Annotated in this window: 86 protein-coding genes, 2 tRNA genes and 2 pseudogenes; 68 read left to right on the forward strand and 22 right to left on the reverse strand. The window is 61.0% G+C overall.

What is annotated here, in order from left to right:
- Positions 1-478: 478 nt before the first annotated feature.
- From ACTJK9_RS21480 to ACTJK9_RS21495, 4 genes are read left to right on the forward strand one after another with little or no spacing between them, the layout of a single operon-like run.
- Complete coding sequence (locus tag ACTJK9_RS21480) at positions 479-3,310, forward strand: xanthine dehydrogenase family protein molybdopterin-binding subunit (protein ID WP_236189379.1); 2,832 nt, start codon at positions 479-481, stop codon at positions 3,308-3,310.
- Positions 3,303-3,842 (forward strand): (2Fe-2S)-binding protein, encoded by a 540-nt coding sequence (locus ACTJK9_RS21485; protein ID WP_007956473.1) that lies wholly within the window; start codon positions 3,303-3,305, stop codon positions 3,840-3,842. Before ACTJK9_RS21480 ends, ACTJK9_RS21485 begins: the two co-directional genes overlap by 8 nt.
- Before the next feature lie 2 nt (positions 3,843-3,844).
- The gene (locus ACTJK9_RS21490) at positions 3,845-5,080 is read left to right on the forward strand and encodes a c-type cytochrome (RefSeq protein WP_221399147.1); all 1,236 of its coding nucleotides are present in this window, start codon (positions 3,845-3,847) and stop codon (positions 5,078-5,080) included.
- Between the two features lie 2 nt (positions 5,081-5,082).
- The gene (locus ACTJK9_RS21495) at positions 5,083-6,054 is read left to right on the forward strand and encodes an XdhC family protein (RefSeq protein ID WP_440816057.1); all 972 of its coding nucleotides are present in this window, start codon (positions 5,083-5,085) and stop codon (positions 6,052-6,054) included.
- A 52-nt stretch (positions 6,055-6,106) separates the two neighbouring features.
- On the opposite strand, the gene ACTJK9_RS21500 is transcribed toward ACTJK9_RS21495, so the two are convergent.
- Positions 6,107-7,390 carry an NAD(P)/FAD-dependent oxidoreductase gene (locus ACTJK9_RS21500; protein WP_440816060.1) on the reverse strand — a complete coding sequence of 428 codons (1,284 nt, stop codon included), beginning with the start codon at positions 7,388-7,390 and terminating at the stop codon, positions 6,107-6,109.
- Between the two features lie 184 nt (positions 7,391-7,574).
- On the opposite strand from ACTJK9_RS21500, the gene ACTJK9_RS21505 reads away from it, so the two are divergent.
- The 3 genes from ACTJK9_RS21505 to ACTJK9_RS21515 all read left to right on the forward strand — a co-directional run bounded on the left by ACTJK9_RS21505 (position 7,575) and on the right by ACTJK9_RS21515 (position 9,051).
- Positions 7,575-7,651: transfer RNA gene (locus ACTJK9_RS21505), tRNA-Val, on the forward strand.
- Positions 7,652-7,792: 141 nt separating this feature from the next.
- Positions 7,793-8,254, forward strand: coding sequence for a GNAT family N-acetyltransferase (locus tag ACTJK9_RS21510; RefSeq protein WP_085612803.1), 462 nt, complete (start codon positions 7,793-7,795; stop codon positions 8,252-8,254).
- A gap of 341 nt (positions 8,255-8,595) precedes the next feature.
- Positions 8,596-9,051: a DUF2214 family protein gene (locus ACTJK9_RS21515; RefSeq protein WP_085612802.1), complete on the forward strand. Its 456-nt coding sequence runs from the start codon at positions 8,596-8,598 to the stop codon at positions 9,049-9,051.
- Positions 9,052-9,257: 206 nt separating this feature from the next.
- Here ACTJK9_RS21515 and csrA read toward each other — a convergent pair whose 3' ends face one another.
- Complete coding sequence (csrA, locus tag ACTJK9_RS21520; protein WP_003179932.1) at positions 9,258-9,452, reverse strand: carbon storage regulator CsrA; 195 nt, start codon at positions 9,450-9,452, stop codon at positions 9,258-9,260.
- A gap of 250 nt (positions 9,453-9,702) precedes the next feature.
- On the opposite strand from csrA, the gene ACTJK9_RS21525 reads away from it, so the two are divergent.
- Entirely contained in the window at positions 9,703-10,068 is a 366-nt protein-coding gene (locus ACTJK9_RS21525) for an SPOR domain-containing protein (protein ID WP_085612801.1), read from the forward strand.
- An 87-nt stretch (positions 10,069-10,155) separates the two neighbouring features.
- On the forward strand, positions 10,156-11,058 hold the full coding sequence (locus ACTJK9_RS21530; protein ID WP_221399150.1) for a siderophore-interacting protein: 903 nt from the start codon (positions 10,156-10,158) through the stop codon (positions 11,056-11,058).
- Positions 11,059-11,112: 54 nt separating this feature from the next.
- Here the strand turns inward: ACTJK9_RS21530 and ACTJK9_RS21535 are convergent, their stop codons facing one another.
- From ACTJK9_RS21535 to ACTJK9_RS21545, 3 genes are all read right to left on the reverse strand, one after another.
- Positions 11,113-11,802 carry an endonuclease gene (locus ACTJK9_RS21535; RefSeq protein ID WP_064594862.1) on the reverse strand — a complete coding sequence of 230 codons (690 nt, stop codon included), beginning with the start codon at positions 11,800-11,802 and terminating at the stop codon, positions 11,113-11,115.
- Between the two features lie 4 nt (positions 11,803-11,806).
- A complete protein-coding gene (locus ACTJK9_RS21540; RefSeq protein ID WP_371855269.1) occupies positions 11,807-12,076 on the reverse strand; it encodes a DUF1654 domain-containing protein in 270 nt (89 codons plus the stop codon).
- A gap of 186 nt (positions 12,077-12,262) precedes the next feature.
- Entirely contained in the window at positions 12,263-13,351 is a 1,089-nt protein-coding gene (locus tag ACTJK9_RS21545) for an asparaginase (RefSeq protein WP_440816066.1), read from the reverse strand.
- A gap of 349 nt (positions 13,352-13,700) precedes the next feature.
- Between ACTJK9_RS21545 and ACTJK9_RS21550 the strand changes: the two genes are divergently transcribed.
- The 8 genes from ACTJK9_RS21550 (at position 13,701) to ACTJK9_RS21585 (ending at position 21,327) form a co-directional block, all read left to right on the forward strand.
- The gene (locus tag ACTJK9_RS21550) at positions 13,701-14,150 is read left to right on the forward strand and encodes a hypothetical protein (protein ID WP_064594868.1); all 450 of its coding nucleotides are present in this window, start codon (positions 13,701-13,703) and stop codon (positions 14,148-14,150) included.
- A 199-nt stretch (positions 14,151-14,349) separates the two neighbouring features.
- On the forward strand, positions 14,350-15,306 hold the full coding sequence (locus tag ACTJK9_RS21555) for a sugar ABC transporter substrate-binding protein (RefSeq protein WP_007956008.1): 957 nt from the start codon (positions 14,350-14,352) through the stop codon (positions 15,304-15,306).
- Positions 15,307-15,361: 55 nt separating this feature from the next.
- Positions 15,362-16,915, forward strand: coding sequence for a sugar ABC transporter ATP-binding protein (locus ACTJK9_RS21560; protein WP_085612797.1), 1,554 nt, complete (start codon positions 15,362-15,364; stop codon positions 16,913-16,915).
- Entirely contained in the window at positions 16,912-17,889 is a 978-nt protein-coding gene (locus ACTJK9_RS21565) for an ABC transporter permease (RefSeq protein ID WP_064594871.1), read from the forward strand. Before ACTJK9_RS21560 ends, ACTJK9_RS21565 begins: the two co-directional genes overlap by 4 nt.
- A 3-nt stretch (positions 17,890-17,892) precedes the next feature.
- Positions 17,893-18,912 carry a LacI family DNA-binding transcriptional regulator gene (locus ACTJK9_RS21570; protein WP_103386625.1) on the forward strand — a complete coding sequence of 340 codons (1,020 nt, stop codon included), beginning with the start codon at positions 17,893-17,895 and terminating at the stop codon, positions 18,910-18,912.
- 23 nt (positions 18,913-18,935) lie between these two features.
- Positions 18,936-19,853: a ribokinase gene (gene rbsK / locus ACTJK9_RS21575; RefSeq protein ID WP_440816071.1), complete on the forward strand. Its 918-nt coding sequence runs from the start codon at positions 18,936-18,938 to the stop codon at positions 19,851-19,853.
- A complete protein-coding gene (rbsD, locus tag ACTJK9_RS21580) occupies positions 19,850-20,254 on the forward strand; it encodes a D-ribose pyranase (protein WP_440816074.1) in 405 nt (134 codons plus the stop codon). The genes rbsK and rbsD overlap by 4 nt, the downstream gene beginning before the upstream one ends.
- 44 nt (positions 20,255-20,298) lie before the next feature.
- Positions 20,299-21,327: a nucleoside hydrolase gene (locus ACTJK9_RS21585; protein ID WP_440816076.1), complete on the forward strand. Its 1,029-nt coding sequence runs from the start codon at positions 20,299-20,301 to the stop codon at positions 21,325-21,327.
- A gap of 33 nt (positions 21,328-21,360) precedes the next feature.
- Here ACTJK9_RS21585 and ACTJK9_RS21590 read toward each other — a convergent pair whose 3' ends face one another.
- Entirely contained in the window at positions 21,361-21,573 is a 213-nt protein-coding gene (locus ACTJK9_RS21590; protein ID WP_085612792.1) for a hypothetical protein, read from the reverse strand.
- Positions 21,574-21,700: 127 nt separating this feature from the next.
- Between ACTJK9_RS21590 and ACTJK9_RS21595 the strand changes: the two genes are divergently transcribed.
- Together ACTJK9_RS21595 and ACTJK9_RS21600 are read left to right on the forward strand one after the other, a co-directional pair.
- Positions 21,701-22,006 (forward strand): hypothetical protein, encoded by a 306-nt coding sequence (locus ACTJK9_RS21595; protein WP_064594883.1) that lies wholly within the window; start codon positions 21,701-21,703, stop codon positions 22,004-22,006.
- 166 nt (positions 22,007-22,172) lie between these two features.
- On the forward strand, positions 22,173-22,490 hold the full coding sequence (locus ACTJK9_RS21600) for an I78 family peptidase inhibitor (protein WP_064594885.1): 318 nt from the start codon (positions 22,173-22,175) through the stop codon (positions 22,488-22,490).
- A 72-nt stretch (positions 22,491-22,562) separates the two neighbouring features.
- Here the strand turns inward: ACTJK9_RS21600 and ACTJK9_RS21605 are convergent, their stop codons facing one another.
- Positions 22,563-22,775: a cold-shock protein gene (locus tag ACTJK9_RS21605; protein WP_007956027.1), complete on the reverse strand. Its 213-nt coding sequence runs from the start codon at positions 22,773-22,775 to the stop codon at positions 22,563-22,565.
- Between the two features lie 290 nt (positions 22,776-23,065).
- Positions 23,066-23,368, reverse strand: a complete 303-nt coding sequence (locus ACTJK9_RS21610) for a hypothetical protein (RefSeq protein ID WP_085747799.1) — start codon at positions 23,366-23,368, stop codon at positions 23,066-23,068.
- A 372-nt stretch (positions 23,369-23,740) separates the two neighbouring features.
- On the opposite strand from ACTJK9_RS21610, the gene thrS reads away from it, so the two are divergent.
- The 9 genes from thrS (at position 23,741) to ACTJK9_RS21655 (ending at position 31,196) form a co-directional block, all read left to right on the forward strand.
- Entirely contained in the window at positions 23,741-25,663 is a 1,923-nt protein-coding gene (thrS, locus tag ACTJK9_RS21615) for a threonine--tRNA ligase (protein ID WP_221399153.1), read from the forward strand.
- On the forward strand, positions 25,663-26,214 hold the full coding sequence (gene infC, locus ACTJK9_RS21620) for a translation initiation factor IF-3 (RefSeq protein ID WP_169432615.1): 552 nt from the start codon (positions 25,663-25,665) through the stop codon (positions 26,212-26,214). Before thrS ends, infC begins: the two co-directional genes overlap by 1 nt.
- Before the next feature lie 60 nt (positions 26,215-26,274).
- Positions 26,275-26,469, forward strand: coding sequence for a 50S ribosomal protein L35 (gene rpmI, locus ACTJK9_RS21625; RefSeq protein WP_002553160.1), 195 nt, complete (start codon positions 26,275-26,277; stop codon positions 26,467-26,469).
- Between the two features lie 30 nt (positions 26,470-26,499).
- Positions 26,500-26,856, forward strand: a complete 357-nt coding sequence (gene rplT, locus ACTJK9_RS21630) for a 50S ribosomal protein L20 (RefSeq protein WP_002553161.1) — start codon at positions 26,500-26,502, stop codon at positions 26,854-26,856.
- A 109-nt stretch (positions 26,857-26,965) separates the two neighbouring features.
- Positions 26,966-27,982 (forward strand): phenylalanine--tRNA ligase subunit alpha, encoded by a 1,017-nt coding sequence (gene pheS, locus ACTJK9_RS21635; protein WP_011333387.1) that lies wholly within the window; start codon positions 26,966-26,968, stop codon positions 27,980-27,982.
- A gap of 26 nt (positions 27,983-28,008) precedes the next feature.
- Complete coding sequence (gene pheT / locus ACTJK9_RS21640; protein WP_440816082.1) at positions 28,009-30,387, forward strand: phenylalanine--tRNA ligase subunit beta; 2,379 nt, start codon at positions 28,009-28,011, stop codon at positions 30,385-30,387.
- A gap of 3 nt (positions 30,388-30,390) precedes the next feature.
- Entirely contained in the window at positions 30,391-30,693 is a 303-nt protein-coding gene (gene ihfA / locus ACTJK9_RS21645; RefSeq protein WP_002553164.1) for an integration host factor subunit alpha, read from the forward strand.
- Positions 30,674-31,030, forward strand: coding sequence for a MerR family transcriptional regulator (locus tag ACTJK9_RS21650; protein WP_003179985.1), 357 nt, complete (start codon positions 30,674-30,676; stop codon positions 31,028-31,030). Before ihfA ends, ACTJK9_RS21650 begins: the two co-directional genes overlap by 20 nt.
- An 89-nt stretch (positions 31,031-31,119) precedes the next feature.
- Positions 31,120-31,196: transfer RNA gene (locus ACTJK9_RS21655), tRNA-Pro, on the forward strand.
- Positions 31,197-31,284: 88 nt separating this feature from the next.
- On the opposite strand, the gene ACTJK9_RS21660 is transcribed toward ACTJK9_RS21655, so the two are convergent.
- Positions 31,285-31,542 carry a hypothetical protein gene (locus ACTJK9_RS21660; RefSeq protein ID WP_440816085.1) on the reverse strand — a complete coding sequence of 86 codons (258 nt, stop codon included), beginning with the start codon at positions 31,540-31,542 and terminating at the stop codon, positions 31,285-31,287.
- 135 nt (positions 31,543-31,677) lie between these two features.
- Complete coding sequence (gene rtcR, locus ACTJK9_RS21665; protein WP_440816088.1) at positions 31,678-33,279, reverse strand: RNA repair transcriptional activator RtcR; 1,602 nt, start codon at positions 33,277-33,279, stop codon at positions 31,678-31,680.
- 205 nt (positions 33,280-33,484) lie between these two features.
- On the opposite strand from rtcR, the gene ACTJK9_RS21670 reads away from it, so the two are divergent.
- From ACTJK9_RS21670 to ACTJK9_RS21690, 5 genes are all read left to right on the forward strand, one after another.
- Positions 33,485-35,032 carry an RNA-binding protein gene (locus ACTJK9_RS21670; RefSeq protein WP_440816091.1) on the forward strand — a complete coding sequence of 516 codons (1,548 nt, stop codon included), beginning with the start codon at positions 33,485-33,487 and terminating at the stop codon, positions 35,030-35,032.
- A gap of 238 nt (positions 35,033-35,270) precedes the next feature.
- Positions 35,271-36,497 (forward strand): RtcB family protein, encoded by a 1,227-nt coding sequence (locus tag ACTJK9_RS21675; protein ID WP_085612896.1) that lies wholly within the window; start codon positions 35,271-35,273, stop codon positions 36,495-36,497.
- Between the two features lie 39 nt (positions 36,498-36,536).
- Positions 36,537-37,325, forward strand: a complete 789-nt coding sequence (locus ACTJK9_RS21680) for a nucleotidyltransferase domain-containing protein (RefSeq protein ID WP_440816095.1) — start codon at positions 36,537-36,539, stop codon at positions 37,323-37,325.
- Positions 37,326-37,333: 8 nt separating this feature from the next.
- Positions 37,334-38,365, forward strand: coding sequence for an RNA 3'-terminal phosphate cyclase (rtcA, locus tag ACTJK9_RS21685; RefSeq protein WP_440816097.1), 1,032 nt, complete (start codon positions 37,334-37,336; stop codon positions 38,363-38,365).
- Between the two features lie 74 nt (positions 38,366-38,439).
- Positions 38,440-38,769, forward strand: coding sequence for a hypothetical protein (locus ACTJK9_RS21690; RefSeq protein ID WP_039771542.1), 330 nt, complete (start codon positions 38,440-38,442; stop codon positions 38,767-38,769).
- Between the two features lie 57 nt (positions 38,770-38,826).
- Here the strand turns inward: ACTJK9_RS21690 and ACTJK9_RS21695 are convergent, their stop codons facing one another.
- The 4 genes from ACTJK9_RS21695 to ACTJK9_RS21710 form a co-directional block, all read right to left on the reverse strand.
- Positions 38,827-39,240 carry a VOC family protein gene (locus ACTJK9_RS21695; RefSeq protein ID WP_011333400.1) on the reverse strand — a complete coding sequence of 138 codons (414 nt, stop codon included), beginning with the start codon at positions 39,238-39,240 and terminating at the stop codon, positions 38,827-38,829.
- 160 nt (positions 39,241-39,400) lie between these two features.
- Entirely contained in the window at positions 39,401-40,345 is a 945-nt protein-coding gene (locus ACTJK9_RS21700; RefSeq protein ID WP_440816102.1) for an alpha/beta hydrolase, read from the reverse strand.
- 112 nt (positions 40,346-40,457) lie between these two features.
- Entirely contained in the window at positions 40,458-41,456 is a 999-nt protein-coding gene (locus tag ACTJK9_RS21705) for an NAD(P)H-quinone oxidoreductase (RefSeq protein ID WP_440816104.1), read from the reverse strand.
- A 63-nt stretch (positions 41,457-41,519) separates the two neighbouring features.
- Complete coding sequence (locus tag ACTJK9_RS21710) at positions 41,520-42,740, reverse strand: YbfB/YjiJ family MFS transporter (RefSeq protein ID WP_440816106.1); 1,221 nt, start codon at positions 42,738-42,740, stop codon at positions 41,520-41,522.
- Between the two features lie 111 nt (positions 42,741-42,851).
- On the opposite strand from ACTJK9_RS21710, the gene ACTJK9_RS21715 reads away from it, so the two are divergent.
- Positions 42,852-43,727: a LysR family transcriptional regulator gene (locus tag ACTJK9_RS21715; RefSeq protein ID WP_064595100.1), complete on the forward strand. Its 876-nt coding sequence runs from the start codon at positions 42,852-42,854 to the stop codon at positions 43,725-43,727.
- Positions 43,728-43,791: 64 nt separating this feature from the next.
- Here the strand turns inward: ACTJK9_RS21715 and ACTJK9_RS21720 are convergent, their stop codons facing one another.
- Entirely contained in the window at positions 43,792-44,514 is a 723-nt protein-coding gene (locus ACTJK9_RS21720) for a pirin family protein (protein ID WP_085612781.1), read from the reverse strand.
- Between the two features lie 211 nt (positions 44,515-44,725).
- On the opposite strand from ACTJK9_RS21720, the gene ACTJK9_RS21725 reads away from it, so the two are divergent.
- Positions 44,726-45,676: a GlxA family transcriptional regulator gene (locus tag ACTJK9_RS21725; protein ID WP_440816111.1), complete on the forward strand. Its 951-nt coding sequence runs from the start codon at positions 44,726-44,728 to the stop codon at positions 45,674-45,676.
- Between the two features lie 90 nt (positions 45,677-45,766).
- Entirely contained in the window at positions 45,767-47,239 is a 1,473-nt protein-coding gene (locus tag ACTJK9_RS21730) for an ATP-binding protein (RefSeq protein WP_085612779.1), read from the forward strand.
- Here the strand turns inward: ACTJK9_RS21730 and ACTJK9_RS21735 are convergent.
- The gene (locus ACTJK9_RS21735; RefSeq protein WP_440816115.1) at positions 47,201-49,984 is read right to left on the reverse strand and encodes an ATP-binding protein; all 2,784 of its coding nucleotides are present in this window, start codon (positions 49,982-49,984) and stop codon (positions 47,201-47,203) included. The genes ACTJK9_RS21730 and ACTJK9_RS21735 overlap by 39 nt on opposite strands.
- 333 nt (positions 49,985-50,317) lie before the next feature.
- Between ACTJK9_RS21735 and ACTJK9_RS21740 the strand changes: the two genes are divergently transcribed.
- Positions 50,318-50,887 (forward strand): flavodoxin family protein, encoded by a 570-nt coding sequence (locus tag ACTJK9_RS21740; protein WP_440816118.1) that lies wholly within the window; start codon positions 50,318-50,320, stop codon positions 50,885-50,887.
- Between the two features lie 7 nt (positions 50,888-50,894).
- Here the strand turns inward: ACTJK9_RS21740 and ACTJK9_RS21745 are convergent, their stop codons facing one another.
- A complete protein-coding gene (locus tag ACTJK9_RS21745) occupies positions 50,895-51,296 on the reverse strand; it encodes a helix-turn-helix domain-containing protein (RefSeq protein ID WP_440816121.1) in 402 nt (133 codons plus the stop codon).
- Positions 51,297-51,545: 249 nt separating this feature from the next.
- On the opposite strand from ACTJK9_RS21745, the gene ACTJK9_RS21750 reads away from it, so the two are divergent.
- The 10 genes and pseudogenes from ACTJK9_RS21750 to ycaC all read left to right on the forward strand — a co-directional run bounded on the left by ACTJK9_RS21750 (position 51,546) and on the right by ycaC (position 60,739).
- The gene (locus tag ACTJK9_RS21750; RefSeq protein WP_236189264.1) at positions 51,546-52,529 is read left to right on the forward strand and encodes an MBL fold metallo-hydrolase; all 984 of its coding nucleotides are present in this window, start codon (positions 51,546-51,548) and stop codon (positions 52,527-52,529) included.
- 45 nt (positions 52,530-52,574) lie between these two features.
- A complete protein-coding gene (locus tag ACTJK9_RS21755; protein ID WP_011333412.1) occupies positions 52,575-53,498 on the forward strand; it encodes a LysR family transcriptional regulator in 924 nt (307 codons plus the stop codon).
- Positions 53,499-53,787: 289 nt separating this feature from the next.
- Positions 53,788-54,006 (forward strand): annotated as a pseudogene (locus tag ACTJK9_RS21760) (DUF6124 family protein); the annotation flags it as partial.
- A 195-nt stretch (positions 54,007-54,201) separates the two neighbouring features.
- Complete coding sequence (locus ACTJK9_RS21765) at positions 54,202-55,056, forward strand: Ig-like domain-containing protein (RefSeq protein WP_440816125.1); 855 nt, start codon at positions 54,202-54,204, stop codon at positions 55,054-55,056.
- Positions 55,057-55,162: 106 nt separating this feature from the next.
- Positions 55,163-55,285, forward strand: a pseudogene (locus ACTJK9_RS21770) (DUF6124 family protein); the annotation flags it as partial.
- 191 nt (positions 55,286-55,476) lie between these two features.
- Positions 55,477-56,760, forward strand: coding sequence for a hypothetical protein (locus ACTJK9_RS21775; protein ID WP_085612772.1), 1,284 nt, complete (start codon positions 55,477-55,479; stop codon positions 56,758-56,760).
- 365 nt (positions 56,761-57,125) lie between these two features.
- The gene (locus ACTJK9_RS21780) at positions 57,126-57,542 is read left to right on the forward strand and encodes a DoxX family protein (protein ID WP_085612771.1); all 417 of its coding nucleotides are present in this window, start codon (positions 57,126-57,128) and stop codon (positions 57,540-57,542) included.
- Entirely contained in the window at positions 57,535-58,161 is a 627-nt protein-coding gene (locus ACTJK9_RS21785) for an antibiotic biosynthesis monooxygenase (RefSeq protein ID WP_085612770.1), read from the forward strand. The genes ACTJK9_RS21780 and ACTJK9_RS21785 overlap by 8 nt, the downstream gene beginning before the upstream one ends.
- A 43-nt stretch (positions 58,162-58,204) precedes the next feature.
- The gene (locus tag ACTJK9_RS21790; RefSeq protein WP_163974546.1) at positions 58,205-60,043 is read left to right on the forward strand and encodes an amidohydrolase; all 1,839 of its coding nucleotides are present in this window, start codon (positions 58,205-58,207) and stop codon (positions 60,041-60,043) included.
- Between the two features lie 69 nt (positions 60,044-60,112).
- Positions 60,113-60,739 (forward strand): isochorismate family cysteine hydrolase YcaC, encoded by a 627-nt coding sequence (ycaC, locus tag ACTJK9_RS21795; RefSeq protein ID WP_085612768.1) that lies wholly within the window; start codon positions 60,113-60,115, stop codon positions 60,737-60,739.
- 59 nt (positions 60,740-60,798) lie between these two features.
- On the opposite strand, the gene ACTJK9_RS21800 is transcribed toward ycaC, so the two are convergent.
- Both ACTJK9_RS21800 and ACTJK9_RS21805 read right to left on the reverse strand, forming a co-directional pair.
- Positions 60,799-62,226 (reverse strand): mechanosensitive ion channel domain-containing protein, encoded by a 1,428-nt coding sequence (locus ACTJK9_RS21800; RefSeq protein WP_221399305.1) that lies wholly within the window; start codon positions 62,224-62,226, stop codon positions 60,799-60,801.
- 63 nt (positions 62,227-62,289) lie between these two features.
- Complete coding sequence (locus tag ACTJK9_RS21805; protein WP_440816129.1) at positions 62,290-63,306, reverse strand: alpha/beta hydrolase; 1,017 nt, start codon at positions 63,304-63,306, stop codon at positions 62,290-62,292.
- Positions 63,307-63,468: 162 nt separating this feature from the next.
- Here ACTJK9_RS21805 and ACTJK9_RS21810 point away from each other — a divergent pair, with 162 nt between their 5' ends.
- Positions 63,469-64,368, forward strand: a complete 900-nt coding sequence (locus ACTJK9_RS21810; RefSeq protein ID WP_064595133.1) for a LysR family transcriptional regulator — start codon at positions 63,469-63,471, stop codon at positions 64,366-64,368.
- 103 nt (positions 64,369-64,471) lie between these two features.
- Here the strand turns inward: ACTJK9_RS21810 and ACTJK9_RS21815 are convergent, their stop codons facing one another.
- From ACTJK9_RS21815 to gspG, 3 genes are all read right to left on the reverse strand, one after another.
- Complete coding sequence (locus ACTJK9_RS21815) at positions 64,472-65,017, reverse strand: hypothetical protein (RefSeq protein WP_440816132.1); 546 nt, start codon at positions 65,015-65,017, stop codon at positions 64,472-64,474.
- A gap of 79 nt (positions 65,018-65,096) precedes the next feature.
- The gene (locus ACTJK9_RS21820) at positions 65,097-66,284 is read right to left on the reverse strand and encodes a type II secretion system F family protein (protein ID WP_007956102.1); all 1,188 of its coding nucleotides are present in this window, start codon (positions 66,282-66,284) and stop codon (positions 65,097-65,099) included.
- 14 nt (positions 66,285-66,298) lie between these two features.
- Positions 66,299-66,727 carry a type II secretion system major pseudopilin GspG gene (gene gspG, locus ACTJK9_RS21825; RefSeq protein ID WP_007956107.1) on the reverse strand — a complete coding sequence of 143 codons (429 nt, stop codon included), beginning with the start codon at positions 66,725-66,727 and terminating at the stop codon, positions 66,299-66,301.
- 203 nt (positions 66,728-66,930) lie between these two features.
- Here gspG and ACTJK9_RS21830 point away from each other — a divergent pair, with 203 nt between their 5' ends.
- The 20 genes from ACTJK9_RS21830 (at position 66,931) to ACTJK9_RS21925 (ending at position 89,300) form a co-directional block, all read left to right on the forward strand.
- A complete protein-coding gene (locus ACTJK9_RS21830) occupies positions 66,931-67,542 on the forward strand; it encodes a lytic transglycosylase domain-containing protein (RefSeq protein WP_085613420.1) in 612 nt (203 codons plus the stop codon).
- A 217-nt stretch (positions 67,543-67,759) separates the two neighbouring features.
- A complete protein-coding gene (gene mnxG, locus ACTJK9_RS21835; RefSeq protein ID WP_440816136.1) occupies positions 67,760-73,594 on the forward strand; it encodes a manganese-oxidizing multicopper oxidase MnxG in 5,835 nt (1,944 codons plus the stop codon).
- A gap of 75 nt (positions 73,595-73,669) precedes the next feature.
- Positions 73,670-75,592 carry a beta-propeller fold lactonase family protein gene (locus tag ACTJK9_RS21840; protein WP_440816138.1) on the forward strand — a complete coding sequence of 641 codons (1,923 nt, stop codon included), beginning with the start codon at positions 73,670-73,672 and terminating at the stop codon, positions 75,590-75,592.
- A 13-nt stretch (positions 75,593-75,605) separates the two neighbouring features.
- Positions 75,606-76,256: an SCO family protein gene (locus tag ACTJK9_RS21845; RefSeq protein WP_085613423.1), complete on the forward strand. Its 651-nt coding sequence runs from the start codon at positions 75,606-75,608 to the stop codon at positions 76,254-76,256.
- A complete protein-coding gene (locus ACTJK9_RS21850) occupies positions 76,253-76,879 on the forward strand; it encodes an SCO family protein (protein ID WP_440816141.1) in 627 nt (208 codons plus the stop codon). The genes ACTJK9_RS21845 and ACTJK9_RS21850 overlap by 4 nt, the downstream gene beginning before the upstream one ends.
- Before the next feature lie 9 nt (positions 76,880-76,888).
- The gene (locus tag ACTJK9_RS21855) at positions 76,889-78,439 is read left to right on the forward strand and encodes an ABC transporter substrate-binding protein (protein WP_440816144.1); all 1,551 of its coding nucleotides are present in this window, start codon (positions 76,889-76,891) and stop codon (positions 78,437-78,439) included.
- Between the two features lie 15 nt (positions 78,440-78,454).
- Positions 78,455-79,408, forward strand: coding sequence for a peptidylprolyl isomerase (locus ACTJK9_RS21860; RefSeq protein WP_440816147.1), 954 nt, complete (start codon positions 78,455-78,457; stop codon positions 79,406-79,408).
- Between the two features lie 236 nt (positions 79,409-79,644).
- Positions 79,645-80,178, forward strand: a complete 534-nt coding sequence (locus tag ACTJK9_RS21865) for a response regulator (protein ID WP_440816149.1) — start codon at positions 79,645-79,647, stop codon at positions 80,176-80,178.
- A gap of 83 nt (positions 80,179-80,261) precedes the next feature.
- On the forward strand, positions 80,262-81,983 hold the full coding sequence (locus ACTJK9_RS21870; protein WP_085613427.1) for a GspE/PulE family protein: 1,722 nt from the start codon (positions 80,262-80,264) through the stop codon (positions 81,981-81,983).
- Positions 81,964-82,767, forward strand: a complete 804-nt coding sequence (locus ACTJK9_RS21875; RefSeq protein WP_440816152.1) for a hypothetical protein — start codon at positions 81,964-81,966, stop codon at positions 82,765-82,767. The genes ACTJK9_RS21870 and ACTJK9_RS21875 overlap by 20 nt, the downstream gene beginning before the upstream one ends.
- A gap of 1 nt (position 82,768) precedes the next feature.
- The gene (locus ACTJK9_RS21880; RefSeq protein ID WP_440816155.1) at positions 82,769-83,314 is read left to right on the forward strand and encodes a PilN domain-containing protein; all 546 of its coding nucleotides are present in this window, start codon (positions 82,769-82,771) and stop codon (positions 83,312-83,314) included.
- A complete protein-coding gene (locus tag ACTJK9_RS21885; RefSeq protein WP_074687733.1) occupies positions 83,301-83,849 on the forward strand; it encodes a GspMb/PilO family protein in 549 nt (182 codons plus the stop codon). The genes ACTJK9_RS21880 and ACTJK9_RS21885 overlap by 14 nt, the downstream gene beginning before the upstream one ends.
- Entirely contained in the window at positions 83,849-84,367 is a 519-nt protein-coding gene (locus ACTJK9_RS21890) for a hypothetical protein (protein ID WP_440816159.1), read from the forward strand. Before ACTJK9_RS21885 ends, ACTJK9_RS21890 begins: the two co-directional genes overlap by 1 nt.
- Positions 84,364-86,211 (forward strand): secretin N-terminal domain-containing protein, encoded by a 1,848-nt coding sequence (locus ACTJK9_RS21895; protein ID WP_440816162.1) that lies wholly within the window; start codon positions 84,364-84,366, stop codon positions 86,209-86,211. Before ACTJK9_RS21890 ends, ACTJK9_RS21895 begins: the two co-directional genes overlap by 4 nt.
- 2 nt (positions 86,212-86,213) lie before the next feature.
- A complete protein-coding gene (locus ACTJK9_RS21900) occupies positions 86,214-86,687 on the forward strand; it encodes a type II secretion system protein (protein ID WP_011333434.1) in 474 nt (157 codons plus the stop codon).
- A 5-nt stretch (positions 86,688-86,692) separates the two neighbouring features.
- Positions 86,693-87,067: a type II secretion system protein gene (locus tag ACTJK9_RS21905; protein WP_011333435.1), complete on the forward strand. Its 375-nt coding sequence runs from the start codon at positions 86,693-86,695 to the stop codon at positions 87,065-87,067.
- On the forward strand, positions 87,042-87,593 hold the full coding sequence (locus ACTJK9_RS21910; protein WP_221399315.1) for a type II secretion system protein: 552 nt from the start codon (positions 87,042-87,044) through the stop codon (positions 87,591-87,593). Before ACTJK9_RS21905 ends, ACTJK9_RS21910 begins: the two co-directional genes overlap by 26 nt.
- Complete coding sequence (csgE, locus tag ACTJK9_RS21915) at positions 87,590-87,982, forward strand: curli production assembly/transport protein CsgE (RefSeq protein WP_440816166.1); 393 nt, start codon at positions 87,590-87,592, stop codon at positions 87,980-87,982. The genes ACTJK9_RS21910 and csgE overlap by 4 nt, the downstream gene beginning before the upstream one ends.
- The gene (locus tag ACTJK9_RS21920) at positions 87,979-88,410 is read left to right on the forward strand and encodes a curli assembly protein CsgF (RefSeq protein ID WP_007956141.1); all 432 of its coding nucleotides are present in this window, start codon (positions 87,979-87,981) and stop codon (positions 88,408-88,410) included. Before csgE ends, ACTJK9_RS21920 begins: the two co-directional genes overlap by 4 nt.
- A 29-nt stretch (positions 88,411-88,439) precedes the next feature.
- Complete coding sequence (locus ACTJK9_RS21925) at positions 88,440-89,300, forward strand: CsgG/HfaB family protein (RefSeq protein ID WP_064378912.1); 861 nt, start codon at positions 88,440-88,442, stop codon at positions 89,298-89,300.
- The last annotated feature ends 184 nt before the right edge of the window (positions 89,301-89,484 follow it).

Below are 89,484 nucleotides of genomic sequence, written 5' to 3' on the forward strand. Positions count from 1 at the left end.
TAGAATACCGGCCTGTCACGCCGGGGGTCGCGGGTTCGAGTCCCGTCCGCTGCGCCATATCTGTTTCAAGGACCACTGAACGCCTTGAAACACCGAAAGCAACCTCTGGTTGATTCGGAATCGATAGCAAAGACCCTGGTCGAAAGACCGGGGTTTTTTGTGTCTGAAATTTGACCTCTCCCAAATTCCTCCCTTGTAGCCGGCGACGAACCCTAGCCGTGGCTCGTTCGATGCTGCCGGGCAATCTACCTGCGTCTCCGAGTCGCTGCGATGCAATGCCGCATTGATTTTTTGATTCTTTAGTCAAATTTTTGTAACTGGTTGTTTGCTGCGAGCTCAGAAACCTATAAAGTTAACCTTTCGGTCAGCTTTGCACTGTCATCACGCCCTTTGCTTCGTCAAAAAGGGCTTCTGCAAGACTCGAGATTCCCAGTAGATAACCAGAAGGGCGGATCCATAACCGCCCAGAGGATGATCCATGTCCAACCGTGAAATATCCCGGCGCTCGTTCCTTCAGGGCGGGCTGGTGGCGGGTGTGAGCGTTACGCTCACGCCGCTCAGCAGTCAGGCGCTCGGTGCCTTGATGGAAAACAGCGTGACCGTGCCGTCCGAGCAGTGGCTCGGCAACAACGGCAAGGCGCGTCAGCGTAACGATGCCTTGTCCAAGGTCTGCGGCAGCAAAGTGTTTGCCCGCGACATCCGTTCCAAGGACATGCCGGGCTGGCCCCAGCAGCAAGGCCACGCCATGTTGCTGAAAACCATCAAGGCTGACCGTATCTACGAAGGCTATGACCTGTCGTGGCTCGGCGCCGATCTGCAGCCTGATCGTATCGTTACCGCCGCCGACCTGGACAAGGACGGCATCGTGTTCCCCGAAGAGCACGCGCCGGATCCTCTGCTGCCGGAAGGTAAAGTACCGATGTTCATCGGTCACCCGGTCGCGATCCTGATCTGGAACGACTTCGAGCGTTTCCGCCAGGCCAAGAACAAACTCAAATTCAATGACAAAGCGATTCGTTACGGTGCGCAAGTGCCGTTCTACGAAGGCGATCCCTATGGCAGTTTCCGTTACGTGCGCGTCGGTGGCCCGACGTCGGCGGACGAAGACGAGTTCGCCAGCCTCAAGGATTCGATCCTGTTCCCGATGCTGAAGAACCGTCGCCCGGTGTGGAATTCCCAGCCGAACCTGCACGGCAACCTGACCGAGCGCGGCCTGTTCTACGCCGACCGCATGAAGAAAGAGATCGACACCCCGCCGGACAACTGGCTGGTGTTCGACGAACGCTACAAAACCCCGTCGATCGAGCCGGCCGCGATGGAACCGGACAATGGCAACGGCTGGTACGACCCGGCGACCAAGACCCTGCATTTCGTCGTCGCCACCCAATGTCCGCTGGAAACCGCCACCGAGACCGCGAAGATGATCGGGCCGTCGCGTTTCGGCCTGGCGAACCTGAACATGCACCCGGGTTACACCGTCGGTTACGGTTCCAAGGACCACAACATTTTCGTCTACTACGCAGCTTTGGCGGCGTTGTACGGCGCAGGTGTGCCGATTCGCCTGGCCAACGACCGTTACGAGCAATTCCAGAGCGGCATCAAGCGCCACCCGTTCGACATCCGCTATCAGTTGGCGGTGGACAAGACCGATCACAGCTTCAAGATTTTCCGTGCCGAGATGAGCGTCGACGGTGGCGGTCGGATCAACTACAGCCCGTCGGTGGCCGCCGTTGGCGCTACGGCGGCGCAGTCGATCTACTACATGCCGCAGAACGACCTGCAGGTCACCGCTTACCATTCCCGAGCGGTTGAAGCGGGTTCGATGCGTGGCTACGGCACGCTGCAGAGCATGGCCTCCACCGAGATGATGGTCGACGAAATCGCCGATCGCCTTGGTGTCGATGCCATCGATCTGCGACGCAAGAACGCGCTGCGCTCGGGGATGAAAAACACCCAGGGCGCGATCCCGGCCGGTGCGTTGCGCCTGCACGAGATTCTCGACAAGGCTTCGCTGCACGAAGTCTGGAAAAACCGCGACGCGATCAAGAAGCAGCGCGAAGCGGCGGATCCGGACAACTGGTATGGCGTGGGTTTCGCCATTTGCCAGAAAGACTTCGGCACCGGTTCCGAAGCGCCGATGGCCAGCATCGAGTTCACCGCTGACGGGCGCATTTCCCTGCGTCACATCGGTATCGAGATCGGCACCGGCATGTCCACCTCGCAAGCGTTAGTGGTGGCTGATTTCCTCGGCAGCGCGGCTCACGACGTGAAGACCGGCGAAACCGAGTGGGATGAAATGCAGCTGGTCACCGCCGGCAACCCTTACATCATGAGCCAGGCCGAACAGGACAACTTCCTGCGCAACCCGCGCTGGGTCGGCAAGCTGGCATCGGCCTCGTCCGCGACCAACTCCGCCTACTACTTCAGCCACGCCACCCGTGAAGCGGCGCGCGTGCTATTCAACCACGGTCTGTGGCCGGCGGCGCTGGAGATCTGGCGTCAGGGCCCTTACGGCGGCCAGGCCAACCCTTACGTGGTGCGTCGCGAAGATGCGCATTGGGTCGACGGCAAACTGACCGCCAACGGCATGCAGCCACTGACCTTCGAAGAGCTGGCCAAGCGTGCTCACGAGCGCGGTCTGGTCACTGGCGCCACGGTTCACGGTTTCAACCGCTGGAGCTGGGCCGAGGCCGAATACAGCATCGATGGCGTGCGCGAGCGTCTGCCGCTCGACGGTCTGGCGGTGAAGTACGGCGACGGCGCCCCGAAAGCGAAAAAGGCGCAAATGACCAGCGCCGGTTTCCATCTGCTGGATCGGCAGAACATCGCCTATCCGGTCGTCCAGTTGAACAACGCCGCCGTGACCTACTACAGCCCGGTCGCAACGCTGGTCGAGTTGAAGGTCAACAAAGGTTCGGCAGAAGTCGAAGTGCTCAACCATCACTCGTGGCTGGAATGCGGACGGGTGCTGGTCGAAGAACTGGTTCGTGGTCAGCTCGAAGGCGGGATCGCCATGGGCATCGGTCACGCCTTGATGGAAGAGATGCCGTTGTACGAAGGCGGGCCAGGGGAGGGTGACTGGAACTTCAACCGTTATCGCCTGCCGATGGCGCGCCATGTGGCGGTGTGGAAGCAGACGTCGGAAATCCTGCCGCCGCTGTCCCCAAGCGACCCGTCCAAAGGCATCGCCGAAGTGGTGATGATTCCGGTGGTCGGTGCCATCGGTAACGCCGTGGCCCACGCCATCGGTAAACGTGTTCGCGATCTGCCAATCACTGCTGCGCGCATCAAGGAGGCCCTCAATGGCTAACCGTCCGCTTCAACTGACCCTCAACGGTCAATCCGTCGGCCCGGTGGACATCCCTGATGACCTGCCGATGATCGATTACCTGCACGAATACAAGAACCTCACCGGTTCGCGCCTGGGCTGCGGTCAGGGCATCTGCCACGCCTGCGTGGTGATCGTCGACAACCCGGACGGCACCAGCGAAGAAGTGCGCACCTGCATCACTGGCGCGCATTACTTCGAGGGCAAGAAAGTCCGCACCATCGAAGGCCACGCCAAGCGTGACGAGCAAGGCCAGGTCACCGAGCTGAACCCGATCCAGCAGCGTTTTGTCGACGAATTCGCCTTCCAGTGCAGCTACTGCGCGCCGGGTTTCGTCAACGCCGCGACCGTGCTGGTGGAAAAGCTGCAACGCCAGCCAATCGTCAAAAGCAAACTGGAGCAAGTCATCGAGGACAGCCTCGGCCATCACGTCTGCCGTTGCACCGGGTACGTGCGTTACTACAACGCCACCCGCAACGTGCTGACTGATCTCGGCCTGGTCAAGGAGGGTTAAGCATGAAGCAATTATTGACCCGCCTGGCCCTGGCGGTCGGGCTGGCTGCACCTGTGTTTGCGGCGCATGCGGATGAACAGGTCAAGCGCGGTGAATACCTTGCCCGCGCCGCTGACTGCATGGCCTGCCACACGGCGCCGGGTGGCGCGCCGTATGCGGGCGGGCTGCCGATCGTGTCGCCGTTCGGCACGATCTACGGTACCAACATCACGCCGAGCAAGGAGCACGGCATCGGTCTCTACACCGATGAAGAGTTCTTCGCCGCGCTCACCGAAGGCAAGCGTCGTGACGGCGCCAACCTGTATCCGGCGATGCCGTACACCTCGTATCACTTGATGCCGCGTGCGGATTCGGATGCGATTCACGCGTATCTGAAAACCGTCGAGCCGATCGAGCGCGCCGCGCCGGTGACCAGTCTGAGCTTCCCGTTCAACGTGCGTCCGGGCTTGATTGGCTGGAACATGATGTACGGTAAAGCGTTGAAGCTGGAGCCTTCCGAAGGCAAAAGCGACGCCTGGAAACGCGGCCAGTACATGGTCGAAGTGCTCGGCCATTGCGGCGAATGCCATACGCCACGCGGCCTGCCGGGCGCGATGCAGTTGGATAAGCGCCTGACCGGCGGCATCCTTAACGGCTATCTGGCGCCGAGCCTGCTGGCAACCGACTTGGCGGCACGCGGCTGGAACCATCAGGACCTGAGCACGTTCCTCAAGCACGGCATGAGCGCCCAGGGCACGATGTTCAACGAGATGTTCCCGGTGTTCCACAACAGCACTCAGGGTCTGAATGATCCGGATCTGGCGGCGATGGCGACTTTCCTGCTGGGCGACAAGCCTCCGGCGGCGAAAGAACTGACCGAGGTGCCGGTGGAAAAACTCAGTGTCAGCGCCCAGCGCGGCCGTCAGGAATACTTGAACGTCTGCGCCGGCTGTCACGCGGCCGGTGGCGAGGGCAAACCGCACATCGCGGTGGCCATGCGCGGCAACACCACGTTGCGTCTGGAAGACCCGCGCAACCTGTTGCGCGTGATCGAGGATGGCATCGGCGAACAGAAATTCGCCGGGTTCGAACACATGCAGCCGATGCCGGGTTTTGCCGACAAGCTCAGTGCCGAACAACTGACCGATCTGCTGAACTACCTGCGTCAGGGTTGGGGTGGTCAGTCTGCTGAGTTGGCGGTGGGCGATGTGCAGAAGCTTCAGGCTGACGCCCCGTCCATCGAGCACAAGGCGCACTGATCATGCAGCATCTCGATCTGCAGGTTGTGCGTCGGGCGCTGGAGTGGTCGACGGCGGGGCAACGCATCTGGCTCTGCACCGTGCTGACCACCTATGGTTCGGCGCCACGCGCGCCAGGTTCGCTGCTGGCGGTGAACGACGGCGGGCAGTGGATCGGGTCGCTGTCCGGTGGTTGTGTCGAGGAAGACTTTCTCGAGCGCGTCGCCGAAGGTGCGTTTCTCGATGCGATCAACGTCGTGCGTTATGGCGAAGGTGACGATCCGCGTTCGCGGGTCAGCCTGCCGTGCGGCGGCATACTCGATGTGCTGGTAGAGAAATTTGACGCCGGCTGCGATGTGCAGGCGCACCTGCGTGAGCTCGAATCGGCGTTGCTCGGGCAGCGCCGGGTGATTCGCGAAGTCGATCTGACTACTGGTGCGCGTAGCCTGTTTACCGATCACGAGCAGGGCGCGCGAATCGAGCGTGAAATCGACCGGGTACGGATCCGCATCGGGGCTGCTCAGCGCTTGCTGCTGGCGGGGTATTCCAGCGTGGCGCAGGCCTGTGCGGAATTCGCGGTCGGTCTCGGCTTCGAAGTGATCCTCTGCGACCCGCGTGAAGAAGTGCTGAAAGACGTGGTGCTCAATGGCGTGGAGATTCGCCGGCAATTGCCGTCGGTGTTCATCGCCGATGGCGGTTGCCACCGTGATACCGCGGTGGTGGCCTTGACCCATGATCCGCGCATCGACGATCTGGCGATGATGGAAGCTGTGCGCACCGAGGCGTTTTACATCGGCGTGATGGGTTCGTTGCAGACTTCACAAAAGCGCTTCGAGCGTTTGCGTAGGGTTGGCGGTCTGGGGGAGAGCGAGCTGGCGCGAATTCATGCGCCGATCGGCCTCAACCTAGGCAGCAAGACACCGGCGGAAATTGCTTTGGCAGTGCTCGCGGATATCCTGCGGATTCGCAGCGGGATTGGGCGGGATCAGTTGTGATTGATGCTGGATGTAAAAGGGGCCGCTGTTCAGCGGCCCCTTTTTTCGCTCATCAGAAACCGAGCTTGTCGCGCAATCCGTAGTACCACGCGCCCAGTGCGGCAAACGGTGTGCGCAGCAGTTGCCCGCCGGGGAAAGGGTAGTGCGGCAGATCAGCAAAGGCATCGAAACGCTCGGCTTGTCCGCGCAGTGCCTCGGCCAATACCTTGCCGGCCAGGTGTGTGTAGGTCACGCCGTGGCCACTGCAGCCCTGGGAGTAATAGATGTTGTCGCCCAGGCGTCCGACCTGAGGCAGGCGCGACAGGGTCAGCAGGAAGTTGCCGGTCCAGGCGTAGTCGATTTTCACGTCCTTGAGCTGCGGGAAGGCCTTGAGCATTTTCGGGCGGATGATCGCCTCGATGTTTGCCGGATCCCGCGCGCCATACACCACACCGCCGCCGAAGATCAGACGCTTGTCGCCGGTAAGGCGGTAGTAGTCGAGCAGGTAGTTGCAGTCTTCGACGCAGTAGTCCTGCGGCAGCAGGGATTTCGCCAGATCATCGCCCAGTGGTTCGGTGGTGATGACCTGAGTGCCGCATGGCATCGATTTGGCCGCCAGCTCCGGCACCAGATTGCCGAGGTAGGCGTTGCCGGCGACGATGATGAATTTGGCTCTGACCTTGCCTTGCGGTGTATGTACGACCGGGTTGGCACCGCGTTCGATGCGCACGGCCGGCGACTGTTCGTAAATGGCGCCGCCCAGGGATTCAACGGCGGCTGCTTCACCGAGGGCCAGGTTGAGCGGGTGGATGTGGCCGCCGCTCATGTCGAGCATGCCGCCGACGTATTGATCGCAAGCCACCACTTCGCGAATGCGGCGTTGATCGAGCAGTTCCAGTTGCGTGTGGCCGAAGCGTTCCCACAAGCGTTTCTGCGATTCCAGGTGACCCATCTGCTCGGCGGTGAGGGCGGCGAATACGCCGCCGTCCTTGAGGTCGCACTGGATGTTGTATTTGCTGACACGCTCACGAATGATCCGGCCGCCTTCGAAGGCCATCTGCCCGAGCAGTTGCGCCTGTTTCGGGCCGACGCTGCGTTCGATCACATCAATGTCACGGCTGTAGCTATTGACGATTTGCCCGCCATTGCGCCCCGAGGCGCCGAAGCCGACCTTGGCGGCTTCCAGCACGGTCACGCGAAACCCGTTCTCCAGCAGGAACAGCGCCGAGGAAAGTCCCGTATAACCAGCGCCGATCACACAGACATCCGTCTCCACGTCATCCTGCAGGGCAGGACGTGGTGGTGCGGCGTTGGCCGATGCCGCGTAGTAAGACTCTGGGTAAGGGGTGTTCGCCATCCTGCAGCCTCTGTTTAATATATTTTACGAGTGCAGCGATCCTACCCCAGTTGAAAAACCTCCGCCAGCCACCGGGAAATCTTCTTGCGGCGGGTCGAAATTAAATATTTTGCATATTCATAGGGTTAGGTGAAAAAAAGGTGTTGACACCCCTCCGGAATTCCGTAGAATGCCGCCTCACAGCAGGCACGTAGCTCAGTTGGTTAGAGCACCACCTTGACATGGTGGGGGTCGTTGGTTCGAGTCCAATCGCGCCTACCAAACAAAATCCGCTCTGCTGGGCGGTCTGAAAGGGCTCACCGAAAGGTGGGCCTTTTTTGTTGTCTGCGATTTTCAGAACCTTTGCAAATTTCCGTTTGGTCGACCGCAGCTACACTTCGGCACATTTGCAGGGGTGTATTCATGAGTCGCCAATTCAGGCGCGCCAGTTCAGGCGATATCGAAAGCCTGTTGAAGATTGATCCTGTCGCTGAAACAGATAGCCGCCGTCGAGCGTGCATCGCGAGAGCAGTTGGGGCGCATGAGTGCTGGGTTGTCTGCGAGACTGACAATCCTGGCGTTCTTCTCGGCTACGGCTGTTTGGATCGAAGCTTTTTCGGTGAATGGTTCATATCCCTCGTGGTCGTCTCCAGTGCGAGCAGGCGTTCCGGCGTGGGTCGGCAAATCGTGAGTGGTCTGGAGCATCACGCTGTTGCAGGCAAGATCTTCACGTCGACCAATGCGTCCAACTTGCCGATGCGGCAGCTGCTGACAAATCTTGGATATCAGCATAGCGGAACGGTGGAGAACCTTGACCCGGGGGATCCTGAACTCATTTTTGTAAAATTCTTGAGCCGTGCGCGTATTGACTGCGATGGATTTTGATCCATTCGTCGCCGACTTTTGTGAGCGACCTTTTAAATAGTGTGGATATTTAAGGAGTTACGGATTTTATTAACCATTCGGTTATCAAAAATACGTTGTTACAAGACGAATAAATCAGTAATATCCGCCCCGCGTTCACCACCACGGTTTATGCATTTTTAAATCCCAAGCTTCCATCAGCTGCTTGGGATTTTTTTTGCCCGCGATTTGCCTTTCCCGCGCCTCTGCCAGTCTCTCGTCTCGCCCGCTTCCGTTTTTCCGGGAGGGGTGACAGGCAAGTCCTCATTTTTTCGACTACTACTGTCAGGCTGATTTCGCCTCTGCAGTACAGGAGTTCATCAATGCTGGTTCACTGGTTTCTTGCAGCGATTCATCTATTGGCATTTGCCATGGGCTTCTGGGCGGTGTTGACGCGTGGGACGGCCTTCAGTCGCCTGGCGTCCGGCTCGGGTGAGGTCGGGCGCGTATTGCTTGCCGACAATGTCTGGGGGCTCTCGGCGCTGGTGCTGCTCATCTCCGGCGGCATGCGCGCCTTTGCCGGTTATGAGAAGGGAACCGACTACTACCTGCATCAGCCGCTGTTCCATCTGAAGATGACGTTGTTTGTGCTGATTCTGCTTCTGGAACTGGTGCCGATGATCACTCTGATCAAGTGGCGCGTGGCCAAGGCGCGCGGCGCTATCCCTGACACGGGGCGTGCCAAGGTGTTCGCGCGGATCAGTCATGCGGAAGCGCTTCTATTGATATTGATGGTCGTGGCGGCCACGGGAATGGCGCGTGGCGTTACATTCGGCTAGGCGGGCGAGATTCCCATTCGCTATTCGGAAATATCCGACAGCCAACCCTTTGAATGACAGTTAGTATCGGTCGCGAGAAGGGTGAGGCGGGAAGGGGCGTGGCACGCGCCGTCACCAGGGAGGTGGGGGAATGGCAATACGGCGCTTGAATCTTTAGCCAGTCATTGCGCGCAGGCAAACGAACTGGCTACTGACTGCGGTAGGGCTCAGGGCGTTTGTGGCTTGTCCGGAGCGGTCAGGCCAGCCTGGATGCGCTGGTAGATCTCTTCCCGGTGCACTGCAACGTTCTTCGGAGCATTGATGCCGATTCGAACTTGCTGGCCGCTGACGCCGAGAATGGTGATCGTGATGTCATCACCAATGTTTATGCTTTCACCGACTTTGCGGGTGAGTATCAGCATGGTCTTCTCCTTGATTGCTTTGTAGGGCACCTGATTCAGACAGTGCAGAGGTCGGTGGTACGTATAGATTAGTGCGAAGTCTTAAAGTCTGGGTGCCTCTTTCTGACGCGCAGCAGCGGCATTAATTCCCAGCGCGTAACTATACAGGGGCTGTCAGCATCAATCTCGTCCTTTTGTGCCCATTTTGCGGGGCTCCGAAAGTATTCTCGAATGTTAAGATCGCCGCTTTGAAAAATCAGAGGGAAGCGTTGTGCGCAAATTGGTCTGGGTAGTCGCGGCACTGGCATTGGCAGGATGTGGCGAAGGCAAGAGTGTGGATGCGCAAAAAGCGAAACCGGCGGTGGTAGCGGCGCCTGTTGCGGTGGGGCCGCAGTGGGATCTGGAAGTGCGCGGTGAAACTCCCCAAGCCGTAAGCGACCTCAGCGGCTGGCTGATCGAGCATGCCTTTGTGGCCAGCGTCATCAAGGACGCCAGCGGCAAGACCCGGATCCTGCTTGGCCCTTTCAATTCGAAGGCTGACGCCGAGGCACGGCAGGCGGATGTGAACGCCGCGCTGATCAAGGCGAAGAAGCAGAACATCGAAACACTGGTGATCGAGCGCACGGTCGCTCAATAAGCGATCCATTCGGCGGAGCTGACTAAAGGGTGTCCCCCGTGATTCGTTTTTAAAGCAATCACTGAAGATACCCAGAAGGAGCTCCGCATGGCCTCCGCCAATCCTTACAAGTTGTTCGACGTTGTTTTGCGTCACAAGCATCAACTGAGTCCGCATCTGATGCGGATCACCCTCGCAAGCTCGGCGGTCACCGAGATGGCTGCGTGGGCGCCGGATCAGCGAGTGAAGCTGTTTTTCCCTGCAGCAGATGGCTCACCCGCCAGGCTTTCTCAGGGGGAGGGGTGGTACGCCCGTTTCCGCTCGATGCTGGTTGATCGTCGCCCGGCGATGCGCACCTACACCATCCGCCACTTGCGTGCCGAAGCAGGCGAAGTGGATATCGATTTCGTACTGCACGGCGAGACCGGTCCTGCCTCCCGTTGGGCCTTGCGAGCACAGCCTGGCGAGTCGATGCAGATTCTCGCCCCCGACAGCCGATTCACGGCACAAGAGGCGGGGGGATTTGAATGGAAACCTCCGCAAACGCTCAAGCAACTTCTGCTGGTCGCCGATTCCACAGCGTTGCCGGCCGCCATGGGGATTCTGGAAGAACTGGCGAGACTGGCTGAACCGCCGCAGACCCAGGCGTTTTTTGAGGTCGACAGTCGTGAAGACATGTTGGCGGTTCCTGACTGGCCCGGGCTTTTGGTGCAATGGCTGATTCGCGATCAGGCAGCTGCTGGTACGTTGATGGTGGAAGCCGTGCGGCAGGCGACGTTGCCTGTTGATGCATCGCCGGTTGGGCAGGCGGTCGAGCTGGCAGATGTCGACATCGAAGAAGAGATTCTTTGGGAGGTCGCCGAAACGGCCAGCGAGGGATTCTATGGCTGGATCGCCGGAGAATCAGCAGCGGTCATGAGTCTGCGCAAATACCTGATCAAGGAGCGTGGCATCCCTCGCGAATCACTCAATCTGATGGGCTACTGGCGTTACAACAAGTCCGGCGGTTGAGCACAAAAAAGGCCTTGAGTTTGTCGCTCAAGGCCTTTTCTTTTGATCAGGATATCAACCGCAGGCTTTCAGGTTCACCGGGCCGACAAATTCATTGCCGCGTCCCATCACGCACGCCACGCTCTGATTACGCTGGCGCTCCCAGTCTTGCACCGGGTAAGTCTTGTCCCAGGCTTCGTACAGTTGCCGATCCTGCTTCGACAAGCGCAAGCCGTATTGTTTGCTCATGTAAAAGTAGGTGCGGGCGATCATGCCGCGAATCGAAGGGCGGGGCATGACCTTCTTCGCCTTGAAGTCGACCTGAGTCAGGCATGAGCCGTACTGACCCTTTTCGACCGGCAACCAACCGTAGCTGAAATTGCTGCGGTCGCCATTCACCTCGCCGATGCTCGGCACCAGGTTGTGCAGGTCGGCTTCGGCTTTCTGATAGCTTGGGTCATAGCGGGTGCAATTCTTGCGACCGCCTTCCTGCCAGCATTGACGTTGATGGCCGAACTGCCACGCGGGAACGATGTGCTCCCATTCGATGCGGGATGCACGTTTGGCGTTCTTGCGTGGGACATAGCCACAGGCGGCCAGATCAACCTTGTTGCCAGTGTATTTGCACCCGCAATAAAACTCGGTGGATTGTGGGGCGTACAGTTTCCAGGCGACCTTCTTGGCCTCGGTGAACGTACGCGGCGCACCGGCTTGCGCGCCAATGGATATGAACAGCAGCAGCACAGCAGCAAAACGCAGAATCATTGAATCAATCTTCCTTCGGCACAACCCAGAAAATCTGTACGCCACCATCGTCGCGGTAGGCGAGGGTGACGTTGTCGTTCTCGTCGATCTCTTCCAGCAAGCGCTCCCATTCATCCGCCGGCTCGTCTGGAAGTCGGAAGATCAGCGCGGCTTTGGCTTTTTGTGCGGTGGGGGAGTTGATGATTTTTTGAACGCGCATGCCCATGCGTTCGTAAGCGTCAGGAGCATCAGGGGAAGTGGCCACGAGGTTATCCTTATTAAGCTGTACGTGCATACAGTATTTAACTGTAGGCATTTTCGCAACTGCTTAAAATTCAAGAAAATCCTCTGACAGCGGTTTTCCGGTTTTGGTGTCGCGCAGGTGTAATTTTTCTTTGGCGGAGGCGCAAGCTTCACCCTCCGTCAGGTTGACGAAGGGTGAAATCAGTGTCCGATCAGGAATGGATCGGGCGAAGGCAGATCAGTATTCCCAGAACATCCGTTGCAGCTCTTTGCTGTCGTTGGTCTTGGTCAAGGCAACCATGGCCAGGATGCGGGCTTTCTGTGGGTTCAGGTCGTGAGCAACCACCCAGTCGTATTTGTCGTCAGGTTGCTCGGCGTTGCGCAGAACGAAACCACCGGCATTGACGTGAGACGAGCGAATGATCTGCACACCGTCCTTGCGCAGTGCTTGCAAGGTCGGAACCACGCGGGAGGAAACCGAGCCGTTGCCGGTACCGGCATGGATGATCGCCTTGGCGCCGGACTGGGCGAGGGTCTTGTAGGCTGTGTCGCTGACATTGCCGTAGGAATAGGCGATTTCTACGTCAGGAAGGCTCTTGATGTTTTTGATATCGAATTCCGAATCCATGGTGTGGCGCTTGGCTGGCAGGCGGAACCAGTAGGATTTCCCTTCAACTACCATGCCGAGCGGACCCCAAGCGCTTTTGAACGCTTCTGTCTTGATGTTGATCATCTTGCTGACATCGCGACCCGACTGGATTTCATCGTTCATTGTCACCAGTACGCCTTTGCCGCGAGCTTCTTTGCTACTGGCGACGGCCACGGCGTTGTACAGGTTCAGCATGCCGTCCGCCGACATGGCGGTGCCCGGGCGCATGGAGCCGACGACGATGATCGGCTTGTCGGTTTTTTCCACCAGGTTCAGGAAGTAAGCGGTCTCTTCCAGGGTGTCGGTGCCGTGGGTGATGACGATGCCATCGACGTCTTTGCTGTCGGCCAGTTCGGAAACGCGACGACCCAGTTGCAGGAGGTTTTCGTTGGTGATGCTTTCCGACGCGATTTGCATGACCTGTTCGCCACGCACATTGGCCAGCTTGCTCAGTTCGGGAATGCCGGCGATCAATTGTTCGACGCCTACCTTCGCGGCTTGATAGGTCGCGCTGTTGGCCGCGCTGGCGCCCGCGCCGGCAATGGTGCCGCCGGTGGCCAGTACCACTACATTGGCCAGCTTGGCCTGAGTTTCGGCTTCTTTTGCCTGGAGGGCGGTTGGCAGGAGCAGGAGGAGGGCCAAAGCGCCCGGAACGAAATTCTTCAAAGCAGATGTCATTATTTTTCTCTCTAGTAGTGAGACGGTGCTGATGCAGGTTCATCTAGATGCGCCCCGGGCCGATCTGAATGCCAGGGGTGCAGGGAGGGAGCAGGATCTGTACCAGTCGTACTGTGCTTGAGAGAAATGTTTAACCTCATGATTTAAATCAAGATTTATTCGATGATTGGTTTTGATCCTCCCTCGCTCATCCGGGTTTCCGAACGCGGGCTGTTTTCTCGTTCGGCTCACCGAAAAGGACTACGAGCTCCCTCCGCAGGGTGAGCTGGCCGGTTTTCGGATCTGTGCTAAAGAAAACGGCGCACTGGCCGATGCGCCTTGATAGGGATCCAATTTTTCAGGAGTTCAAATGTCATTGACTATCGGTTTGCCAAACCCCGGCGCGGTTACCATCGGCGGAAAAACAGCCGCTACGATCAATGCCCTGAGCGAGGCCAACGAGCAAGCGGCGGCCGAAGCGCTGGGCAAAGACGCTGGCGATACGAAGCAAGTCAGAACCGGTGGCGGCCCAGTGCAGGAGGAGGCGCCGGCCGAAAGCGGTGGCAATCAAAGCATCACGATCAAGATACTGCTCAAGCGCATGAAGGAGTTGCAGCAGCAATTGCAGGAGCAGCAACAGCAATTGGCCGCGGCGCAGGCGGCCAGCTATCCGACCGAAGAAGCCAAGACGACAGTCGTCATGTCGATCCAGGGGCAGATTGCAGACACCAACGCTGCACTCATGGAAGTGGCCGGCAATCTGGTTCGCGAGATGGCCAAGGGGTCCGGCAGCGGCGGTGTGATCAACACGACCGCCTAGGAGAAGAGGGTGGTGACGGTGATTCGCCCTACAAAAAATGCAGATTTTCAGTCGTTGACAAATGTCGGCAGGATTCGCATAGTTCGGTCTACGCAAACGTTTGCGCGGTCTTCGCGGTGAATTGATTTCGTCGTGGGGTGCAGCGAGCTTACGCCAGCGCAAGCGTTGCTCACAATAATCATAAGATCGGAGTGAACCCATGAAGCTGCCATTCGCTGGACGTCTTCTTGCTGTCGCCATGCTGGCTGCCGCATCCGCCGCACTGCCTGTCTCTTCGGCTTTCGCCGAGTCCCCTGAAAAACCCAAAGTCGCTCTGGTCATGAAATCTCTGGCCAACGAATTCTTCCTGACCATGGAAGACGGCGCCAAGGCCTACCAGAAAGAACATTCCGCCGATTTCGACCTGATCTCCAACGGCATCAAGGACGAAACCGATACGGCGGGGCAGACGCGCATCGTCGAACAGATGATTCTGGCGAAGGTCAACGCGCTGGTTATCGCACCGTCTGATTCCAAAGCGATGGTGCCGGTGATCAAGAAGGCCGTCGATGCCGGTATCACCGTGATCAACATCGATAACCAGCTCGATCCGGCTGTGATCAAAAGCAAGAACATCAGCGTTCCGTTCGTAGGCCCGGACAACCGCAAAGGTGCGCGTCTGGTGGGTGAGTACCTGGCCAAGCAACTGAAGGCCGGTGATGAAGTGGGCATCATTGAAGGCGTCTCCACGACGACCAACGCCCAGCAGCGTACCGCTGGCTTCAAGGATGCGATGGAGGCTGCGCAGATCAAGGTTGTTTCCCTGCAGTCCGGCGACTGGGAAATCGACAAGGGCAACAAGGTGGCCGCTTCGATTCTCAGCGAGTACCCGGACGTCAAGGCGCTGCTGGCCGGCAACGACAGCATGGCCGTGGGCGCCGTTTCCGCCGTGCGCGCTGCCGGCAAGGCCGGTCAGGTGCAGGTTGTCGGTTACGACAATATCAATGCCATCAAGCCCATGCTGAAGGACGGTCGCGTTCTGGCGACGGCCGACCAGTACGCCGCGAAGCAAGCGGTGTTCGGCATCGAGACCGCGCTGAAAATCATCAAGGGCGAGAAAGTCGACAGTGGTGCAAATGGCGTGATCGAAACGCCTGTCGAGCTGGTCACCAAGTAAGTCCTTTGGCGACACAATGGCGCTCGTCCGTCCGGGCGAGCGCATGGAGATTTTTATGTCAGTTTCCGCTCCGATCGCTGTCCTCTCGGTCAGCGGTATCGGCAAGACCTATGCGCAACCGGTATTGACCGGCATCGATCTGACGTTGATGCGCGGTGAAGTGCTGGCACTGACCGGTGAGAACGGTGCCGGCAAAAGCACCCTGTCGAAGATCATCGGTGGCCTGGTCACCCCTACCACCGGCCAGATGCAGTTCCAGGGCAAGGATTATCGCCCTGGCAGTCGCACGCAGGCTGAAGAACTGGGTGTGCGCATGGTCATGCAAGAGCTCAATCTGCTGCCGACGCTTTCGGTGGCGGAGAACCTGTTCCTCGACAACCTGCCGAGCAATGGTGGCTGGATCAGTCGCAAGCAACTGCGCAAAGCCGCTATCGAAGCCATGGCTCAAGTCGGCCTCGACGCCATCGACCCGGACACACTGGTCGGCGAGCTTGGGATCGGTCACCAGCAAATGGTCGAAATCGCCCGTAACCTGATCGGCGATTGTCACGTGCTGATCCTTGATGAACCGACCGCGATGCTGACCGCGCGCGAAGTCGAGATGCTGTTCGAGCAGATCACCCGGTTGCAGGCGCGTGGCGTCTCGATCATCTACATCTCCCACCGCCTCGAAGAACTGGCCAGGGTCGCTCAGCGCATTGCTGTGTTGCGTGACGGCAACCTGGTTTGCGTCGAGCCGATGGCCAATTACAACAGTGAGCAACTGGTTACCCTGATGGTTGGTCGCGAGCTGGGCGAGCATATCGATCTTGGGGCTCGCAATATCGGCGCGCCGGCCCTGACGGTCAAAGGCCTGACCCGCTCCGACAAGGTTCGCGACGTTTCCTTTGAGGTTCGCGCCGGCGAGATTTTTGGCATTTCGGGGCTGATCGGGGCTGGGCGCACCGAACTTTTGCGGTTGATCTTCGGCGCTGATGTCGCGGACAGCGGCACGGTGGCACTGGGTTCGCCAGCGAAAACGGTGAGCATTCGCTCGCCTGTCGATGCGGTGCGCAACGGCATCGCCTTGATCACGGAGGATCGCAAGGGCGAAGGCCTGCTGCTGAGCCAATCGATCAGCGCCAACATTGCCTTGGGCAACATGCCGGAAATTTCCAGCGGCGGGTTCGTCAACAACGGCGATGAAACGAAGCTCGCGCAGCGGCAGATCGACGCCATGCGCATCCGCAGTTCCAGTCCGACGCAACTGGTGTCCGAGCTGTCCGGCGGCAATCAGCAAAAGGTGGTGATCGGGCGCTGGCTCGAACGCGACTGTTCGGTGCTGCTGTTCGACGAGCCGACTCGCGGTATCGATGTCGGCGCCAAGTTCGATATTTATGCCTTGCTCGGCGAACTGACCCGTCAGGGCAAGGCGCTGGTGGTGGTATCCAGCGACTTGCGTGAGCTGATGCTGATCTGCGACCGCATCGGCGTGTTGTCGGCGGGACGTCTGATCGACACCTTCGAGCGCGACAGCTGGACCCAGGATGACTTGCTTGCCGCCGCATTCGCCGGCTACCAGAAACGTGATGCGTTGCTCAACGAAGCAGCGCCTAGGGATCTCCCATGAAAACTGCATCTTCCGCCGGCAAATCCAGTGGCAATTTCTACGGCCTCGGGACTTATCTGGGGCTCGCCGGCGCGTTGCTGGCAATGATTGCGCTGTTCTCGGTCATGAGCAGCCATTTCCTGTCGTACAACACCTTCAGCACCCTGGCCAACCAGATTCCCGACCTGATGGTTCTGGCGGTGGGCATGACGTTCGTTCTGATCATCGGCGGGATCGACCTGTCGGTAGGCTCGGTACTGGCACTTGCGGCCTCCACTGTCAGCGTGGCGATTCTTGGCTGGGGCTGGAGCGTGTTGCCGGCTGCCTTGTTGGGTATGGCTGTCGCGGCGTTGGCCGGCACGGTTACCGGCTCGATTACCGTGGCGTGGCGAATTCCGTCATTTATCGTGTCGCTGGGTGTGCTGGAGATGGCCCGTGGCCTGGCCTATCAGATGACCGGTTCGCGCACGGCCTACATCGGTGACTCCTTTGCGTGGCTGTCGAACCCGATCGCCTTTGGCATTTCACCCTCGTTCATCATTGCCTTGCTGGTCATTTTCGTTGCCCAGGCCGTTCTGACCCGTACCGTGTTCGGTCGCTATCTGATCGGCATTGGCACCAACGAGGAAGCGGTACGTCTGGCGGGGATCAATCCAAAACCCTACAAGATCCTGGTGTTCAGTCTGATGGGCCTGCTCGCCGGTATTGCGGCGCTGTTCCAGATTTCCCGGCTGGAAGCGGCCGACCCGAACGCCGGTTCTGGCCTTGAGCTGCAAGTCATCGCTGCGGTGGTGATCGGCGGTACCAGCCTGATGGGTGGGCGTGGTTCGGTGATCAGTACCTTTTTCGGCGTGTTGATCATCTCCGTGCTGGCGGCCGGCCTGGCGCAGATTGGCGCGACCGAACCGACCAAGCGCATCATCACCGGTGCGGTGATCGTGATCGCCGTGGTGCTTGACACCTATCGCAGTCAACGCGCAAGTCGACGGGGCTGATAAATGGCAACGATCAAGGATGTGGCGGCACTTGCAGGAATTTCCTACACGACCGTGTCCCACGTAGTAAACAAGACCCGACCGGTGAGCGAAGAGGTGCGGCTCAAGGTCGAGGCTGCGATCAAGAGTCTCGACTATGTGCCGAGCGCCGTGGCCCGTTCGCTGAAAGCGAAAACCACCGCCACCATCGGTTTGCTGGTGCCCAACAGCCTTAACCCGTACTTCGCCGAACTGGCGCGCGGGATCGAGGATTACTGCGAGCGTAACGGTTACTGCGTAATTCTCTGCAACTCCGACGACAACCCGGACAAGCAGCGCAGCTACCTGCGGGTGCTGCTCGAAAAGCGCATCGACGGCTTGATCGTCGCGTCTGCGGGGGGCGACAGCGGTCTGGCGCAAGGACTGGCCGGCGTGAAGACGCCGATGGTGATCGTCGACCGTGGACTCGAAGGCGTGGACGCCGACCTGGTGCGCATTGATCACGAATATGGCGCGTACCTTGCGACGCGGCATCTGCTTGAGCTCGGTCATCGCGATATCGCCACGATCGGTGGTCCGGCCAGTACCAGTGTTGCGCAAATGCGTCAGGCCGGTTTTTGTCGCGCGCTGAAAGAGGCCGGTGTTGAGGTGTCCCCGTCGCGCATGCTGGAAAGCGACTTCACCAGCACTGGCGGTTACAACGCGGCTTCCGTTCTGCTTGAGCGCAATCCGCCGAGCGCGATCTTCGCCGGTAACGACATGATCGGCATCGGTGTACTGCGAGCGGCGGCGGAGCGCAACGTGCGCGTGCCTGCCGAACTGTCGGTGATCGGATTCGACGATATCCAGATGAGCCGTTACGTGTATCCCGCGCTGACGACTGTGGGCCAGTCGATCCTGCAACTGGGCGAGATGGCCGCGGAAGTTTTGTTGCGAAGAATTGCCACCCCGGGTCTGGCGACGGATCAGCGGATCGTGACCCCGAGTATTGTCCTGCGCGAATCGACTGCACCGCTGTCCGGCGTGTTCACCGAATACCGCTGAAACGAATTGAAGAGTAGTGATGTATGTCCGCAAATGTAGTGGTAATAGGCAGCCTGAACATGGACTTGGTCACCCGGGCGCCGCGCTTGCCCCGGGGCGGTGAGACGCTGATCGGTCATTCCTTCGCTACCGTGTCCGGTGGCAAGGGCGCCAACCAGGCCGTAGCTGCCGCGCGCCTGGGTGCACAGGTGTCGATGGTCGGCTGTGTCGGCAACGATGACTATGGTGTGCAATTGCGCGACGCGTTGCTGGCCGAGCAGATCGATTGTCAGGCGGTCAGCGTGGTCGAGGATTCCAGTGGTGTGGCGCTGATCGTGGTCGATGACAACAGTCAAAATGCGATTGTCATCGTGGCCGGTGCCAATGGCTCGATGACCCCGGCGGTTATCGACCGGTTTGACGCCGTGCTGCAGGCTGCCGACGTGATCATTTGCCAGCTGGAAATCCCCGATGCCACGGTAGGCCACGCGCTGAAGCGCGGACGTGAACTGGGCAAGACGGTCATCCTTAACCCGGCGCCGGCCAGTCGCCCGCTGCCAACGGACTGGTTTGCTGCAATCGATTACCTTATTCCCAACGAGAGCGAGGCCGCCGCCCTCAGCGGTTTGCCGGTGGACTCATTGGAGACCGCTGAAAAAGCAGCAGCGCACCTGATGTCACTGGGCGCCGGCAAGGTCATCATCACGCTGGGGGCTCAAGGCTCATTGTTCGCCAACGGCACGGGTTACCAGTATTTTTCTGCCCCCAAAGTGAAGGCTGTCGATACCACCGCCGCCGGGGACACCTTTGTCGGCGGATTTGCGGCTGCGCTGGCGGCCGGCAAAACCGAGGACGAGGCCATTCGCTTCGGGCAGGTCGCTGCGGCCCTGTCGGTTACCCGGGCAGGTGCCCAGCCGTCCATTCCCACCACCTCCGACGTACAGGCATTCAAACCCGCATGAAAAAGACTCCTTTGCTCAATGTCGCCCTGTCGCGGCTGATTGCTTCCCTCGGCCACGGCGACATGGTCGTGATCGGCGATGCCGGCCTGCCGGTGCCGCCGGGTGTCGAGTTGATCGACCTGGCGCTGACGCACGGCGTGCCGGATTTTGTCAGCACCCTGAAAGTCGTGCTCAGCGAGATGCAGGTGGAAAGCCACGCACTGGCCAAGGATATTTTCGACAAGCAACCGACTGCGCTGCCCACGCTGGACGAGCTGAATGACGAAGGCTCGCTGGGGCGGCGTGACCTGCTCAGTCACGAGCAGTTCAAGGTACTCAGCCGACAGGCACGAGCGATTGTTCGTACGGGCGAATGCCAGCCGTACTGCAACATCGTGCTGGTAGCCGGGGTTACGTTCTAAACGGGGTTCGCCCCTTTTGATTTCATCTGCACAAGGAATGCGCCATGCACCGCTATGCTCAAAAACTGCACCAATTGATTCGGAGTCTGCTGCTTTTGTCCGTGATAACCGCGACCGGCGCCCAGGCGGCGGAAAAGATCGACCTCATCATCGACACCGATCCGGGCGCCGACGACGTGGTCGCCCTGTTGTTTGCCCTGGCCTCCCCAGAGGAGCTGAACATTCGTGCGTTGACCACCGTCGCCGGAAACGTGCGTCTGGACAAGACTTCGCGCAATGCGCGGTTGGCCCGTGAGTGGGCAGGGCGGGAAGAGATTCCGGTGTACGCCGGTGCGCCGAAACCGCTGATGCGCACGCCGATCTATGCCGAAAACATCCATGGCAAGGAAGGCCTGTCGGGTGTCGCGGTGCATGAGCCGAAGAAAGGTCTGGCCGAGGGCAATGCGGTCAACTACCTGATCGACACCCTGAAAAAAGCCAAGCCGCACAGCATCACTATTGCGATGCTCGGCCCGCAGACCAACCTGGCCCTGGCGCTGATCCAGGAGCCGGAGATTGTTCAGGGGATCAAGGAAGTGGTGATCATGGGGGGCGCCCACTTCAATGGCGGCAACATCACGCCAGTGGCCGAGTTCAACCTGTTCGCCGACCCGCAAGCAGCGGAAGTAGTGCTCAAAAGCGGCGTGAAACTGACTTACTTGCCACTGGACGTGACCCACAAGATCCTGACCAGCGATGCGCGCCTGAAGCAGATTGCGGCGCTGAACAACAATGCGAGCAAGATTGTTGGCGACATCCTCAACGAGTACATCAAAGGGGATATGGAGCACTACGGCATTCCGGGTGGCCCGGTGCATGACGCCACCGTCGTGGCTTACCTGCTCAAGCCTGAGCTGTTCACGGGGCGTTCGGTGAATGTGGTGGTCGACAGCCGTGAAGGCCCGACCTTCGGCCAGACCATTGTCGACTGGTATGACGGCCTGAAGGCGCCGAAGAATGCTTTCTGGGTGGAGAACGGCGACGCCCAGGGCTTCTTCGACCTGCTGACCGAGCGTCTGAAACGTCTGAAGTAAGGCATGCGCCCGCAGGTGCCAGCTTGCGGGCTTCTACTCCCTCTCGGTGTCCGGTGTCCCTTTGAAGTCATCGGGATACTTCTCGAACAGTTGGGCGATGAAGGTTTGTGCGCCTTGCGTCCCCAGTGTCTTCACCAGCAGGTCGATGCTGATCAATGCCAATTCCTCCGGACTACCCGGGCTGTAGGAACTATGCCCTTGTCGCCAAGTGGCCTTAATGTCGGCGGTAATGCTTACGGTGGTCATGGCAAGGCTCGGTCGCGGGATCGGAGTTCTGAGTTAACCACTAAGCCGAGCGTTTGGCACTGCGACTTAGGCATGAGCGCGGGGCTGTGCGACACTTGGTCGTTCCGCAAAAAACAAGGATTGAGCTGTGCAGATCGATTTGAATAGCCCCGACGGCCTGACCCTTGATGCTGTCCGCCGGTTGCTGGCGTCGGCCAGTGATGACGAACATACCCAACTGCGCGTGACCAAGGGCGGTATTGCCTATATCTCTTCGGGTGTCACTGGCGGTCAAGACATCGATGGCCTGCTGTTTCGCTTGGAGACCTGGGCAAAAGGCTCGGGGTATGTGGGAAATGTCGCGGCCAGCGACGAAGTCTGGGTCATGCAGATTTTCAATGCGCTCAAAGACAATTGGCCGAATCCGCCTTACGACTACATTGATGTCTATTGAGCGGTTATTAATATTCAGTGACGTTTTACGGGGTGAGATTTCAGGCGTTGCTCAGGCACACTCGGCGTTTTTCCGATCGTGGGGTAGGGGGATGGCTCTCACCGTGAAACCAAACGCCTTATTGGCGGTCGCACGATCTCTGCTCAAATTGAAATAAGGAGGCTTCATGCCTTGGAAGTTCGCGTCACTGGGTGCACTGATGGCCGTTGCTGTGTTGGCGGGTTGCAGCACAACCTCCAGTGAGTCGCAGAAGGATCCCGTGACGACTGAGGCCGGCCTTGGTCGTTGTGAGGCGTCAGCAGCGGAGTTCGCTCTCGGCAAGAAAGCTTCGCCGGAGCTGTTGGAGCAGGCACGCAAAAAAGCCGGTGCGCAGAATGCCCGGTTCCTCAAGCCCAATGACATGATTACTTTGGAGTACCGCTCTGATCGCCTCAACCTGAATACCGATCAGAACCTGGTGGTCACCCGCGTCAACTGCGGCTGAACCTGTCGGGCTTTCGTATCACCCATAAAAAACCCCGTCACATGGACGGGGTTTTTTTAGTGCGCCGGGAAATTACTCTGGGCGAACTTGTGCAGCTTGCATACCCTTTTGGCCTTTCTCAGCCACGAAGGAGACGGTCTGGCCTTCTTTCAGGCTTTTGAAACCGTCAGTTTCGATAGCTTTGAAGTGTACGAACAGGTCGTCACCGCCACCTTGAGGAGTGATGAAGCCGAAGCCTTTTTCATCGTTGAACCATTTAACGGTGCCGGTTTGGCGATTAGACATGGTGTATCTCCAAGAAACATATATTTTCAGTAGTACTGTGCTGCTCAGGCCAACTGGGCACACCGGGGTATCATAGTCGAAATGTTCGCTTTGGTAGCCCCCCGGACGTGCTGTTTGCCAATCAGTCGTGTTTTCTTTACTGCCTGTTTCGGCTGGAGGCCCCGGTTTAAAAGGCTTTTCGCGAAAAGTAAAGACAATAAAAAAACCTGTAAAACCTGCATAAATCGTACGAAAAGGCCTGAATCAGATGCCTTTAAGCGGGGCTGGGGGCAGTGAAAAGGCCTGTTTCATCATTTTTTCGCCGGGGTATTGGCCTTGCATTTGGCAATTTGCCCCAGGGCTTTCTGCTGCAATTCCTGGCTGGCCTTGTTGTCCATCAGCGCCTGAATGTCGCTGGCCGGGTAGGACTTGATGGCATCGGCACCGCACGCGCAGTGGGATTTTGCGGCAGCTGCACCGATTTGCGGAGTGGCCGCCTGGGTGCACTGAGCCATGTATTTCTCACGCTCGCCCTTTGGCCAGTCAGCGTGGGCGCTCAGCGGCAGCAGCAAAACGAGGGGGGCGACTGCAGCAAGCAGGGTATTAAGACGCATGCGAGGATGCTCCTTGTGGGTCAATGTCTTGTTATCTGAGGGCCCAAAGGCCGATCAAGTTCAGCACTCTGGCATAAAACAGACGATTTGCCTCTCGGTAAAAACCAGAGTGCATCGGCGACCGTTCATCTGTGCTAGCATGCCTGGCTCGGGCGTTCGCAGGCTCCGGATGACCTTCAGTCCCGGTTGCGGCCGTGCACGAATTTTCTGATTTGAATCCCAGTCACTCTGGTTCGGTTTTCCGGTTGGCCGCAAGGCTCCTGCCGCTGTAAGGCAGGCGTTCGTCATTGAATGGCCTGGATCGGATCTTGTACTGGCTCATCCCAACCCACGTGACCTTTGGTAGGGGTCACCACTAGGAGAGGAGGCGCCATGCCAACTATTACTCTTCCCGACGGCAGTCAACGTTCATTCGATCACCCGGTTTCCGTAGCCGAGGTCGCCGCATCCATCGGTGCAGGTCTGGCCAAGGCCACCCTGGCCGGCAAGGTGAACGGCAAGCTGGTTGACGCTAGCGACATCATCGACAGCGACGCAACGCTGCAAATCATCACGCCAAAGGATGAAGAGGGGCTGGAGATCATTCGCCACTCTTGCGCCCACCTGGTCGGCCATGCGGTCAAGCAGTTGTACCCGACTGCAAAAATGGTCATCGGGCCGGTCATTGATGAAGGTTTCTATTACGACATCGCCTTCGAGCGTCCTTTTACTCCGGACGACATGGCGGCCATCGAAAAGCGCATGCAGCAGCTGATCGATACCGAATATGACGTGATCAAGAAAGTCACTCCACGTGCCGAAGTGATCGAAGTGTTCAAGGCCCGTGGCGAAGACTACAAGCTGCGCCTGGTCGAAGACATGCCGAACGAGCAGGCAATGGGCCTGTACTATCACGAAGAATACGTCGACATGTGCCGCGGTCCGCACGTGCCGAACACTCGCTTCCTGAAATCCTTCAAGCTGACCAAGCTGTCGGGCGCCTACTGGCGCGGTGATGCCAAGAACGAGCAATTGCAGCGCGTGTACGGCACCGCATGGGCTGACAAGAAGCAGTTGGCGGCTTACATCCAGCGTATCGAAGAAGCTGAAAAGCGCGATCACCGCAAGATCGGCAAGCGCCTGGGTCTGTTCCACACTCAGGAAGAAGCGCCGGGCATGGTGTTCTGGCACCCGAATGGCTGGACGTTGTACCAGGTACTCGAGCAGTACATGCGCAAGGTGCAGCGCGACAACGGCTATCTTGAAATCAAGACGCCGCAAGTCGTTGATCGTAGCCTGTGGGAAAAGTCCGGGCACTGGGCCAACTACGCCGACAACATGTTCACTACCGAGTCGGAAAGTCGTGACTACGCCATCAAACCGATGAACTGCCCGTGCCACGTGCAGGTGTTCAATCAGGGCCTGAAGAGCTACCGCGAGTTGCCGATGCGCTTGGCCGAATTCGGTGCCTGCCACCGTAACGAGCCATCGGGTGCGCTGCACGGCATCATGCGTGTGCGTGCGTTTACCCAGGATGACGCCCACATCTTCTGCACCGAAGAGCAGATGCAGGCTGAATCCGCTGCGTTCATCAAGCTGACCATGGATGTTTACCGTGACTTCGGCTTCACCGATGTCGAGATGAAGCTGTCCACTCGTCCGGAAAAGCGCGTTGGTTCCGACGAGCTGTGGGATCGCGCCGAAGCAGCCCTGGCCGCAGCCCTTGATAGCGCTGGTCTGCCGTATGATCTGCAGCCGGGTGAGGGCGCATTCTATGGTCCGAAAATCGAATTCTCGCTGAAAGATTGCCTCGGCCGCGTGTGGCAGTGTGGTACCTTGCAGCTCGATTTCAACCTGCCTGTGCGTCTGGGGGCCGAATACGTCTCCGAAGACAACAGCCGCAAGCATCCGGTGATGTTGCACCGTGCGATCCTCGGTTCGTTCGAGCGTTTCGTCGGGATTCTGATCGAGCACTACGAAGGTGCATTCCCTGCGTGGCTGGCGCCAACCCAGGCAGTGATCATGAATATCACTGATAAACAGGCAGATTTCGTCGCTCAGGTCGAAAAAACTCTCAACGAAAGCGGGTTTCGTGCCAAGTCCGACTTGAGAAATGAAAAGATCGGCTTTAAAATCCGCGAGCATACTTTGCTCAAGGTTCCATATCTCTTGGTTATTGGGGATAAGGAAGTCGAGATGCAGACTGTCGCTGTGCGTACTCGTGAAGGTGCTGACCTGGGCTCGATGCCCGTCGCCCAGTTCGCTGAGTTTCTCGCGCAAGCGGTTTCCCGGCGTGGTCGCCCAGATTCGGAGTAATTATTATTAAGCGTGAAATGAGACAAGATAAACGAGCTGCACCGAAAGCCCCGATCAACGAGAATATCTCGGCACGCGAGGTTCGGTTAATTGGCGCTGATGGCGAGCAGATTGGCATCGTCTCGATTGATGAAGCGCTTCGTATTGCTGAAGAAGCCAAGCTTGATCTGGTAGAAATCTCTGCCGACGCAGTCCCACCGGTTTGCCGGGTGATGGACTACGGCAAATCGATCTTCGAAAAGAAGAAGCAGATTGCTGCGGCGAAGAAGAACCAGAAGCAGATTCAGGTAAAAGAAATCAAGTTTCGTCCAGGGACGGAGGAAGGGGATTACCAGGTAAAACTGCGCAACCTGGTACGTTTCCTGAGTGACGGGGACAGGGCCAAGGTATCCTTGCGATTCCGCGGCCGTGAGATGGCCCACCAGGAGCTGGGGATGGAACTCCTCAAGCGGGTTGAACAAGACCTGCTCGAGTACGGTTCGGTCGAACAGCATCCTAAGATGGAAGGACGCCAGCTGATCATGGTCATCGCCCCGAAAAAGAAGAAGTAATCAACAGGGCACGGCAGGCCTTCTGATTATGTTTATCAACTGAATGCGGAGTATCCGAACATGCCAAAGATGAAAACCAAAAGTGGTGCTGCTAAGCGGTTTCTGAAAACTGCTAACGGTATCAAGCACAAGCACGCTTTCAAGAGCCACATCCTGACCAAAATGTCGACCAAGCGTAAGCGTCAACTGCGCGGTAGCAGCTTGCTGCATCCGTCTGACGTGGCAAAAGTCGAGCGCATGCTGCGCCTTCGTTAATTTTTGGATCAAGAATAGAGGAAGTAACTCATGGCTCGTGTAAAGCGTGGCGTCATTGCCCGTAAACGTCACAAAAAAATTCTGAAACTTGCTAAAGGCTACTACGGCGCACGCTCCCGCGTATTCCGTGTTGCCAAGCAAGCGGTAATCAAGGCAGGCCAATACGCCTACCGTGACCGTCGTCAGAAAAAACGTCAGTTCCGCGCTCTGTGGATCGCTCGTATCAACGCTGGTGCTCGTGTTAACGGTCTGTCTTACAGCCGTTTCATCGCTGGCCTGAAAAAAGCGTCCATCGAGATCGACCGTAAGGTTCTGGCTGATCTGGCAGTGAACGAAAAAGCGGCGTTTGCTGCGATTGTCGAGAAAGCTAAAGCCACCTTGGCTTAAGTACCCCCGACAGTCACCCGGCCTCACCTCTGTGGGGCCAGGTGTTAAACGTCATAAATAGGGGAAGAGCCTTCAAGCTCTTCCCCTATTTTGTATCTGGAGTCTGTACATGGAAAACCTGGATGCGCTGGTCTCTCAAGCACTAGAGGCTGTGCAAAGCGCTGAAGATATCAATGCCCTGGAGCAAATCCGGGTTCAATACCTTGGCAAAAAAGGTGAATTGACTCAGGTGATGAAGACCCTGGGGAATTTGCCGGCAGAAGAGCGTCCGCAGGTCGGCGCCCTGATCAACGTTGCCAAGGAACGTGTCACAGGCGTTCTCAATGCGCGCATGGCCTTGTTTGAGGAAGCCGAACTGGCTGCCAAACTGTCTGCCGAATCCATTGACGTGACCCTGCCGGGCCGCGGTCAGACCTCCGGTGGTCTGCATCCGGTAACCCGGACTCTGGAACGTATCGAACAGTTCTTCACCCATATCGGCTACGGCATCGCCGAAGGCCCTGAGGTCGAAGACGACTATCACAACTTCGAGGCGCTCAACATCCCAGGCCACCACCCGGCCCGGTCGATGCATGACACCTTCTATTTCAACGCCAACATGTTGCTGCGCACCCATACCTCGCCGGTACAGGTCCGCACCATGGAATCGAAAAAACCGCCGATCCGCATCGTCTGCCCAGGTCGTGTGTACCGCAGCGACTCCGATATCACCCACTCGCCGATGTTCCACCAGGTCGAAGGTTTGCTGGTCGATCGCGATATCAACTTCGCCGATCTCAAAGGCACGATTGAAGAGTTCCTGCGAGTGTTCTTCGAGAAAGAACTGGCTGTGCGTTTCCGTCCTTCGTACTTCCCGTTCACCGAGCCTTCTGCCGAAGTCGACATGGAGTGCGTGATGTGCAGCGGTAAAGGCTGCCGCGTCTGCAAGCAGACTGGCTGGCTGGAGGTGATGGGCTGCGGCATGGTTCACCCGAACGTGTTGCGCATGTCCGGGATCGATCCGGAAGAGTTCTCGGGCTTTGCCTTCGGCATGGGCGTTGAGCGTCTGGCCATGCTGCGTTACGGCGTGAACGACTTGCGTCTGTTCTTCGACAACGACTTGCGGTTCCTCGCGCAATTTCGCTAGTCGTAACGAATTCTTAGGAGAGCAGGATGAAATTCAGTGAACAATGGCTGCGTGGCTGGGTCAGCCCGCAGGTAGATCGCGACGCGCTGGTTGCCCGTCTGTCGATGGCCGGTCTTGAGGTCGATAGCGTTACGCCGGCCGCCGGTGTTTTCAGTGGCGTGGTGGTGGGCGAGGTGCTGAGCACCGAGCAGCATCCCGATGCCGACAAATTGCGCGTATGCCAGGTCAGCAATGGCGCGGAAACTTTCCAGGTCGTGTGCGGTGCGCCAAACGTGCGTCCGGGCCTGAAGATTCCGTTCGCGATGATCGGTGCCGAGCTGCCGGGCGACTTCAAGATCAAGAAGGCCAAGCTGCGCGGCGTCGAGTCCAACGGCATGCTGTGTTCGCAAGCCGAACTTCAGATCGGCGAAGGCAATGACGGTCTGATGGAGCTGCCGGCTGATGCGCCGGTGGGCGAAGATTTCCGTGTTTATCTGGACCTGGAAGACGCCAGCATCGAAGTCGATCTGACTCCGAACCGTGGCGACTGCCTGTCTCTGGCCGGTCTGGCTCGTGAAGTCGGCGCGCTGTACGACGCTCCGGTCACTCGCCCGGTGGTGATGACGGTTCCGGCGGTGCATGACGAAGTGCGCTCGGTAGAGGTCCTGGCACCTGCCGCGTGCCCGCGTTATCTGGGTCGTGTCATTCGCAACGTTGATCTGTCCAAGCCGACGCCGCTGTGGATGGTTGAGCGTCTGCGTCGCGCTGAAGTGCGCAGCATCGATGCCGCAGTCGACATCACCAACTACGTAATGCTCGAGCTGGGTCAGCCGCTGCACGCCTTCGATCTCGCCGAAATCAATGGCGGCATCCGGGTGCGCATGGCGGAAGAGGGTGAGAAGCTCGTGCTGCTCGACGGTCAGGAAGTCAGCCTGCGTAGCGATACGCTGGTGATCGCCGACCACAGTCGCGCTCTGGCCATTGCCGGCGTGATGGGTGGCGAGCACAGCGGCGTGTCCGCGACTACTCGCGACGTATTCCTTGAAAGTGCGTTCTTCGACCAGATCGCTGTGGCGGGCAAGGCTCGTTCCTACGGTCTGCACACCGACGCTTCGCATCGCTACGAGCGTGGTGTGGACTGGCAACTGGCCCGTGAAGCCATGGAGCGTGCCACTGGCCTGCTGCTGGAAATCACCGGTGGCGAAGCCGGCCCGATCATCGAGACCGTCAGCGAGCAGCATCTGCCGTCGATCGCGCCGATCACCCTGCGTGCGCAGCGCATCACCCAGATGCTGGGCATGGAAATGGATTCGGCCGAAGTCGAGCGTCTGCTCAGCGCTTTGGGTCTGAAGGTTTCCGCCGACGGAGCAGGGCAGTGGCGCGTAGAGGTGCCGAGCCATCGCTTCGATATCAGCCTGGAAGTCGATCTGATCGAAGAGCTGGCGCGTCTGTACGGTTACAACCGCCTGCCGGTTCGTTACCCGCAAGCTCGTCTGGCGCCACAAGCCAAGGCCGAAGCGCGCAGCGATCTGCCGGAACTGCGTCGTCTGCTGGTCGCTCGTGGTTATCAGGAAGCGATCACTTACAGTTTCATCGATCCGAAGCAGTTCGAGTTGTTCAACCCAGGCGTCGAGCCGCTGGTGTTGGCGAACCCGATCTCCAATGACATGGCCGCCATGCGTTCGTCGCTGTGGCCGGGTCTGGTCAAGGCGCTGCAGCACAACCTCAACCGCCAGCAGGATCGTGTTCGTCTGTTCGAGAGCGGTCTGCGCTTTGTCGGTCAACTGGAAGGTCTGAAGCAAGAGCCGATGATCGCCGGTGTGGTGTGCGGCAGCCGTCTGCCGGAAGGCTGGGCGCAAGGTCGCGATACCGTTGACTTCTTCGACGTCAAGGCTGACGTAGAAGCGCTGCTGGGTTTTGCCGGTGCGCTGGATCAGTTCACTTTTGCACCGGGTAAACATCCTGCATTGCATCCGGGCCAGACTGCACGCATCGAGCGGGAAGGGCGTGAAGTCGGCTTTATCGGCGCGATTCACCCTGAGTTGTCGAAATCCCTGGGTCTCGACCGTCCGGTCTTTGTCTTCGAGCTGGTTCTGGCTGAAGTCGCTACGGGTAAAATGCCGAAATTCCACGAGTTGTCGCGCTTTCCTGAAGTTCGTCGTGACCTGGCACTGATTGCGCACAAAGACGTTGCAGCCTCGGCTGTACTGGACGTAATCCGTGAAAATGCAGGTGAATGGCTGACAGACCTCAGGCTATTTGACGTGTATCAGGGTAAAGGCATTGATCCTGATAGAAAAAGCCTTGCAGTCGGCTTGACCTGGCAGCATCCATCGCGCACTCTTAATGACGATGAGGTGAATTCGACGACGCAAAATATCCTCACCTCGCTCGAACAAAGGTTGAACGCCACGTTAAGGAAGTGACGTATGGGGGCTTTGACGAAAGCTGAGATGGCGGAACGTCTGTATGAAGAGCTGGGCCTGAACAAGCGGGAAGCCAAGGAATTGGTGGAGCTGTTTTTCGAGGAAATCAGGCACGCTCTCGAAGACAACGAGCAGGTCAAATTGTCGGGTTTCGGCAACTTCGACCTTCGGGACAAACGCCAGCGGCCTGGCCGCAACCCGAAAACGGGGGAAGAAATCCCGATCACGGCTCGCCGTGTAGTCACCTTTCGTCCAGGGCAGAAGTTGAAGGCCCGAGTTGAGGCTTATGCTGGAACCAAGTCATAACGACGAACTACCCGTCATCCCGGGCAAACGCTACTTCACCATTGGTGAAGTCAGCGAGCTGTGTGCAGTAAAACCACACGTGCTGCGCTATTGGGAGCAGGAGTTTCCTCAGCTCAACCCCGTCAAACGCCGCGGAAACCGCCGGTATTATCAGCGCCAGGACGTGCTGATGATCCGGCAGATCCGCGCGCTCCTTTACGATCAGGGGTTCACCATCGGCGGCGCACGTCTGCGTCTGTCCGGTGATGAGGCCAAAGACGACACCACCCAATACAAGCAAATGATCCGCCAGATGATCGCCGAGCTCGAAGACGTTCTGGTGGTTCTCAAGAAATAATTTCCTGCTTTTAAATACTTCCAGTTTTCAAAAGCTTGCGATATATTCTTGAGCGTTCTTCGAGATGGAGAACGAGTTTCAAACCTAGTCGGGGCGTAGCGCAGTCCGGTAGCGCACTAGCATGGGGTGCTAGGGGTCGAGTGTTCGAATCACTCCGTCCCGACCATTATTCCTGAGTAGAATCAGACACTTAAGTCGATCACCTGGATCGGCTTTTTTGTGCCCGCGAAAAACTGCTGTCGCAACAAAACCGTTCAAGGTTTCTTTTCTTCAGCTCCATCCTTCGACCCGCTGGAGGTTTGCGCATCCTTATCTGTCTCGTGGGACTCTGCACCGGAGTTCGACCCCGAGGCTTCTTCACCCTTTTTGTCGGCCTTGTCTTCCTTGGATTCGGTGCCTCCCTGATTGACCCCGGGAATACCCGTAGGCGGAACGGTGCTGCCCGCCATCGACAGCGGTGCGGTGGCAGATAAAAGACTTCCAAGCATGAGGGCTGCAATGGTTCTGTTCATCGTCGGGCTTCCGCGTCAGGTGGATAGACGTTGGAAGTTCTGACGCGGGGTAAAGTGCCGGTCAACTGACGGGCGGGTACCGTATCGCGGTGTGGCGCAGTTTATCTCAACGGTACAGATAATTACGGCCATGCTTCACTGCTCTCGCAACTGGCTCCACTCGATGCCGAACCGTCCGAGGTATTTTCTCAATCGGTCCGCATCATTGGGCTGCGCCTTGGCCTGTCGCGACACACCGAACAGTCGCCTGCCGGCATCCGACAAGCTGTCTGCCTGTCTGCAAACCTCGAGCACCGCCTTCAATTGCAGCCGATCGAACAGGTCCAGCGTCTGCGCATCGCCCGGCAGATCATTCGTCATCCCGGCCGGTTGCGCCAGGCCCCACGCATACCGCAGCCGATCAATTTCCTCCTCGACCTGCGCTTCATCGATTCGCCCGCTGTCGGCCAGCGTCGCCATGCGCGTGATCGAGGCCGAAAGCTCGCGGAAATTGCCCAGCCACGCAGCTTCCCGTGAGCTGGCGAAACTCAAGTAGCGCCGTCGGGCTTCAAGGTTGAAGCGCACCAGTTGGCCGTGTTCGCGCGCGTGGCGTTCAAGCTCGAAATCGATGTTGGGTTCGATGTCTTCGCGGCGACCCGCCAGGCCCGGCAGGTCGAACGTCCAGAGGTTGATCCGTGCGTAGAGATCTTCCCTGAACAGACCTTCGGCGACGCGACTGCGCAGGTCGCGGTGGGTGCCGGCGATGATCAGGAAGTCGCTGTCGACCTCCTTGTCCGAGCCCAGCGGGAAGAAGCGCTTCTCTTCGATGGCCTTGAGCAGCATGGCTTGTTCGTCCGCGCCCAGCTCGCCGATCTCGTCGAGAAACAACATGCCGCCGTCAGCGGCCCGCAGCAGACCATCGCGGGCGTTTTGCGCGCCGGTAAAGGCGCCTTTGACGTGGCCGAACAGCGCGGACATTGCCCCATCGCCACGCAGGGTAGCGCAGTTCACTTCAACGAAACGCCCCTGCATTTGATGGCGACTGCGTTTGAGCTCGTAGATACGTCGGGCGAGAAAGGATTTGCCGGCGCCAGTCGGGCCGATCAGCAGCATCGGCGCTTTCGAGCGCACGGCCACGCGTTCGATCTGCTCGATCGAGCGGTTGAATGCGGTGTTGCGGGTGGCGATGCCGGACTTGAGAAACTCCAGGCCTTCCAGGCGTTTGTGGGTGAAGCGTGAAGCAATCCGGTCGTAGCGCGACAGATCAAGGTCGATCAGGGCGTGGGTGCCGGTGGCTGGTTCTTCTTCGCTCTGGCGGCGGGCGGGGGAGGTCTGGATCAGGCGCGCGGGCAGGTAGCGCGCCTCGGTCAGCAAGAACCAGCAGATCTGCGCGACGTGGGTCCCCGTGGTGATGTGCACCAGATAGTCCTCACGCTCGGTATCGAAGGTGTATTCGGAGGTGAAGTCGTGAAGTGCGCCGTAGACCTCCTCGAAATCCCAGGGGTTGCGCAACGCCATCGGGTGCAGGCGCACTTCCGTGCCCGGCGACACCTGACGGATGTCCTCGCGAATGCGTTCGGCCAGGCTCGCGTCCCGTGCATCTGTGCCGTGTATCAGTTCCAGGCGATGGATCAATACGTCCGGTTGCTGGCACAGGCCCACACTAGGCCGCCAATGGTTCCAGCGATTGGCGCCTTTGCCTACGCGATCGAGGGTGGCGCCGATGAAACCGATGGCGACAGTGCGCTTGCTGGACATTGATTATCCTGAAAGATAAATGACGATAGCCAATGATAGTCTTCGAGGGCGTTATCTGTCGTGACGAAAATTCAGGAATGCTCGTTCTTAAAATAAAGCTCTTTAAAATCAAATACATAAAAATAATTCACGAACGTTTTCAAAAACTGGCACAGCGGCTGCAATACCTCTCGCAACGAACAGGACAACACAGCGAGACGCCACGATGGCCAACTTCAACCTCTTCAATACGCAATCGAAAACCCTGCCGGCGTGCGACACCTTGAATGCTTCCGGAGCCGCGGCTTATGCCTATACGCCCAAGCATCAACTGGCACAGTTGGCAGTCACCGGTTGCCTGAATTCGACCTTTTACGCATCCGCGCAAAGTCAGTTGGATCAGGTGTTGAAGCTGGTGGCGGAGCTGGACAGCCGCTTCGTGGCGAATGCCGCTCTTTACGCCCGTCAAAAGGGTCATATGAAAGACATGCCGGCGTTGTTGTTGGCGGCGCTGACCGCTCAGCGCTCGGCTCTGGTGCCAGAGGTGTTCGGGCAGGTCGTGGACAGCGGCAAGATGCTGCGCAACTTCGTGCAGATCCTGCGCAGTGGCGCCACCGGTCGCCGCTCCCTCGGCTCCCAACCCAAGCGTCTGGTGCAGAACTGGCTGAACAGTGCAACCGAGCGACAGTTGTTGCAGGCATCGATCGGCAATCAGCCTTCGCTGGCGGATGTGGTGAAGATGGTTCACCCAAAACCGTCCGAGGCCTGGCGCGAAGCGTTTTTTGCCTGGGTGATCGGTAAACCGGTGGATGCACAGGCGTTGCCCGCACTGACTCGCGATTTGCTGGCCTTTCGCAGCGGTGCGAGTGATCAAGTGCCTGAAGTGCCGTTTCAATTGCTCGGTAACGAAACCTTGAGCAAGGAACAATGGGCAGCTCAGGCGCGGAACATGGGCTGGCAGGGCCTGCGCATCAACCTCAATACGCTGGCGCGCCACGGCGCTTTTGAAGTACCGGGTTGCACCGAATACGTGGCCGCTCGGTTGGCGGATCCCGAAGCCGTTGCGAAGGCGCGGGTGTATCCGTACCAGTTGCTGGCGGCGTATCGGATGGTTGGCGATGACGTGCCGGCGCCGATTCGCGAGGCCTTGCAGGATGCGCTGGAGCTGTCGTTGACCAATGTGCCGAAGCTTCAGGGTGCGGTGGTAATTTGCCCGGATGTTTCCGGCTCGATGGGTAGCCCGCTGACCGGTTACCGTCAGGGCGCGACCACCGCGGTTCGCTGCATCGATGTGGCGGCGTTGATCACGGCGGCGGTGTTGCGTAAACAGCCGACGGCGCGGGTGATGCCGTTCGAATGGAAGGTGGTGGATATCACCCTCAACCCGCGCGACAGTGTGATCAGCAATGCCGAAAAGCTTGCGGGCATTTTCGGCGGCGGAACCTGCTGCTCGGCGCCGTTGAAGAAACTGGCGGACAGCAAGGCCAGGGTCGATACGCTGATCATGGTGTCGGACAACGAATCCTGGATCGATGCGCGACGCCAGGGCGCCAGCGAGACGATGCTGCAATGGGAACGGATAAAGCGGATCAACCCTCAGGCACGCCTGATTTGCATTGACCTGCAACCGGGTTGGGCGACGCCGGCGGCGGATCGTGACGACATCCTGAATGTCGGCGGTTTCAGCGATGCGGTGTTCGATGTGATCGAGCAGTTCACTGCCGGCCGATACGGACCGCAGCATTGGGTCGAAGCGATTGAACGCATGGGATGAGGCGATGAGCCGCCCAATGAATTGATTTGTCACGGGCACTGAATGCCGGTGGGACTACATCCAAGACGTCTCACCAAACCCTTGTCAGTGCTCATGACGGCACGAATGCCGATGGCTGTACATCTGAGGCCGGCTAACCCCGGTGCGCGGTAACGCGCAACAGTCATCAACCTTTGTCGTGCCACCTTTTTTGAATCTGCCCGCGAATGCCGGTGGAACTACCTGAAGAATCGAGATGATGAAAGAACACACTTACCAATTGCTGGAAGTCGCCAACGGCAAACCGATCAAGCTCTGGACCGAAGGCGTCCCGGTGGAAAACGAAGCGCGCGAGCAGTTGATGAACACGGCGAAGATGCCCTTCATCTTCAAACATCTGGCGGTCATGCCGGACGTCCATCTGGGCAAGGGCTCGACCATCGGCAGCGTGATTCCCACGGTCGGCGCGATCATCCCGGCAGCGGTCGGGGTGGACATCGGTTGCGGCATGATTGCCGCGCGAACTTCGCTGACGGCGGCCGATCTGCCGGACAACCTGCACGGGCTGCGCAGTGCCATCGAGCAAGCGGTGCCCCATGGCCGCAGTTCGACCCGGTCGCGCCGTGACAAAGGCGCCTGGGACGAGATTCCGCAACAGGCCGATCAGGCCTGGGCGGCGCTGAATCCACGGTTCAAGGCGATCACCGACAAGTACCCGAAACTGGCCAACACCAACAACCGCGGGCATCTCGGAACACTGGGCAGCGGTAACCACTTCATCGAAGTGTGCCTGGATGAGGCCAACCGGGTCTGGTTCATGTTGCACAGCGGCTCGCGCGGTGTCGGCAACGCCATCGGCAACCTGTTCATCCAGATGGCCCAGGCGGATATGCGTCAGCACATCGCCAACCTGCCGGATCGTGACCTGGCGTACTTCGAAGAAGGCAGCCGGCATTTTGATGACTACGTGGAAGCCGTGGGCTGGGCCCAGGATTTCGCCAAGCAGAACCGTGCGCTGATGATGCAAGCGGTGATTCAGGCCACGCGGCAGATCATCCGCAAGCCATTCGACGTCGCGCTGGAAGCGGTGAACTGCCACCACAACTACGTGCAGAAAGAGCGGCATTTCGGCGAGGACATTCTGGTCACCCGCAAAGGCGCGGTGTCGGCGAAAAAGGGCGAGTTGGGGATCATTCCCGGTTCGATGGGCGCCAAGAGTTTTATCGTGCGCGGTCTGGGTAACGAAGAATCGTTTTGCTCGTGCAGCCACGGTGCCGGTCGGACCATGAGCCGTACCAAGGCCAAAAACACCTTCACCGTCGAAGATCAGATCCGTGCCACCGCGCACGTTGAATGCCGCAAGGACGCTGCGGTGATCGATGAAATTCCGATGGCCTACAAGGACATCGACAAAGTCATGCACGCCCAGCGTGAGCTGGTTGAGGTGTTGCATACCCTGCGTCAGGTGGTGTGCGTCAAGGGATAACGCGTGCCGCAAGGCACGCCGGAACAAGGATTAAAGGACATGAAATTCGAAGAACGTCACCCGCTGTGCAGCGCCATGCGCGCCCGGGTGCTGGAAGAACTGGCGCGCATAGAACGCGAACGCAATGTCACGGTGCTGTATGCCTGCGAATCGGGCAGCCGGGCCTGGGGTTTTGCCTCGCCGGACAGTGATTACGATGTGCGCTTCGTTTATGTGGAGAAACCAGAGTGGTTCGTCCAGGTCGATACGCCAAGTGATGTGATCGAGCGGCCGCTGGATGACGAGCTGGATGTCAGTGGCTGGGAGCTGCGCAAAACCCTCGGGCTGTTGCGCAAATCCAACCCGACCTTGCTCGAATGGCTCGACTCCCCGCTGGTTTATCGCAGCGAGACTGCAGCGGTTTCTCAGCTGCGGGCACTGGCCGAGGCGTTCTACAGCCCGCCAGCCGCGCGCAATCACTACCTGTCGATGGCGAAGAAGACCTTCCGTGGTTATCTGCAAGGCGAAAGCGTGCGGTTCAAGAAGTACTTCTATGTACTGCGGCCCCTGCTGGCGGTGCGCTGGATCGATGAGGGGCGGGGTCGGCCGCCGATGACGTTCAGCAATCTGCTGAGCACCGTCGATGATCGGGCATTGCTCGATGAAGTCGATGAATTGCTCGCGCTCAAGCGCAATGCCGACGAGAGCGCTTACGGTCCTCGTCGTCCGACGCTGCATGCGTTCATCGAGGAGGAACTTGAGCGTGTGGTGCCGACATTGCCCCGAACCCGGGAGGATTCGCGCCAGCTCAATCAATTCCTGCGGGAAACCGTTGGTTTGTACGCCTAAGGAAAAAAATGAAACAGGACGTGATTGAACTGGACGGCGCCATCGGCGGTGGGCAGGTGTTGCGCAGTGCGTTGAGTCTGTCGATGGTGACGGGTCAGGCGTTTCGAATAGAGCGGATTCGGGCCAGACGCAGTCGTCCGGGCCTGTTACGCCAGCACCTGACCGCCGTGATGGCGGCGGCGCAGGTCTGCGGTGCAAAGATCCAGGGGGCTGAACTGGGCTCGCAGACATTGAGCTTCGAGCCGGGACCGATTCGCGGCGGCGATTATCGCTTTGCCATTGGCACCGCCGGCAGTAGCACGCTGGTGTTGCAGACCTTGCTGCCCGCCTTGTTACTGGCGCCGCAAGCCAGCCGCGTGCGGATCAGCGGCGGCACGCATAATCCGCTGGCACCACCGACCGATTTTCTCAGCCGCAGCTGGTTGCCGTTGCTGCGACGCATGGGCGCGGAGGTTGAACTGACGTTGCTGCGCCACGGGTTCGTACCGGCAGGGGGCGGTGAAATCGACGTCAGGGTGCAACCATCGAAATTGTCAGCACTGCACTTGTGTGAGCGCGGTTTGCCGCTTTCGCAACAGGCGTTTGCGCTGACGGCGGGACTGGCGCCGAGTGTCGGTGTCCGCGAGCTCGAAAGGGTGGCCCAGCGATTGAACATGGTGTCAGCAGAATTGAACACCGTCATCCTTGATCCGGCATGTGGACCGGGCAATGTGCTGCTGCTGGAATATGCGTTTGAACACGTCACCGAGGTTTTCAGCGCTTTCGGTCAAGCCTCACTGCGTTCGGAGAAGGTGGCGGACGCCGCGATCGATCAAGCGACCGATTGGTTGCACAGCGGTGTGGCGGTAGCGGAGCATCTGGCTGATCAACTGCTGTTGCCGATGGTGCTGGCCGGAGGTGGGTCGTTTACCACGCCCAGGATGACCGAGCATTTGCACAGCAACATTTCGGTGATCAAGCGTTTTGTACCGATCCACATCCAGTGCCAGGAAGAAGGCGCAGACCGGTTAAAGGTTGAAGTTCGCGCTCGGGAGCAATAGGCGGCAAATTGCTGGCCCCCGAAAACTTTCAGTCCCGGCAAACTCGCCTTTTTTCAAAAGGTTAGGTGGGCTATATGCGGACGATTGTCATCACCGTAGCAACGCTTTCCCTCGCTCTGTTCGCGTTGGAGGCCCAGGCCAGGGAACTGAGCAAGAGCCATCGTTTTGCGTGTGCCTGGGGCTCGGACATCGCGGCCGGCGCGCAACAATCGAAGTTGTCAGGGATTTCCCTGTATGGCGCGCGCAAGCGCTTGCAGGCACGCAAGTTTCAGCAACCGTGGATGCGCATGACCGCCATGGGCATTACCGAGCAGACCTATGACAGCGCGTCGCGCCTCAAGCCGGCGGCCGTCAAGCAAACCTACTACGAGCAGTGCGTTCGCCATGAACTGGCCCAGCGTTGAACGAAAAAGCCCGACCTGAAGAGGTCGGGCTTTTTCATGTCCGCTGCAATGACAGCGTCACTTGTCACTTTCGCAATTGACCATCCACGACACGCCAAAACGATCCACCAACATGCCAAAGCGTGCGGCCCAGAAGGTGGCTTCCAGCGGCATGTCGACGCGACCGTCCCTGGCCAGGGCGTTAAATACCCGTTCGGCCTCGACGATGCTGTCGACATTCAGGGAAATCGAGCAACCGCTCATGCCTTGGGTCGGGCGATCGGGCGTGGTGTCCGAAGCCATGAGCATCTGATCGCCGACTTTCAGGCAGGTGTGGATGATCAGGTTGTGGTGCTCTTTCGGTACATGTTCGGCGGCTGGGGTTTCGCCGAAGGTCATCATCGCTTCGAGCTTGCCTTGCAGGCATTGCTCGTAAAAGGTGAAGGCTGCGCGGCAGTCGCCGTTGAAGATCAGGTACGGGTTGATTTTCATGGTGGAGCTCCCGAATAGGCAGTGGAACGCCGCGCGGCCGGGTGTGCCGAAGCAGCGTCATGGATTGACTCCATCCAGCAAAGCGTTAGATCGCCGGATTGCCAGCCGATGCTGCAAGAATTTCCTTTCGGGGTGACCGATGGTCTGCGGGGGAGGGACGTCAGGAATCGCGCGGATTCTTTTGCACCGCAGCGCCTGCCACCCGAGCGGCAGGTCGGGTTTGCATCAGCGCATTGATCGCCTTGCGATAGTTCTGTCCGCCCAGCGCCATGCTGTTGTTGTGGGTTGCGCCGGGCACCAGCAGCAGGCGTTTCGGTTGCCGGGCGGCGGCGAACAGTTGCTCGCTGAAGCGTGACGGCACGAATGCGTCGGCCAGTCCGTGCACCACCAGCAACGGCATATGGATTTCGGCAATCTTGTCGATGGAGTCGAATTTCTGCGACAGCAACCAGCGCACCGGAAGAGAGGTGTTGGCCACGGCTGCCGCAACATCCGCCAGGGAGGTGAATGTGGATTCGATGACCAGCCCGCGCACCGGCAGTGGGGTGTGATTTCTGGCGGCATCGCGACCGAGCTCGGCAGCCAGGTCAATGGCGACCGCGCCGCCCAGCGAGTGCCCGTAGATCAGGCGTTTGTTCGGGTCGGGCTGCAACAGCTGGAAGCGTTCCCACGCCACCCTGGCATCCTCGTACACCGTGCTTTCCGACGGCAGGTCGCCGTGGCTCTGGCCGAAGCCGCGATAGTCGATGGCCAGTACCGAATAACCTGCTGCGCGCAATTGTTCGATACGAAACAGCTGCCCGGTGAGGTTCCAGCGCACGCCGTGCAGATAGAGGATGGCCGGTGCATCGGCACGCTCCGCCGGCCACCACCAGGCGTGAATGTTCTGCCCGGCCTTGAAGCTTTTCGGTTGCAGGTCGAGTTCCTGCACGCTGCCGGGCAATCCGTGATACCAGCCGGCGGTGCCCGGCTCGATGCGAAACAGCAGTTTGCGCTCGGTGTGTTCCAGCACGGCACAACTTGCCGGCACGCCGATGATCAGGGCGGCCATGCAGGCGAACGCCAGACGGCGGCGTCGAAGTCGGGTCATGAAGGCAAGGAACATTAAACGTTTCACCAAGGCGCGGACAAAGAACGCTTTTTACCAGATGCCTTGACCCGCGCGTGACATTTTCGACCACCGCACGCCTGCAACGATTACAAAATGCTGCAACGGCTCAGTCGATCTTCAGCACGATCTTGCCGATGTGGTCGCCCGCTTCCATGTGCGCATGGGCCTTGGCTGCGTCGGCGAGCGGGTAGGCCTTGTCGATGATCGGCAGGCAACGCCCGGCAGCCAGCGCCGGCCAGACGTGTTCGCGCAATTGATCGGCGATGGCGGCTTTTTCCGCCGAGGTACGGGCGCGAAGCAGGGAACCGGTGACCACCGCACGCTTGCCGAGGATGGCCAGCAGATCGATGTCGTTGGCCCGCGCGCCGCCGAGGAAGCCGATCATTACCAACCGCCCATCCATTCCCAAGGCGCTGATGTTCCCGTTGAGGTAAGAGCCGCCCATGATGTCGAGGATCACATTGACGCCCTGGCCGGCGGTTTTCTCGGCGATGACCGCGGCGAACTCCTGTTCACGGTAGTTGATCGCTTCACCGCCCAGGTTACGGATCGCCGCGCATTTGTCGGCGCTGCCAGCGGTGGCGAAAGCTTCAATGCCAAACTCGCGGCACAGCATTAACGCGGTGGTGCCGATGCCGCTGGTGCCGCCGTGAATCAAGGCGCGCTGGCCACGGCTGGCGCCGCCGAGGCTGAACAGGTTGGCCCATACGGTGAAAAAGGTTTCCGGAATGGCCGCTGCCTGGATCCAGTTCAGCCCATCGGGGATCGGCAAGACCTGGCCCGCCGGAACCGTGCAGTATTCGGCGTAACCGCCGCCATTGGTCAGCGCACACACCCGGTCACCGACCGCGAATGTGCTGACACCGCCGCCGATCGCCACGACCTCGCCGGCCACTTCAAGGCCCGGAATCGGGTTCATGCCGGGCTTCATCGGGTATTTGCCGGCGCGTTGCAGGGCGTCCGGGCGATTGACGCCGGCGGCGTGCACGCGGATCAGCACTTCGCCTTCTGCGACGACCGGCAGCGGCACGCGTCGGGATTGCAGAACCTCGGGCCCACCCGGTTCGGTGATTTCGATTCGGGTCATTTCAGTGGGCAACGTCATTTTCGATTCCTCTTGAAAAAGTGATCAGTAGATGGGAACGCAGTCAGGGCGCAATGATTCCCGTCATTCGGCGCAGCAGCGTTGTTCGACGGAGGAGGGCAGCCATTTCATGGCGTGCTCAAGTATCAGCGCGATCACGATGGCACCGCCGGCAATCACGAAGAGCAGCGCATGTTGTCCGCCCGTGGCGTTGAACAGCGCCGAATAGGCGAAGCCCGCCAGCGCCTGAAACGTGGCGAACGACACCGTGGCCCGGCTCCACGCCACCTGTTGGCGATGATGATCCGGCACCAGCTCATGCACCCGGGCCAATGCCAGCGGCACAATACCCGGCGGAAATGAACCAAGGACCACCGCCAGCAGCGCCAACGCCAGGAACGAATGCGAAACCGCCAGCAAACCCAGGGTGATCGCCTGCACCACCAGCACCAGACGAATGCCGGTCCGCGCGCCGAGATGATCAGCGAGAAAGCCATAACTCACCGGGCCGACGATGGCACCCAGACCGTACATGACCCAGATCAGCGCGCCGACGTGCGACCCGGCGCCCAGGCCACGGGCGACGTAATCCACCAGAAAGACCATGGCCGGTACCAGCCCGGCGGCCATGAATGCGTACTGGGCAAACAGCAGATAAACAGCAGGCGGTGTCGGCTCGACCGGTTCCACCTGAGCCGTTGCGGTGGTTGCGTGGGGCAGCTCCGAAGGCCAGCCGAACCAGCTCAATGCCGTCAGTGCCAGCGACAAAGCGCCCAATCCCAGCCAGGTCGCCTGCAGGCCCAGCCCCAACAGCAACGGAACAATCGTTCCCGAGCCGGCGATGCCCAGACCGATGCCGAGGAAAATCGCCCCACTGGCCAGGCCTTTGCGCGCGGCCGGTACATGGGGCAATACAGTCGCAGCCACCAGCACCATGATCGCGCCGCCCGCGATTCCCGACAGCAGGCGCCAGCCGAAATACCAGCTCACCGATACCGGGTAAGCACAGGCAAAAAACGCCACGGTCACCGCCAGCATCATCAGGCGCAGAGCGTTTCTCTGGGTGAGCCGGCGTGCCAGCGGTCGGCCGAGGAGGGCGCCGATCAGGTAACCGACCAGGTTGGCCGCACCCAGATAGACCACATCATGGGCGGAAAACCATTGGGCCTGAATCAGCGAAGGGATCAGCGGCGTGTAGGCGAAACGCGCCAGACCGATGCTGACCAGGCTGGCGCAGAGGCCGGCGAAGATCGCCAGCCAGACACTTGTGTCCGGACGTTCGGGCGAAGCAGTTGAAGTGTGCATGACGGCAATCCTTTGAAAGGTTTATGGCGCCCAGCATATCGGCTATCGTTGCTGCGTTAATGCAGCGAGTTTGCGTGATAATGATGCGTTTATGCATCAATGGAGAACGCTATGAACTGGGATGATGCAAGGGTGTTTCTAGCGGTCTGCCGCGAGTCGACATTGCGCGGCGCCGCGCGTGTACTGGGCGTGGATCAGGCGACGGTCGGGCGCCGCATCACGGCACTGGAAAAGTCGCTGGGCGCGACCTTGTTCCTGCGCACCTCCGAGGGCTATGCACTGACGGCCGTCGGCGAAGCCGCGCTCAAGTCGGTGGAAAAAATGGAGTATTCGGCGCTGGAGCTGGAGCGGCGTATCCAGGGCCTGGACGATCGTCTGACCGGTAGCGTGCGGGTCAGCACCACCGATTCGCTGGCCATCGATTTTCTGATCCCGGCCATCGCGCAGTTGCACGAGCAGCATCCGGACGTGCGCGTGCAACTGGACGCCTCCACGCAAATCCTCAGCCTGGCCAAACGTGAGGCGGACATCGCTGTGCGCAACACCCGTCCGGACAATCCGGACCTGATCGCCCGGCGCATCGCGCGTTGGCCGGTGGGATTGTTTGCCTCGCAGGCCTATGTCGACAGCCATGGCGTGCCGGCGCCGGGCAGTGCGTTCGAGGGCCATGATCTGGTGGTGTACCAGCCGTATCTGCAGGGCAACAAGGATCTGACCCTCGTGTCGGAGCCCATGACTCGCGGGCGGATCGTCGCCGGTCTGAGTTCCAGCCTGCTGGTACGCCGCTCGATTGCCGCCGGTCTGGGGGTAGGAGAAATCCCGGTCTACATGGGCGAGCGCGATGGTCTGGTCAGGTTGTGGCCGGAGCGCACGCGTCCGTTGCCTTATGAAGTGTGGCTGGTGACCCATGCGGATTTACGCCACACCGCGCGGGTCAGAGCGGTGATCGAACACATTGTCGAAGCGTTTGTGCTGGAAAACGAATAGTTGTTCTGCGAAAAAAAACGGCCTTCATTGAAGGCCGTTTTCTGTGAGCGTTGAAACCGCTGCCTCATGGCATTTCCGGCAGTTCCTGCGGGCGCAGATCAAACACCAGGACTTCGGCATCCTGGCCATTGCTCAGGGTCAGCGCCTGTTCTTCACGAACCCGCACCCCGTCGCCTTCCTTCAACTGCACGCCGTTCAGTTCAACGCTGCCGCGAGCAACGTGCACATAGGCGTAGCGGTTGGCGGGCAGTGCGAGTGTCGCACTCTCCTGGCCATCGAACAGTCCGGCATACACCCGCGCATCCTGGCGCACTTTCAGCGAGCCGTGGCTGCCTTCGGGCGAAATGATCAGTTGCAGGCGGCCGCGTTTTTTCTGTTCGCTGAAGTGCTCTTGCTGGTAGCGCGGTTTGGCGCCGCTGACATCCGGCACGATCCAGATCTGCAGGAAGTGCACAGGCTTGCTCGCCGAGTGGTTGAACTCGCTGTGAGCCACGCCGCTGCCGGCGCTCATCAGTTGCACATCGCCTGGGCGGATCACCGAACCGGTGCCGAGGGTGTCCTTGTGTTCCAGAGCACCTTCGAGCACATAGGAGAAAATCTCCATGTCACGGTGCGGGTGCTGGCCGAAGCCCTTGCCGGCGGCGACGCGGTCATCGTTGATCACCAGCAGGTCGGAGAAACCCTGTTCACGCGGGTCACGGTAGCTGGCGAAGGAAAAGGTGTGGAACGACTTCAACCAGCCATGATTGGCCAGACCACGGTCGGAAGCTTTACGAAGGGTCAGCATGATGAAATCTCCTTTCAGGACGTTGATTCGTCCGAGTGAGGAGAAGGTTACTGGTTACCCTGCGATGCAATAAGTAGATGAAAACTGAAATACTGTCCCGTTCTGGTTGACAGTTGTGTGCACTGGATCACGCATTCTTTTCCAACGTTTTCACCTTATCTGGCCATAATGCGCAGACTTATGACTTTGCTTGGATTTTGGTGATGCCCACATGAAGACCGTGGCAATGGTGCTGTTTCCGGATTTTCTGCTGCTCGACATGGCCGGGCCGCTGGAAGTCTTTTCGGTTGCCAACCGCTACCTGAAACCGCAAGACCACTATCACCTGACCACCCTGGGCACCGAGCGCGGGCCGTTGCGTGCGTCCAACGGTGTTCTCGTGCACACCGATCGGCATATCGACGAAGCCGATGAGCGCTACGACTTGCTGCTGGTGCCGGGCGGTCCCGGCGCCTACAACGAAAAACACCCGCCGTTGCTCGCCTGGCTGCAAGGCGCGGTCATGCGCGCCGGGCAATATGGCTCGATCTGTACCGGCGCTTTCGTGCTTGGCCATGCCGGGTTGCTCGATGGCTATCGTGTGACTACCCACTGGAATTACACCGAACGCTTGATCAAGGGCTTTCCGAAGGCAAACGTCGCGACCGACCAGATTTTTATTGAGGATCGCAACCTGATCACCTCCGGAGGTGTCACGGCCGGCATCGATATGGCGTTGGCGGTGGTCGCTCGCGATCATGGCAAAAAGATTGCCCAGGACGTGGCCAAGGTGCTGCTGGTGGTCATGAAGCGCCAGGGCGGGCAAGCGCAGTTCAGCCCGTTGATGGCAGCGGTGGCGCCCCAGGAAACGCCGATTACCCGGGTGCAGAATCATGTGCTGGAACACCTGGAGGAAGCTTTCACCGTCGAGCGCATGGCAGGGCTTGCGAACATGAGTGCACGGCATTTTGCCCGGGTGTTCGCTCGCGAGGTCAACATGACGCCCATGGAATTCCTGCAAAGTGCGCGCATCGATTGCGCGCGAAATCTGCTGGAAACCAGCGATCTGCCGCTGAAAACCGTGGCCTACAAAAGCGGTTTCGGCAGCGTGCGGCACATGCGGTTTCTGTTCGGCGAAAAGCTCGGGCTGACCCCCACGCAGTATCGCGAACAGTTCAGCTAGAGCGGTTCTGTCCGTTACGGGCATCCGGATGTCCGTGCTGGACCCCGCGTGGTGGTTGTACCGTCATCGAGGCCTGCGAAGATAACGGACATGAACAGCCTCGACGAATTGAACTCGGCGTCGGTCCTGCGTTTCGGGCCGTACGCGTTCCATTTGCGCCAGCGGCTGATCCTCGAAGGGGATCGGCAATTGCGCATGGGCGGGCGTGCGCTGGACATTCTGCAAGTGCTGGTCGAGCGCGCCGGCCAAGTGGTCAGCAAAGAGCAATTGATCGCGCTGGTGTGGCCGACCTCGGTGGTCGAGGAGATCAACCTGCGGGTGCACATCGCCGCGCTGCGCCGGGCCCTTGGCGACGGCGAAAAAGGCCAGCGCTACATCGTCAATGTGCCGCAACGCGGGTACAGCTTCGTGGCACCGGTGCAGGGCGACAGCACCGCCCACGTGGTGTTCGAAACCCTGCAAGCGCCCCAACACAACTTGCCCGCACGACTGACGCCGGTCACCGGGCGCGATTCACTGGTCGGCGGTCTGGTGCGGCAACTGCCGCTGTCCCGGCTCCTGACGGTGACGGGGCCTGCCGGTGTCGGTAAAAGCACCGTGGCACTGCGCGCAGCGGAGCTGTTGCTGCAACATTTTCGCGACGGTGTGTGGCAGGTGGATCTGTCGCGGGTCGGCGATGACATCCCGCTCCTCGATCACCTGCTGAAAACCCTCGACACTGATTTCCCCACATTGGCGGCGCGCCACGCCTTGCTGGTGCTGGACAATTGCGAACACCTGCACGCAGCCTGCCGGAACCTGTTGCAAACATTGCTTGATGCTGCGCCCCGTCTGTCGATCCTGGCCACCAGCCGCGAGCCATTGCGTCTCGCTCTGGAGGTCCTGCAGCCACTGCCGCCCCTGACCCTTCCCAAAGCCTCGGCGCTCAACAGTGTCGATGAAGTCATGGGTTATTCGTCGGTGCAGCTGTTTGTCAGTCGCGCCCGCGCGCGTCAACACGGTTTCTGTCTGCGTGAGCTGGATCTGGAAACGCTGCGCGATATCTGTCGGCGGCTCGATGGTCTGCCATTGGCGATCGAACTGGCAGCCGCGCAGATCGATGCGCTGGCGCTGGTCGGCCTTCAGACGCAACTGGATCAAGGCCTGCAAGCCCTGAGTCACGGTCGCCGTACCGCCGTGCCACGCCATCAGTCGATGAAAGCCGCGCTGGACTGGAGCTATCAGCGCTTGAGCGAGCAGGAACAACGCGTGCTGCAACGCTTGTCGGTGTTCAAGATGGCATTCACTCTCGACGCCGCCATCGGCGTGATCAGTTGCGCGCAACTGCCACCCTCGACGCTGGTGGCAGTGGTTGAGCAATTGGCGGTCAAATCGTTACTGACATCGGACCGATCCAGCGGAACGCTGCGCTATCGAATGCTCAACACCACGCGCCGCTATGCCCGCGAACAGCTGGAGCAGGGCGGCGAACTGAGTGATGTCGAGCGTCGGCACGCGCGCTACCTGGGCCGTACCCGACCGGCCTCAAGCGGCCGACTGAGCGCGCAGTTCGTCGAGCAGTAGACGTACCTTGCGCAAGTCCGGGGTGGCATAACCTTCGGTGAAGCGCTGATAGATCGGTGTCAGCAATTGGAGCGCCTCGCGATAGCGCGACTGGTGCTGCCACAACCGAGCCAGCGACGTTGCGCTGCGCAATTCCCAGGCCAGCGCGCCTTGTGTCCGCGCAATCTCAAGCGATTGCTGCAAGGCGCTTTCGACCGTGTGATGGCAGGGCGATTCAGCCGCCAGCAATCGCTCGGCCCGGGCCCGTAAAATCTCCGCAGTACTCCAGCCCGCCGCACCACTTTGTGCTCGTTCGAGCAACGCATCATCAACGAAACCCGGATCCAGCGTGACCATGATTTCCCTGACCAGACCGCTGTCGGCCGGCGGGATGGCGGGGGCCTTGTCGGCGTCGATCACCTGCGCGTAGTGCCGCGCCCAGGTGTAGAACAGCAGCACCGAATGCTTCTGCGCCTGTTCGAGCAGCAGTTGCAGCAACGCGCGTGCGTTCTGCACGTCGCCGTTGTAATGGGCGATCAGGCACGAGGCGAGTGCCAGGGTGTAGCAGATCGAGGTGCCGTGGTTGATCTGCACCGCGATGTCCAGTGCCTGCCGCGCCGTGCGCCAGGCCCGCTCGGGAAAACCTTGCAACCACAACACCCGGGCGAGGACGGTCAGCGAGGCGACGCTCTGGTCGTATTGCACGCCGAAACCATGAGTGAAACGGTTGAGGTGGCCACTGTGGGCCATGCGTTGAATGACCTGTTCGGCATGGATTCGCGCCTGATGCTGATCGCCGGCGTAATGCAGCGCGAGCACCCGCAAGCGATGGGTACTCAAGGACAGCTGCGCATCGCCGTGCACCCCGAGGCTTTCGAATTGCTCGCTCTGCTCCAGCGCCATCTGGTAATGCCCGCAACTGAGATTGACCGCCATGTGCCCCGACACCGCGCGCAATTGCCCGGCCATGTCGTCGTGCCGTTGCGCCAGCAGACGGGCGCTGACGAAGGCTTCGATGGTTTCCGGCGTGCCGCCCCAGGTGTGGTAACAAGCGCTGCCGAGGGCCAGTTTCAAGGCGATTTCCAGTCGCGGGCAGGGCTCGTCGGATGACGCCAGCAACGCCAGTGCCCGACGCACATGGGCTCCGTACTCTTTGAGCAAGGACAGTTCTTGCCACAACGGCGCCGAGGTCGCCGTCAGTCGCACGCCGAGCGCACGCGAGCCTTCGTCATTCAGCGTCCAGTCCAGCGCCGCCCGCAGGTCTTCAAGGCCACGGGCGTAGCGCTCGATCCAGACTTCGGTCGCCGTGTTCTCCCAATCGGCCTGGGCCTGATGCATCAGCGCCAGACTGCGTTCGGCATGGCGCTCGCGGGTTTCGCCGAGTTCGGCGGCCTGGTCGAGTTTTTCCAGCGCATAGCGGCGAGTCGTGTCGAGCAGGCGATAGAACACCTCTTCATCGCCGACTTCGACGTTGAGCAGCGACTTGGCGACCAGTTGCGTGATCGAGGCAAACACTTCGTTCGACTCGATGTGCTGACCGACGATAACCGCCGCCGCCGATTCCAGCGTGAATGCGCCACGAAACACACCCAGTCGGCGCAGGCCGGTCTGTTCGCAGGCGTTGAGAAGGTTGAAGCTCCAGTCCAGCGTAGCGCGCAGGGTTTCATGCCGACCGAGGCGAGTCTGGTTGCCAGCCGGCAAACGCCCCTGGAGCTGACTCAGCAAACCCTCCAGCCCAAGACCCGCCACCTGCGCAGCGGCCAGCTCCAGTGCCAGCGGAATGCCGTCCAGCCGTCGACAGATGTCGATGATCAAGGGCAGATCAGCGTTGCCCGGCTCAAAGTGTTCGTGGGCCGCCATCGCCCGTTCGACGAACAGTTGCAACGCAGAGAACCCCATCGCCTGATCGCGGTCGAGCACTGCAATCGGTGGCGGGCAATCGAGAGATTCCAGACGCTGCACATACTCGCCCTCGGCGCGCAGGCTTTCGCGGCTGGTGGCCAGAATGTGCACCTGCGGCGCACCACGTAGAATGCTTTCGCTGAGCAGCGCGACGGCGTCGATTAAGTGCTCGCAGTTATCGATCACCAGCAGCATCTGCCGCTCGCGCAGGCTGTTGATCAGGCAGGCCATCGGCTCGCTGTCATGCAGCGAAAGATCCAGCAGGGCGGCGAGGTGCGAGCAGATCGAGCGGGGATCGTTGAGCGGTGCCAGATCCAGCAGGCGAATGCCGTCGCGATAGCGGCCGATCAACTGTTCGGCGACACGCAGGGCCACGGTGGTCTTGCCGATGCCGCCGGGGCCGACCAGGGTGATGCAGCGCTGGCGCGGCAGTTGCGTCATCAGGCTGTCGACCACCGACTGGCGCCCGATCATCCGCGTGCGCCGCAATGGCAGGTTATGTCGACCGAGGTGGGCGGCGGGGCGTTGTTCGATGGATTGCAGCACGACCGGCGCGACGAAACTGTAACCACGCTGCGCCACGGTGACGATGTAGCGCTGCCCGGCCTGACCGTCACCGAGCGCCTTGCGCAGTGCAGCCATGTGCACCCGCAGGTTGATGTCTTCCACCACGCTGTCCGGCCAGACCCCGGCGATCAGCTGCTGCTTGCTCACCACCTCGCCGGCGTGGGCCAGCAGGATCAGCAGAATGTCCATGGCGCGGCGGCCCAGGCGCAAAGGCTGGTCGCCTTCAAGCACCAGCCGCTGGCCGGGGTGGATCCGATAGGGGCCGAAACCGATGGCCTGATTCGGGGAAAGACTCAACCGCTCACTCCTTCGACGTTTTTTATGATCCTGGTCCGCCTCGGTGAAGAGTCCGTGACGGGCAGGGCGGATGGCGACTTGAGGGGCACGCAAGCCGTCTGATCCGCAGTATCCGGGCATATTCCTCAGGATTTGGCGCCAGCGCAACTTACGCGCAAGGCTTGGGCCTTCGCATCGCTCGGCATTCAGTACCGTCACCACTGTATTCAAGGGCCGGAACCCGTGGCGGTTTGCCCGACAGCCGGGGAAAATTAACAACGATTAACTCGTCCGCGCCCGCTTCAGAGCCAAAACTCCGGGGCAAAGGAATGCATACGTCCGGAGGACGCTGCGATGAGCAAGGTAGTGGTGGTCTATCACAGTGGCTACGGGCACACCCGCGTCATTGCGCAGGCAGTGGCCCAAGGTGTGGAACGCCATTTGGGCAGCACCTGCCTGTTGCTGGCGGTCGAAGACGTGGAAGCCCACTGGGATGACCTGCACCGCGCCGACGCCATCATTTTCGGCGCGCCGACCTACATGGGCAGCGCGTCGGCGGCGTTCAAGCAATTCATGGAGGCCACGGCCTCGTTCTACCTCGCCCGGCCGTGGCGCGACAAACTCGCGGCGGGCTTCACCAATTCCGGCAGCCTGTGCGGCGACAAGCTCAATACCCTGCTGCAAATGGCGGTGTTTGCGGCCCAGCATTCGATGATCTGGGTCGGGCTCGATCTCTTGCCGGCGCGTGCTCGCGAAGGTGGTTTCGACGGTCAATTGAATCGCCTCGGCAGCTCCCTCGGCGCCATGTCCCAATCCTGTGTCGAACAACCGCCCGAGCAGGCACCGCCGTTGGAAGACCAGTTGACCGCCGCGCACCTGGGCGAGCGGGTGGCGCGACTGGCGCAGCGGATGGTTCGCGGATGAAACCGCTTCAGCGGTTTTTCATGACCTGACAACGCCACGCAAACGGATTGATCCCCTCGCTGCGGGTGAAGATATGGCAGAAGTGCGCCTGATCGCAGAAGCCGCATTCCAGGCTGATCTGCGTGAGGCTGTGGTTGGTCTGCTGGATCAACAGCTTGGCACGGGCAATGCGCTGGGTACGGATCCAGTCTTGCGGCGAGTACCCGGTGCTGCACTTGAACGCCCGGGAAAAATGACTGCGTGAAAGTGAGCAGGCGCTGGCCAGCTCGGTGACTTCAAGGCTGTCGCCGAGGCGTTCGAGGATCAGCTGTTTCACCAGGCGTTCCCGTTGCGGGCTGAGGCCGCCGGTGCTGGTCTTGCGGGGTTCGCTGGCAGGGGCGAGGGCGACGGTTTGCTGTAAGTGAGCCATGGCCTAGGTCCGTGTCGGGGGGGGAACGCACGGTCAGCGCTTTCCCTCAGGTCAAAAAAACAACGCTGCGCAGAGGGATTCATTGTTTGGTGAAGGGCGAGTGCTGACGAGTTAAACGTTGTTAATTCCACCGTCGGCTGCAACTCAGCACACCGTTGCAAGTCGCCATGACGGGAACCGGGCAGGATGGCGAAGATTGGGGGCGGGCCATAAGGGGCAGCAGAATCGGGCTCGGGCGAGAGGATGCATATGAAAGGTTTGTTCAACGGCGTAATCGGCATGGCGGTGGTCGGTGTGATGTCCAGCGCCATGGCGCAGGCACCGCAGGTCGGCACGCAGGCGCCGGGTTATTTCCGGCTGGCGCTGGGCGATTACGAGGTGACGGCGCTGTTCGACGGCTACAACGATTTGTCGCCGAAGCTGTTGCAGGGCATGAGTCAGAGCCAGATTCGCGCGCTGCTGGCCCGTCGCTCGATTGAAACGCCGGGCGTGCAGACTGCGTTCAATGCGTTCCTGGTCAACACCGGCAAACAATTGATTCTGGTGGATACCGGCGCGGGCCAGTGCATCGGCGCCACTGCCGGCCAGCTCTCGGCGAACATGCAAGCAGCGGGTTACAAACCTGAGCAGGTCGACGCGATTCTGCTGACGCACCTGCACCTGGATCACGTCTGTGGGCTGGTCGACGGCCAGCAACGGCCGATCTTTGCCAATGCCACGGTTTACGCCGCCAAGGCCGAAGCCGATTACTGGCTCGATCCGCAGGCCGAGGCCAAGGCGCCGGCCGGTGCCCGGGAGTTCTTCAAGATCGCCCAGGACTCCACTGCGCCTTACGTGGCGGCCGGGCGCTTCAAGACGTTCGCAGAGGGCCAGTCGCCTTTGCCGGGTGTGGTCGAAGCCACACTGGAAGCCGGGCACACGCCGGGCAGTACCACCTACCGTTTCACCTCACAGAACCAGAGCATCGTGTTCATGGGCGACCTGGTGCACAACCTGGCGGTGCAGTTCGATCATCCTGACGTGTCGATCCGCTTCGACGTCAACGGTCAGCAAGCGATCAAGAGTCGTAACGCCGTGTTCAGTGCAGCGGCGGCCAGCAAGACCTGGGTCACGGCTGCGCACTTACCGTTCCCGGGTATCGGTCACATCACCGCGGTCGACAAGCACTTCCAGTGGGTACCGGTTGAATACGGCCCCTACAAACGCGCGGCCAAAGTGCCGCTGATCGAGTAAAGTGCGCAGCTCCCACGTCAGGCTCAAACAAGGAAAACGTGCCCCATGAACCGTAACGATCTGCGTCGCGTCGACATGAACCTGCTGGTGATTTTCGAAGCGCTGATGTTCGAAAAGAACCTGACCCGCGTCGCCGAAAAACTGTTCATGGGGCAGCCTGCGGTGAGCGCGGCGCTGGGCCGCTTGCGCGATCTGTTCGATGATCCGCTGTTGCTGCGCAATGGCCGGGGCATGGAGCCGACGGCGCGGGCGCTGGCGATTCTCCAGGAACTGCAACCGGCGATGGACGTGATTTCCGGCGCGGTCAGCCGGGCCAAGGAATTCGATCCGGCGACCAGTTGTGACGTGTTTCGCATCGGCTTGTCGGACGATGCCGAATTCGGTCTGTTTCCGCCGTTGCTGCGCCAGTTGCAGGAAGAAGCGCCGGGGATTGTCGTGGTGGTTCGTCGCGCCAATTACCTGCTGATGCCGGGGTTGCTGGCATCGGGAGAAATTTCTGTCGGCGTGAGCTACACCACCGATCTGCCGGCCAACGCCAAGCGCAAGAAACTGCGCGACATTCCCTGCAAGGTCCTGCGTGGCGACAATCGTCCGGGCCCGCTCACGCTTGACGAGTATTGCGAGCGCCCGCACGCGATGGTGTCGTTCTCCGGAGACCTGAGTGGCAATATCGATATGGACCTGGCCAAGGTCGGCCGCAGCCGCCGCGTGGTGCTCGGTGTGCCGCAGTTCAGCGGCTTGCGCGCGCTGCTGGCCGGCACCGAGATGATCGCGACCGTGCCGGATTATGCTGCGTGTGCGTTGGTCGAAGGGTGTGCGTTGCGGGCTGAAGATCCGCCGTTCCCGATTGATGCGGCGCAACTGTCGATGGCGTGGAGCGGGGTGCATGACAACGATCCGGCGGAGAAATGGCTGCGTTCGCGGATCAGTCAGTTCATGTCGGTGACGCTGGATATTCCGGCGGTTTAGTGCGGTGTTGAAAGGTGTTTATGGTTACGTCCGGTAAGCCACAACGCCTTGCGCCTTTGCCTACGTGTACGCCAGAATCCGCCGGCTTGTGCGCCTTGGGGGCGGATTCTATTGTTTGCCGGTCGCTGAAAAACAGCGATCGGGTTTAGCAGCCCGGATCTACTCTAGACGCACAATGCCGTTCGTTCGTGATCAGGCTCACGCCTGACCGTTCACGTTATGGCGGCTTTGCGTGGGGCACTTCGGTGCGCCGGGTTCTAGAGTCCTGGTCTGCTAACCCGCGTACGGCCGCCACCTTATCGCCCCCGGCATCGACAGCGAAGAACTGCTGGCCGACGCCTGCGAAACCCTGACCTCGGCCAAGGTCATGGCCAATGACTTCGCCGGGCTGGTGGACGGCTCGCATCGGCATGTGCTGCCTGGGATTGCGCAGTTGATTATGCTCGGTGAGCTGGCGGTGAATCGGGTGCTGGATACCCTTGAGGTGGCGGCTGATCCGGTTGCCTGATTCGGTATTGATAAAACGGCCTGCGGGCCGTTTTTGTAACTGGTCAAAACCTGCCACCTCGGCAAATCACCGCATTGACCATTCGTCGCTACTGTCAAAGTTGACAGTAGCGACGTTCCTCTCGATTGGCGTTCGATGGCACATGCCCGCTGCACTTGAAGCTGTACAGGCTTATCCAGTGAAGGAGTATGTGCCATGACGAAGATCTACTACTGCGAAACACCTGGCGGAACTGAAATCAAGGATGGTGGAGAAACTACGTCCAGAAAAGTATTGTTGAGCGTCGATGACGGGCCGCCCAATAGCGGGTGGGAAATGGTCCACAACATGGGCTATGCAAAGCCATTCCAGCTCAACTCCAGCGGAGCGGAAACAGTGCATATGGAAAACCTGGTTCCTGGAGAGAATCTTTTCCAGGTACGTGAACATTCCAGTGCGTCGCCGATATCGCAGTGGGTGGTGAACGTGAAGGAGGTGACGGCCGAGCTGACGATTGATCCAACCCCCATGACCCTCGACCAACACTCGTTCTTCAACTCCTATGGCTGGCTCTACATCCCTCAGAATGAAAGCAGCGCGACGCGTCCTGCGAGCGGTGGCGTTCTCCCCTATCAATACGCTTCAAGTAATCAGGATGTCGCTACCGTCGACGGATATGGCAAGGTGATCGCCCGCAGGAACGGTACGGTAACCATCACCGTGACGGACGCCGCGGGCAGCAGCGTTTTTTATATCGTTCGGGTATTCAACGTTTACCAGACTATTGTCAATAACGGGGTGTTAACAGCCGATGAGGCAAGGACGTGGACGGTTAGTGTGGGTGGCAATGTTGATAGCACCGTTGAAACTCTACAGATCACCCATTTGGCCAATTGGGCTCGCGATGTCTTCGATAACCGTCTCTATCCAGATCCGCTAAGTGAGCGATTTACTCAGATCCAGCCACTGGGCATGTTGTATCGACAATGGGCTGGCACAAGTTTAGGAGGGTCCTATTGGCCATGGGGCAGCCCTCAGCGGATGAGAGTCATCACCTCCGTCCCCACCTGACAGGGTTTTCCCAAAAAGAGCACACCCACCCAATTTCTCCTCCGATCAACCATTGCACTACTCCCTGGAAAAGGGGACGTGGAAAAGGGGACGCATTTATTTGACGGGGTTGGTGGACGGCTCGCATCGGCGTGTGCTGCTGGGGATTGCGCAATTGATCATGTTGGGGGAACTGGCCGTGAATCGGGCGCTGGATAACCTGGACGTGGCGGCTGATACGGCTGGTTGATCCGGTAGCGATAAAACGGCCTGCGGGCCGTTTTTTGCGACTGGTCAAAACCTGCCACCTCGGCAAACCACGGCATTGACCACTCGTCGCTACTGTCAAAGTTGACAGTAGCGACACTCCTCTCGATTGGCGTTCGATGGCACATCCACCGGTCAAGCAGTTGCCGCGAACCCCACGAAGGAGACTTTTCCATGGACATCCAGTCACCAAGCTTTGGCGCCACGAGTTTTCCCGGCGGAACCCCCGTCAACGATGGCGATAACATTCAATTCACGGACATTGAACTGTTCAGCAGCGATGGAACGGCTTTTCGCACCTACCAGATACTCGATAACGGTGTCGTTGTACGCGGAGGCGGATTTAATGGCTCTGGTGCATTTCGCGAGCTGTTCTTGAGCCTGGCTTCGGGACCACATCACTTCGAATTGCGCGAGCACGCCAGTGCGTTACCTACTTCCGAATTGCGGTTCACCGTCAACGGTGTATTGAAGTCGCCACAAGTCGATGAGGCTGAGGCGAACAACAACGTGCTGGACTTGGTTGCGTTGGGTTCGAATGACGCAACGCTTCGTGCGGGGGACTGGCCGGGAATCGAAGTGGGGCAACAAGTCTGGCTGAACTTTACGGGCTTCAAATCAGACGGAACGATGCATAACCTGACGTTCTGGAAGGGTGGAACTCACAAGACCAATGCGACGTGGATCAGTCAGGGTTACTGGATCAAGCCACTCAGTAACGGCTATCTGGCAGATCTTGGTAATGGCACCACGCTGACACTCACATTCAAGGTATCAATGGACAAGAGTGGCGAGGAAAGTACCGCCACACTGTTCCCTGAAACGGTTTATACGATCAGGACCGAAAGGCTGGAGATTGATCGCACGCCCATGATCCTCAACGGTATGGCCGTTTTTTCAAGGTACGGATGGGCGGACAGCCATCGGGATTTTCCCGGCAACACACAGAGCCGGTTGCCGAGCAATGGCACTGCGCCTTACACCTTTGTTTCAAAAAACACTGCCATTGCGACGGTCGATAGTTCAGGCAAGGTTCAGGGCAAGGCAAACGGCGTGACCATGATTGAAATCCAGGACGCGACAGGCGCTACGGCCAGCTATCCCGTCGAAGTCAGTCAAGTCTTTGAACTGGTCCACAATGGCGCGACAGTTTCAGTACCTGCGGCGGTCGCCTGGATGTCCTCGATAGGCGGATCACCACTGACTTCGGCAGTCTGGAACCTTATGGTCTTCAAATACCCCAACTATCAAAGTTACTGCCCGCTGTTTTACCACGTAAGCAACATCATCAGTTGGGCAAAAGGTTGGGGCTGGTGGTCATGTCAGCCACAAGGCAGCGGGCAGGAAATCGCCGGGTATGCGCAAAGTAGTCATGGCGGGAATCAAGGGCCGGGGTTGTACGCCCAAGTGGGCGCTGCTACAGCCACGGCAATGTGTATTCGGCCATTGAACGGTTAGGGCGCTCGAACGGAGCAGGCACTCTTGTTGAATAGTGTTTAAGGCTATGTCCGCAAAGCCACGCAACCTTGCGCCTTTGCCTACGTGTACGCCAGAATCCGCCGGCTTGTGCGCCTTGTAGCCGGGTCTTATCGTTTCCGGGTCACTGATGAATCAGCGACCGGATTTGACCGTCCGACTCAATCAAGGCGCGCCAGTACCCCCAGACCAGACTCAGATTTTTTCTGAATCCCGGTTTCGCGGTGGCTGTGCGTGGGAACGATCACGGTTCCGGCCCTGAACACGCCAAAGAGAGCACACCCATCCAATTTCCCCCCGGTCAATCGTTGCACCATTGCCTGCAATGATTGATCAAGGGTGGGCCCATGAACGCTGTACAACGCAATGACCAGGCGCAAGATCTCGGCCTGCTGTTCCTGCGGGTCGCCAGCGGACTGTTTCTGCTGTTCGTCCACGGCTTGCCCAAGCTGCTGGACTTCACCGCACAGCTGCAACTGATCGAAGATCCGTTCCACCTCGGTACCCACCTCACTTTGATTCTGGCGATCTTCGCCGAAGTCCTCTGTCCGCTGCTGATCGTCGCCGGGGTGCTGGCGCGTCTGGCGTGCTTGCCTATTCTCTTTGTGCTGCTAGTGGCGCTGCTGCTTGTGCATCCGCAATGGAGTGTGGCCGAAGGGCAGTTCGGCTGGTTGCTGTTGATCCTCTTCACCACTGTTCTGATCGCCGGGCCCGGACGGCTGGCGCTCAATGTTCGTTTGCCCGGAGTACTCCGTTATGCCTGATGCCCAGACCCTGAAAAAACCGGGACCCGAAGAAACCGTGACGCTGATCGTCAAGCACCGGGTCAAGGCCGGATTTGAAGCGCCTTACGAAGCCTGGCTGCGCAACATCGTCAGCGTGGCGGGGCGCGAAGAAGGGCACTTGGGCGTGGACGTGATGCGCAGCCAGCAGGGCGGGCTCGCACTGTTCACCTGCGTGCTGCGTTATTGCTCGACCGAGGCGATGCAGCGCTGGCTGGACTCACCGCAGCGTCAGAAACTGATCGACGAAGCCGCGCCGATGCTCGCCGACGGCGACCAGACCGAAGTCAATGCGGCCAACGAATTCTGGTTCACGCCGCTGGCCGAGGCCGGCTCACCGCCACCGCGCTGGAAGCAGGCTGTAGTGACGCTGCTGGTGATCCTGCCGCACACCTTGCTGGTGCCGCTGATCTGGGGGCCGCTGCTGCAACTCAATGCCTTTCTCTCCAACTACGTGGTCGCCACGTTCCTGATCACCCTGACCATCGTGGTGTCGGTGGTCTACGTGTTCATGCCGCCCGTGACCCGTCTGTTCGCGCCGTGGCTGGAAGCCGGTCAGTCACACAAACACCTCGAATCCAACGCCAACCCGCCGCGCTGAGCCGGCGGGTTCGCTCCGTTTCACTTATCTCGAAGGAACTGCGATGAACGCCGATCTGATTCTGTTCAATGGCCAATTTCATACGGTAGACCGCGAAAAACCCCTCGCCAGTGCCGTGGCGATCAAGGACGGTCGTTTCGTCGCCGTCGGTAACGATGCCGAGGCGATGGCCCTCAAGGGCGCCGGCACTCAAGTGGTCGACCTCAAGGGCCGCTGCGTGATTCCCGGCCTCAACGACTCGCACTTGCACCTGATCCGTGGTGGCTTGAACTACAACCTCGAACTGCGCTGGGAAGGTGTGCCGTCGCTGGCCGATGCGCTGCGCATGCTCAAGGATCAGGCCGACCGCACGCCAACGCCGCAATGGGTGCGCGTGGTCGGTGGCTGGAACGAATTCCAGTTCGCCGAAAAACGCATGCCGACCCTCGAAGAAATCAACCAGGCCGCACCGGACACCCCGGTGTTCATCCTGCACCTGTATGACCGTGCGTTGCTCAACCGCGCCGCGTTGCGCGTGGCCGGCTACACCCGCGACACGCCGAACCCGCCGGGCGGCGAGATCGTGCGCGATGCCAACGGCAACCCGACCGGCATGCTGGTGGCGCGGCCGAACGCGATGATTCTGTACTCGACGCTGGCCAAGGGGCCGAAGCTGCCGCTGGAATATCAGGTCAACTCGACCCGCCAGTTCATGCGCGAACTCAATCGCCTCGGCCTGACCAGCGCCATCGATGCCGGCGGCGGTTTCCAGAACTACCCGGACGATTATCAGGTGATCGAACAACTGGCCAAAGACGACCAGCTGACCGTGCGCATCGCCTACAACCTGTTCACCCAGAAGCCGAAAGAAGAGCTGACCGACTTCCAGAACTGGACCGGCAGCGTCAAGTTGCATCAGGGTGATGACTTCCTGCGTCACAACGGCGCCGGCGAGATGCTGGTGTTTTCGGCAGCCGACTTCGAAGACTTCCTCGAACCGCGCCCGGACCTGCCGCAGACCATGGAACAGGAACTGGAGCCGGTGGTGCGCCACCTGGTCGAACAGCGCTGGCCGTTCCGTCTGCACGCCACTTACAACGAATCGATCAGCCGCATGCTCGACGTGTTCGAGAAGGTCAACCGCGACATTCCGTTCAACGGTCTGCCGTGGTTCTTCGATCACGCTGAAACCATCACCCCGCAGAACATCGAGCGGGTGAAAGCGCTGGGCGGCGGCATCGCGATTCAGGATCGCATGGCGTTCCAGGGCGAATACTTCGTTGACCGTTACGGCAAACAAGCCGCCGAAGCCACGCCGCCGATCAAACGCATGCTCGCCGAAGGCGTGCCGGTCGGCGCGGGCACCGATGCCACCCGCGTGTCGAGCTACAACCCGTGGACTTCGCTGTACTGGATGGTCAGCGGTCGCACCGTTGGCGGTCTGGCGCTGTACGAAGAAGGGTTGCCACGCAGCACCGCGCTGGAACTGTTCACCCATGGCAGTGCCTGGTTCTCGTCCGAACAGGGCAAGAAGGGCCAGATCAAGGTCGGGCAACTGGCGGACCTGGCAGCGCTGAGCGCGGACTTCTTCAGTGTCGAGGAAGAAGCGATCAAGTGGATCGAGTCGGTCATGACCGTGGTTGGCGGCAAGATTGTGTACGCCGCTGGCGACTTCGAAGACCTCGGCCCACGTTCACTGCCGGTGCTGCCGGACTGGTCGCCGGTGGTGAAAGTCCCTGGCCACTGGCGCCCGAACTCGCCATTGCAGGCCCAGGTGCACCAGTGCAGCGGCCCGTGCGCGGTGCATACCCACAGCCATGAAAAAGCACGGATGTCGAATGCGCCGGTCAGCGATTTCGCCGGTTTCTGGGGCGCGTTCGGCTGCTCCTGCTTCGCGTTCTGATCCTTTTGAAAAAGCGCCGCTCTGTGTGAGTGGCGCTCCCCGCAACAACCATCCATCGAGGAGTTTCACATGAGCAACGTTCCTTACAGCCGCCTGAACAAAGACGATGCCGTTGTGCTGTTGGTCGACCACCAGACCGGTCTGATCTCGCTGGTACAGGATTTCTCGCCGAACGAGTTCAAGAACAACGTGCTGGCACTGGGCGACATCGCCAAGTTTTTCAACCTGCCAACCATCCTCACCACCAGCTTCGATTCCGGCCCGAACGGCCCGATCGTGCCTGAGCTGAAAGAGCAATTCCCGGACGCGCCGTTCATTGCCCGTCCTGGCCAGATCAACGCCTGGGACAACGAAGATTTCGTCAAGGCCATCAAGGCTACCGGCCGCAAGCAACTGATCATCGCCGGTGTGGTGACTGACGTCTGCGTGGCGTTCCCGACCCTGTCGGCCATTGCCGAAGGTTTTGAAGTGTTCGTGGTCACCGACGCTTCCGGCACCTTCAACACCACCGTGCAACAAGCAGCGTGGGCGCGCATGTCGGCTGCCGGTGCACACCTGCTGAACTGGTTCGCTGTGGCTTGTGAGCTGCAAGTCGACTGGCGCAATGACATGGAAGGCCTGGCGAATCTGCTGTCGCAGCGTCTGCCTAACTACCGCAACCTGATCAACAGCTATACCAAGTTCACTGCCAAGTAATTGGTAGAAAGAGAGATGCCCGCTGAAGAGCGGGCATTTTTTCGTCTGTAGCAAAGGGCTCAGCGCTTCTGCAACCACCCCAAAAACCCACCCTTGCGAACCGGCACAGGCTTGGCCATCAACGCCAACCGACTGTTCTGCTGCCGTACCGCCTGCAACTTGTTCAACGCGCGACCCACTTCGCTGCGCTGCTCCATGCACTGGCGGGTCAGGTTCTTGTCGAGGCGATAAATGATCGAAGACGTCAGCGCGGTAAACGTCGCCTGCGAAGGCGTGTCGGCCAGAATGCTCTGTTCGCCCATGACCTCGCTCGGCCCCATGCGCCCGGCCTCGGTGAAGCCGTTGCCGTCCGGCACGCTGGCGCTGACCACGCCGGTGGCGATCACGAACAGGCTGTCCGGGACTTCCTCCAGATTGAGCACTACCTGCCCGGCGCTGTACTGCTGCGCGACCATCGATTCGGCGAGGCGATCGCGTTCCTCATGGCTCAGCGAGCGGAAGATTTTCACTTCATCGAGCAACGCGCGAGCGCGGGTCGAAGGTTCGATCACGCCATCCGGGTGCCGCGAGATGCCGGCGGCTTCGAGGTGGCGGTGGGCGAGGTCGAACAATTGATTGCGCACGTCGCTTTTCTTGCCCAGTTCGGCGATGAAACCGCTGGCCACGTATTCCGACATTTCTTCGCCGGCCTCTTTCAGTACGGCTTTCGGCGCAGGCGACAGCAACAGGCTGCTGCTGCCTTGCAGCGTGCGGTCGAGGGCGTCGAGCACCCGGCGCGGGCGGATGTGGTTCGGCACCTTGATGCTGATCGACACGCCGTGCAGGTTGTTCGGCCGGCTGAGGTTGACGATCTTGGCCTTGGCCGCCACCGAGTTCGGCACCACGGCCAGAGTGCCGCTGCTGGACAGCAGGTGCGTGGCGCGCCAGTTGATGTCGAGCACCTTGCCCTCGACGCCGTCGATGACCACCAGATCATCCACCTGATACGGCTTGGTGGTGTTGAGCACGATGCCGGAAAACACGTCGGCCAAGGTGCTTTGCAGCGCGAGACCGATGACGATCGCCACCACGCCGGAGGTCGCAAGCAGGCCTTTGACCGGCAGATCCAGCACATAACCGGCCGCCGCGACGATGGCCGCCAGAAACACCAGCGCACCGATCACGTCCTGCAACAGCCGGCCGCTGTGGCCGATGCGACGCATCAGGATCAGGCCGATAACTTCGGTCAGCACCCGCGCGGCGTACAGCCACCAGAGAATCCCCAGCGCTGTCGCCCCGAGTTGCGCTACCGGGTCATCGGCAAACAACGGTGCCTGCAACGGGCTGACGCCGGCGTTGATGGCCAGCGCGCTGAATGCCAGAAACAGCACCAGCCGCACACCGACCCGCGGGGCACGGTGTTTGAACGGCGCCAGATGCCAGAGCAAGGCGTCGAGCGCCAGCAGCAGGGCGCTCCAGGACAGCAGATGGGCAGAAAAAAGGCTCATGAGTCGAACTCCGGCGGGCACAAAAGAAAAAGCCACACCCGAAGGTGTGGCGAGGGGTTGCACTCAGTTCAGATGGGTCTTGAGTTCTGCCGCTGCCTGGCGCACGGCGGCTTTGACTTCAGGAATCCCGTTCAGCGGGTTGAGCAGACCGAAGTCATGAATCATCCCGTTGTAACGCACCGAGGTCACCGGCACGCCGGCCGCGTCGAGGTGGCGGGCGTAGCCTTCGCCTTCGTCACGCAGCACGTCGAACTCGGCGGTCTGCACCAGCGCGGCGGGCAGGCCCTTGAGCTGTTCGGTGCTGGCGTTGAGCGGCGAGGCATGGATCTGTGCACGCTCGGCCGGGTTGGTGGTGTAGTTGTCCCAGAACCACTGCATCATGCCCTTGGTCAGGAAGTGGCCCTCGGCGAATTGCTGGTACGAGCCGTTATCGAACCCGGCGTTGGTCACCGGCCACATCAGCAACTGGAAGCGCAGGGCCGGGGTCTTCTGTTCCTTGGCCATCAACGCCACGACCGCAGCCATGTTGCCGCCGACGCTGTTGCCGGCCACCGCCAGACGCTTGCCGTCGACACCGATTTGCTTGCCGTGCTCGGCCACCCATTTGGTTGCCGCGTAAGCCTGATTGATCGCAGTCGGGTACTGCGCTTCCGGCGACGGCGTGTAGTCGACATACACCGCGACCGCGCCAGAACCCACCACCAGATCACGAATCAGGCGTTGGTGCGTCGGGAAGTCGCCCAGCACCCAGCCGCCACCGTGGAAGAACATGAACACCGGCAACTCGCCTTTGACCTTGGCCGGACGCACCACTTTCAGATTGATCGTCTGGCCGTCGACCTTGATCGCCTTGTCGCTGACTTCAACGCCGGACAGATCAACCTTCACCGAAGCCTGGGCGCCGGTCAGCACCGCACGGGCGTCTTTCGGGCTCAATTGCTCGAGCGGTTTGCCACCGCCGGCGGCGAGGGCGTCGAGGAAGGCCTGGGTGGTGTGTTCGACGCCAGTGCTTTCGGCGGCGAAGGCGTTGCCGATGGACAGGGCGAGGAGGGAAGCGGCGAGGGTTTTCTTGATGTTCATGTGCAATTCCTTTTTAAGTCGTTTGAGTTTTTGTATGCCTTGGGATCGGGCTGCTGTGGCGCTGGGCTTCAGGCCTCAGCAACACCGTGAGCACAGATTAATGAGGTGCCGGAAAGTGAAAAAGCGGCTATAAAGCGTTTAACTGTCAACCAGAGAGTGACAATGAACCCGTTCGAAGACATGCGTATTTTTTGCCAGGTGATGGACTCCGGCAGCTTCACGGCGGCGGCCGATCAGTTGGGCCTGTCCAAGCAGTTCGTCAGCCGTCGCCTGATGCAACTGGAAGAGCGCCTCGGCGTACGATTGCTCAACCGCTCGACCCGGCGTCTGGACGTGACGCCGCTGGGCCAGAGCTATTACGAATCGGCGCTGCGTTTGCTTGGCGAAGTGGAATCGGTGGAGCAGGGCATCGCCGGGCAGACCGCCGAGCCGCGCGGGGCGATTCGCGTGAGTGCACCGCTGTCGTTTGCGCTGGCCCATCTGGGCTGTTTGCTGCCGCCGTTTCTGCAGCGTTATCGCGAGGTCACGGTTGAGGTGGACCTGAGTGATCGGCCGGTGGATCTGCTCGGTGAGGGTTACGACCTGGCGCTGCGCATCGGTGTGCTGGAAGACTCGACCCTGATCGCCCGACGCATCGCGTCAATCGAGCGGGTGTACTGCGCCAGTCCTGGGTATCTGGCCGAGCGCGGTACGCCGGTCAAACCGGAAGATCTGCTTGGCCACGACTGCCTGCCTTACGGTCACGGGCGTTCGGTGCAGTGGCGGTTCAACGCGGGGCAGGGCAAGCCGCTGCTGGTGAATGTCACCGGGCGGATGCGCGTCAACAACGGTGAGTTGCTGCGGGATGCGGCGGTGGCGGGGATGGGGATTACCTATCTGCCGACGTTCATCGTTGGCGCGGCGCTGAAGGACGGACGGCTGGTGCCGGTATTGGATGAGTTTCGGCCGGAGCCGCTCACGTTGTCGGCGGTGTACCCGCAGCATCGCCAGGCGTCGCGGCCGGTGCAGGCGTTGATCGAGTTTTTGCGCGAGCGACTGGATCAGACAAAAGGCGTTTTGTAGGCGCTACAAAACATTGTGGGAGCGGGCTTGCTCGCGAAAGCGGTGGATCAGTCAATACAGGAGNCAAGCCCGCTCCCACAGGGGTAGGGCATTTCAAAGTGATTTAGTTGGCGCGCTTGTCATCGCCAGGCTCGCCACCGACGTGTACGCCGCGATCATCACCGATTTCACCGGCACGATGTACGCCATGGTCGTCGCCGATTTCGCCAGCGCGGTGTACACCGTGGTCATCCCCGATCTCTCCGGACCGATGCACACCATGGTCGTCGCCGGGTTCAGAATGCGTGCCGCTGCGACCGGATGACGCCGTGTTGCCGGAATGGCCCGAGCCGTGGTCACTGCCGCTGTGGCCACTGTTGCCACCGCCGCCACTGCCACTGTTGCCGCCACTGCCGCTGCCGCCGTGACCACCACCATTGCCACCGCTGCCACCATTACCGCCACCACCGCCTCCGCTACCGCCCCCTCCATTACCGCCGCCACCCCCACCGTTACCACCGCCGCCGCCCCCGCCGCTTCCGCCACCACCACTTCCCCCATCCTTGGCCAGAACAGTCGACACCCCGGACAGGCTGTCCGGAATCAGTACGGTAGACGCAGACAGGACGGCGCCGATGGCCATTGCGAGCACGAGCTTTTGAATGTGCATATCGTTCTCCGACTTTGTTGTCTTGATTGGGAACGTGGATGTGCCTTGTTTTTGCGTGTGATCCGACCCGTTCCCGAGGTCAGTGGATACTCGAAGCCAGTTCGAAGATCGGGATGTACATCAGGATTACGATCACCCCGATCAACAGGCCGATGAAGGTCATGAGCAGCGGTTCGAACAACCGCACGAACCACTCGATCCAGCGGCTGATTTCCTCGTCGTAGAAATCGGCGCTGCGTTCCATCATTTGCCCCAGGTTGCCGGACTGCTCGCCAGCGCGCAGCAGGCGCAGGGACACGGGCGTCACAAGACGGTTGAGCTCAAGGGCAGTGGACAATGACTGCCCCTCGCGCACCCGCTCGCAGGCCTGGTCCAGCCGCGCTCGCGAGGCCACGGTGAGCAGGCCGCGCACCATGCCCATGGCGGTCACCAGCGGAATCCCGCCTTGCAGCAGAATCCCCAGCGACCGGTAAAACCGCGCCAGCTCGTACATGAAAATTCGCTGATGCACGGCGGGCAGTTTCTCCACCAGCCGATCCAGCCCACGGCGAAACGCCGGTTGTTTCTGCAGCACGGCGAGGGCGATGACGATCGTCGCCAACAGGCCGAAAAACTCGCCCTGATGGGCGTGTAGAAACATGCCGCTGCTCATCAGAATCTGCGACAGCCACGGCAGGTTCGAGCCCAGTCCTTCGAACACCAGGCTGAAGCGCGGCACCACGTAGCCCATCAAAAACAGCACCACACCACCGCCGACCACCAGCAACAGCAGCGGGTAGATCGACGCGCTGACGATCTTCTGCCGCACCTCGTCCATGCGCTGGCGATAGCTCACGTAACGGCCCAGCGCATCGCCGACCGCGCCGGTCTTCTCGCTGGACTGTACCAACGCCACGTACAAGGGCGGGAACACCGCCGACAACTGGCCCAGTGCCTGGGAGAAGGATTTGCCCTCGTACAGCAGCCGCACCAGCTCGCTCAAGGTTTTGCGGGCGGCGGGGGCGGTTTCTTTTTCGGCCAGGCTTTCCAGCGCATCGATCAGCGGCAGGCCGGCATTGAGCAGGGTGGTCAGCTCCTGGCTGAACAGCACCAGGTTGAAGGTCTCACGCTTGCTCAGGCGCAACGAACGCCAGTGGCGCTCGGCGTGCAGGCTGACCACGCGCAAGCCCTGATCCTCGGCGATGCGCCGTGCTTCGCTCTGGCCGGGCGCCTCGACGCTCAGCGACACCACCCCGGCCTTGCCCACTGCTTTGAGTTGAAATCGCATGCCGTGTGCTCCGCTTATTGCCAGTTGGTGACTTCGGCATTTTCGCCTTCGCCGCCGGGCTGGCCGTCCTTGCCCATCGAGAGCAGGTCGTACTCGCTGTTTTCGCCGGGATAGCGGTAGGTGTAATTACGCCCCCACGGATCCTGCGGCAGTTTTTTCTGCAAGTACGGGCCGGTCCATTTGGCTTCGTCGCTCGGTGCGGTCACCAGCGCCTGCAAGCCCTGTTCGGTGGACGGGTAGTGGCCGACCTCCAGCCGGTACAGATCCAGCGCCTTGCTCAGGCCTTCGATCTGCGCCTTGGCAACCTTCACCTCGGAGCGCCCCAGCTGGGCGAAATATTTGGGCGCGACGATCCCGGCCAACAGGCCGAGCACCACCAGCACCACGAGCAATTCGAGCAGGGTGAAACCGCGTTGGGCACGCGGACGAAAATGCAGCTTCATGATGACCTCCCGTGAGTGGCAGCCGTGTCGCCGAAAGGGCTTATGCAATTGCCATGCTCAGCCCCCGATAAATTCGGCTGTCGGGCTGGAGCCCTTGTATTACGGGCTTTTCAAGAGTCGGCACAGTGCTTGCGTACGGCTGATCAACGACGGGTCAGTGGGGCATTTCCCCCAATTTTTCGGGGCCTGTCAGGGGAGGCCCAATGATCCATTCATTCACTGCAGGACTGCTCGGCTGCGTGCTGTCGGTCGGTGCCGCGCAAGCCGATGTCTTCGTTTCCATGGACGCCAAGGGCAGCTACGTGCTGTCGAACGTCCACCGTCCCGGACGCACTTACGAGCGGGTGATCCGCGAAGCCGATGCGCCACTGGTCAGCCTTGACCGGCAACCGCAATTGATCGCCAACCAGCCCTACGCCGAGCTGGTGTCAGCGGCGGCCAGCGCCAATCACCTGCCCGAAGCCTTGCTGCACGCGGTGATCAAGTCCGAATCCAACTACAACCCCGGCGCCACCTCGCCCAAGGGCGCCGGCGGACTGATGCAATTGATGCCCGACACCGCCCGCGAGCTGGGGGTGAAAGACGTCTACGACCCCAAGGCCAACATCCAGGGCGGGGCCAAATACCTCAAGCGCCTGATGACCCTGTTCGACAACGACATCGCCCTGGCCGTGGCGGCTTACAACGCCGGGCCGGACGCGGTGCTCAGCCGCGGCCGGGTGATTCCGCCGTTCGCCGAAACCCAGCGCTATGTCCCAAGCGTGCTGCGTCAGTACCGGCGCCTGCAGGGGCTGGCGGTGGATGCACCGTTGTAAAGCCTTTTTTTCTAAATCCAGCCCCGGCTTTCCCCACTATCGGGGCAAACCCAAGGGGCCCGGAAAAGTGGGGAAACGGGTGGGGAATATCCCCCGCATTCTCAAGTGACCTGTGTAACTGATTGAGATGGAAGGCAATTTTTTGTGGCATGCGGATTGCTCTCAGGGCTTTAACGAGAATCGTTCCCTGTGAGCACCCACTACGAGGTTTCCGATCATGGTTGGCATTCACCACGCTCCGCCCCTGTTGAACTGGCTGCTGTTGCTGGTCTCGATGCTCAGTGTCGAACTGGCCAGCGCCGCCGTGCGCTGCGAGCGCAATCTGGTGGCCAATGTGGTCGCCTTCGATCAACCGCTGATGTTCAACCGCCTCGGTGCGCAGAATGCCAACGGCATGATGTACGCCCTGCGCCGCGATGTGGTCGATGACCATGACGTCTCGCTGGCCTATGGCGGCAGCGCGGTGCCGGGCAAGGTCTCGCTGCGTGCGGACAAGCGTCCACGGCCGTTGGTGCTGCGGGTCGCCGCCGGTGATTGCCTGACGATCAACCTGCAGAACCTGCTCGATTATCAGGCCAACCCGAACAAGCATTTCGAAGGGCCTGAAGGCGAGGAGGGCACCGTGAACCCCGGTGGCGCCGATGCCTTCAAGGTCGACGAGCAGGTCGCCGACCGCCATGTCGGTTTCCAGGTCAACGGCCTGCAAGCGGTGAACAGCATCGATGACATTTCTTCCTACACCGGGCGCAACGCCAACACCCTGGTGCCGCCGGGCGCGAGCCGCTCGTACGTGCTGTACGCCGAGCGCGAAGGGGCGTTTGCCGTCAGCAGCCGTGGCGCGACATTCGGTGGGGAAGGCGCGGCCGGCAACACTGCCAATGGCCTGTTCGGCCAAGTCGTGGTGGTGCCGAAGTCGGGACGCACCTATCGCAACACCCTCACCGAAGAAGAAATGCGTCTGGCCACCACCGGCCGCACACCGGCCGGTCACCCCATCGTCGATTACCAGGCCCGCTACCCGCAGCGCGAACCGTGGTTGCGTGAAGGCAAGGCCGGCACGCCGATCATCAGCATGGTCGACGGCAACGAAATCATCTCCAGCGAAAGCGACGCGATCGTCATGGGCAGCAATGCCGATGGCAGTTTTGCGCCCAGCACCTATCCGCTGGAATCGGTGGGCAAACGCAACCCGGCGATCCCCAACCGCCTCGAGCCGTTTCGCGATTTCGCTTCGCAGTTCCAGGACGAAACCGCCGCCACCCAGGCATTCCCCGCTTACTGGGCTGACCCGGTCATGGCCCATGTGCTGGAGCCGACCCGCGACTCGTTCATGATCAACTACGGTTCCGGCGGCATGGGCGCCGAAGTGGTCGCCAACCGCCTCGGCGTGGGGCCGATGCACGATTGCCTGTCGTGCGCCTACGAAGAATTCTTCCTCAGCTCGCACACCGTCGGTGACGTGGCGATGCTGGTGGACGTGCCGGCCAACACCGGGCTTGAGAGCATCGCCCCTGGCCAGACACCGAGCGCCGATCAGGTTGGCGTCAAGGCCACCATGGCCCTGTATCCGTCGGAGCCGTCGAACGTCAACCACAGCTACATCGGTGACTTCGTCAAATTCCGTAACACCCACAATGGCCACGAACAGCACATCTTCCACCTGCACGGCCATCAGTGGCTGTTCAACCCCAACGACGACAACTCCGATTACGTCGACGCTCAAGGCATCGGTCCGGGCGCCGGCTATACCTACGAAATTGCCAACGGCGGCTCCGGCAACCGCAACCGGGTGGCCGGCGATGCGATCTATCACTGCCACTTCTACCCGCATTTCGCCCAGGGCATGTGGTCGATGTGGCGGGTGCACGATGTATTCGAGGAAGGCACCCGGCTGGAAGTCTCGCAACAGGGCGCCGATGGTTATCACAGCGAACCTTATGCCCTGCGCAGCGGTAAACCGGCCGCCGGTGCCCGCGCCTTGCCGGATGGTGAGATCATCGCCGGCACGCCGATTCCTGCCGTGGTGCCGCTGCCCGGCAAAGCCATGGCCCCGATGCCGGGCAAAGTGGTGGTGGTGCCGAAAATCGGCGAAACCCTGGTCGCCGGTAACGATGACGACGATGAGGAAGACGAGGGCGATGACGACGGCGAACACCACGGCGGTAACGGTGGTTCGCAAGCCATTGGCTCGCTGGCACTGGTCGATCGCAGCGAAGCCAACCGCAACGCCGACGGCAGCCTGAAAAACCCAGGCTATCCGTTCTGGATCGGCGGCATGGAAAGTTCGGTCGGCCAACGTCCGCCCACTCCACCGCTGGACATGCTCGACGCCGCCACCGCGCAATCGTTGAAAGCCAGCGGCAAAGCGCTGTGGGCCAACCTCGATCCGAATCAGTCCGGCGGCTGGGACGGCGGCTTGCAGCGTCACACCCTCGACGGGGTGTCGGCCGGAGGCGAGGCGCACACCGTCACCACCTCGCTGGACTTCTCCAAGGAAGTCACCCGCGCCAAACCGATTTACCTGCCCGAAGAGGGCACTGAAGTGGAACAGGCCGCGATGGCGTTCCACGCGAAAAAGGATCACCCAAGCTTTGCCTTGCTGCCCGGCAACCAGATCGTGGCCAAGGCCTTCCGCACCAACGGCGCCTTGCCGATGGCCGGCGCGCCGTACTACGAACCGTGCATGGACGACCGGCAAAAACGCCTGACCAGCAGCGCCGGCACCGGTGAATTCGCCAGTGGCGATCGGCTGGACGGTATGTCCTTCGTTGGCGCCTCGACCTTCACCGCCGACCGGCCACGGATCTACAAGGCCGCCAACATCCAGTTCGATGCGGTCTACAACAAAGTCGGCTATCACTTCCCGCAAGCGCGGATTCTGGCGCTGTGGGAAGACGCCTGGCCGGTGATCACCAAGCAGCGGCCGCCAGAGCCGCTGGTGATGCGCATGAACACCTTCGACTGCGTGCAATACCAGCAGACCAACCTGGTGCCTGCCACCTACGAGATGGATGACTATCAGGTCCGCACGCCGACCGACGTGATCGGCCAGCACATTCACCTGCCGAAATGGGACCTGACGGCCGCCGACGGTTCCTCCAACGGCTGGAACTACGAGGACGGCGTGCTCTCCCCAGGCGCTGTTCAGGAACGCATTCACGCGATCCGCGAATTCAACCAGTGCGAGAGCAGCGACCCGCGCGACGGCACCCAGGCGTGCCCGAAAGCCAAGGCGCATCCGTTCTTCGGCCAGTTCGGGCGCAGTGACTGGATGGGCGCGCGCACGGCCATGCAGCGCTGGTTCGTCGACCCGGTGGTCAACGCCAAGGGCGTGGATCGTGGGCTCGGCACCATCTTCACCCACGACCACCTAGGCCCATCGACTCACCAGCAGATCGGACTGTATGCCACGGTGCTGGCGGAACCGGCCGGTTCCACCTGGTTCCACGCCGAAACCGGCGAGCCTCTATACAGCGGCGCGCGCCAGGACGGCGGGCCGACCTCGTGGCAGGCGGTGATCAACACCGGCGACCTCGACGGCGACGGCAAGAACGACAGCTTCCGTGAGTTCTTCCTCGAATACAGCGACTTCCAGCACGCCTATGAAGCCGGTGTGTACGTGGGCGCCGGCCCCAACGGTGTGCCTAACGCGCAAGCGTTCCCGGCCACCGCCGACAGCTTCCGCTACGCGATCAACCCGCCGGTGCGCAACAACGCCAGCACCCTGCTCGAGGGCGTGCTGGAAGTGCAGGGCGGTCAGGTGCCGGGCTGCCCGAGCCGGCCTTGCCCGCAAGCGATCTCCGTGGATGATCCGGGCATGTTCGTCGTCAACTATCGCAACGAGCCGCTGGCCCTGCGGGTCTACGATCCGAACAAGGTCGGCCCGGACGGCAAGCGCGGCATGCAGGCCGACGGCCTCGGCGGCGATCTGGCCTATGCCATGCAAAGCCGTACCGACCGGGCGATCCCGGCGATGAACCTGGCACCGAACCTGGTGACGGCTGCCACCGGCCCGACCGGCGGCACCACGCTGTTCCCGCCGCACATCAACAAGGGCGGCAGCGAGCCGGGCGATCCGTTCACCCCGATGCTGCGCACCTACACCGGCGACAACGTGCGTCTGCGGGTGCATGCCGGCGGCCACGAGGAAGAGCACAACGTCACCCTGCACGGCGTGAAGTGGCTGCAGAGCGGTTCCGGTTTCGGCAACAGCTCCAACTCTGGCTGGCGCGCCTCGCAGATGATCGGCATCTCCGAACAGATGGGCTTCATCGCACCGGTGTCGATGCTCTCCAGCTCTGCGGCGACCACCGGTGACTATCTCTACTCGATGGACGCTTCGATCGAAGGCTACTGGAGCGGGATCTGGGGCGTGATGCGCAACTACACGGCCAAACGCAATGACCTGTTCGCCATCCCCAACAACCCGAGTCCGGCGGGCATGCGCAACACCGTGGCGTTCGAAGGCAGCTGCCCACGGATCAGCGCCAACCCCAACGGCATCGGCACCCGGCCGACGGTGCAGCGCAACTATGAAGTGGTGGCGGCGCTGGCCAACGACATCCTCGGCAATTCGCTGGGCCTGAGCATCGGCGATTCGGCCGGGCTCGGTCAGCATGTCGGCGGGCCGCTGAATCCGGCGGGCGGCACCCTGGTGCTGAACTCGCGCACGGTGAGCATCCCGCAGGTCACGGTGACCGATCCGGAGGACGGCGAGACCATCACCATCGGTGGCCAGAGCGGGCCGCTGCATGATCCGACGGCGATCCTGTACGTGCGCAAATCCGACCTCGATCCGGTCAGCGGCAAGCTCAAACCCGGCATTCCGGTCGAACCGCTGGTGCTGCGCGCAGCGGCCGGGGACTGCATCAATATCACCCTGGAAAACCGGCTGCCGAGCGTAATGCCGGACCTGACCCAGACCGCGGTGATGCAAGGCATCGTCAAGCGCGACCGCAACAGTGGCCTGGGCTCGACCACTTTCAGCAACAACCTGATGCGGCCGTCCAGCCATGTGGGTCTGCACGCGCAACTGCTGGCCTATGACATCACCAAATCCGACGGTGCCAACGTCGGCGCCAACCCGGTCCAGACCGTCCCGCCGCGGGTGGGCAGCAGCGGCGCCTACCCGACCCGGACCTATCAGTACTACGCCGGGCACCTGGAGCGTGAAGGCAAACCGGTCACGCAACTGGGCCGCAGTGTCGACAACATCAACGCCACGGCCGTGGAGTTCGGTGGCCTGAACATCACCCCGGCGGATGTGATCAAGCAACCGCAAAAAGGCCTGGGTGGTGCGATGAGCATCCTGCCGATCGGCGCGACCTGGGTCGACGATGCGCGCAAGGTCAACGCCACGGTCACCGCACCGGGGCAGACGACTTACCGCGACTTCGCGATGGTGTGGCACAAGGCGCTGAACACCCGCTGGGCCAATGGCCGGCCGGTCGAAGGCATCGCAGCCGAGGGCTTCGGTGTGCCGACCGATCCGCAGGACAACTCGAGCATGGCGATCAACTACAGGACCGAACCGCTGTGGTATCGCTTCGGCCTCGCCCCGGATGCGCCGTTCGGTCATGCCGATGGCGCGGGTTACGGCGACATGACCAACGCGCACATGGCCTATAGCAATGCGCTGGTGGGGGGCGATCCGCAGACGCCGGTGCTGTATGCCAAACCCGGTCAGCCGTTGCGCACGCACATCCTGATGCCGAGCGGCGGTAGTCGCGGCACGACGTTCCAGCTCGACGGACACGTCTGGTCGCTCAACCCGTTCCAGGCCGAGAAGAGCGACACCGGCGGCTACCCAATGGGCACGCCGGGCGTGGGTTCGGTGCGCTTCGGTTACAACCCGATGTCGATGTACATCGGCGCTCACGAAAGCATCCTGCCGGCGGCGCACTTCAGCTTCATGATCCCGAGCGCCGGGGGCAGCAACGCGATACCGGGGGACTACCTGTTCCGCGATTACGCCGCCTATGGCAACACCTCGGGGCTGTGGGGATTGCTGCGGGTGACCAATGAGCCGGAGCCGGCGCCGCCTGCTCAGTAGGTGCCAATGCGCGACCTGTGGGAACCGGTGAACCCGCTCCCACAGGTGGGGACAGGATTTGTAGGGGAGAGCGACATGAACAGGATCATCAACATCATCGGCGTCTGCCTGTTGGCGATGGCCGGCGCGCTGCTCACGTTGAGCGAGATTGCCCTGGCGCAAACCGGCGCAGGCCAGGTGCTGACCCGCGACGGCGTGTCGATCGCCTTCGATCTGAAGCCGCTGGCCAGCGACGGTCAGTTGCGTGAGGGCGAGTTCGCCGACGTGCAGTTTCGCGTCACCGATGGCGCGTCCGGCCAGCCATTGTCCGGTGTGGCGCCGGGGGCGTGGATCGATCCGCAAGCCGTCGCCGCCGACCAGGCCCAGGGCCGTGACCAGAGCTGCAAGTCGCGGGTCGGTACGTTCCTCAAATCCAACATCGGCGCGCGGCCGCTGCTCGACCTCAACAGCTATTTCCTGCTGGTGATGAACCGCGATGCCAGCGTTTCGGTGGTCGATCCTTCCGTGTCGGTGGGTGGCATCACCAGCACCCTGGCGCGGATCGAACTCAAGCAATCGCCGATGGACTGGGTTACGCCCAAGGACAACAAAAAGGTCTTCGTGTCGATGCCGACGGCGGGGGAAGTGGCGGTGATCGACAGCGAGCAATTCAAGGTCATCGACTCGGTGGCCGCCGGCAGCCAACCGGTGCGGGTCGCGCTGCAACCGGACGAGCGTCTGCTGTGGGTCGGCAACAACGCGAGCAAGGCTGAAGAGTCCGGGGTCACCGTGATCGACACCCAGAGCCTCAAACCGCTGAAACACCTGGCGACCGGTCGCGGCCACCACGAAATCACGTTCAGCAAGGACAGCCGTTTCGCCTTCGTCAGCAACCGCGACGACGGCACCCTCAGCGTCATCGACGTCGCCAGCCTGAGCCTGGTGCAACAGGTCAAGACCGGTGCCAGCCCATTGTCTGTGGCGTACTCGCCGCTGTCCGGCGCGGTGTACGTGGCCGATGGCAAGGACGGCACTGTCACCGTGATCGACAGCAACAGCCGCGCCGTACGCCGGGTGATCAAGCTGCAACAGGGCCTCGGCCCGATGGGCTTCAGCGCCGACGGCCGTTTTGGCGTGGTGCTGAACACAGTGGAAAACCGCGCCACCGTGATCGATGCGGCCAACGATTCGGCGATCCATGACCTGGAGGTTTCAGCCGAACCCTATCAAGTGGTGTTCACCCAGGCGTATGCCTACGTGCGCGGACTGGCCTCGCCGAAAGTCACCATGATCAACCTGTCTTCGCTGGGCGAAGGGCGTCAGCCGATTACTCAGGGTTTCGAAGCCGGGCCGCAGCCGCCACGGCTGGCCGGGGATCTGCCGCTGGCGTCAAGCCTCGCCGTATCGCGCGATGACAACGCGGTGTTCGTGGTCAACCCGGTGGACAACACCACCTATTTCTACGCCGAAGGCATGAACGCGCCGATGTCCGGTTACCCCAATCGGGGGCAAATCGCCCGCGCCGCGCTGGTGATCGACCGCAGCCTGCGCGAAGTCTCGCCGGGGCTCTATAGCACCCGGGTCAAGCTGCCGGCGGCGGGGCGTTTCGACGTGGCGTTCCTGCTCAACCAGCCGAACATCATTCATTGCTTCAGCGCCCAGGTGGCGTCCGACGGCGCGCCTGAAAAACATGTGGGGGCGCCCAAAGTCGAGTTCCTGCTGGACAAGACCGCCGTGGCCCTCAACGACCCCTACGTGGTGCGCTTTCGCATCGTCCAGGGCAAACAGAAAATCCAGCGCAGCGGCGTGACCGACGTGCAGTTGCGCTACTTCCTCGCCCCGACTTCCCGGCCCCGCGAAGTGGCCGCACGGGAAGTCGCCGACGGCGTGTACGAAGCGCCGGTGACCCTCGACCGCAGCGGCGCCTGGTACCTGCACGTGCGCGCGGCCTCGCTGGGCGCGGGTTTCGACGACAAGACATTTGCCAGTGTCCGGGTGCTGCCCGGCCAGACTCAGTGACGAGGAAAAGACCATGAACCGATTTGCATCCCGTGGCCTGCTGACCCTGTGCCTGTTGGCCGTCGGTATCCAGCAGGCCAGCGCCCACTCGGCGGACGAGCATGCCGGGCACACCGCACCGGCCGCCAACAGCCAGGAGCACGCCCAGGTCAAATTCGCCGACGTACCGCTGCTCGACCAGAACGGCAAAACCGTGCACCTGGAACAGGATCTGGTGCACAACAAAATCGTGGTCATGAGTTTCATCTACACCAGTTGCACGACGGTGTGCCCGGTGGTCTCGTCGATCATGGGCAAGGTGCAGAAACAGCTCGGTGCCCGGGTCGGCACCGAAGTGCAGCTGGTGTCGATCAGCATCGACCCGCAGCGCGACGACCCGAAACGTCTGCAGGACTACGCCCGCACCTTCCAGAAAGGCCCGGGCTGGAGCTGGCTCACCGGTTCGCCGCAATCGATCAGCGCCACGCTCAAGGGTCTGGGCAGTTTCAGCGGCGACTTCAAGAATCATCAGCCGCTGATCCTCGTCGGTGACGGCAACAGTCGCCACTGGACGCGCTACTACGGCTTCACCGACCCGGCATTGCTGGCCAAAGAAGTCGAGAAACTCAGCGGCCTGCGCACCCACGCCAAACACACCGCGATTGCCATGGAGCAACAACCATGAGAACCCTGGACTGGCTCACCCTGACGGTGTGTTTCTGGATTTTCAGCGCCATGGCTTTGGCCCACGAAGGCCATGAACAACCGGCACCGGCAACGGCAAGCGCTGTGGCCGCACCGGCGAAAGGCACCCACGACGCGAAAACCTGGTTCACCGACACCCCGTTGCTCGACCAGCACGGCGACGTCCAGCGTTTCTACAGCGATGCGCTGCACAACCGCGTGGTGCTGCTCAACGTGATTTTCACCAGCTGCAATGACGCCTGCCCGCTGATCACTCGCAAGCTCAAGGAAGTCCGCGAGCTGCTGGGCGACAAGGCCGACGGCATCACCTTCATTTCCCTTACCAGTGATCCGCTGCGCGACACGCCGGCGGTGCTCAAGGCTTACACCTTGAAGCAGGGCGCCGATGACCCTCACTGGCTTTTCCTTACCGGCGACAAGGCGCAGATGGACCTGGTGCTGGGCCGCATCGGCCAGATCGTGCCGACGCCCGAGCAGCACTCGACCCAGTTGATCGTCGGCGATGTGGCCAACAAACGCTGGAGCAAAATCCGTCCCGACGCCCCGGCCGCCGCCATTGCCCAGCGCTTGCAACTGCTGACAATGCCTGTGGCCGGCCGCTGAGTCCGCGCCATGAACCTCGGCCGCGTCCTCGCCCTGATCCTGCTCGCTGGCGTCAGCCTCGGCGCGGCGGCGTTGCCGCTGACCGATGAAGAAAGCGCCGGCAAGCGCCTGTACCGCGAAGGCTTGTCCGCCAGCGGCGAGCCGATCATGGCGCGGGTCGGCGCGGCGGATGTGTTGCTGCCGGCCACCAGCCTGCCGTGTGCCAACTGCCACGGTGCCGACGGCCTCGGCCGGCCCGAAGGCGGGGTGCGCCCGCCGGAACTGAACTGGTCGCGGCTGACCAGCATCCACGGTCAGCAACAGGTCAACGGCCGCAACTACCCGGCCTACACCGACAGCAGTCTGGCGCGGGTGATCCAGCAGGGCCGCGACCCTGGCAACAATCGCCTTGACCCGAGCATGCCGCGTTTCCTGCTGTCGATGAAGGATCAGCGCAACCTCACGGCGTACCTCAAACGCCTGGCCGATGACCGCGATCCGGGGCTCGATGACCAGACCTTGCACCTGGGCACCTTGCTGCCCAGCCAAGGGCCGCTGGCCGAGGAGGGCGCCACCATCGCGGCGGTGCTCAACGGCAGCGTCGCGCGGATCAATCAGGCCGGTGGCATTCACGGCCGGCAGTTGCGCCTGACCGTGGCCGATCCCGGTCCGGATCGCGCCAGCGCCGAACAGGCCCTGCAACGGTTGATCGAGGAAGAGCAAGTTTTCGCCCTGATCGCGCCGTTGGCCCCGGCGCTGGACAGCGAGCTGGCGCCGCGTCTGGAGCAGTCCGGTGTGCCGCTGATCGGGGCCCTGTCGTTGCTCGGTCCGGTGCAGGCCAGCCCGCAGATTTTCGAACCGTTGCCGGGCCTGCGTGAGCAACTGATCGCACTGGCCGACTACGCCACCGCCAGTCTGCGAGTGCTGCAAGGGCCGACGCTGATTGCCTATCCCGATGACCCGGCCCAGATGCTGGCGGCGCAGACCCTTGGCCGCTATCTGCAGGAGCACGGCTGGGAAAAGGTCCATCTGCAGGCCTATGACCCGGCGGCGGACAGCTTGCCGCTGGGCTCACGCTCGGTGTTCTACCTGGGCAACGGCGGTGGTTTCAGCCGGCTGGCGGCCGGGTTGCAGAATGCCGGGCAGGTACCGTACCTGTTTGCTGCGTCGAGCCAGGTGGCGGGGGATTTGTTGCAGGTGCCGGAGGGGTTTTCCCGGCGGGTGTTTCTGGCTTATCCGTTCGTGCCCAGCGACTGGACCCAGGCCGGGCGCATGGCCCTGACGCTGTTGCGCGAGCATCAGGGCCTCGGCGCCCAGCACGCGGTGCTGCAAGTCGGCGCCTACGCCTCGATGCTGTTGTTCAGCGAAGGCATGAAGCAGGCCGGCCGCGACGCCAGCCGCGAAAAACTGGTGGCGGCCCTCGAAGGCCTGCACGACTTCGACACCGGCCTGACCCCGCGCCTGAGCTTCGGCCCCGGCCGACGATTGGGCCTGAGCGGGGCGCACGTGGTCACCGTTGACTTGCCCGACCAGCGGTTTTATCTGGTCGCTCCCTACAAACCGATTATTGCCACGCCCTGACCGGAGGCCCTGATCATGAAGCTCATAACCCTGTGTTGGCTGCTGACAGGCTGGTTGTCGGTGGGAATGGCGAACAATGAACCGGTGGCCGCCCGGGTCAACGGCGAGGCGATTTCCGAGTTTCGCCTGGAACGCTTTTTCGCCGAGTACCTGGAGGATCAGGGCCGCGCCGTGGCGAGCATCCGCTATCCCAAGGCCTATAAACAACTGCGTCAGGCCGCGCTGGACACGCTGATCGACAAGGAACTGCTCTGGCAGGAATCGCGCAAGCGCGGGGTGAAAATCGATGAGCAAGCCGTGCGTGAACAGGTCGAACAGACCCGCACCGCCATCGGCGGCACCGACAAATTCCTCCAGCGTTTGCAGGACGCCGGTTTCGACGAGGCTTCGTTCACCGAGTACACCCACCGTGAACTGGCGGCGCAGCGGATGTTTGCCGAGCTGACTAAAGTCCAGGCCCCGGACGAGCAAACGGTGCGGGCGTTTTTTGAGGAGCACCGCGCTGAAATGGGCGCGCCGGAGCAAGTGCAGGCCCGGCACATTCTGATCAAGGTTGCCGGTGATGCCGATGCCGCCACGGTTGAAGCGGCGCGACTACGCTTGATGCAGATGCGTGCGGCTATCGCAGGGGGGCAAACCTTTGCTAGCGTCGCGCAATCGGGATCGGAAGATGTCACCGCCAGCCAGGGCGGGGACCTGGGGTATTTCGCCCGTGGGCAGATGGTGCCGGCGTTTGAAGCGGCGGCGTTTGCTCTCAAGCCTGGTGAAGTCAGCGAGGCGGTGCGCACACCGTTCGGCTGGCATTTGATTTTTGTCGAGAACCACAGGGAGGCGGCCGATGTCCCAGAGGAGCAAGGGCTGGAAACAGTCAGGGCGTACCTCGCCCGACAGCAACAGACCCAGGCTCGTCGTCAGGTGCTCGCGCAGTTACGGGCAGAGAACAGGATCGAACGAATTGACGACGACTGAAGGTTCCCCCCCAATAGTGGGGAATGGCTTCGATGCCCATTCAGGTGCTTCCCCGTTTCTGGGGAACGGGGTACCGGGACGAGCGGGCATTTCCATTCAATTCAAGGACATGAAGACAAAAAATTACCGGCATTCAGCCTGGCATGAAGTGTGCGTTACCTCTTGTGAGGCGCACTCCAGCAGGTTCGGGACATTGAATTTCAATTGCCGGCACTTGAGGTTTCAGGGAGTCCACCTTGGTTAACAAAGTACTGGTTGTCGAAGACGAACAGCTGCTTGCACAGAACCTTCAGGATTATCTGTCGGCGCAAGGGCTCGAAGTCCGGATTGCACATGACGGCGCAGAGGGAATCGGCCTGGCCGAGACTTTCGCCCCCGACGTGCTGGTGTTCGATTACCGCTTGCCCGATATGGAAGGGTTCGAGGTGCTCGACGCGGTCCGCCAGAACAGGGCGTGTCATTTCGTGCTGATAACGGGTCACCCGACCGCTGAAGTCTGTGAGCGGGCGCGGCAACTGGGAGTCAGTCACATCCTGTTCAAACCGTTTCCCTTGGCGGAACTGGCCCGAGCTGTCTGCGACCTTCTGGGGATCCAGCGCGAAGCGAAACCCGGTGCGAGCCCATCCGAAGGCTTTGTCGAACGACGCCAGAGCAGGACCGAGAGCTTCCCGTTGCAGTTGTACGATGGCAGTTGGGTGCTGGCAGACCGCCGACGAAACCGGTCGGAGGCCATGGCACCGGACGACGATCAAATGCTCACCGGGGAGTAATGGCGCGATAGACGTTCCGGCACTCGCCGAACTCGCCTCCCGCGCCGTCAGGGCCTCAAGCCCCGGGTGTTGGAGAGCAAGCCATGGATCGTCTGTCCGTTGTCGTCGAACCGCTGTCGGTCAATCCTCCGCTGGAGGCCCAGACCCCGCCACGCTTTTCCAGTGAGCAACTGGCCCAGGCCCGGGCACGGGCCAGCACTTCCGGGGAACGGGTGCTCGATGCGCTGGCCGTGCTCTGTGAGCTGGCGCCGATGCCGTTCATTGCCAGCCTCGGCGCCACCCTGCATTACCCGGTGCTCGACACCGACACGCTGTTTCTGGCGACCCCGGTGTTCGACCGGGTCACTCTCGCGCAATGCCTCAAACGTGAATTCATCCTGCTGCGCCATAACGACGAAGTCATCGGCGTGTTCGCCGACCCCTTCGACACCGCGCGCCTGGCCTGGATCGACGAATGCCTGCACGGCGCGCCGCTGTATCTGGTGCACGCCGATGACCTCAAGGCCTATCTGGCCCGCCACGAAGAAAGCTTCCACGCGGTCGAATCGCTCAATGCTCAGGCTGACGCCGGCAGCGAGACCGACACCCTGCAAAGCCTGTCGCTGACCAGCATCAGCGAAGACTCGAGCGTGGTGGTGAAACTGGTCAACTCGACCCTGTACGACGCGCTGAAAATGCACGCCAGCGACATCCACCTCGGCACCACCGGCCAGGGCCTGGTGATCAAGTACCGGATCGACGGCGTGCTGAACAACATCGGCAAGATCCAGGGCAGCGAGTTCGCCGAACAGGTGATCTCGCGGGTCAAGGTCATGGCCGAACTGGACATCGGCGAAAAACGCGTGCCCCAGGACGGTCGCTTCAAGATCGGCATCAGCGGCCGGCAGATCGACTTCCGCGTTTCGATCATGCCAAGCATCTTCGGCGAAGACGCGGTGCTGCGGGTGCTGGACAAACAGGACCTGGCCGACAAGGTCTGCGGCGTGCAACTGCAAGCGCTGGGCTTTGAAGACGAAACCCTGCGCCAACTGCGTCGCCTCGCCGCCGAACCCTACGGCATGGTGCTGGTGACCGGCCCCACCGGCAGCGGCAAGACCACCACGCTGTACGCGATGATCACCGAGATCAACCACGGCGTGGACAAGATCATCACCATCGAAGACCCGGTGGAATATCAGCTGCCCGGCGTGCTGCAGATCCCGGTCAACGAGAAAAAGGGCCTGACCTTCGCCCGTGGCCTGCGCTCGATCCTGCGTCACGACCCGGACAAGATCATGGTCGGCGAGATCCGCGACCCGGACACCGCACAGATCGCCGTGCAATCGGCGCTCACCGGTCACCTGGTGTTCACCACCATTCACGCCAACAACGTGTTCGACGTGATCGGCCGTTTTACCCAAATGGAAATCGACCCCTACAGCCTGGTCTCGGCGCTCAACGCGATTCTCGCCCAGCGCCTGATCCGGCTGGTGTGCAGCAGTTGCAGCACGCCGGTCAACCCGAGCGATGAAGAGCTGCGCGCTTCGGGCCTCGATCCACAGAAAGTCGATCACTACCACTTCGTCCACGGCAAGGGCTGCGGCCACTGCCGGGGCAGCGGTTATCGCGGCCGCACGGCGATTGCCGAGCTGCTGCACCTGGACGACGAACTGCGCCAGATGATCGTCGAGCGCCAACCCATCACCCAGATCAAAGCCCTGGCCTGCGCCCGTGGTTTGCGCCTGTTGCGCGAATCGGCGCTGGAGCTGGTGGAGCACGGTCGGACCACGCTGGAGGAGATCAATCGTGTCACTTTTATCGCGTGATCAATTTATCGCCGTGCTCGGCGCCAGCGGTGTCGGCCTCGGCCAGCGCCGGGGCAGCGACACCCTGTGGCTGGGCAGCGTCGGTTACATCGACGAAGGCTTTCAGAGCTATGCGGTGGCGCTGGACACCCTCGACCGTCTGCTCGGCGAACATACCCGTGCCGGTGCCGAGCTGAGCGTGGTGATCTCCGGCCACTTCAGCCGCTTCTGTCTGGTGCCGTGGAGCGAGCAGATCAGCAGCCCTGACGAACTGCGCGGCTTCGCCCAACTGTGCTTCGAAGACCTGTTCGGCGCCCCGACCCAACCGTGGAGCCTGGTGCTGTCCGCCGAGCCTGCCGGGCATGACCGCATCGCCAGTGCCTTGCCGCAGGATTTGCTGGAACGCCTGCGCACGCTGGTCAACGGCCGTGGCCTTCGCCTGCGCTCGGTGCAGCCGTACCTGATGACCGCGTTCAACCGTTTCGACAAAAGCCTCGACGCCGGCGACTTCCTGTTCATCGTCGCCGAGCCGCAACGCAGCGTGTTGCTGCTGGCAAGGGAAGGGCGCTGGTCGTCGGTGCGTTCGGTGGGCGGCAGCGACAGCGACGCGGCACTCAGCGCGTTGATCGGTCGCGAACGGCAACTGCAAGCCTCCACCAGCGAACGCGCCTTCAACGTTTATCTGCACGCTCCGGCGCGCCTCGATGCGCAACCGGAGGTGGCGGGGGTGCAGTTGCGCACCCTCGAAGACAACTCGATGACCGTGCGTGACGCCTTGTACGTCATGTCCCGGGCGGTGGCCTGACATGCGCGCCTTGAACCTCGACTTCCAGCCTCGTCCGCGTTCCGGCCCGTTGGGCTGGAGCCTGCTCGGCGGCGGTGTGTTGCTCGCACTGGTGTGCTTCGGCGTGCAGCAGCACCTCGGCGATCAGGCCGAGCAGCAGCAAGGTCACTTGCAACACACCCAGCGTCAGCTCACCGGCGACAGCGGCAGCAAGACAACGCTGAGCCCGGCGGAAACCCGCGAGCAGGCGCAGAACCTCGCTGAAATGCGCAAGGTCTCGCAGCAACTGCGCCGGCCCTGGGAACGCCTGTTCGCCCTGCTCGAAGCCATGCCGCGCGACGACATCGCCTTGCTGACCCTGACCCCGGATGCCCGCAAGGGCCAGGTGCGGATCAGCGCCGAGGCCCGCGATCTGCAAGCGATGCTGGATTTCCACAAACGGCTGGAGGCCAGTGACGAGCTGTCCGACGTGTCGCTGCTGAGCCACGAAATCGTCGTCAAATCGCCGGAGCAACCGGTGCAATTCAACCTGTCGGCGACCTGGGAGATAGGCGATGCGAATCCCTAGACTGATCGTTCACGAATACCTGCAAGGCCTCGGCGTTCCGGGCCTGGCCGGTCTGGCGCTGCTGCTGGTCACGCTGGCCTGGGCACTCGGCGGTTTGCTGCCGGGCTGGCAATCGCTGCAACAGCTCAGCCAGCAAACCCGGGAAGCCACCGAATACCTGGCCAAGGTCGAGGACGGCAGCATCGCGCCGCCGGTGGTGCCGCAACGTCAGCTGGATGATTTTCGTAACAAGCTGCCGGCCCAACCACAGGCCACCGTCGCCATCGACCGCATCTACGCGTTGGCCGCGCAGGAACACATCACCCTGGCGCGCGGCGAGTACGCCCTCGGCGTCGATCCCAAGACCCATCTGGCGCGCTACCAGATCCTGTTGCCGGTGCGCGGCAGCTACCCGCAACTGCGCCGCTTCCTGCACGCCTTGCTCGGCCAGTTGCCGGCGGTGGTGGTGGAAGACGTCGAGTTTCAACGCAAGAAGATTGCCGACACCGACCTCAGCGGCCGGATCCGTATGACCCTCTACCTGTCGAGGTCGTGATGGACAGCAAACGCATAAGCGGCTGGGTGGCGTTCTTCGGCGTGGCAGCGGCACTGGCCTGGTTGCCGGAATATTTCTTGCCGAGCGACGAAGCGGATTCGACCGAAGTCGCCGTGGCCAGCCCGGCCAAAGCCAGCGCCCGTGGCGCCTTGCCCGCCAGCAGCGCCAAGGCGAATGCGGCGCCGATCAAGGACCTGAGCCCGGCCGGCGACCTGTTTGCGAGCAAATCCTGGAAGGCCGCGCCGACCCTGGCGACGGTCACCGAACAAGCGATCAACCCGACCCCGGTGGTGCAAGCCCCGAGCCTGCCACCGGTGCCGTTTCAGTTCGTCGGCAGACTGCATGACCGCAGCGACCTGCAGGTGTTCTTGCAGGACGGCGAGAAAATCTACGTCGTGCGCAGCGGGGATGTGATCGACGACACCTGGAAGATTGCGGCGATTTCCGATGTGGAACTGAGCCTGGTCTACCTGCCTTTGCATTTGTCGCAGACCTTGTCTGTGGGGAGTACGCAATGAACAGATCCCGTTTGCTGATGAGCCTCGGCCTGTGTGCCGGGCTGGCCGCGTGCAGTTCCGCGCAGGTCGCCAACCAGGAGGCTTCCGACCTGATCGAGCAGGGCCAGTACGAGGCGGGCCTGGCCCGGATCGAGGAAGGCTTGCGGGAAAATCCGCGCGACACCGAGCTGCACCTGCTGCTCAACAGCGGCCGGGCCAAAGCCATCACCGCGCTGCTGACCTCCGGCGACACCGACCGCGCCCGCCGCGATTTCGCTTCGGCCCGTACCGCCTACAGCCGGGTGCTGACCATCGAGCCGAACAACCGCCGCGCCCAGGATGCCCTGCGCCAGCTCGACTACCTGCGCAGCATGGACGAGAAACTTGAGCTGGCCCGTGGCGACCTGCGCCGGGGCGACATCTACGGCGCCGACCGCCAGGTCAAACAGATCCTTGAACTCGACCCGAAAAACGACGGCGCGCTGGAGCTGCAAGGCAACATCCGTCTGGTGCAGAGCCGCAACGTGATCCAGTACCCGCAACTGCGCACCCGGCTCGACCGCCCGGTGACCCTGGAGTTTCGCGACGCCAACCTCAAGACCATTTTCGAAGTGCTGTCGCAGGTCGCCGGCCTCAATTTCATCTTCGACAAGGACCTGCGTCCGGACATGAAAGCCACGATCTTCGTGCGTGACGTGCGCATCGAAGACGCCGTACAACTGCTGCTGCAACAGAACCAGCTGCACCAGAAAGTGGTGAACGAAAACACCTTGCTGATCTTTCCGGACTCGCCGCAAAAGTTGAAGGATTATCAGGAGCTGGTGATGCGCACCTTCTACCTGACCAGCATCGACGCCAACACCGCGCTGAACATGATCAAGACCATGCTCAAGACCCGTGACGTGTTCGTCGACGAGCGCCTGAACACCCTGACCATGCGCGACACCGAAGACGCCGTGCGCATGGCCGAAAAACTCCTGCAATCGCAAGACCAGTCCAACCCCGAAGTGGTGCTGGAAGTGGAAGTGATGGAAGTCGCCACCCAGCGCATTCTCGACCTGGGCCTGCAATGGCCGAACACTTTCGGTGTGATCAACAGCGACGGCACAGGGGTGTCCGTTCTCGATCAACTCAAGGGCATCAACTCCAGCCGGATTTCGATTTCGCCGTCGCCGCAAGCCAAGATCAATGCGCAAGACAACGACATCAACACCCTGGCCAGCCCGGTGATCCGCGTCAGCAACCGCGAACAGGCGCGCATCCACATCGGTCAGCGCGTGCCGATCATCAGCGCCACCTCGGTGCCGTCGACCCAGGGCCCGGTGATCACCGAAAGCGTGACCTACCTCGACGTCGGTCTGAAGCTCGAAGTGCAGCCGACCGTGCACCTGAACAACGAAGTGGCGATCAAGATTGCTCTGGAAGTGAGTAACGCCACGCCGCTGGAGCCGACCCGCCAAGGGACGATCCCGGTGCAGGTCGACACCCGCAACGCCCAGACCTCGCTGCGCCTGCATGACGGCGAAACCCAGATCCTCGCCGGCCTGATGCGCAACGACCACGGCGCCACCGGCAACAAGATTCCGGGCCTCGGCGACATTCCGGGTCTGGGCCGGTTGTTCGGCAGCAACAAAGACACCATCGGCAAATCGGAACTGGTGCTCTCGATCACCCCACGGATCGTGCGCAACCTGCCGTACCAGAGCCCGTCGGACATGGAATTCCCGACCGGCACCGAAACCAGCATGCACATCCAGGCACCGGACCGCTCGCAGAACTACTCGATGCCAGCGCCTGCCGCGCAGCCTCGTGCAGTCGGTGAAGCGGCCGTGGCCACCACCCGTGTAACCGTCGAGAAGCCTTGATCATGAACGCCTCCCAACGCGGTTTTACCTTGATCGAAGTCGTGGTGACGCTGGCCCTGATCGGCCTGCTGGCCGGCATGGCCGCGCCGCTGACCGAGACCCTGGTACGGCGTGGCAAGGAGCAGGAACTGCGCACCGCGCTGTATCAGATTCGCGATGGCATCGACGCCTACAAGCGTGCCTTCGATGCCGGCTACATCGAGAAATCCCTGAACAGCAGCGGCTATCCGCCGAACCTGAAAGTGCTGGTCGAAGGCGTGCGCGACGTGCGCAGCGCCAAGGGGGCGAAATTCTACTTTCTGCGCCGGATACCGCGGGATCCGCTGGTGCCGGCCAAACGTGACGACAACGGCGGTTGGGGCCTGCGGGCCTACAACAGTTCGGCCCAGAACCCGCGCGATGGCGAAGACGTGTTCGACGTCTACTCCCTCGCCAGGGGTAAAGGCCTCAACGGCATCGCTTACCGCGAGTGGTGATTCTCATGCGCCGGGAAAAGGGTTTTACCTTGCTCGAGCTGATGGTGGTGATGGCGATCATCGCGACCCTGATGACCATCGCCTTGCCGCGCTACTTCAACAGCCTGGAGGCCTCGAAAGAGACCACGTTGCACCAGAGCCTGTCAGCCATGCGCGAGGCGCTGGATCACTACTACGGCGACACCGGGCGCTATCCCGATTCCATCGAGCAACTGGTGGAGATGCGTTACCTGCGCAACGCGCCGCTGGACCCGATCACCGAGCGCAATGACCAATGGGTGCTGATCGCACCGCCGGACGGTGTGGCGGGCGGCGTCGCCGACATCAAGAGCGGAGCTACCGGGAGGGCGCGTGATGGCAGCCAGTATTCCGAGTGGTAAGCACGTGGAGCAGGGTGGGTTCACCTACCTGGGCGTGCTGTTCCTGATCGTGATCATGGGCATGGGCCTGGCCAGTGCCGGCGAGTTGTGGTCGACCGCGTCGCGCCGCGATCGCGAGAAGCAACTGCTGTGGGTCGGCACCCAGTACGCCCAGGCGCTGCGCAGCTACTACCGCAGTTCGCCGGGCCTGGCGCAGTACCCGAAAGAGCTGGTCGACCTGCTGCAGGACGAACGTTTTCCGGACGCCCGCCACCACCTGCGTCAGCTCTATCCGGACCCGATCGGCGGCGGTGAATGGGTACTGCAACGGGGTTTCGACGGGCGTATCACCGGGATTAACAGTGCCTCCACCGAGGTGCCGTTGAAGCAGGCGGACTTCCCGTCGCAGTGGTCGGATTTCGAAGGCATGCAACGTTATTCGGACTGGCAGTTTGTGGCCGAGAAAGCCTTCCTTGATGGCACCGGCTCTGGCAACGGGGCCCCGGTCAAAGGCCAGTCGGCCCTGCCGCAGGCGTTGCAGCCATGAGCCGCCAGGTGTGGTGCGCGTTGATCCTCGCGGCCGTGGCGTCTTTCGCCAGCGCCAGCGAAGAAGACGAAATGATGGGCTTCATCGTCGACGACACGATCTCGCACATCGGCCACGACTTTTACTACTCGTTCAGCGAACGCCTGCGCGACACCAGCCGCATGGATTTCAACCTGGTGGTGCGCGAGCGCCCCGACGCACGCTGGGGGAGCCTGGTGACCGTCGAGTATCAACAACGCCTGGTGTATCGGCGCTTCCTGCCGCCGAACACCGTGGAACTGAAGGACGAGGCCTACGCGGCCGCCGACTCGGTTCGACTGGAGGTCGTCCGGCGCAAGCTGGAAGCCTTGTTGCAGGACACCACCGACCTTGAGAAGGACGAACTATGAACACGACAACGTTCTCACGGCGCAGCGGATTCTGGATCTCGGGGTTGTTGATCGGGCTTGCCAGCGCCGCTGCCGTCCAGGCCACCGAACTGGTCTACACGCCGGTCAACCCGTCGTTCGGCGGCAACCCGCTCAACGGCACCTGGCTGCTCAACAACGCCCAGGCGCAAAACGACCACGACGATCCGGATCTCAAGAAACGCTCGACGGTGGCCGGCACCTCGGCACTCGAGCGCTTCACCAGTCAATTGCAGTCACGGTTGCTGGGGCAACTGCTGGACAACATCTCCACCGGCAACACGGGGAGCCTGTCCACCGACGCTTTTATCGTCAACGTCGTTGATGACTCGGGGGCACTGACGATTGAAGTGACCGACCGGGCGAGCGGCGAAGTTTCCGAAATTCAGGTGAACGGCCTCAACCCATGACGGGATGACGGTTCCGGGGAGCGATGGACATGAAAAAAATAATTGCGCTAGGGCTGATGTTGGCAGCATTACAAGGGTGCAGTCTGCGCGAGCCGATGCCGGCCGAGCAGGACACCGATACCCCGACCCTGACCCCCAGGGCCTCCACTTATTACGACTTGCTGAAAATGCCGCGACCCAAGGGCCGGCTGATGGCGGTGGTGTACGGCTTCCGTGACCAGACCGGGCAGTACAAACCGACGCCGGCCAGCTCCTTTTCCACCAGCGTCACCCAGGGCGCGGCGTCGATGTTGATGGACGCGATGCAGGCCAGTGGCTGGTTTGTGGTGCTCGAACGCGAGGGGCTGCAGAACCTGCTGACTGAACGCAAGATCATTCGCGCGTCGCAGAAAAAGCCGAATACGCCGGTGAACATTCAGGGTGAGCTGCCACCGTTGCAGGCGGCGAACATGATGCTTGAGGGCGGGATCATCGCTTATGACACCAACGTGCGCAGCGGTGGGGAAGGGGCGCGGTATCTGGGGATCGATCTGTCCCGTGAGTATCGGGTCGATCAGGTCACCGTCAACTTGCGCGCGGTGGATGTTCGCAGCGGGCAGGTGTTGGCGAATGTGATGACCAGCAAGACGATTTATTCGGTGGCGCGCAGTGCGGGGATTTTCAAGTTCATCGAGTTCAAGAAGTTGCTTGAGGCTGAGGTCGGGTATACGACCAATGAGCCGGCGCAGTTGTGTGTGCTTTCGGCGATTGAGGCGGCGGTGGGGCATATGGTGGCGCAGGGGATTGAGCGGCGGTTGTGGCAGGTGGCGGGGGATGCTTCTACGCCTTCTCAGGATGATGTGTTGAATCGGTATTTGACTCAGAACAAGATTGACCCGGATGCGGAGTGAACTTGGCGGCCTTTGGGCCGACCAGGTTCTTTGGTTGTTTTGGGTACATATCCGTTGCTGCGGTAACGGCTTCTTATGGTTTCGCCCTTACGGCGACTCCCTTTGGCAAACGCCCCAAAGGAAGCAAAGGTCTGGGCCCCGGCGTTCGGCCCCTCGCTGGGGCTCGGGGTTCCTTCGCTCCGGG

Source organism: Pseudomonas sp. 22082 (assembly GCF_052046055.1).
Lineage (GTDB): Bacteria > Pseudomonadota > Gammaproteobacteria > Pseudomonadales > Pseudomonadaceae > Aquipseudomonas > Aquipseudomonas pharyngis.

Coding starts and splice junctions, on each gene's coding strand:
- csgE (WP_440816166.1), top strand. CDS start 87,590: ATGAGCCGCCAGGTGTGGTGCGCGTTGATCCTCGCGGCCGTGGCGTCT.
- ACTJK9_RS21725 (WP_440816111.1), top strand. CDS start 44,726: ATGAAGACCGTGGCAATGGTGCTGTTTCCGGATTTTCTGCTGCTCGAC.
- ACTJK9_RS21890 (WP_440816159.1), top strand. CDS start 83,849: ATGGACAGCAAACGCATAAGCGGCTGGGTGGCGTTCTTCGGCGTGGCA.
- ACTJK9_RS21925 (WP_064378912.1), top strand. CDS start 88,440: ATGAAAAAAATAATTGCGCTAGGGCTGATGTTGGCAGCATTACAAGGG.
- ACTJK9_RS21910 (WP_221399315.1), top strand. CDS start 87,042: ATGGCAGCCAGTATTCCGAGTGGTAAGCACGTGGAGCAGGGTGGGTTC.
- ACTJK9_RS21745 (WP_440816121.1), bottom strand. CDS start 51,296: ATGGCTCACTTACAGCAAACCGTCGCCCTCGCCCCTGCCAGCGAACCC.
- ACTJK9_RS21715 (WP_064595100.1), top strand. CDS start 42,852: ATGAACTGGGATGATGCAAGGGTGTTTCTAGCGGTCTGCCGCGAGTCG.
- ACTJK9_RS21750 (WP_236189264.1), top strand. CDS start 51,546: ATGAAAGGTTTGTTCAACGGCGTAATCGGCATGGCGGTGGTCGGTGTG.
- pheS (WP_011333387.1), top strand. CDS start 26,966: ATGGAAAACCTGGATGCGCTGGTCTCTCAAGCACTAGAGGCTGTGCAA.
- ACTJK9_RS21570 (WP_103386625.1), top strand. CDS start 17,893: ATGGCAACGATCAAGGATGTGGCGGCACTTGCAGGAATTTCCTACACG.
- ACTJK9_RS21805 (WP_440816129.1), bottom strand. CDS start 63,306: ATGAACATCAAGAAAACCCTCGCCGCTTCCCTCCTCGCCCTGTCCATC.
- ACTJK9_RS21660 (WP_440816085.1), bottom strand. CDS start 31,542: ATGAACAGAACCATTGCAGCCCTCATGCTTGGAAGTCTTTTATCTGCC.
- ACTJK9_RS21585 (WP_440816076.1), top strand. CDS start 20,299: ATGCACCGCTATGCTCAAAAACTGCACCAATTGATTCGGAGTCTGCTG.
- ACTJK9_RS21780 (WP_085612771.1), top strand. CDS start 57,126: ATGAACGCTGTACAACGCAATGACCAGGCGCAAGATCTCGGCCTGCTG.
- ACTJK9_RS21690 (WP_039771542.1), top strand. CDS start 38,440: ATGCGGACGATTGTCATCACCGTAGCAACGCTTTCCCTCGCTCTGTTC.
- ACTJK9_RS21850 (WP_440816141.1), top strand. CDS start 76,253: ATGAGAACCCTGGACTGGCTCACCCTGACGGTGTGTTTCTGGATTTTC.
- ACTJK9_RS21490 (WP_221399147.1), top strand. CDS start 3,845: ATGAAGCAATTATTGACCCGCCTGGCCCTGGCGGTCGGGCTGGCTGCA.
- ACTJK9_RS21510 (WP_085612803.1), top strand. CDS start 7,793: ATGAGTCGCCAATTCAGGCGCGCCAGTTCAGGCGATATCGAAAGCCTG.
- ACTJK9_RS21845 (WP_085613423.1), top strand. CDS start 75,606: ATGAACCGATTTGCATCCCGTGGCCTGCTGACCCTGTGCCTGTTGGCC.
- ACTJK9_RS21550 (WP_064594868.1), top strand. CDS start 13,701: ATGTCATTGACTATCGGTTTGCCAAACCCCGGCGCGGTTACCATCGGC.
- rpmI (WP_002553160.1), top strand. CDS start 26,275: ATGCCAAAGATGAAAACCAAAAGTGGTGCTGCTAAGCGGTTTCTGAAA.
- ACTJK9_RS21555 (WP_007956008.1), top strand. CDS start 14,350: ATGAAGCTGCCATTCGCTGGACGTCTTCTTGCTGTCGCCATGCTGGCT.
- ACTJK9_RS21705 (WP_440816104.1), bottom strand. CDS start 41,456: ATGACGTTGCCCACTGAAATGACCCGAATCGAAATCACCGAACCGGGT.
- ACTJK9_RS21885 (WP_074687733.1), top strand. CDS start 83,301: ATGCGAATCCCTAGACTGATCGTTCACGAATACCTGCAAGGCCTCGGC.
- ACTJK9_RS21905 (WP_011333435.1), top strand. CDS start 86,693: ATGCGCCGGGAAAAGGGTTTTACCTTGCTCGAGCTGATGGTGGTGATG.
- mnxG (WP_440816136.1), top strand. CDS start 67,760: ATGGTTGGCATTCACCACGCTCCGCCCCTGTTGAACTGGCTGCTGTTG.
- rbsK (WP_440816071.1), top strand. CDS start 18,936: ATGTCCGCAAATGTAGTGGTAATAGGCAGCCTGAACATGGACTTGGTC.
- ACTJK9_RS21860 (WP_440816147.1), top strand. CDS start 78,455: ATGAAGCTCATAACCCTGTGTTGGCTGCTGACAGGCTGGTTGTCGGTG.
- ACTJK9_RS21870 (WP_085613427.1), top strand. CDS start 80,262: ATGGATCGTCTGTCCGTTGTCGTCGAACCGCTGTCGGTCAATCCTCCG.
- ACTJK9_RS21700 (WP_440816102.1), bottom strand. CDS start 40,345: ATGTTCCTTGCCTTCATGACCCGACTTCGACGCCGCCGTCTGGCGTTC.
- ACTJK9_RS21515 (WP_085612802.1), top strand. CDS start 8,596: ATGCTGGTTCACTGGTTTCTTGCAGCGATTCATCTATTGGCATTTGCC.
- ycaC (WP_085612768.1), top strand. CDS start 60,113: ATGAGCAACGTTCCTTACAGCCGCCTGAACAAAGACGATGCCGTTGTG.
- ACTJK9_RS21800 (WP_221399305.1), bottom strand. CDS start 62,226: ATGAGCCTTTTTTCTGCCCATCTGCTGTCCTGGAGCGCCCTGCTGCTG.
- ACTJK9_RS21605 (WP_007956027.1), bottom strand. CDS start 22,775: ATGTCTAATCGCCAAACCGGCACCGTTAAATGGTTCAACGATGAAAAA.
- pheT (WP_440816082.1), top strand. CDS start 28,009: ATGAAATTCAGTGAACAATGGCTGCGTGGCTGGGTCAGCCCGCAGGTA.
- ACTJK9_RS21730 (WP_085612779.1), top strand. CDS start 45,767: ATGAACAGCCTCGACGAATTGAACTCGGCGTCGGTCCTGCGTTTCGGG.
- ihfA (WP_002553164.1), top strand. CDS start 30,391: ATGGGGGCTTTGACGAAAGCTGAGATGGCGGAACGTCTGTATGAAGAG.
- ACTJK9_RS21815 (WP_440816132.1), bottom strand. CDS start 65,017: ATGCACATTCAAAAGCTCGTGCTCGCAATGGCCATCGGCGCCGTCCTG.
- ACTJK9_RS21535 (WP_064594862.1), bottom strand. CDS start 11,802: ATGATTCTGCGTTTTGCTGCTGTGCTGCTGCTGTTCATATCCATTGGC.
- ACTJK9_RS21650 (WP_003179985.1), top strand. CDS start 30,674: ATGCTGGAACCAAGTCATAACGACGAACTACCCGTCATCCCGGGCAAA.
- ACTJK9_RS21765 (WP_440816125.1), top strand. CDS start 54,202: ATGACGAAGATCTACTACTGCGAAACACCTGGCGGAACTGAAATCAAG.
- ACTJK9_RS21895 (WP_440816162.1), top strand. CDS start 84,364: ATGAACAGATCCCGTTTGCTGATGAGCCTCGGCCTGTGTGCCGGGCTG.
- ACTJK9_RS21545 (WP_440816066.1), bottom strand. CDS start 13,351: ATGACATCTGCTTTGAAGAATTTCGTTCCGGGCGCTTTGGCCCTCCTC.
- ACTJK9_RS21695 (WP_011333400.1), bottom strand. CDS start 39,240: ATGAAAATCAACCCGTACCTGATCTTCAACGGCGACTGCCGCGCAGCC.
- rplT (WP_002553161.1), top strand. CDS start 26,500: ATGGCTCGTGTAAAGCGTGGCGTCATTGCCCGTAAACGTCACAAAAAA.
- ACTJK9_RS21600 (WP_064594885.1), top strand. CDS start 22,173: ATGCCTTGGAAGTTCGCGTCACTGGGTGCACTGATGGCCGTTGCTGTG.
- ACTJK9_RS21775 (WP_085612772.1), top strand. CDS start 55,477: ATGGACATCCAGTCACCAAGCTTTGGCGCCACGAGTTTTCCCGGCGGA.
- ACTJK9_RS21675 (WP_085612896.1), top strand. CDS start 35,271: ATGAAAGAACACACTTACCAATTGCTGGAAGTCGCCAACGGCAAACCG.
- ACTJK9_RS21720 (WP_085612781.1), bottom strand. CDS start 44,514: ATGCTGACCCTTCGTAAAGCTTCCGACCGTGGTCTGGCCAATCATGGC.
- ACTJK9_RS21855 (WP_440816144.1), top strand. CDS start 76,889: ATGAACCTCGGCCGCGTCCTCGCCCTGATCCTGCTCGCTGGCGTCAGC.
- ACTJK9_RS21680 (WP_440816095.1), top strand. CDS start 36,537: ATGAAATTCGAAGAACGTCACCCGCTGTGCAGCGCCATGCGCGCCCGG.
- ACTJK9_RS21495 (WP_440816057.1), top strand. CDS start 5,083: ATGCAGCATCTCGATCTGCAGGTTGTGCGTCGGGCGCTGGAGTGGTCG.
- ACTJK9_RS21920 (WP_007956141.1), top strand. CDS start 87,979: ATGAACACGACAACGTTCTCACGGCGCAGCGGATTCTGGATCTCGGGG.
- ACTJK9_RS21900 (WP_011333434.1), top strand. CDS start 86,214: ATGAACGCCTCCCAACGCGGTTTTACCTTGATCGAAGTCGTGGTGACG.
- gspG (WP_007956107.1), bottom strand. CDS start 66,727: ATGAAGCTGCATTTTCGTCCGCGTGCCCAACGCGGTTTCACCCTGCTC.
- ACTJK9_RS21880 (WP_440816155.1), top strand. CDS start 82,769: ATGCGCGCCTTGAACCTCGACTTCCAGCCTCGTCCGCGTTCCGGCCCG.
- ACTJK9_RS21485 (WP_007956473.1), top strand. CDS start 3,303: ATGGCTAACCGTCCGCTTCAACTGACCCTCAACGGTCAATCCGTCGGC.
- ACTJK9_RS21830 (WP_085613420.1), top strand. CDS start 66,931: ATGATCCATTCATTCACTGCAGGACTGCTCGGCTGCGTGCTGTCGGTC.
- ACTJK9_RS21565 (WP_064594871.1), top strand. CDS start 16,912: ATGAAAACTGCATCTTCCGCCGGCAAATCCAGTGGCAATTTCTACGGC.
- ACTJK9_RS21480 (WP_236189379.1), top strand. CDS start 479: ATGTCCAACCGTGAAATATCCCGGCGCTCGTTCCTTCAGGGCGGGCTG.
- rbsD (WP_440816074.1), top strand. CDS start 19,850: ATGAAAAAGACTCCTTTGCTCAATGTCGCCCTGTCGCGGCTGATTGCT.
- rtcR (WP_440816088.1), bottom strand. CDS start 33,279: ATGTCCAGCAAGCGCACTGTCGCCATCGGTTTCATCGGCGCCACCCTC.
- ACTJK9_RS21810 (WP_064595133.1), top strand. CDS start 63,469: ATGAACCCGTTCGAAGACATGCGTATTTTTTGCCAGGTGATGGACTCC.
- ACTJK9_RS21670 (WP_440816091.1), top strand. CDS start 33,485: ATGGCCAACTTCAACCTCTTCAATACGCAATCGAAAACCCTGCCGGCG.
- ACTJK9_RS21500 (WP_440816060.1), bottom strand. CDS start 7,390: ATGGCGAACACCCCTTACCCAGAGTCTTACTACGCGGCATCGGCCAAC.
- ACTJK9_RS21540 (WP_371855269.1), bottom strand. CDS start 12,076: ATGCACGTACAGCTTAATAAGGATAACCTCGTGGCCACTTCCCCTGAT.
- ACTJK9_RS21740 (WP_440816118.1), top strand. CDS start 50,318: ATGAGCAAGGTAGTGGTGGTCTATCACAGTGGCTACGGGCACACCCGC.
- ACTJK9_RS21560 (WP_085612797.1), top strand. CDS start 15,362: ATGTCAGTTTCCGCTCCGATCGCTGTCCTCTCGGTCAGCGGTATCGGC.
- rtcA (WP_440816097.1), top strand. CDS start 37,334: ATGAAACAGGACGTGATTGAACTGGACGGCGCCATCGGCGGTGGGCAG.
- ACTJK9_RS21820 (WP_007956102.1), bottom strand. CDS start 66,284: ATGCGATTTCAACTCAAAGCAGTGGGCAAGGCCGGGGTGGTGTCGCTG.
- ACTJK9_RS21530 (WP_221399150.1), top strand. CDS start 10,156: ATGGCCTCCGCCAATCCTTACAAGTTGTTCGACGTTGTTTTGCGTCAC.
- ACTJK9_RS21710 (WP_440816106.1), bottom strand. CDS start 42,740: ATGCACACTTCAACTGCTTCGCCCGAACGTCCGGACACAAGTGTCTGG.
- ACTJK9_RS21590 (WP_085612792.1), bottom strand. CDS start 21,573: ATGACCACCGTAAGCATTACCGCCGACATTAAGGCCACTTGGCGACAA.
- ACTJK9_RS21785 (WP_085612770.1), top strand. CDS start 57,535: ATGCCTGATGCCCAGACCCTGAAAAAACCGGGACCCGAAGAAACCGTG.
- thrS (WP_221399153.1), top strand. CDS start 23,741: ATGCCAACTATTACTCTTCCCGACGGCAGTCAACGTTCATTCGATCAC.
- ACTJK9_RS21610 (WP_085747799.1), bottom strand. CDS start 23,368: ATGCGTCTTAATACCCTGCTTGCTGCAGTCGCCCCCCTCGTTTTGCTG.
- csrA (WP_003179932.1), bottom strand. CDS start 9,452: ATGCTGATACTCACCCGCAAAGTCGGTGAAAGCATAAACATTGGTGAT.
- ACTJK9_RS21755 (WP_011333412.1), top strand. CDS start 52,575: ATGAACCGTAACGATCTGCGTCGCGTCGACATGAACCTGCTGGTGATT.
- ACTJK9_RS21790 (WP_163974546.1), top strand. CDS start 58,205: ATGAACGCCGATCTGATTCTGTTCAATGGCCAATTTCATACGGTAGAC.
- ACTJK9_RS21840 (WP_440816138.1), top strand. CDS start 73,670: ATGAACAGGATCATCAACATCATCGGCGTCTGCCTGTTGGCGATGGCC.